Annotated in this window: 110 protein-coding genes, 1 other RNA gene and 1 riboswitch (2 of these 112 only partly in view); of the genes, 42 read left to right on the forward strand and 69 right to left on the reverse strand. The window is 61.9% G+C overall.

All coding sequences use genetic code 11. From position 1 onward, the window contains the following. Positions 1 to 618, forward strand: partial view of an HlyD family secretion protein gene (locus TU79_RS03890; protein WP_057006812.1) — the 3' portion only. Its footprint begins 285 nt before the window's first position; only the last 618 of its 903 coding nucleotides appear in the window; the start codon falls outside the window, past its left edge; the stop codon is at positions 616 to 618. Positions 619 to 848: 230 nt separating this feature from the next. On the opposite strand, the gene TU79_RS03895 is transcribed toward TU79_RS03890, so the two are convergent. From TU79_RS03895 to TU79_RS03910, 4 genes are read right to left on the reverse strand one after another with little or no spacing between them, the layout of a single operon-like run. Continuing rightward, positions 849 to 1709, reverse strand: coding sequence for an efflux RND transporter periplasmic adaptor subunit (locus TU79_RS03895; RefSeq protein WP_057006813.1), 861 nt, complete (start codon positions 1707 to 1709; stop codon positions 849 to 851). Positions 1710 to 1719: 10 nt separating this feature from the next. After that, on the reverse strand, positions 1720 to 1920 hold the full coding sequence (locus TU79_RS03900) for a DUF1656 domain-containing protein (RefSeq protein ID WP_057006814.1): 201 nt from the start codon (positions 1918 to 1920) through the stop codon (positions 1720 to 1722). Next, positions 1910 to 4045: an FUSC family protein gene (locus TU79_RS03905; RefSeq protein WP_057006815.1), complete on the reverse strand. Its 2136-nt coding sequence runs from the start codon at positions 4043 to 4045 to the stop codon at positions 1910 to 1912. Before TU79_RS03905 ends, TU79_RS03900 begins: the two co-directional genes overlap by 11 nt. Further along, positions 4042 to 5499, reverse strand: coding sequence for an efflux transporter outer membrane subunit (locus TU79_RS03910; protein ID WP_057006816.1), 1458 nt, complete (start codon positions 5497 to 5499; stop codon positions 4042 to 4044). Before TU79_RS03910 ends, TU79_RS03905 begins: the two co-directional genes overlap by 4 nt. 186 nt (positions 5500 to 5685) lie before the next feature. On the opposite strand from TU79_RS03910, the gene TU79_RS03915 reads away from it, so the two are divergent. The 5 genes from TU79_RS03915 to TU79_RS03935 all read left to right on the forward strand — a co-directional run bounded on the left by TU79_RS03915 (position 5686) and on the right by TU79_RS03935 (position 10307). After that, a complete protein-coding gene (locus TU79_RS03915) occupies positions 5686 to 6654 on the forward strand; it encodes a LysR family transcriptional regulator (RefSeq protein WP_012722315.1) in 969 nt (322 codons plus the stop codon). A gap of 326 nt (positions 6655 to 6980) precedes the next feature. Further along, positions 6981 to 7955: a 2-hydroxyacid dehydrogenase gene (locus TU79_RS03920; protein ID WP_057006817.1), complete on the forward strand. Its 975-nt coding sequence runs from the start codon at positions 6981 to 6983 to the stop codon at positions 7953 to 7955. A 111-nt stretch (positions 7956 to 8066) separates the two neighbouring features. Further along, positions 8067 to 8969 carry a chemotaxis protein CheV gene (locus TU79_RS03925; protein ID WP_057006818.1) on the forward strand — a complete coding sequence of 301 codons (903 nt, stop codon included), beginning with the start codon at positions 8067 to 8069 and terminating at the stop codon, positions 8967 to 8969. Positions 8970 to 8972: 3 nt separating this feature from the next. Then, complete coding sequence (locus TU79_RS03930) at positions 8973 to 9455, forward strand: GNAT family N-acetyltransferase (RefSeq protein WP_057006819.1); 483 nt, start codon at positions 8973 to 8975, stop codon at positions 9453 to 9455. 108 nt (positions 9456 to 9563) lie between these two features. Next, on the forward strand, positions 9564 to 10307 hold the full coding sequence (locus TU79_RS03935; RefSeq protein WP_057006820.1) for a YkgJ family cysteine cluster protein: 744 nt from the start codon (positions 9564 to 9566) through the stop codon (positions 10305 to 10307). A gap of 9 nt (positions 10308 to 10316) precedes the next feature. Here the strand turns inward: TU79_RS03935 and TU79_RS03940 are convergent, their stop codons facing one another. The 3 genes from TU79_RS03940 to TU79_RS03950 all read right to left on the reverse strand — a co-directional run bounded on the left by TU79_RS03940 (position 10317) and on the right by TU79_RS03950 (position 12855). Next, complete coding sequence (locus TU79_RS03940; RefSeq protein WP_057006821.1) at positions 10317 to 11474, reverse strand: transporter substrate-binding domain-containing protein; 1158 nt, start codon at positions 11472 to 11474, stop codon at positions 10317 to 10319. A gap of 186 nt (positions 11475 to 11660) precedes the next feature. Next, complete coding sequence (locus tag TU79_RS03945; protein WP_414896188.1) at positions 11661 to 12458, reverse strand: transporter substrate-binding domain-containing protein; 798 nt, start codon at positions 12456 to 12458, stop codon at positions 11661 to 11663. Positions 12459 to 12621: 163 nt separating this feature from the next. Further along, positions 12622 to 12855: a hypothetical protein gene (locus TU79_RS03950; RefSeq protein ID WP_057006823.1), complete on the reverse strand. Its 234-nt coding sequence runs from the start codon at positions 12853 to 12855 to the stop codon at positions 12622 to 12624. A gap of 218 nt (positions 12856 to 13073) precedes the next feature. On the opposite strand from TU79_RS03950, the gene TU79_RS03955 reads away from it, so the two are divergent. From TU79_RS03955 to TU79_RS03980, 6 genes are all read left to right on the forward strand, one after another. Then, a complete protein-coding gene (locus tag TU79_RS03955; RefSeq protein WP_057006824.1) occupies positions 13074 to 14240 on the forward strand; it encodes an efflux RND transporter periplasmic adaptor subunit in 1167 nt (388 codons plus the stop codon). Next, positions 14237 to 17323, forward strand: a complete 3087-nt coding sequence (locus TU79_RS03960) for a multidrug efflux RND transporter permease subunit (protein ID WP_057006825.1) — start codon at positions 14237 to 14239, stop codon at positions 17321 to 17323. Before TU79_RS03955 ends, TU79_RS03960 begins: the two co-directional genes overlap by 4 nt. A 9-nt stretch (positions 17324 to 17332) precedes the next feature. Then, positions 17333 to 18010 (forward strand): heavy metal response regulator transcription factor, encoded by a 678-nt coding sequence (locus tag TU79_RS03965; protein WP_004371973.1) that lies wholly within the window; start codon positions 17333 to 17335, stop codon positions 18008 to 18010. Next, on the forward strand, positions 18000 to 19364 hold the full coding sequence (locus tag TU79_RS03970; RefSeq protein ID WP_057006826.1) for a heavy metal sensor histidine kinase: 1365 nt from the start codon (positions 18000 to 18002) through the stop codon (positions 19362 to 19364). Before TU79_RS03965 ends, TU79_RS03970 begins: the two co-directional genes overlap by 11 nt. Positions 19365 to 19469: 105 nt before the next feature. Further along, the gene (locus TU79_RS03975) at positions 19470 to 20786 is read left to right on the forward strand and encodes an OprD family porin (protein ID WP_057006827.1); all 1317 of its coding nucleotides are present in this window, start codon (positions 19470 to 19472) and stop codon (positions 20784 to 20786) included. Positions 20787 to 20873: 87 nt separating this feature from the next. Then, positions 20874 to 22370, forward strand: a complete 1497-nt coding sequence (locus TU79_RS03980) for a sensor domain-containing diguanylate cyclase (protein ID WP_057006828.1) — start codon at positions 20874 to 20876, stop codon at positions 22368 to 22370. A gap of 43 nt (positions 22371 to 22413) precedes the next feature. Here the strand turns inward: TU79_RS03980 and TU79_RS03985 are convergent, their stop codons facing one another. The 20 genes from TU79_RS03985 to rsmI all read right to left on the reverse strand — a co-directional run bounded on the left by TU79_RS03985 (position 22414) and on the right by rsmI (position 44398). Next, positions 22414 to 23421 (reverse strand): hypothetical protein, encoded by a 1008-nt coding sequence (locus TU79_RS03985; protein ID WP_231986895.1) that lies wholly within the window; start codon positions 23419 to 23421, stop codon positions 22414 to 22416. Between the two features lie 214 nt (positions 23422 to 23635). Continuing rightward, the gene (locus TU79_RS03990) at positions 23636 to 24652 is read right to left on the reverse strand and encodes a hypothetical protein (protein WP_231986894.1); all 1017 of its coding nucleotides are present in this window, start codon (positions 24650 to 24652) and stop codon (positions 23636 to 23638) included. A gap of 262 nt (positions 24653 to 24914) precedes the next feature. Beyond that, on the reverse strand, positions 24915 to 25826 hold the full coding sequence (lpxC, locus tag TU79_RS03995; protein ID WP_003171886.1) for a UDP-3-O-acyl-N-acetylglucosamine deacetylase: 912 nt from the start codon (positions 25824 to 25826) through the stop codon (positions 24915 to 24917). A 112-nt stretch (positions 25827 to 25938) separates the two neighbouring features. Further along, positions 25939 to 27135 carry a cell division protein FtsZ gene (gene ftsZ, locus TU79_RS04000; RefSeq protein WP_057006829.1) on the reverse strand — a complete coding sequence of 399 codons (1197 nt, stop codon included), beginning with the start codon at positions 27133 to 27135 and terminating at the stop codon, positions 25939 to 25941. A 67-nt stretch (positions 27136 to 27202) separates the two neighbouring features. Beyond that, complete coding sequence (ftsA, locus tag TU79_RS04005) at positions 27203 to 28465, reverse strand: cell division protein FtsA (protein ID WP_057006830.1); 1263 nt, start codon at positions 28463 to 28465, stop codon at positions 27203 to 27205. A gap of 15 nt (positions 28466 to 28480) precedes the next feature. Further along, positions 28481 to 29350 (reverse strand): cell division protein FtsQ/DivIB, encoded by an 870-nt coding sequence (locus TU79_RS04010; protein WP_057006831.1) that lies wholly within the window; start codon positions 29348 to 29350, stop codon positions 28481 to 28483. A gap of 3 nt (positions 29351 to 29353) precedes the next feature. Then, complete coding sequence (locus TU79_RS04015; RefSeq protein WP_057006832.1) at positions 29354 to 30310, reverse strand: D-alanine--D-alanine ligase; 957 nt, start codon at positions 30308 to 30310, stop codon at positions 29354 to 29356. Continuing rightward, complete coding sequence (gene murC, locus TU79_RS04020) at positions 30307 to 31752, reverse strand: UDP-N-acetylmuramate--L-alanine ligase (RefSeq protein ID WP_057006833.1); 1446 nt, start codon at positions 31750 to 31752, stop codon at positions 30307 to 30309. Before murC ends, TU79_RS04015 begins: the two co-directional genes overlap by 4 nt. Beyond that, complete coding sequence (murG, locus tag TU79_RS04025; protein ID WP_057006834.1) at positions 31745 to 32815, reverse strand: undecaprenyldiphospho-muramoylpentapeptide beta-N-acetylglucosaminyltransferase; 1071 nt, start codon at positions 32813 to 32815, stop codon at positions 31745 to 31747. The genes murC and murG overlap by 8 nt, the downstream gene beginning before the upstream one ends. Then, on the reverse strand, positions 32805 to 34028 hold the full coding sequence (ftsW, locus tag TU79_RS04030; protein ID WP_004371985.1) for a putative lipid II flippase FtsW: 1224 nt from the start codon (positions 34026 to 34028) through the stop codon (positions 32805 to 32807). The genes murG and ftsW overlap by 11 nt, the downstream gene beginning before the upstream one ends. After that, complete coding sequence (gene murD, locus TU79_RS04035) at positions 34025 to 35371, reverse strand: UDP-N-acetylmuramoyl-L-alanine--D-glutamate ligase (RefSeq protein ID WP_057006835.1); 1347 nt, start codon at positions 35369 to 35371, stop codon at positions 34025 to 34027. Before murD ends, ftsW begins: the two co-directional genes overlap by 4 nt. A 6-nt stretch (positions 35372 to 35377) precedes the next feature. Continuing rightward, positions 35378 to 36460: a phospho-N-acetylmuramoyl-pentapeptide-transferase gene (gene mraY / locus TU79_RS04040; protein WP_057006836.1), complete on the reverse strand. Its 1083-nt coding sequence runs from the start codon at positions 36458 to 36460 to the stop codon at positions 35378 to 35380. Further along, positions 36460 to 37830, reverse strand: a complete 1371-nt coding sequence (locus TU79_RS04045) for a UDP-N-acetylmuramoyl-tripeptide--D-alanyl-D-alanine ligase (RefSeq protein WP_057006837.1) — start codon at positions 37828 to 37830, stop codon at positions 36460 to 36462. The genes mraY and TU79_RS04045 overlap by 1 nt, the downstream gene beginning before the upstream one ends. After that, positions 37823 to 39286, reverse strand: a complete 1464-nt coding sequence (locus TU79_RS04050) for a UDP-N-acetylmuramoyl-L-alanyl-D-glutamate--2,6-diaminopimelate ligase (protein WP_057006838.1) — start codon at positions 39284 to 39286, stop codon at positions 37823 to 37825. Before TU79_RS04050 ends, TU79_RS04045 begins: the two co-directional genes overlap by 8 nt. Then, a complete protein-coding gene (locus TU79_RS04055; RefSeq protein WP_169793782.1) occupies positions 39286 to 41028 on the reverse strand; it encodes a peptidoglycan D,D-transpeptidase FtsI family protein in 1743 nt (580 codons plus the stop codon). The genes TU79_RS04050 and TU79_RS04055 overlap by 1 nt, the downstream gene beginning before the upstream one ends. Beyond that, complete coding sequence (gene ftsL / locus TU79_RS04060; protein ID WP_004371991.1) at positions 41028 to 41321, reverse strand: cell division protein FtsL; 294 nt, start codon at positions 41319 to 41321, stop codon at positions 41028 to 41030. Before ftsL ends, TU79_RS04055 begins: the two co-directional genes overlap by 1 nt. Further along, a complete protein-coding gene (gene rsmH, locus TU79_RS04065) occupies positions 41318 to 42265 on the reverse strand; it encodes a 16S rRNA (cytosine(1402)-N(4))-methyltransferase RsmH (protein WP_057006840.1) in 948 nt (315 codons plus the stop codon). Before rsmH ends, ftsL begins: the two co-directional genes overlap by 4 nt. Then, positions 42262 to 42717 (reverse strand): division/cell wall cluster transcriptional repressor MraZ, encoded by a 456-nt coding sequence (mraZ, locus tag TU79_RS04070; RefSeq protein ID WP_004371993.1) that lies wholly within the window; start codon positions 42715 to 42717, stop codon positions 42262 to 42264. Before mraZ ends, rsmH begins: the two co-directional genes overlap by 4 nt. Before the next feature lie 358 nt (positions 42718 to 43075). Next, an RNA gene (rnpB, locus tag TU79_RS05455) (RNase P RNA component class A) lies at positions 43076 to 43429 on the reverse strand. A gap of 96 nt (positions 43430 to 43525) precedes the next feature. After that, complete coding sequence (gene rsmI / locus TU79_RS04075) at positions 43526 to 44398, reverse strand: 16S rRNA (cytidine(1402)-2'-O)-methyltransferase (protein WP_057007059.1); 873 nt, start codon at positions 44396 to 44398, stop codon at positions 43526 to 43528. 208 nt (positions 44399 to 44606) lie between these two features. Here rsmI and TU79_RS04080 point away from each other — a divergent pair, with 208 nt between their 5' ends. From TU79_RS04080 to TU79_RS04095, 4 genes are all read left to right on the forward strand, one after another. Then, positions 44607 to 46418 (forward strand): penicillin-binding protein activator, encoded by a 1812-nt coding sequence (locus TU79_RS04080; protein ID WP_057006841.1) that lies wholly within the window; start codon positions 44607 to 44609, stop codon positions 46416 to 46418. Beyond that, complete coding sequence (locus TU79_RS04085; protein ID WP_057006842.1) at positions 46418 to 46789, forward strand: YraN family protein; 372 nt, start codon at positions 46418 to 46420, stop codon at positions 46787 to 46789. The genes TU79_RS04080 and TU79_RS04085 overlap by 1 nt, the downstream gene beginning before the upstream one ends. 92 nt (positions 46790 to 46881) lie before the next feature. After that, positions 46882 to 47475 (forward strand): phosphoheptose isomerase, encoded by a 594-nt coding sequence (locus TU79_RS04090; RefSeq protein WP_007904374.1) that lies wholly within the window; start codon positions 46882 to 46884, stop codon positions 47473 to 47475. After that, positions 47472 to 48053 carry a BON domain-containing protein gene (locus TU79_RS04095; RefSeq protein ID WP_004371998.1) on the forward strand — a complete coding sequence of 194 codons (582 nt, stop codon included), beginning with the start codon at positions 47472 to 47474 and terminating at the stop codon, positions 48051 to 48053. Before TU79_RS04090 ends, TU79_RS04095 begins: the two co-directional genes overlap by 4 nt. Before the next feature lie 69 nt (positions 48054 to 48122). Here the strand turns inward: TU79_RS04095 and TU79_RS04100 are convergent, their stop codons facing one another. The 6 genes from TU79_RS04100 to TU79_RS04125 all read right to left on the reverse strand — a co-directional run bounded on the left by TU79_RS04100 (position 48123) and on the right by TU79_RS04125 (position 58182). After that, positions 48123 to 48896, reverse strand: coding sequence for a YiaD family glycine zipper/OmpA-like lipoprotein (locus TU79_RS04100; protein WP_057006843.1), 774 nt, complete (start codon positions 48894 to 48896; stop codon positions 48123 to 48125). Positions 48897 to 49171: 275 nt separating this feature from the next. Further along, positions 49172 to 51901, reverse strand: a complete 2730-nt coding sequence (locus TU79_RS04105) for a winged helix-turn-helix domain-containing protein (RefSeq protein ID WP_057006844.1) — start codon at positions 51899 to 51901, stop codon at positions 49172 to 49174. Between the two features lie 225 nt (positions 51902 to 52126). Next, positions 52127 to 53491, reverse strand: coding sequence for a DUF1329 domain-containing protein (locus TU79_RS04110; RefSeq protein WP_057006845.1), 1365 nt, complete (start codon positions 53489 to 53491; stop codon positions 52127 to 52129). Between the two features lie 40 nt (positions 53492 to 53531). Continuing rightward, on the reverse strand, positions 53532 to 55391 hold the full coding sequence (locus TU79_RS04115; RefSeq protein ID WP_057006846.1) for a DUF1302 domain-containing protein: 1860 nt from the start codon (positions 55389 to 55391) through the stop codon (positions 53532 to 53534). Positions 55392 to 55721: 330 nt separating this feature from the next. Next, positions 55722 to 57404, reverse strand: coding sequence for a fatty acid--CoA ligase (locus tag TU79_RS04120; protein WP_057006847.1), 1683 nt, complete (start codon positions 57402 to 57404; stop codon positions 55722 to 55724). Between the two features lie 145 nt (positions 57405 to 57549). Beyond that, positions 57550 to 58182, reverse strand: coding sequence for a LysE family translocator (locus TU79_RS04125; RefSeq protein WP_057006848.1), 633 nt, complete (start codon positions 58180 to 58182; stop codon positions 57550 to 57552). An 88-nt stretch (positions 58183 to 58270) separates the two neighbouring features. On the opposite strand from TU79_RS04125, the gene TU79_RS04130 reads away from it, so the two are divergent. The 3 genes from TU79_RS04130 to TU79_RS04140 all read left to right on the forward strand — a co-directional run bounded on the left by TU79_RS04130 (position 58271) and on the right by TU79_RS04140 (position 61106). After that, positions 58271 to 59233 (forward strand): 2-hydroxyacid dehydrogenase, encoded by a 963-nt coding sequence (locus TU79_RS04130; RefSeq protein ID WP_057006849.1) that lies wholly within the window; start codon positions 58271 to 58273, stop codon positions 59231 to 59233. Between the two features lie 31 nt (positions 59234 to 59264). After that, positions 59265 to 60263 carry a methyltransferase gene (locus TU79_RS04135; RefSeq protein ID WP_057006850.1) on the forward strand — a complete coding sequence of 333 codons (999 nt, stop codon included), beginning with the start codon at positions 59265 to 59267 and terminating at the stop codon, positions 60261 to 60263. A 50-nt stretch (positions 60264 to 60313) separates the two neighbouring features. Further along, a riboswitch (yybP-ykoY riboswitch) is annotated at positions 60314 to 60434 on the forward strand. Positions 60435 to 60521: 87 nt separating this feature from the next. Continuing rightward, a complete protein-coding gene (locus TU79_RS04140) occupies positions 60522 to 61106 on the forward strand; it encodes a TMEM165/GDT1 family protein (protein ID WP_004372026.1) in 585 nt (194 codons plus the stop codon). Positions 61107 to 61144: 38 nt separating this feature from the next. On the opposite strand, the gene TU79_RS04145 is transcribed toward TU79_RS04140, so the two are convergent. The 4 genes from TU79_RS04145 to TU79_RS25015 form a co-directional block, all read right to left on the reverse strand. Beyond that, complete coding sequence (locus TU79_RS04145) at positions 61145 to 61963, reverse strand: M48 family metallopeptidase (protein WP_004372028.1); 819 nt, start codon at positions 61961 to 61963, stop codon at positions 61145 to 61147. A 125-nt stretch (positions 61964 to 62088) separates the two neighbouring features. Then, a complete protein-coding gene (locus TU79_RS04150; RefSeq protein ID WP_057006851.1) occupies positions 62089 to 62709 on the reverse strand; it encodes an SOS response-associated peptidase in 621 nt (206 codons plus the stop codon). Positions 62710 to 62745: 36 nt separating this feature from the next. Then, complete coding sequence (locus TU79_RS04155; RefSeq protein ID WP_057006852.1) at positions 62746 to 63006, reverse strand: putative signal transducing protein; 261 nt, start codon at positions 63004 to 63006, stop codon at positions 62746 to 62748. A gap of 11 nt (positions 63007 to 63017) precedes the next feature. Further along, on the reverse strand, positions 63018 to 63200 hold the full coding sequence (locus TU79_RS25015; protein WP_082638344.1) for a CPXCG motif-containing cysteine-rich protein: 183 nt from the start codon (positions 63198 to 63200) through the stop codon (positions 63018 to 63020). 133 nt (positions 63201 to 63333) lie between these two features. Between TU79_RS25015 and TU79_RS04160 the strand changes: the two genes are divergently transcribed. Continuing rightward, entirely contained in the window at positions 63334 to 64497 is a 1164-nt protein-coding gene (locus TU79_RS04160; RefSeq protein WP_173670266.1) for a 1-acyl-sn-glycerol-3-phosphate acyltransferase, read from the forward strand. Positions 64498 to 64526: 29 nt separating this feature from the next. On the opposite strand, the gene TU79_RS04165 is transcribed toward TU79_RS04160, so the two are convergent. After that, complete coding sequence (locus TU79_RS04165; protein ID WP_057006854.1) at positions 64527 to 64784, reverse strand: hypothetical protein; 258 nt, start codon at positions 64782 to 64784, stop codon at positions 64527 to 64529. 181 nt (positions 64785 to 64965) lie between these two features. On the opposite strand from TU79_RS04165, the gene TU79_RS04170 reads away from it, so the two are divergent. Further along, positions 64966 to 65175 (forward strand): hypothetical protein, encoded by a 210-nt coding sequence (locus TU79_RS04170; protein WP_057006855.1) that lies wholly within the window; start codon positions 64966 to 64968, stop codon positions 65173 to 65175. 61 nt (positions 65176 to 65236) lie between these two features. Here TU79_RS04170 and TU79_RS04175 read toward each other — a convergent pair whose 3' ends face one another. After that, positions 65237 to 65824, reverse strand: coding sequence for a YajG family lipoprotein (locus TU79_RS04175; protein WP_004372041.1), 588 nt, complete (start codon positions 65822 to 65824; stop codon positions 65237 to 65239). A 181-nt stretch (positions 65825 to 66005) separates the two neighbouring features. Here TU79_RS04175 and TU79_RS04180 point away from each other — a divergent pair, with 181 nt between their 5' ends. After that, the gene (locus TU79_RS04180) at positions 66006 to 66239 is read left to right on the forward strand and encodes a hypothetical protein (RefSeq protein ID WP_057006856.1); all 234 of its coding nucleotides are present in this window, start codon (positions 66006 to 66008) and stop codon (positions 66237 to 66239) included. Positions 66240 to 66966: 727 nt separating this feature from the next. Beyond that, complete coding sequence (gene mqo / locus TU79_RS04185; RefSeq protein ID WP_057006857.1) at positions 66967 to 68475, forward strand: malate dehydrogenase (quinone); 1509 nt, start codon at positions 66967 to 66969, stop codon at positions 68473 to 68475. A 52-nt stretch (positions 68476 to 68527) separates the two neighbouring features. On the opposite strand, the gene TU79_RS04190 is transcribed toward mqo, so the two are convergent. The 3 genes from TU79_RS04190 to TU79_RS04200 all read right to left on the reverse strand — a co-directional run bounded on the left by TU79_RS04190 (position 68528) and on the right by TU79_RS04200 (position 69909). Then, positions 68528 to 68815 (reverse strand): PA4642 family protein, encoded by a 288-nt coding sequence (locus tag TU79_RS04190; RefSeq protein WP_057006858.1) that lies wholly within the window; start codon positions 68813 to 68815, stop codon positions 68528 to 68530. Between the two features lie 65 nt (positions 68816 to 68880). Further along, positions 68881 to 69348 (reverse strand): WbuC family cupin fold metalloprotein, encoded by a 468-nt coding sequence (locus TU79_RS04195; RefSeq protein WP_057006859.1) that lies wholly within the window; start codon positions 69346 to 69348, stop codon positions 68881 to 68883. Positions 69349 to 69351: 3 nt separating this feature from the next. Continuing rightward, positions 69352 to 69909: a hypoxanthine-guanine phosphoribosyltransferase gene (locus TU79_RS04200; protein ID WP_057006860.1), complete on the reverse strand. Its 558-nt coding sequence runs from the start codon at positions 69907 to 69909 to the stop codon at positions 69352 to 69354. A gap of 165 nt (positions 69910 to 70074) precedes the next feature. On the opposite strand from TU79_RS04200, the gene upp reads away from it, so the two are divergent. Both upp and TU79_RS04210 read left to right on the forward strand, forming a co-directional pair. Next, positions 70075 to 70713: a uracil phosphoribosyltransferase gene (upp, locus tag TU79_RS04205; protein WP_004372055.1), complete on the forward strand. Its 639-nt coding sequence runs from the start codon at positions 70075 to 70077 to the stop codon at positions 70711 to 70713. 2 nt (positions 70714 to 70715) lie between these two features. Further along, the gene (locus TU79_RS04210) at positions 70716 to 71990 is read left to right on the forward strand and encodes a uracil-xanthine permease family protein (RefSeq protein ID WP_004372057.1); all 1275 of its coding nucleotides are present in this window, start codon (positions 70716 to 70718) and stop codon (positions 71988 to 71990) included. Between the two features lie 125 nt (positions 71991 to 72115). On the opposite strand, the gene hisC is transcribed toward TU79_RS04210, so the two are convergent. From hisC to TU79_RS04260, 10 genes are all read right to left on the reverse strand, one after another. After that, complete coding sequence (hisC, locus tag TU79_RS04215) at positions 72116 to 73168, reverse strand: histidinol-phosphate transaminase (RefSeq protein WP_057006861.1); 1053 nt, start codon at positions 73166 to 73168, stop codon at positions 72116 to 72118. A gap of 3 nt (positions 73169 to 73171) precedes the next feature. Next, a complete protein-coding gene (hisD, locus tag TU79_RS04220; RefSeq protein ID WP_057006862.1) occupies positions 73172 to 74491 on the reverse strand; it encodes a histidinol dehydrogenase in 1320 nt (439 codons plus the stop codon). A 127-nt stretch (positions 74492 to 74618) separates the two neighbouring features. Further along, entirely contained in the window at positions 74619 to 75254 is a 636-nt protein-coding gene (gene hisG, locus TU79_RS04225) for an ATP phosphoribosyltransferase (RefSeq protein WP_003188599.1), read from the reverse strand. A 281-nt stretch (positions 75255 to 75535) separates the two neighbouring features. Further along, the gene (gene murA / locus TU79_RS04230) at positions 75536 to 76801 is read right to left on the reverse strand and encodes a UDP-N-acetylglucosamine 1-carboxyvinyltransferase (protein ID WP_004372068.1); all 1266 of its coding nucleotides are present in this window, start codon (positions 76799 to 76801) and stop codon (positions 75536 to 75538) included. 23 nt (positions 76802 to 76824) lie between these two features. Beyond that, a complete protein-coding gene (locus tag TU79_RS04235) occupies positions 76825 to 77064 on the reverse strand; it encodes a BolA family protein (RefSeq protein ID WP_034102215.1) in 240 nt (79 codons plus the stop codon). 114 nt (positions 77065 to 77178) lie between these two features. Further along, complete coding sequence (locus tag TU79_RS04240; protein ID WP_057006863.1) at positions 77179 to 77484, reverse strand: STAS domain-containing protein; 306 nt, start codon at positions 77482 to 77484, stop codon at positions 77179 to 77181. Next, positions 77481 to 78128 (reverse strand): MlaC/ttg2D family ABC transporter substrate-binding protein, encoded by a 648-nt coding sequence (locus TU79_RS04245; protein WP_004372074.1) that lies wholly within the window; start codon positions 78126 to 78128, stop codon positions 77481 to 77483. Before TU79_RS04245 ends, TU79_RS04240 begins: the two co-directional genes overlap by 4 nt. An 11-nt stretch (positions 78129 to 78139) precedes the next feature. Then, positions 78140 to 78607, reverse strand: a complete 468-nt coding sequence (gene mlaD / locus TU79_RS04250) for an outer membrane lipid asymmetry maintenance protein MlaD (RefSeq protein ID WP_003171814.1) — start codon at positions 78605 to 78607, stop codon at positions 78140 to 78142. Then, positions 78607 to 79404, reverse strand: a complete 798-nt coding sequence (gene mlaE / locus TU79_RS04255; protein WP_005784853.1) for a lipid asymmetry maintenance ABC transporter permease subunit MlaE — start codon at positions 79402 to 79404, stop codon at positions 78607 to 78609. The genes mlaD and mlaE overlap by 1 nt, the downstream gene beginning before the upstream one ends. After that, the gene (locus TU79_RS04260; RefSeq protein ID WP_003216128.1) at positions 79404 to 80213 is read right to left on the reverse strand and encodes an ATP-binding cassette domain-containing protein; all 810 of its coding nucleotides are present in this window, start codon (positions 80211 to 80213) and stop codon (positions 79404 to 79406) included. Before TU79_RS04260 ends, mlaE begins: the two co-directional genes overlap by 1 nt. A 306-nt stretch (positions 80214 to 80519) precedes the next feature. Here TU79_RS04260 and TU79_RS04265 point away from each other — a divergent pair, with 306 nt between their 5' ends. From TU79_RS04265 to TU79_RS04310, 10 genes are all read left to right on the forward strand, one after another. Next, a complete protein-coding gene (locus TU79_RS04265; RefSeq protein ID WP_057006864.1) occupies positions 80520 to 81494 on the forward strand; it encodes a KpsF/GutQ family sugar-phosphate isomerase in 975 nt (324 codons plus the stop codon). Further along, positions 81495 to 82019: a KdsC family phosphatase gene (locus TU79_RS04270; protein WP_057006865.1), complete on the forward strand. Its 525-nt coding sequence runs from the start codon at positions 81495 to 81497 to the stop codon at positions 82017 to 82019. A gap of 8 nt (positions 82020 to 82027) precedes the next feature. Continuing rightward, on the forward strand, positions 82028 to 82600 hold the full coding sequence (gene lptC / locus TU79_RS04275; RefSeq protein WP_057006866.1) for an LPS export ABC transporter periplasmic protein LptC: 573 nt from the start codon (positions 82028 to 82030) through the stop codon (positions 82598 to 82600). Further along, positions 82587 to 83120, forward strand: coding sequence for a lipopolysaccharide transport periplasmic protein LptA (gene lptA / locus TU79_RS04280; RefSeq protein ID WP_032870591.1), 534 nt, complete (start codon positions 82587 to 82589; stop codon positions 83118 to 83120). Before lptC ends, lptA begins: the two co-directional genes overlap by 14 nt. After that, positions 83120 to 83845, forward strand: a complete 726-nt coding sequence (gene lptB, locus TU79_RS04285; RefSeq protein ID WP_004372092.1) for an LPS export ABC transporter ATP-binding protein — start codon at positions 83120 to 83122, stop codon at positions 83843 to 83845. The genes lptA and lptB overlap by 1 nt, the downstream gene beginning before the upstream one ends. A gap of 184 nt (positions 83846 to 84029) precedes the next feature. Then, positions 84030 to 85523, forward strand: coding sequence for an RNA polymerase factor sigma-54 (locus TU79_RS04290; protein ID WP_057006867.1), 1494 nt, complete (start codon positions 84030 to 84032; stop codon positions 85521 to 85523). 76 nt (positions 85524 to 85599) lie between these two features. Continuing rightward, complete coding sequence (gene hpf, locus TU79_RS04295; protein ID WP_003171804.1) at positions 85600 to 85905, forward strand: ribosome hibernation-promoting factor, HPF/YfiA family; 306 nt, start codon at positions 85600 to 85602, stop codon at positions 85903 to 85905. A 9-nt stretch (positions 85906 to 85914) separates the two neighbouring features. Continuing rightward, the gene (gene ptsN / locus TU79_RS04300; RefSeq protein WP_057006868.1) at positions 85915 to 86370 is read left to right on the forward strand and encodes a PTS IIA-like nitrogen regulatory protein PtsN; all 456 of its coding nucleotides are present in this window, start codon (positions 85915 to 85917) and stop codon (positions 86368 to 86370) included. A gap of 2 nt (positions 86371 to 86372) precedes the next feature. Beyond that, a complete protein-coding gene (rapZ, locus tag TU79_RS04305) occupies positions 86373 to 87230 on the forward strand; it encodes an RNase adapter RapZ (protein WP_057006869.1) in 858 nt (285 codons plus the stop codon). Between the two features lie 16 nt (positions 87231 to 87246). Further along, positions 87247 to 87519 (forward strand): HPr family phosphocarrier protein, encoded by a 273-nt coding sequence (locus TU79_RS04310; protein WP_057006870.1) that lies wholly within the window; start codon positions 87247 to 87249, stop codon positions 87517 to 87519. Positions 87520 to 87544: 25 nt separating this feature from the next. Here the strand turns inward: TU79_RS04310 and TU79_RS04315 are convergent, their stop codons facing one another. The 6 genes from TU79_RS04315 to pmbA all read right to left on the reverse strand — a co-directional run bounded on the left by TU79_RS04315 (position 87545) and on the right by pmbA (position 92801). Next, positions 87545 to 88438: a ZIP family metal transporter gene (locus tag TU79_RS04315; protein WP_057006871.1), complete on the reverse strand. Its 894-nt coding sequence runs from the start codon at positions 88436 to 88438 to the stop codon at positions 87545 to 87547. Between the two features lie 32 nt (positions 88439 to 88470). After that, positions 88471 to 89082, reverse strand: a complete 612-nt coding sequence (locus TU79_RS04320; protein WP_057006872.1) for a superoxide dismutase — start codon at positions 89080 to 89082, stop codon at positions 88471 to 88473. 1 nt (position 89083) lies between these two features. Beyond that, the gene (locus TU79_RS04325; RefSeq protein ID WP_057006873.1) at positions 89084 to 89512 is read right to left on the reverse strand and encodes a DUF2753 family protein; all 429 of its coding nucleotides are present in this window, start codon (positions 89510 to 89512) and stop codon (positions 89084 to 89086) included. Between the two features lie 27 nt (positions 89513 to 89539). Further along, positions 89540 to 90916, reverse strand: a complete 1377-nt coding sequence (locus tag TU79_RS04330) for a class II fumarate hydratase (protein ID WP_057006874.1) — start codon at positions 90914 to 90916, stop codon at positions 89540 to 89542. Next, on the reverse strand, positions 90909 to 91304 hold the full coding sequence (locus TU79_RS04335; protein WP_057006875.1) for a hypothetical protein: 396 nt from the start codon (positions 91302 to 91304) through the stop codon (positions 90909 to 90911). Before TU79_RS04335 ends, TU79_RS04330 begins: the two co-directional genes overlap by 8 nt. Positions 91305 to 91454: 150 nt before the next feature. Continuing rightward, positions 91455 to 92801, reverse strand: coding sequence for a metalloprotease PmbA (pmbA, locus tag TU79_RS04340; protein ID WP_057006876.1), 1347 nt, complete (start codon positions 92799 to 92801; stop codon positions 91455 to 91457). Between the two features lie 108 nt (positions 92802 to 92909). Here pmbA and yjgA point away from each other — a divergent pair, with 108 nt between their 5' ends. Then, positions 92910 to 93431, forward strand: a complete 522-nt coding sequence (yjgA, locus tag TU79_RS04345) for a ribosome biogenesis factor YjgA (RefSeq protein WP_004372117.1) — start codon at positions 92910 to 92912, stop codon at positions 93429 to 93431. A gap of 45 nt (positions 93432 to 93476) precedes the next feature. Here the strand turns inward: yjgA and tldD are convergent, their stop codons facing one another. From tldD to mreB, 8 genes are all read right to left on the reverse strand, one after another. Next, entirely contained in the window at positions 93477 to 94919 is a 1443-nt protein-coding gene (gene tldD / locus TU79_RS04350) for a metalloprotease TldD (protein WP_057006877.1), read from the reverse strand. 16 nt (positions 94920 to 94935) lie between these two features. Continuing rightward, a complete protein-coding gene (locus TU79_RS04355; RefSeq protein ID WP_057006878.1) occupies positions 94936 to 95784 on the reverse strand; it encodes a carbon-nitrogen hydrolase family protein in 849 nt (282 codons plus the stop codon). A gap of 46 nt (positions 95785 to 95830) precedes the next feature. Then, entirely contained in the window at positions 95831 to 99646 is a 3816-nt protein-coding gene (locus TU79_RS04360; protein ID WP_057006879.1) for a YhdP family protein, read from the reverse strand. 76 nt (positions 99647 to 99722) lie between these two features. Continuing rightward, positions 99723 to 101180 carry a ribonuclease G gene (gene rng, locus TU79_RS04365; protein WP_057006880.1) on the reverse strand — a complete coding sequence of 486 codons (1458 nt, stop codon included), beginning with the start codon at positions 101178 to 101180 and terminating at the stop codon, positions 99723 to 99725. Between the two features lie 70 nt (positions 101181 to 101250). Beyond that, complete coding sequence (locus TU79_RS04370; RefSeq protein WP_057006881.1) at positions 101251 to 101847, reverse strand: Maf family protein; 597 nt, start codon at positions 101845 to 101847, stop codon at positions 101251 to 101253. Positions 101848 to 101898: 51 nt separating this feature from the next. Then, positions 101899 to 102387 (reverse strand): rod shape-determining protein MreD, encoded by a 489-nt coding sequence (gene mreD, locus TU79_RS04375; RefSeq protein WP_057006882.1) that lies wholly within the window; start codon positions 102385 to 102387, stop codon positions 101899 to 101901. Continuing rightward, complete coding sequence (gene mreC, locus TU79_RS04380) at positions 102387 to 103478, reverse strand: rod shape-determining protein MreC (protein WP_082638346.1); 1092 nt, start codon at positions 103476 to 103478, stop codon at positions 102387 to 102389. Before mreC ends, mreD begins: the two co-directional genes overlap by 1 nt. 138 nt (positions 103479 to 103616) lie before the next feature. Next, positions 103617 to 104654, reverse strand: a complete 1038-nt coding sequence (mreB, locus tag TU79_RS04385; protein WP_002555108.1) for a rod shape-determining protein MreB — start codon at positions 104652 to 104654, stop codon at positions 103617 to 103619. A 210-nt stretch (positions 104655 to 104864) separates the two neighbouring features. Here mreB and gatC point away from each other — a divergent pair, with 210 nt between their 5' ends. The 6 genes from gatC (at position 104865) to TU79_RS04415 (ending at position 110128) form a co-directional block, all read left to right on the forward strand. Next, positions 104865 to 105152 carry an Asp-tRNA(Asn)/Glu-tRNA(Gln) amidotransferase subunit GatC gene (gatC, locus tag TU79_RS04390; RefSeq protein WP_057006884.1) on the forward strand — a complete coding sequence of 96 codons (288 nt, stop codon included), beginning with the start codon at positions 104865 to 104867 and terminating at the stop codon, positions 105150 to 105152. A 16-nt stretch (positions 105153 to 105168) separates the two neighbouring features. Beyond that, positions 105169 to 106620 carry an Asp-tRNA(Asn)/Glu-tRNA(Gln) amidotransferase subunit GatA gene (gatA, locus tag TU79_RS04395; RefSeq protein WP_057006885.1) on the forward strand — a complete coding sequence of 484 codons (1452 nt, stop codon included), beginning with the start codon at positions 105169 to 105171 and terminating at the stop codon, positions 106618 to 106620. Between the two features lie 10 nt (positions 106621 to 106630). Beyond that, positions 106631 to 108076 (forward strand): Asp-tRNA(Asn)/Glu-tRNA(Gln) amidotransferase subunit GatB, encoded by a 1446-nt coding sequence (gene gatB / locus TU79_RS04400; RefSeq protein ID WP_057006886.1) that lies wholly within the window; start codon positions 106631 to 106633, stop codon positions 108074 to 108076. Positions 108077 to 108271: 195 nt separating this feature from the next. After that, positions 108272 to 108643, forward strand: a complete 372-nt coding sequence (locus TU79_RS04405; RefSeq protein WP_057006887.1) for a septal ring lytic transglycosylase RlpA family protein — start codon at positions 108272 to 108274, stop codon at positions 108641 to 108643. A gap of 58 nt (positions 108644 to 108701) precedes the next feature. Beyond that, positions 108702 to 109748 (forward strand): calcium/sodium antiporter, encoded by a 1047-nt coding sequence (locus TU79_RS04410; protein ID WP_082638360.1) that lies wholly within the window; start codon positions 108702 to 108704, stop codon positions 109746 to 109748. Beyond that, positions 109745 to 110128, forward strand: a complete 384-nt coding sequence (locus TU79_RS04415; protein ID WP_057006888.1) for a carboxymuconolactone decarboxylase family protein — start codon at positions 109745 to 109747, stop codon at positions 110126 to 110128. Before TU79_RS04410 ends, TU79_RS04415 begins: the two co-directional genes overlap by 4 nt. A 22-nt stretch (positions 110129 to 110150) precedes the next feature. Here TU79_RS04415 and TU79_RS04420 read toward each other — a convergent pair whose 3' ends face one another. The 3 genes from TU79_RS04420 to TU79_RS04430 form a co-directional block, all read right to left on the reverse strand. Continuing rightward, positions 110151 to 111092 (reverse strand): AEC family transporter, encoded by a 942-nt coding sequence (locus TU79_RS04420; RefSeq protein ID WP_057006889.1) that lies wholly within the window; start codon positions 111090 to 111092, stop codon positions 110151 to 110153. Positions 111093 to 111236: 144 nt separating this feature from the next. Beyond that, positions 111237 to 112790: a galactarate dehydratase gene (gene garD, locus TU79_RS04425; RefSeq protein ID WP_057006890.1), complete on the reverse strand. Its 1554-nt coding sequence runs from the start codon at positions 112788 to 112790 to the stop codon at positions 111237 to 111239. A gap of 11 nt (positions 112791 to 112801) precedes the next feature. Continuing rightward, positions 112802 to 113179, reverse strand: the final stretch of a protein-coding gene (locus tag TU79_RS04430) for an MFS transporter (protein ID WP_057006891.1). The gene runs 987 nt beyond the window's last position; 378 of the gene's 1365 nt are visible here — the last part of the coding sequence; the start codon falls outside the window, past its right edge; it ends in the stop codon at positions 112802 to 112804.

Here is a 113179-nt window from a genome sequence, read left to right on the forward strand (position 1 = left end):
TTGGGGGAGCAACAGCAGGTGGAGGTCCAGGCCAGGCAACTGACCAGGCAACTCACGTTCGCCGAGCAAACGGCTGCGCGCTTGAGCACGGCCGCTGCCGCCGGTGCCGGCGATAGCCAGAGCGCCGACGAGGCCCGCGAGAGCGCCGCGCGTTTACGCGACGCGCTTGAAAAGAATCAGGGCGACGCCCAGGCAGCCGCAAGAAAGTTGACGGCGGCCCGCTACGAACTGACCCGGCGCAGCCTGCGTGCGCCCATCGACGCCGAGGTGGTGCGCCGCCTGATCCAGCCTGGCGCCGCCGTCTCCGCACAATCGGGCGCGGCATTCGTGTTGCTGCCCAACCAGCCACGGATCGTGCGCGCCGAGCTGAATGAGTCATTCACCGGCGTGGTGATCCCGGGGATGAAGGCCGAGGTCACCGACGACAGCGTCAACGGCTCCACGCCGCTGACCGCCCATGTTGTGCGCATCAGCTCAGTGCTGGGCAGCAGCACCCTGGAAGACGACCCCCAGGTCAGGGCCAATATGCGCACGGTGGAATGCATACTCGCGTTTGACCAACCACCGCCGGCATCGCTACGGGTGGGGCAGCGCATGCTGGTGCGGTTTGGGCCGTAGCTATCGGCATATGCTGCCCTGTGGCAGACGGGCCACCGTGGCAAGCCCGCTACTGTGGCGAGCAGGCTTGTCCTGCGTTGGGCTGCGCAGCAGCCCCAAAACCAGGCGCTGAGGCGTATCAGGTACACCGCATTTTGCTGGATTGGGGGCGCTTCGCACCCCAACGCGGGGCAAGCCCGCTCGCCACAAAAGACCGCCGTCACAGCTTGCTCGCCACAGTTCGCCAAGGTTCAGTGCCGCATTGGCTTCACGATCACGGTGCAGGTAATCCCGGCCGCCAACAAAACACCCTCCGGCACCTGATCGATATGAATGCGCACCGGCACGCGCTGGGCCAGTCTCACCCAGTTGAAGGTGGGGTTCACATCCGCAATCAGTTCCCGGCTCTCGGGGTTGTCACGGTCGTAGATGCCGCGCGAAATGCTTTCCACATGGCCCTTCAAGGTCTCGCCGCTCATCAATTGCATATCGGCGCTGTCGCCCACCTTTACATGGGGCAACTTGGTTTCTTCAAAGAAGCCGTAGACCCAGAACGAGTTCATGTCCACCACGGCCATTTTGGCTTCGCCGATGCGTGCATAGTCGCCGCGGTGCACGTTGAGGTTGGTGACGTAGCCGTCGACCGCCGCGAGCACCCGGGTGCGTTTGAGGTTGAGTTCGGCGGCCTCCAGTTGCGCCAGGGCGCGCTGGTAATCGGCCAGGGCCGCGTCGGCGATGTTGCTGGCATCGTCGCGGTTCTCTCTGGAGATCACCAGCGCGTCGAGGTCGGCGCGGCGGTGGGCGTTGACCTTGCGCATGTCCCAGGTGGCTTTGCGGGAGGCCACCAGCGACTGCGCCTGCTTGACCGCAATGCGGTAATGCTCGGGGTCGATCTGCATCAGCAGGTCGCCTTTTTTGACCAACTGGTTATCGCGCACGGGCACCTCGATCACCTCGCCGGTCACGTCGGCCGCGACGTTGATGATGTCGGCACGCACGCGGCCGTCGCGGGTCCAGGGCGTGTCCATGTAATGCACCCACAGCGTGCGGCCAATCCAGATCGCCAGCGCCAATACCAGCAAGGTGGCGAGCAGGCTGAAAAACTTTTTCATCGGGGCATTCTCAACGGTAGATGCAGAGCGCCAGCGCGCCGAACAGGCAGACGAACAGGCTCAGGCGCAGCAACGCCGGGTGCCAGAAGAAACGGTACAGATCAAACCCCGCTATACAGCGATCCAGCGCCCAGGCAAGGCCCGCCGCGATCAGGAACATCAGGATGATGCTTGGCATGTAGAAGCCGTGGAACGCGATTTCACGAGGCATGCAGCGGTCCTTGCGGGTCGAGCAACGAGGTGCGGATAAAGTGCAGATAGCTTTTGACCCGGCGCAGGGCCGAGGTGTCGAAGTGCGGGGCGAAGGGTTCGTCGGTGGCCTGCACGCGGCTGATCGCGTGGTCGACGGCGATCAACCCGCGCTCCAGGTTGCCGGCGTTGGGTTGCAGGAACAGGCGCATCAGCGCACGGCCCATCACGCGGATGGCCTGGCGCCAGGGTTGGGGTTCGGCGTAGACCGGGTGCACCGGCAGCAGCGCCTGCTCGTTGCGCAACTCAATGATCGCATGGCCGACTTCCTGCACCAGCAGCATCCAGCGCAGCAGGTCGCGCTGCACCTGCGGCTGCGCGACGGCGAGGCCGTAGGCCTGGTGCAGCAGGTCACGGCTGCGGCTTTCAAACCGTGCGGTCAGGCCCTTGAGCTTGCCGCCGATGGCATACACCACTTGCTCGCGCAGGTCCTGCTCCAGGCGACGCCACAGCCAGCGGCTGTTGGGCGGCAGGATGATCGCCCCGGCCGCCGCGCACACCAGCATGCCGATCACCATGGCCAGGTAATCGTTGATAAAGGTGTAGGGGTTGTAGACCGTGAGGTTGTCCGGCACCGAGCCGGTGCTGAAGAAAATCAGCAGGCCAAGGCCCACCCCGGCGTACTGCGGGCGTGAGGCGAGGAAGGCGCCCAGCACGATCACCGGCGCAAGCACCACGCAGAGCAGCGGGAAACCGTCGATCCAGGGGAAGATGAAGAACATTTCGACAAACCCCACCAGTGCGCCGATCAAGGTGCCGCAGGCCATCTGGAACGCCATGCGTTTGGGGTTGGGCGTGGCGGCGGAAAGGCCGACCGTCGCGGCGGCGATCAGCGTCATGGTGGCGCCGCTGGGCCAGGCGGTGGCCACCCAGTAACTGCCCAGAACAATCAGGATGAACGCCGCGCGAATGCCCGAAGCGGCGCAGGCCAGCCAGTTGGTTTTGGGGGTGTAGGGTGCGTTCCCTTGTTCGCGCGCATGGCGATGATCGGCCAGGGACGCGTGGGTTTGCGCGTAGTTGTAAAGGTCGTCGACGAAGCGATAGAGCAGCTCGCAGGCGGTATGAAAGTCCAGGTGCTCGGCGTCGCCTGGGCTGCCCTGCTCAAAGTGCGCACGCAGGCTGCGCAGCGCAGTGGGCAGGCCTTGCCGATAGGCGCGCAGTTGCTCGGCAAGGCGTGCGGCGTCAGCACAGGTGAGGGCGCGGCCCGAGAAACCATCGAGGTGTTCCGCGAGGTCCTGCAGGCCCGGTTTGATCGCATCCACCCCGTGATCGGCGCCGCCCGCCCGCAGTCGCGCCAGCAACTGATGCAGAGCGTTGAAGCGCGTGGTGAGGCTCATGAATTCGCTGTTGAGGCGGTTGAGCCGACCGTTGCGCCGGCGCATGTGCGGGTCTTCGAACACCGTGACGCTGCGTAGCCCTTCCAGGCCCACGGCCTCGGCGATAAAGCGCACGTTGGCGGCTTCGAACCCATCGCGTTGGTTGCGCCCACGCAGGCCGTCGGTGACAAACAGCGCGAACACGCCAAAACGCTGATACAGCGCATTGCGCATGGCGGCGCTGGCGGTTTGCGGCAGGAGCGCGGCGCTGACCAGCGTGGAGCAAAGGATCCCCAGGGAGATTTCCAGCACGCGCCACACCGCCGCCATAAAGGCGCTGTTTGGGTGCGCCAGCGCCGGCAAGCCGACCATCGCCGCCGTGTAGCCGGCCAGCACAAAACCATAGGCGCGAAAGTTGCGGTTGCGCGTCGCGCCCGCCGTGCACAGGCCAACCCAGATCGCCAGCGCACCGAGGAACAGTTCGGTGTGCTGCGCAAACAGCGCGATCAGCAACACCATCACCGCCGAGCCGGCCAGGGTGCCGAGCAAGCGATAGAAACTCTTGGCGAACACCTGGCCGCTCTGCGGTTGCATCACGATAAACACGGTGATCATGGCCGTGCGTGGCTGCGGCAATTCCAGGCGCATGGCCAGCCACAGCGTGAGGAACGCGGCGATCAGCACCTTGAAGATATATACCCAGGTCACGCCGTCGCTGCGCGCCCAGTCGAAGAAACCACGGCGCCATTCAAGGGACTGCAGGTATTTCATTGCGGCGCGTCCTGCCCGGCGTCGAGGCCGCCGCCCAGTGCCGTCACCAGCTCGGCATGGGCACTCAGGCGCGCGGCCTGCACCTGCTGCTCGATCTGCTGCTGGCGAAACAGCAGGGTCTGCGCGTTCAGCACATTGAGGTAGTCGGTGAGGCCGCGTTGGTAGGCGATGGTCGCAATGTCATAGGTGTTCTGCGCTGACGCCACCGATTGCGCCGCGAAAGCGGCTTGCTTGTCCAGGGATTCGCGGCGGATCAATTGGTCGCTGATGCCCTTGAGTGCGTTGACCAGGGTCTGGTTGTAGTGCGCCACGGCGATGTCATACCCGGCGCTGGCTTCACCCAGCTCGGCACGCAACCGTCCGCCGTCGAAGATCGGCAAGGTGATCGCCGGCCCGAGGGTGTAGTTGAATTTTTTCCCCGCCAGGAACCCCAGCATGCCGCCGCCGGTGGCCACGTAGCCAAGGCCGCCGACCAGGTCGACATTGGGGTAGAAACCGGCCTGAGCGACATCGATGCCACGCGCCTGCGCCGCGACCTGCCAGCGGCTGGCGACCACGTCCGGGCGCTGGCCGAGCAACTGCGCAGGCAGGCGCGATGGCAACTTCAGCGGCGTGGCGAGTGACAGCGTCGGACGCTGCAACTGCGCGCCCTCCCCGGGTCCTTTACCGGCAAGCGCCGCCAGCTGGTTGCGGCCCAGGGCGATTTCTTCGTCGACAGCGTCCAGTTGACGGTGGATTTCCGGCAATGGGGTTTCAGCCTGGCTGACCTCCAAATGCGTGCCGATGCCCGCGTCCAGACGCTTATTGGCCAGGTCGAGAATTTGCTCTTGCTGGGCCAGCGTGGCTGCAACGATATCGCGATTGGCGTAGTGCAACGACAACTGGATATAGGCGCGCACCACGTTGTTTTGCAGCTCGAGTTGAGCCTGGCGTGCCTCGGCCGCGCTCAGATGGGCCAGGTCGACGGCACGCTCGCTGGCATTGCTTTCCCGGCCCCACAGGTCAAGGGCGTAGCTCAGGCCCAGGGATGAAGTGTTGTCCCAGGTGCTCGACCCGCTCAGCTCGCCGGGGCCATAGAACTGATCCTTCGGCCAATGGTGACGCTTGAGGGCGGTGTCGCTGTTGATCTGCAATGATTCGGCCGACTCGGCAACTCCGGCCAGCGCCCGTGCCTGACGCACTCTGGCGGCGGCCATGGCCATGCTCGGGCTGCTTTGGGTCGCAAGCTCGACCCAGCGGTCGAGTTGAGGATCGCCATAGGCCTGCCACCATTGCGCGCTGGGCCAGTGCGCATCCTGGGCGGCGTGCTGGATAGCCTCATCGGAGGCCAGGTTATTGGCGTTCAAGGGCTGGTCTTGAGGGGCGATGCCTCCGGTTCCGAGACAGCCGCTGATTGCTAACGATAAAGCCCAAACACTGAGAGTCTTCAGCTCTCTGCTGATGCGACGCGGCACGGCAAGCGAATTCCTGAGGGGTACGGGTGCTGGGGAGAGGCGGCGCAATTCTAGGCGGGGCGTTGGAGGAGGATAAGCTGGCATTCCTGTGAATCTTTGTTACCGTTCACGCGACAATCCGTTGGTAGGGATCACTGGACGGCGCCACTTTCTGTCACAATTTGTCATCTCCCCTGAGAACTCTCCATGGACACTTTGCAAAACATGCGCGCGTTCAGTTGCGTGGCCGAAGCCGGCAGCTTCACCGCCGCCGCCGTGCAACTGGACACCACCACCGCCAACGTCTCGCGCGCGGTCTCCAACCTTGAGGCCCACCTGCAAACCCGCTTGCTCAACCGCACCACCCGCCGCATCGCCCTCACCGAAGCCGGCAAACGCTACCTGCTGCGCTGCGAACAGATCCTGGCCTATGTCGAGGAAGCCGAGGCCGAAGCCAGCGACGCCCACGCGCGCCCTGCCGGGCAACTGAAAGTGCACACCATGACCGGTATCGGCCAGCACTTCGTGATTGACGCCATCGCCCGCTACCGCCGCACGCACCCGGACGTGACCTTCGACCTGACCCTGGCCAACCGCGTGCCCGACCTGCTGGACGAGGGCTACGACGTGTCCATCGTGCTGGCCAGCGAGCTGCCGGACTCGGGCTTCGTCTCCCAGCGCCTGGGCATCACCTACAGCATCGCCTGCGCTTCGCCGGATTACGTCAAGGCCAAGGGCTGCGCCCATCGCCCCCATGACTTGCTCAACCATGCCTGCCTGCGCCTGGTCAGCCCGGTGATCCAGCTCGACAAATGGACCTTCAACGGCCCCGAGGGCCAGGAAAGCGTGGCGATCAACACTTCGCCGTTTCTGGTGAACTCGGCCGACGCGATGAAAACCGCGATCACCAGCGGCATGGGCATCGGCCTGCTGCCGGTGTACGCGGCCATCGAGGGCCTGCGCAACGGCACGCTGGTGCGGGTGATGCCCAACTACCGTTCCCAGGAGCTGAACCTGTACGCCATCTACCCGTCGCGCCAGTACCTGGATGCGAAGATCAAGACCTGGGTGGAATACCTGCGCGGTTCGTTGCCGGAGATTCTGGCGGCGCATCAGGCGGAGCTGGTGGCGTATGAGCTGAGCGGCAGCCTCAGCGGGGCGCGGCTGGCTAACTGAGCTGTCCGCTATATCAGGTGACCAGATCGCTGTGACTTAAGGGCTTGTTGTGGCGAGCAGGCTTGTCCTGCGTTGGGCTGCGCAGCAGCCCCAAAACCAGCCTCCGCGTAGTATCAGGTATACCGAGGGTTTCTTGATTGGGGGCGCTTCGCAGCCCAACGCGGGGCAAGCCCGCTCGCCACAATAATCCCACACATTTTCCTTAACTGAACGGCATCAGGGCTTGCAACAACAAAGCCCGCTCGTGCTGGCTGCGCGGCCTGACAATTGTCGGTGGGGATGTTAGCGTGCCTGGCATTCTTCCGTAGTCGATGAGCCCGCCTGCCATGAAAAAGACTGTCCTCGCCTTCAGCCGTATCACCGCGCCCATGCTCGAACGCCTGCAACAGGATTTCGAGGTGATCGCGCCCAGTCCCAAGCGCGGTGACATCAACGCGCAGTTCAATGAAGCGCTGCCCCATGCCCACGGTCTGATCGGCGTGGGCCGCAAGCTGGGCCGCGAGCAGTTGCAGGGCGCGAGCAAACTGGAGGTGGTGTCCAGCGTGTCAGTGGGCTACGACAACTATGACGTGGCGTATTTCAATGAGCGCGGGATCATGCTCACCAACACCCCGGATGTGCTGACCGAAAGCACTGCTGACCTCGCCTTTGCGCTGCTGATGAGCAGCGCACGCCGAGTCGCCGAGCTGGACGCCTGGACCAAGGCCGGGCAGTGGAAAGCCAGCGTCGGCGCGCCGTTGTTTGGCTGCGATGTGCACGGCAAGACCCTCGGCATCGTCGGCATGGGCAATATCGGCGCCGCCGTGGCGCGGCGCGGGCGCCTGGGTTTCAACATGCCGATCCTGTACAGCGGCAACAGCCGCAAGACCGCCCTCGAGCAGGAGCTGGGCGCGCAGTTTCGCAGCCTCGAGCAACTGCTGGCCGAGGCTGACTTTGTCTGCCTGGTGGTGCCATTGAGCGACAAGACGCGTCATCTGATCAGCACCCGGGAGCTGGCGCTGATGAAGTCCAGCGCCATCCTGATCAACATTTCCCGCGGCCCGGTGGTGGATGAGCCGGCGTTGATCCAGGCCTTGCAGAACCAGACCATTCGCGGCGCCGGGCTGGATGTGTACGAGCAGGAACCGCTGGCCGAGTCGCCGCTGTTCCAGTTGAGCAATGCGGTGACGCTGCCGCACATTGGCTCGGCCACCCACGAAACCCGCGAAGCCATGGCCAACCGCGCCCTCGACAACCTGCGCAGCGCGCTGCTGGGCCAGCGCCCGCAGGATCTGGTGAACCCGCAGGTGTGGAAGGGCTGACAGCGCACGCTGTGGAAGGGGCTCCGGCAGACACAAAATCCGGTTAAAGCCTGGCCCTGCCAAGTCGATAACCTTCCATAGACTGTCTTCCCTGATCCACAGAAGGTTTTTATGCCCACCACCAAAGCCCGCGCAGACTCACTCTCGCTTCTGCTCTTTACCTTGCGCAGCGGCAAGCTGATGGCGATCAACCTGCTCAAGGTCAGCGAAATCATTCCCTGCCCGCCGTTGACCAAGCTGCCGGAGTCGCACCCGCACGTCAAAGGCATCGCCACCCTGCGCGGTAACTCGCTGGCCGTGATCGACCTGAGCCGGGCGCTGGGTGAAATGCCCCTGGCGGACCCCGACGGTGGTTGCCTGATCGTCACCGATGTGAGCCGTTCCAAGCAGGGCCTGCATGTGCAGGCGGTGAGCAAGATCGTGCATTGCCTGACCACCGACATCCGCCCGCCGCCCTACGGCTCGGGCGGTAACCGTGCGTTTATCACCGGGGTGACGCAGGTGGAAGGCGGCCTGGTGCAGGTGCTGGATATCGAGAAAGTGATCCACGGCATCGCGCCGGCGCCGATTGAAGCGGCGCCCACCGACTTGACCATGGATGAAGCCGAAGTGCTCGGCAACGCCCGCATCCTCGTGGTGGACGACAGCCAGGTGGCTCTGCAGCAATCGGTGCACACCCTGCGCAACCTCGGCCTGACCTGCCACACCGCGCGCAGCGCCAAGGAAGCCATCGATGTGCTGCTGGAGTTGCAAGGCACCGCCGAGCAGATCAACGTGGTGGTGTCCGACATCGAAATGTCGGAAATGGACGGCTACGCCCTCACCCGCACCCTGCGTGAAACGCCGGACTTCCAGCACCTCTACGTGCTGCTGCACACCTCCCTGGACAGCGCGATGAACAGCGAAAAAGCCCGCCTGGCCGGGGCCGACGCGGTGCTGACCAAATTCTCCTCGCCCGAGCTGACCAAGTGCCTGGTGGTCGCCGCGCAAACCGTGGCGCAAAAAGGCCTGTAAAGGGTGACCGAGTATTACCAGCTGTTGCGGCGCGACCTCACGGGCAGTCTGCCCGCGCCGCAGTGGCCGCCGGCTATTCGGCTGCAGCCTTACCGCGACGAGCTGGCGCCGGCGATTCATGCGCTGTTGCGCCTGACCGAAGATCAGGGCGGTGGCCGCGTTGCCAGCCTGACGCAATGGCGCCAGTCATTTTTTACCGATGCCGAGTTCGATCCTGCGTTGTGCCTGGTGGCCAGTCGCGCGGATCGCGTCCTCGGCGTGGCGCAATGCTGGACCAGCGCGTTTATCAAGAACCTGTCGGTGCATCCCTGCGCACAGGGCCAGGGGCTTGGCCGTGCGTTGTTGCTGCATGCTTTTGCAGTGTTCAAGCTGCGCGGCGAACCCTGTGTCGACCTCAAGGTACGCGAGAGCAACCTGCGCGCGCGGAACCTGTATGAAAGCGTCGGCATGAGATTCGTCCTGCGCGACCTGGTGCCTGACGCCTGACAACCACTGGCGCATAACTTGCTTTCAGAGAGCCTGAACGCTGGATAGCGGTAAAAAACCGCCGCCGTTCAAGAGCGCCCTCTGACCTTGCCTGGTGACAGATACGCCATGAACACTCATTTTTCCTGCGTCGGTTGCGGTAAATGCTGCACCGACCATCATGTGCCCCTCACCCTCGCCGAGGCCCGCCAGTGGGCGGCCGACGGCGGCAATGTGATCATTCTGGTGGAAGCGTTTCTCGGCAATGGCCTGGGCCTTCCGGCAGACCAGCGCGAGCATGCCGAGCGCCGTTCGGTGGTGGTGCCCAGCGGCACGGCCGAGGCATTCGTGGCGATCACCTTCGCCGCCTACAACGCCGGGCGCTGCCGGAATCTTGACGAAGACAACCGCTGCGGCATCTACGAGCGTCGTCCGCTGGTGTGTCGCATCTACCCGATGGAAATCAACCCGCACATTCCGCTCAACCCGGGCGCCAAGGATTGCCCGCCGGAATCCTGGGAACAGGGCCCGGCACTGATCGTCGGCGGTGAACTGGTGGATGGGGAGTTGGCCGAGTTGATCAGGCGCTCACGCCAGGCCGACCGGGATGACGTGCAGACCAAGGAGGCGGTGTGCGCGCTGCTGGGCATTTGCACCACAGCATTGAAAGGGGATGGATTCACCGCGTACCTGCCGGATATGAACGCCTTTGCCCAGGCGGTCGAATTGGCGATGCAACAGCCGGCAGCAAGCAACGAGTGGGTGTTTCATGTGTCTGCAATGGACATTGCCGAACAGATGCTCGATGCCGGCGCCCGGATTGCCACCCAGGTGCCGGCCAATTACGCCTTTATTTCATTGCGCGCGTCCTAGCGCGCCAGCTCACAGCCCGGCCAGGCATTCGATTTCTATACGGGCATCGTCCAACAGCTTGCCGGCCGCGAACGTGGTACGCGCCGGCAGGCGATCAGATGGGAAATAGCGCATATAAACGCTATTCATCGCCGAAAAATCGTTGATGTCGGCAAGAATCACCGTGCACTTGGCCACCCTGTCCATTCCCACGCCTCTGCTCTTGAGGGTGTTGCGCAGGATCTCAAGGGCCTGGGCCGTTTCTGCGCGAATACCGCCGCGCACGAGCTTGCCGCCTTCATCCTGGCCCAGCACCCCGGAGAGGTAGAGCGTTTGCCCCAGTTGCACGGTTTGCGAAAACGGCAGACCCGCGCCTGCCGCGACGTGAACCATCGTGGCCTGCTGTGGCGCGGTGGCCACTGGCGCCAGGTACGACTGGGTGATCGCCGCATATTTGCCGCTGTCTATCAAGCGTTGCAGTGCGCGGTTCAGGGCGGCCGTCAACGTGGGATCGGTCTTGCGTGTGGCAATCGCAACACCGCCGCCGAGCATTTCGTCAACGATGCCGGGGCCTGCAAAGGCAAACGCAGCGCCTTGCGGGGTGTTCAACAAGGCTTCGGTGATTTCGATGGTGTTCTGCAAGGTCGCGTCCAGCTCGCCTTTCAACAGGCTGGCGATCAATTCACCATTGAGGTTGAAGCTGCGCACCACCACACCCTGGGGCGCCCAGCGTGCCTTGGCGAAGGCTTCGCGGCTGGTGCCGGCCAGTACGCCGACACGCTTGCCCTTGAGCGATTGCGCATTGGGCAGCAGATTAGCGCCGTTCCGGGCGACCAGGCGGCTCTCCAATGGATAGAGCAGATCGGTGAAGTCGAGGGTTGCGCGCCGCGCCGGGGTCGGCGTCATCGGCATGATTGCATCGAAGCGCCCGTTCTGCAGCGCCGCGATATTGGTGGCGTAGGGCTGATCGACCCACACGCAGCGGGCATTGAGTTCGGCACACAGCGCATTGCCCAGTTCGATATCCAGGCCCTTGAGCTCGCCTCGCTCATCCCGGTACTCAAACGGCTTCACATCGGCTTCAACGCCAAAACGTATCTCGCTCCACGAAGCCGCGGGTGGCGGGGGAACCGCGCATCCGCTCCCGGCAAACAATGCCAGGCTGAGCGCCAGTATTCGTCTAGTCATACACACTGTCCTGTGCAAAGAGGGTGGGAGGCGTCCCGGCTCAATCACTCAGGCCGAACGCACTCAACTGTCCAGCAGACAACTTTTTAGCAGGCACGCGACCCTGCCTAAGTGCGACACGTCCGCTTACTACGTAGGCAATTTCCCAAAAGTGCTGAACAACAGGGGGCGTTTGTCACCGATCGGTCAGCCATCACCGTGGGGAGCGAGCGTATCCAGACGGTAAGGCTGGACGATCCGCTGGTACTCGCCGTTATGCATCAACTGCTCAAGCGCGCCGTTAAGCTCTCGCCGCAACGCGGTATCGGACTTGCGCACCGCGATCGCCACGCTGTTGCCAAGGAGCGGCGACGAGACGGCTGGGCCGAGATAGTCAAAATCCTGGCCATCGGCGGTGTCGAGCAGCACCTCGCGAATTTCCACGGTGCCTTGCAATGTAGCGTCGATATCCCCCGCCACCAGCGCGCGAATCAGTTGATCGTTGAGCCAGTAACTCTTGACCCTGACGCCCCTGGGAGCCCATTCGGCCAAGGCGAAAGCCTCGCGATTGCTGCCCAGCAAGACGCCCACGCACTTGCCCTTGAGCGCACGCGCAGTGGGCATCAGGCCGGAGTTTTTGCGCGCAACCAGGCGCGTGGTGAACGGATAGAGGTCATCGGTGAAGCTCACCTCCCGGCGACGCTGCGGTGTCGGGGCAATGCCCATGATCGCGTCGAATTGCCTGGCCTCAAGGCCCGAGAAGTTTTCTGATAACACCTGGTCGACCCAGGTGCACCGCACATTGAGCTGCTGACACAAGGCCTTGCCCAATTCGATATGCAGCCCTACCAATTGGTCGTGCTGATTGCGGCTTTGAAAGGGCGGAAATTGTGCAACGACGGCAAAACGGATTTCGTTTCGCGGCGAATCGTCCGCCAGGGCAAAGGGAAAAACACCAGTCGACAGCGCTAAGGCAAACACTACGCAGAAGCGTATCTGGGCCACGGGAACGTCCTTTTCCAGAAAGATCGGCATGGGCAACGGCCCCTTTCAGAGGGGGCCATGGGCGAATGCCGTGCAAGCTTTGAAGAAACGGACGTCGACCTACAAGCGGAAATATCAGCCAGCTTTGTAGGCAAAGGCCGATACAGCACTCAACTGAATATTCTCAACGTTTGCCCATTGACCGGCGCGTACCCGGCGGCGCCATGCCCGGCGACTTGGTGTGACCGTTCCTGGCACCGTTCTTGTACCAGGGCTGGGCAGCCTGCTTCGCGCCAGCCAGTTCACCCGGTTTGAACGGAAATTTGAACGCCGCAATCTCGGTTTTTTCAACGCCGTCAGCGCTGGCCGGATCGACCGGATCGGTCGCGTCAACAGGGGGTTGTGTCGGGGAAGTCATGAAAGCTCCGGCGCTGCGATGAGGTGTGGGGGCGCGAGTATAGCGGGGCCGGAGGTGCGAGCGGTAAGCTTCAGGCGGCCAGTTGAAAGCGTCAGCTGTCACGGCTGTCAGTTTGACGTCACGTTGCTGACCGGATGCCACCGCTATAACGCTTACTATCAATATCAACTTGCAGCTTGCGGCGTCGCGCTCGCGGCTGCGCTTATGGCGCCCGCCCCATGCCCATTCAACGCAAAACCGCTCTTATCGTCGGCGTCCTCGCGGTGCTGGCCGTTACCGCCTGGGCCCTGACCCGCCCGGCCAAAACCCGGCTGGCGGCGCCGAGCGCCATCCTTGTGCGGGTGGTGAGCGTGGCGCGGCAGGATGTCCCGCGCTTCGTCAGTGGCATCGGCACGGTGCTGTCGTTGCACAGCGTGGTCATTCGCCCCCAGGTGGACGGCATTCTTACCCGATTGCTGGTCAAGGAAGGCCAACGGGTCAAGGCCGGCGACCTGCTCGCCACCCTTGACGACCGCTCGATCCGCGCCAGCCTCGCCCAGGCCAGGGCACAATTGGGCGAGAACCAGGCCCAGTTGCAAGTGGCGTTGATCAACCTCAAGCGTTACAAGGAACTGAGTGTCGATAACGGCGTATCAAAGCAGACCTATGACCAGCAACAGGCCCTGGTCAATCAGCTCAAGGCCACCGCACAGGGCAACCAGGCCGCGATTGATGCGGCGCAAGTGCAGCTTTCCTACACGCAAATTCGCTCGCCGGTCAGCGGTCGCGTGGGTATTCGTACCGTCGATGAAGGCAACTTCCTGCGCACAAGCGACACCCAGGGATTGTTCTCGGTCACCCAGATCGACCCGATTGCCGTCGAGTTCTCCCTGCCGCAACAGATGCTGCCGACCCTGCAGGGCCTGATCGCCGCCCCCGAAAGAGCCAGTGTCGACGCGTATCTCGGTGCCGACACCGATGGCCAGACGGGTGATCTGCTCGGCGCAGGCCATTTGAGCCTGATCGACAACCAGATCAGTTCCACCACCGGCACCCTGCGCGCCAAGGCCGAGTTCAATAATGCCGCGCAACGCCTGTGGCCGGGTCAACTGGTGACCATCAAGATCCAGACCGCCCTCGACAAAAATGCTCTGGTGGTGCCGCCCACCGTGGTGCAACGCGGGCTGGACACGCACTTTGTGTACCGGGTCAACGCGGACAAGGTTGAAGTGGTGCCCGTGCAAGTGACCTACCAGGACAGCGACCTCAACGTCATCAAGGGCGTGCAGGCCGGCGATGTGCTGGTGAGCGATGGACAATCGCGGCTCAAGGCCGGCGCTCAGGTGGACGTCCTCAAGGAGCCGCCGCAGGTGATCCAGACCGTCGATGCCAAGGTGCAGCCATGAAGTCGCCCTCGGCGTGGTGCGTCGACCACCCCGTCGCCACCCTGCTGCTGACCTTCGCCCTGGTGCTGCTCGGGATCATTGCCTTCCCGCGCCTGGCTATCGCGCCGCTGCCGGAAGCGGAATTTCCGACGATCCAGGTCACCGCGCAACTGCCCGGCGCCAGCCCCGACACCATGGCCTCGTCGGTGGCAACGCCGTTGGAAGTGCAGTTCAGCGCCATCCCCGGCATGACCCAGATGACCTCCAGCAGCGCATTGGGCTCAAGCCTGCTGACCCTGCAGTTCACCCTCGGCAAGAGCATCGACACCGCCGCCCAGGAGGTGCAGGCGGCGATCAATACCGCGGCCGGCAAGCTGCCCCGTGACATGCCCAACCTGCCGACCTGGAAGAAGGTCAACCCGGCCGACAGCCCGGTGCTGATCCTCAGCGTCAGCTCCAGCAGCATGCCCGGCACCGAGCTGAGCGACTACGTGGAAACCCTGCTGGCGCGTCAGATCAGCCAGATCGACGGGGTCGGCCAGATCAACATCACCGGTCAGCAGCGCCCGGCGATTCGCGTGCAGGCTTCGCCGGACAAACTCGCCGCCATCGGCCTGACCCTGGCCGACGTGCGCCTGGCCATCCAGCAATCGAGCCTCAACCTGGCCAAGGGCGCGATCTACGGCAAGGACAGCGTGTCGACCCTGTCGACCAACGACCAGCTGTTTCAACCCGAGGACTACGCGCAACTGATTGTGTCCTACCGAAACGGCGCACCGGTTCAACTGCGCGACATCGCCAACGTCGTCAACGGCTCGGAAAACGCCTACGTGCAGGCCTGGTCCGGCGATACGCCCGGCGTCAACCTGGTGATCTCGCGCCAGCCCGGCGCCAACATCGTCGAGACCGTGGACCGCATCCTGGCCGAGTTGCCGCGCCTGGAAGCGATGTTGCCGGCGTCGGTGCAGGTCAGCGTGTTGACCGACCGCACCCGGACCATTCGCGCCTCGCTGCATGAGGTGGAAGTGACGCTGCTGATCGCCGTGCTGCTGGTGGTGGCGGTGATGGCGCTGTTCCTGCGTCAGCTGTCGGCCACACTGATTGTGTCCAGCGTGCTGGGGGTGTCGTTGATCGCCAGCTTCGCGCTGATGTACCTGATGGGCTTCAGCTTGAACAACCTGACGCTGGTGGCGATCGTGATCGCCGTGGGCTTTGTGGTGGACGATGCAATCGTGGTGGTGGAGAACATCCACCGTCACCTCGAAGCCGGGCTGAGTCAGCGCGAAGCGGCGATCAAGGGCGCCGGCGAGATCGGCTTTACCGTGGTTTCCATCAGCTTTTCGCTGGTGGCGGCGTTTATTCCGCTGCTGTTCATGGGCGGTGTGGTCGGGCGGCTGTTCAAGGAGTTCGCGCTGACGGCGACCTCGACCATCCTGATTTCGGTGGTGGTCTCGCTGACGCTGGCGCCCACCCTCGCCGCGCTGTTCATGCGCGCGCCCACGCACCCGGCTCACGACAAACCCGGCTTCAGCGAACGCCTGCTGGCCGGCTACGCACGCAATCTGCGCTGTGCGCTGGCCCATCAGCGCAGCATGGCGGCTCTCTTTTTGGTGACGCTGGCGCTGGCCGTGGTGGGCTACGTGTTTATCCCCAAGGGCTTTTTCCCGGTGCAGGACACCGGCTTCGTGCTCGGCACCAGCGAAGCAGCGGCCGACGTGTCGTACCCGGACATGGTCGCCAAGCACAAGGCCCTGGCCGAGATCGTCAAGGACGACCCGGCGGTGCTGGCGTTTTCCCATTCGGTGGGCGTTACCGGCAGCAACCAGACCATCGCCAACGGCCGCTTCTGGATCGCCTTGAAGGACCGCGGCGAACGCGATGTGTCCGCCAGCCAGTTCATCGACCGCATCCGCGCGAAACTGGCGAAGGTACCGGGCATCGTCCTGTACCTGCGCGCGGGGCAGGACATCAACCTCAGCTCCGGCCCCAGTCGCGCCCAGTACCAGTACGTGCTCAAGAGCAACGACGGTGCGACGCTGAACACCTGGACCCAGCGCCTCACCGAAAAACTGCGTGGCAACCCGGCGTTTCGCGACCTGTCCAACGACCTGCAACTGGGCGGCAGCATCACCCACATCAGCATCGACCGCCAGGCCGCCGCGCGCTTCGGCCTCACCGCCACCGATGTCGACCAGGCGCTGTACGACGCGTTCGGCCAGCGCCAGATCAACGAGTTCCAGACCGAGACCAACCAGTATCAGGTAGTGCTGGAGCTGGACACCCGGCAACGCGGCAAGGCCGAAAGCCTCCACTATTTTTACCTGCGCTCGCCACTGACCAACGAAATGGTGCCTCTGTCGGCGCTGGCCAAGGTCGACGCGCCCACGGTCGGGCCGTTGTCGATCAGCCATGACGGCATGTTCCCGGCCGCCAACCTGTCGTTCAACCTGGCGCCCGGCGTGGCTCTGGGCGACGCGGTGATCATGCTTGAGCAGGCCAAGCATGAAATCGGCATGCCCGCCACCATCATCGGCAACTTCCAGGGCGCGGCCCAGGCGTTCCAGAGTTCGCTGGCCAGCCAGCCCTGGCTGATTCTCGCGGCGCTGGTGGCGGTCTACATCATCCTGGGGGTGCTGTACGAGAGCTTCGTGCACCCACTGACGATTATTTCCACCTTGCCGTCAGCCGGGTTGGGGGCGCTGATCATGCTGACCTTGATGGGCCAGGACTTTTCGATCATGGCGCTGATCGGCCTGGTGCTGCTGATCGGTATCGTCAAGAAGAACGGCATCCTGATGATCGATTTCGCCCTGGAGGCACAGCGCGTGCGCGGCATGGCGCCGCACGATGCCATTTACGAAGCCTGTGTCACGCGGTTCCGGCCGATCATCATGACCACCCTCGCCGCCCTGCTCGGCGCCGTGCCGCTGATGCTGGGAGCCGGCCCCGGTGCCGAGTTGCGCCAGCCACTGGGCATCGCGGTGGTCGGCGGGTTGCTGGTGAGCCAGGCACTGACGCTGTTCACCACGCCGGTCATATACTTGTACCTCGAAAGGTTTTTCCACCGGCCCAAACCAGCCGCCGAGCTGGCGACCACACGCTGAGGCGGTGCCATGCGCGTCCTGATTATCGAAGATGAAGAAAAAACCGCGGACTACCTGCACCGCGGTCTCACCGAGCAAGGCTACACGGTCGACGTGGCGCGCGAGGGCGTCGAAGGTTTGCACCTGGCGCTGGAAAACGACTACGCAGTGATCGTGCTCGACGTGATGCTGCCCGGCCTCGACGGCTTCGGCGTGCTGCGGGCGTTGCGCGCGCGCAAGCAGACGCCGGTGATCATGCTCACGGCTCGCGAACGCGTGGAAGACCGCATTCGCGGCCTGCGTGAAGGCGCCGATGATTACCTGGGCAAGCCGTTTTCCTTCCTGGAACTGGTGGCGCGCCTGCAGGCGCTGACCCGGCGCAGCGGCGGCCACGAGCCGGTGCAGGTGACGGTCGCCGACCTGTGGATCGACCTGATCAGCCGCAAGGCCAGCCGCAACGGCGTACGCCTGGACCTTACCGCCAAGGAGTTTTCGCTGCTCAGCGTGTTGGCCCGGCGCCAGGGTGAAATCCTCTCCAAGACGGCGATTGCCGAGATGGTCTGGGACATCAATTTCGACAGCGACGCCAACGTGGTCGAAGTGGCGATCAAACGCTTGCGCGCCAAGCTCGACGGGCCGTTCGAACACAAGCTGTTGCACACCATTCGCGGCATGGGCTATGTGCTGGAGAATCGCAGTGTCGGTTGACTCGATTGCCGTGCGTCTGAGCGGGCTGTTCACCCTGGTGGCGGCGCTGATCTTTCTGTTGATCGGCGGCGTGCTGTACCAGCAGGTGGATCGCGGCCTGGGCCTGTTGCCAGGGGCCGAGCTGGATGCCCGTTACAGCGTGCTGGAGTCCTCGGTCAATCGCTTCGGCACGCCGGAGCACTGGGTAAAGATCCGCGCCAAGCTCAAGCTGCTCAGTGAAGAAGACAAGCGCATCCGCTTCTGGGTGGTCAGCCGTGATCCCAACTACGAGTACGGCGAGCCGGACGCGCAGATTCGCGCATTCGCCGCCGGCCCCGTCGGCAAGCGCGATTTGCGCCTGCCGGGCCATGCCTACCCGTTCAAGGTGCTCGTGAGCCAGTTCGCCGCCCGGGACCAGCGCCCACCGCTGCGTTTCATGATTGCCATCGACACCGAGAACTTCCGCGCCACCCAGCACCACCTGCTGGTGGCATTGGTCAGCCTGGCGCTGGTCGGCGTGGTGCTGGCTTCGCTGCTGGGGTTCTGGGTGGCGCGCATCGGCCTCAAGCCGCTGCAAAGGCTTTCCGGCGAAGCCAGCAAACTGGCGCCACCCAAACTTTCCGGGCGCCTGCAACTGTCGCCGCTGCCGCCGGAACTGAGTCAGTTCGTCAACGCGTTCAACGCCACCCTCGACCGCGTCGAGCAGGCCTATTCACGCCTGGAATCGTTCAATGCCGACGTGGCCCACGAATTGCGCTCGCCACTGACCAACCTGATCGGGCAGACCCAGGTGGCCCTTACACGCGGGCGCTCGGCCGAGCATTACTTCGAGGTGCTGCAATCGAACCTGGAAGAACTCGAGCGCCTGCGCTCGATCATCAACGACATGCTGTTCCTGGCCAGCGCCGACCAGGGCAGCAAGGCCACCAAACTGATCGAAAGCTCCCTGGCCGATGAAGTGGCAACCACGCTCGACTACCTGGACTTTATCCTCGAAGACGCCCAGGTCGAAGTGCGGGTACAGGGCGACGCCCAGGTGCAGATCGAAAAAGCCCACCTGCGCCGTGCATTGATCAACCTGCTGAGTAATGCGGTGCAACACACCGCGCCGGGGCAGGTCATCGAAGTGACTATCGAGGTGCAACAGCATCAGGTGGTGATTGGGGTGACCAACCCCGGCGAGGCGATTGCCTACGAGCATTTGCCGCGGTTGTTCGAGCGCTTCTATCGGGTGGACGCGTCACGCAGCAACAGTGGGGCCAATCACGGGCTGGGGCTTGCCATCGTCAAGGCGATTGCGTTGATGCATGGCGGCGATGTATTCGTGCGCAGCGAAAGTGGTGCGAATACCTTCGGCATCACCCTGCCCCTCTAAACACTGTTGCGGTTTGGGCAACAGTCATTATCTTGTTACACTCTTCGGTTCCAAAAGCCGCTGCTCTTCAGCGGTTTTTTTTTGCCATCCATAAAGGAGCCACCGGTGCAGACCTCGCTCACCCCGTTATTCCTCGCCCTTGCAGCAACGCTCAGCCCCCTCGCCCACGCAGCCGACACCTCCCCCGCCAACGGCTTCGTCGAAGGCTCCAGCCTCAAGCTCAACGCCCGCAACTACTACATGAACCGCGACCGTCGCGACATTCATACCGATGACAGCAAGGAGTGGGGCCAGGGCGTTCTCGGCACGTTCGAGTCCGGCTACACCCAGGGGCCCGTGGGTTTCGGCCTGGACGCCCATGCCATGATCGGCCTCAAACTCGACGGCGGTGGCGGCACCGACGGTTCCAGCATCCTTCCCTACGGCGGTGGCAACGGCAAGGCGCCCGGCGCGTTCTCGACCGCTGGCGGCACCCTGAAAATGCGCGCGTTCGATACGGAGCTCAAGGCCGGCGACCTGTTCCTCAACAACCCGGTGATCGCCGGCGGCATGACCCGCATGCTGCCCCAGACCTTCCGTGGCGTCAGCCTGACCAACCACAGTATCGACGGCTGGCTGTTCGAAGGCGGCCAGGCCAGTTTCACCAAGCTCTACAACCAGAGCGGCCACCGACGCATCGGCACCAGTTACGGCGCACTGCCGCTGAACACCGACAGCCGGCACCTGAACTGGGCCGGCGTATCGTTCAGCGCCATTCCCAGCGTGACCAGCAACCTCTACGCCTCCGAACTCAAGGACGTGTGGCAGCAGTACTACTACGACCTGGACTACACCTATGTGGTGAACGAGATGATCAGTCTCAATCCCGGCCTGCACTACTACCACACCCAGGACACCGGACAGTCGCTGTTGGGGGCGATCGACAACAACACCTACAGCCTGCACTTCACCGTCGCCGCCGGCCATCACAGCGTCACTGCCGCGTACCAGCGGGTCAACGGCAACACTCCGTTTGACTACATTGCCCAGGGCGACAGCGTATTCATCGACAACTCCCAGCAGTACTCGGACTTCAACGGCCCCAATGAACGCTCGTGGAAACTCAAGTACGCCTATAACTTCGGCGGCCTGGGCCTGCCCGGCCTGACCTCGGCGGTGTCCTACATCAGCGGCCAGACCGATCTGACCAGCGTCGACCCGCGCAGCCGTGGCTACAGCGCGTGGTACAGCGCCGACGGCAAGGACGCCCGGCACTGGGAACGGGATATCGACTTGAAGTATGTGGTGCAGAGCGGCAAGGCCAAGGACCTCGCCGTGCGTCTGCAATGGGCGACCCACCGAGGCAGCAACGGCTACTCGGCGGTGGACCGGGACGTGGATGAGTACCGCATGATCCTCGACTATCCATTCGAAGTGTTCTGACGTGCAAAATCTTTCTTTTTAGCAGGGCATTCACTTTTCATCGGGTAGAACTAAACTGCCAGCATCTGTGCTGCTGAAGTCTGCCCGATGAATAAACGCTCTGGTCGCACCCCGCCTGCCCACCCGGAACTGTTGCTGATGTTGGGCAGCGGTCTTACCGTCGCGCTGATTGTGATCATCGTCACGGCGCTGTTGATCCGTGAGCATGCCAGCACACTGCTGGCGGCCACGCGCTCGACCACCAACATTGCCCAGTTGATCAATGCCGATGTGCTGCGCAACGTCGAGCTGTACGACCTGGCTCTCACCGGGTTGATCGAGGCCAGGCAACGCGAAGACTTGTCCGGGGTGGCTGCGGATATCCGCCATCAGGTGCAGTTTGATCTGTCCACCGCCGCGCCCTACAAGGGCGAAGTGCTGTTGCTGGACGCCCAGGGCAATGTGATCGCAGACTCCTCGACCCTCAAACCCACGTCGCGTAATTTTGCCAACCGTGATTATTTCCAGGCGCACGTCAGGGATGCACAGGCCGGATTGTTCATCAGCCGCCCCTTCAGGATTCACTGCAACTGCGACCAGGTCTGGCGCATGGCATTCAGCCGGCGCGTATCGGGGCCCAACGGCGAGTTCGCCGGCGTCGCGGTGGCAACCATGCGCCTGGCCTATTTCGACCAGTTGTTCAGCAGCCTGACCATCGGCAACGGCAGCAGCATCAACCTGTTGAGCAGCAAAGGCGTCCTGTTGGCCCAGCAGCCCCTGCTGGAGCGCGACATGATCGACAAGGACCTGAGCGACCGGCCCAACTTCAAGCGAATACTGCGGGAGGGCATGGGCAGTTTCCAGGCGATTTCCGCCATCAGCGGCAAGGAGCGCCTGTACACCTTCACCAGTGTCGGCGCGCTGCCACTGATCGTGGTGGTGGCGTTGTCCAGCGAGGATGTCTTCGCTCAATGGCACCGCGCGGCGCTGCTGACCGGCGGGGCCACCGGCATATTGTGCATTGGCGTGCTGTGGCTGAGCTGGATGCTGCGCCGCGAACTGCGACGTCGTCATCGCGCCGAGCGGGTGCTGTCGGAACTGGCCGCCACCGATGCGCTGACCGGCCTGCCCAACCGTCGCATCCTTGACGAGCGCCTGCGCCTGGAGTGGGACCGCGCCCAGCGTTCCACCGAGTCGCTTACGCTGCTGATGATCGATGTGGACCACTTCAAGGCCTTCAACGACCGGCATGGCCATAACGGCGGCGATGAGGCACTGCGCAACGTGGCGCAGGTGATCGGCAGCAACATACGCCGCCCCGCTGACCTGGCGGCGCGCTATGGCGGGGAAGAGTTTGCAGTGGTGCTGCCGCATACCGACGCCAAGGGCGCCTGGGTGATTGCCGAGCATATCCGCAGTGGTGTGGCGCATTTGCCGAAGGTGACGGTGGACGGTCGCCCCATCACCGTGAGCATCGGCATGAGTACCTGGAACAAGCGCAGTCGAACGTCTCTGGAGGCGTTGCTGCTCAGTGCGGATCAGGCGTTGTATGAGGCCAAGCACACGGGCCGCAACCGGATTGTGGATGCCGCAGACCTGGGCTGAAAAACGCCTGCCCACGAGAACAGGCGCGCTCCGAGTACGGCGTTTAATATGTAAGGCTGGCCTCCGTCGAGGCGCTGACATAGGGTTGGGCCCCGACGGAGACGTCTACCTGAAACGGCCACTCCTTGGGCAACAGCGAAGCATCGACAGTGAAATTGGCGTCCAACCGAACGCCGGGTGATACGGACACTTCGGTTTTTGGAGGCGTCTCTTTTGCAAAGTCAGTGCTCAATGTCACTTTGTACTTGACCGTGACCCCTGGCAAGACACCGGCACCCGCATTGAAGTTAAAAGGACCGGCGTTGCCATTGAAGTTCAGAGAGCTTCGCGGCAGGAAGCTGTAACTGTTGGAGATGGACACCGTATTATCAAAATTCGGCGTTACCTTCGCCTCTCCAGTAGGTACCATGAAGAACAACTCGACGCCCGGGCCACCCAGTTTGAACTCTTGCTGCGTCTGATGCGTAACAGCCTGATTCACCCCAGCGCCAGCCCCGAATGGTGGGACTGAAACATTCCCCCCTGCCCCGACATTCCCCGTGAAGCGCTGAGTGGTCGTCAGTGTGGGATTGAAATTGGCGCTTGCAGTAAAGGACAGGTCTGGATTGAGATTGGCGCTGAACTGCGGAGCATTGAACGTCAACCATTTGGAGACGCCGACGCCGCCAGTGATACCAAGCCCCGTCCCCGCGATATTGGAAATGCCTGCCTTTAAAAAGGCATCCAGTTCAAGGCGCATCTTGGGCGTGACGCTGACATTGAGACCGCCGGCGTCGTTTGGGCGCAGAACAATTTCGGGTAGAAACCGCGCAGTCGCGCTAGCACCTGCACCCAAGTCTCCAAGTTTGCCGCTGGCCGCGATCTTGGCAAATGTACTGGGAGAGAAAGTGAAGGTGGGAATCGGTTGAAACTTGGCGGTGCCTTCGAACACCTTGGAGGTATAGGGAGCAGTGAAGGCCTGCGCAGGTGGTTGTTTATTCACCTCACCACTATTTGTTGGCGGCAGCTGGCTGGGCAGATGATGCAGGGGGTTTGGGAGAATTTGGCTCATCGCTAATACACTCGCTTCAATTGGTTTTGTGCAGCCTCTTCATGAATTGACGAATAACCACTCGAGTGTCGCTCACATCTGCGAATGTCGTAAATTCAACGGCTTCACGCAGACTTTGTGGGACACAGCTAGGTATCAGTTCCTACAAGCACACCGTAGGTAGTTTCAACAAATGTCAGGGGATATTTCCCCCCGACATTTATATGTTCAGCCCTTACATCGTGTAGCGTCCACCACCCGCCAGTGACGCGCCTGGATTGAAACCAACTTCCGCCGATATATTCAAAGGCGATCCGCTGGGAAACAGACTCACCTTGAAACCGAAGGAACCATCAACACTGACCCCTGACCTCGCCGAGAACACATGCCTCGGAGGCGCCTCCTTTGCAGGATCGGTATTGAAGATGACGGTGTGCTCAACGGTGAATGACGATCCCGCTCCCAGGCGCGCGCTGACATCCAACTGGCCGGGATGAATTTGCGCACTCACGCTGGTCTTGGGAGAAAAGGTGTAACTGTTCGAGATAGATACCGTTCTATCGAAGTTACTGGATATTTTCGGTTGTCCGGTGGCGCTCAACTCAAACTGAACACCTGGCCCACCCACTCTTATTTGCTGGCCAAGACTATTGGAAAAATTTTGATTCACGCCAACACTGGCGACGCCCGCGCCAAAGCCCACGCTGCCATTCAGGTTTAACGATTGCTCACTGCCAAGCGTGGGATTTAAATCAGCATTGGCTTTGAATACGCCAGTGGGTTCGAGAGTGGCCCTGAATTCTGGAGCGCCAAAGGTAAACTTCTGTGAACCACCCAGCCCACCACTCACGCCCACTCCGGTTTTAAAGATATCCGTCAGGCCTGCGCGGACTGCTGCGCCTAATTCAACTTCCAACCGTGGGGTAAAACCCACTGTGACGCCGCCAGTGTCTGTCGGACCGACCTTGATCAACGGATCGAATCGTATCGTCTTGCTGATGCCCGCGCTGACAAGACCAGGAATCAGGTTGACTGTCGCCCTTAAGATAAAATCAGTTTTCGGACGAATCGTCAGCGTGGGGATTGGTTGAAACGAAGCCTGACCACCGAACGCGTCCACAGTATAGGCGGACGTCCACGCACGCGGCGCCTGGTTGGAATTGGGGCCTTGTTGCTGCTTGTTTATGCTTGCTTCGTTTTGTGCCTGAATATTAGCGGGATGGTAAGTTTGAGTCGGATATAAACCATTCATGGCAAATGCTCTTTAGGAGTGACTAATCATTATTTTTTTCACGTCGACCTCATCCAATATTCATACTCCGCTCAAACTTCATCCCTACTTGCATATTGAATGATTCGACGGGCTTACGTTTAACTTGTGGCACAAGCCAAAGTATCAGTTCCCACAAAAAAAATTTGCAGGTTTCAATAAATGTCAACCGCAGTGAGTTTTTGAACAAAAAAAAAGGCCACCCGAAGGCAGCCTTTAAAAACTAAAGAAAGAGAGTTGTTACTTACACCGCCGCAACGGGACGCATGTAAGAGATCGGTGCGGTGCTGGCATCTTCGAAGGTCACGACTTCCCAGGCGTCTGTCTGCTCAATCAACTTGCGCAGCAGCTGGTTATTAAGGGCGTGGCCCGACTTGAAGCCTTTGAACTCGCCTATCAGGCTATTGCCCAGCAGGTAGAGGTCACCGATTGCATCGAGGATCTTGTGCTTTACGAATTCGTCTTCATAGCGAAGGCCGTCTTCGTTCAGTACACCATCCGCGTCGACCACAATGGCGTTTTCAACGCTGCCGCCGAGTGCGAGGTTATGCTTGCGCAGGTACTCGATGTCACTCATGAAACCAAAGGTACGGGCGCGGCTGACTTCTTTTACAAACGAAGTGCTGGAAAAATCCACGCTTGCACTTTGGGTGCGGTCACGGAAGACCGGGTGATCGAAATCGATCTCAAAGCTCACTTTAAAGCCTTCGAACGGGACGAAGGTGGCGCGCTTGTCGCCGTCTTCTACTGTCACTTCCCGCAGAATGCGAATGAACTTCTTGGCTGCGTCCTGTTCTTCCAGGCCGGCAGATTGAATCAGGAATACGAAGGGTCCAGCGCTGCCATCCATGATCGGGACTTCGGACGCGGAGAGCTCGACGTAGGCGTTATCGATGCCCAGACCGGCCATGGCCGAGAGCAAGTGCTCCACCGTGTCCACCTTGACGTCACCGTTGACCAACGTGGTCGACATGGTTGTTTCGCCAACGTTTTCCGCGCGCGCAGGTATCTGCACGACAGGGTCCAGGTCGGCACGCACAAACACGATGCCGGTGTCGACAGGTGCAGGCTTGAGGGTCAGGTAGACCTTTTCCCCGGAGTGCAGACCTACACCTGTGGCACGAATAATATTCTTCAGAGTGCGTTGTTTAATCATGGCTTGGACCGCTTCAGCGCAAATTGCGAACTGGTATCAACAAAGGCTGGCGATAATAGCAGACCAGACCTTTGCTGAACACCAATCACCTTCATAGCCCTGATACATTCCATTAATCGGCCTGACGACGCAGGAATGCCGGGATGTCCAGGTAATCCAGGTCATCTTGCGGATTCGGGCTACGGGACGCAGCAGCACCGGCCTGAGCCTGGTTGCGCATCACGGTCGGACGGTCCAGATCACGGTAATTTACCGACGGCAGTTCCTGGCGCGCAGGCGCTGGAGCGGCAGCCGACTGGCTCGCCTGGCTGCTGTGCAGGGTGTTGTCGATGACCTTTACAGGCTTCTCGATTTTCGCACCCAGGCCGGTGGCAACCACGGTTACGTGCAGCTCGTCGCGCATGTCCGGATCGATAACGGTACCGACCTTGACCATGGCGTGCTCGGACGCGAAGGCTTCGATGATGCTGCCCACGTCGGAGTACTCACCCAGGGACAGGTCAGGGCCGGCAGTGATGTTCACCAGAATGCCGCGAGCACCTTGCAGGTTCACGTCTTCGAGCAGCGGGTTGCGGATGGCCGCTTCGGTGGCTTCACGCGCACGGTTCGGACCGCTGGCGCAGCCAGTGCCCATCATCGCCATGCCCATTTCGCTCATCACGGTACGTACGTCGGCAAAGTCGACGTTGATCATGCCTGGACGCTTGATGATGTCGGAGATACCGCGCACGGCACCGGCCAGTACATCGTCAGCCTTGGCGAACGCGGACAGCAGGCTTGCGTCCTTGCCCAGGATGGTCAGCAGCTTCTCGTTGGGGATGGTGATCAACGAGTCGACGCTTTCAGACAGCAGACGGATACCTTCGTCGGCGATCTGCATGCGCTTGCGGCCTTCGAACGGGAACGGACGCGTTACCACGGCAACGGTCAGAATGCCCATTTCCTTGGCCACTTCGGCAATGATCGGCGCAGCACCAGTACCGGTACCGCCGCCCATGCCGGTGGTGATGAACACCATGTTGGTGCCTTGCAGCACTTCGGCAATACGCTCGCGGTCTTCCAGCGCGGCCTGACGGCCGACTTCCGGATTGGCGCCAGCGCCGAGGCCCTTGGTCACAGCTGTGCCCAATTGCAGGATGGTCCGCGCGCCGATGCTTTTCAGCGCCTGGGCATCAGTGTTGGCGCAGATGAATTCAACGCCTTCAATGTTGCTCTTGACCATATGGTTGACAGCGTTACCGCCGCCACCGCCGACACCGATTACTTTGATAACCGGGCTAGCGGGGATGTTGTCTACGAGTTCGAACATGTTCCCTCTCCTTTCATTTTCTCTAGTTTTTTCGCCTACTGCTTTGCTGCGGTGTTGCGGTAAATCGTTAGAAGTTGCCTTTGACCCAAGCCTGCAACCGCTCGAACAACGGCGCTTTCGCTTCGTCGTCACTGCGGTAGCTGTCGCGGATACTCGGGCCCGACATGGAGATGCCGTCGGTCTGCTTTTGCAGCCCGTACAACAGCAAGCCCACACCGGTGGAATAAATCGGGTTGCGCACGACGTCGCCGAGGCCTTTGACGCCATGGGGCACGCCCAGGCGCACCGGCATGTGGAAGATTTCCTCGGCCAGTTCGACCGCACCTTCCATCTTCGAGGTGCCACCGGTCAGCACGATGCCGGCCGGGATCAGATCTTCGTAGCCGCTGCGACGCAGCTCAGCCTGGATCAGGGTGAACAACTCGTCGTAGCGCGGCTCGACCACTTCGGCCAGGGCCTGGCGCGACAGTTCGCGCGGTGGACGATCGCCCACGCTCGGCACCTTGATGGTTTCGCCGGCACCGGCCAGCTTGGCCAGGGCACAGGCGTAGCGAATCTTGATTTCTTCGGCGTACTGGGTCGGTGTGCGCAGCGCCATGGCGATGTCGTTGGTGACCTGATCGCCGGCAATCGGGATCACGGCGGTGTGACGGATCGCACCCTCGGTGAAGATCGCAATGTCGGTGGTGCCGCCGCCGATATCGACCAGGCATACGCCCAGTTCTTTCTCGTCGTCGGTGAGCACCGAATACGCCGAAGCCAGTTGCTCCAGAATGATGTCGTCGATTTCCAGACCGCAACGGCGCACGCATTTTTCAATGTTCTGTGCGGCGTTGACGGCGCAGGTCACCACGTGAACCTTGGCTTCCAGACGCACGCCGGACATGCCCAGGGGCTCACGCACGCCTTCCTGGTTATCGATCACGTAGTCCTGCGGCAGGGTGTGCAGCACACGCTGATCAGCCGGAATCGCCACGGCCTGGGCGGCGTCGAGTACGCGCTCAAGGTCGGCGGCGCTGACTTCACGGTCGCGGATTGCCACGATGCCGTGGGAGTTCAAGCTGCGGATATGGTTGCCGGCCACGCCGACGAACGCCGAGTGAATTCGGCAACCGGCCATCAACTGCGCTTCTTCGATGGCGCGCTGGATCGACTGCACGGTGGACTCGATGTTCACCACCACGCCCTTCTTCAGGCCCCGGGACGGATGCGTGCCAATACCGACGATCTCGATCACGCCGTCTTCACCGACCTCACCGACCAGCGCCACCACCTTGGAGGTGCCGATATCGAGACCGACGATCATTTTGCCGCTTTGCACGTTTGCCATGGGTCCTGCCTCTTCTTAATTCTTCGCGACAGCGGGTTTGTCTGTCGTCGGCGCAGCCGGTTCACGCCAGCCGACGGCCAGGCCGTTGGCGTAACGCAGGTCGACGCTCGCAATGTTCGTAATCTGTTCTTTCAAGGTCTTGTCGTAGATGGCAATGAAACGGCGCATCTTCTCCACCAAGCGGTCGCGTCCCAGCAACAACTCGATACCCGGGCCGGAACTGCCTGCCCCGGTGGTCAAAAACCAGCTGCCCCGCTCACGCAGTTCCAGGCGTGCAATGGAGAAGCCCAGCGGCCGCAGCATCTGGCTCAAGGCCTGATACTGCTGCATCACTTGCTGCTGCGCCCGCTGCGGCCCGAACAGCTGCGGCAGGTGCTCATAGTTGGCCAGCTCACGCGGGGTGAACGCCTGGCCCTGGTTGTTCAGCAGCGCCTCGTTGCCCCAACGCGCCACCGGCAGTTGTTCTTCCAGGCGGATCGTCACCTGGTCCGGCCAGACGCGGCGCACCTCGGCGTGGGCGATCCACGGCATCTGCTCCAGCTCCGAGCGCATCCCGGCCAGGTCGATGGTAAAGAAGCTCGCCGCCAGGTACGGGCCGATGCGCTGCTGTACTGCCTGCTGACTGATGTAGCTCAAGTCGCCCTGCACGCTGATTTTGGTGATCGGCCGGTCGGCATACGGCAGCAGCCGTTGCGCACCTTCATAGGTGCCAAAGCCCAGCACCACCAGCAGCACCGGCCAGAACAGCGCCTTGAGGAAACCAAAATTGGCTTTCGGCAGGCGCGCCGACATCGGCTCTTTAGCCACCATACGGCTGGCACCCCGTGGCACCGGCTTGCGGCTCGGTACCTGGGAGGGCTGATGACGAAGCGATGCGCCTTTCATGTCTTAGCCTCTTGGCTCAATACTTTCGGCAAGAATCGCCAGCACCAATTGCTGAAAATCCAGGCCGGCGGCGCGGGCCGCCATGGGGACCAGGCTGTGGTCGGTCATGCCCGGCGCCGTGTTGACTTCCAGGAACCAGAAGTTGCCCTGGTCGTCCTGCATCACGTCTGCCCGCGCCCAACCGGCGATACCCAGCGCCTCACAGGCTTTGGCCGTGAGGTCCATCAATTGCTGTTCTTTGTCTGCGTCAAGGCCGCACGGGACCCGGTACTGGGTATCGGAAGCCACGTACTTGGCGTCGTAGTCGTAAAAGGTGTGGGGCGTGCCCAATGCGATGGGCGGCAATACCTGGCCACGCAGGGTGGCGATGGTGTACTCGGGACCCTGGATCCACTGTTCAACCATCACTTGCGAATCGTAGGTACTGGCCGCTTTCCATGCGTCGATCAATTCGGCGGCCGAGTTCACTTTGGCCATGCCGATACTGGAGCCTTCATGGGCTGGTTTGACGATCAAAGGCAGGCCCAGTTCCTTGGCTGCACAAATACAATCGTCTTCGCTGCGCAGCACACTGTGACGCGGCGTCGGAATGCCCAGACTGTGCCATACCTGCTTGGTGCGCAGCTTGTCCATGGCCAGCGCGGAGGCGAGGATCCCGCTGCCGGTGTATGGGATGCCGGCGCACTCAAGCAGGCCTTGCATACTGCCGTCTTCACCGCCACGGCCGTGCAGGATGATGAAGGCACGGTCGATTTTCTCGGCCTGCAGACGCGCGAGGAAATCATCGCCCACGTCGATACCGAACGCGTTCACACCGGCGCTTTGCAGCGCGTCAAGCACGGCGTTGCCAGACTTGAGCGACACTTCGCGCTCGGCGCTCTTGCCGCCGTACAGCACGGCCACGCGGCCGAAGTCGGCAGGCGCGAGGGTGGAGAACAGAGAGGCGTAGTCGGTGATCATTTCGACTTCCCCTTTGCGGACGCAAACAGCGGGCTTGCCAGCAATTTCGGGGCAAGGCCACCGATGTCACCGGCACCTTGGCACAGCAGAATGTCGCCGGCACGCAGCAGCGGCTTGACGATCGGCGCCAGGTCCACGCCACGCTCGATGTAGATCGGGTCCAACTGCCCACGCTGGCGGATGCTGTTGCACAGTTTGCGGCTGTCGGCACCCGGAATCGGCTCTTCACCGGCCGGGTAGACCTCCATCAACAGCAACACGTTGGCATCGGCCAATACATTGACGAAATCGTCATACAGATCGCGGGTGCGGCTGTAGCGATGCGGCTGGTAGACCATCACCAGGCGGCGCTCCGGCCAGCCACCGCGCACGGCCTTGATCACGGCGGCCACTTCGGTGGGGTGATGACCGTAGTCATCCACCAGCATCACGTCGCCGCCTTCCACCGGCAGTTGGCCGTAGACCTGGAAGCGGCGGCCTACGCCGGCAAAGCGCGACAGGCCTTCGACGATGGCTTCATCACTGACGCCTTCATCGGTGGCGATGCAGATGGTTGCCAGGGAGTTGAGCACGTTGTGGTTGCCGGGCATGTTGACCGACACATCCAGCGGCTCGCGGTCGGGACGCAGCACGGTGAAGTAGGTCTGCATGCCTTCCTGGCGCACGTTGATCGCACGCACGTCGGCATCTTCGCTGAAGCCATAGGTCACGGTCGGACGTTTCACCTGCGGCAGGATTTCACGCACCACCGGATCATCCAGGCACAGCACCGCCAGCCCGTAGAACGGCAGGTTGTGCAGGAACTCGACGAAGGTTTTCTTCAACTTGTTGAAGTCACCGTCGTAGGTGGCCATGTGGTCTTCGTCGATATTGGTGACCACGGCGACCATCGGCTGCAGGTGCAGGAAGCTCGCATCGCTTTCATCGGCTTCGGCGATCAGGTAGCGGCTGGTGCCGAGCTGGGCATTGGTGCCGGCTGCATTCAGGCGGCCACCAATAACGAAGGTCGGGTCCAGGCCACCGGCGGCGAACACCGAGGCGATCAGGCTGGTGGTGGTGGTCTTGCCATGGGTGCCGGCCACGGCGATGCCGTGACGGTAGCGCATCAGCTCGGCGAGCATCTCGGCACGCGGCACCACCGGGATGCGGCGTTCAAGGGCAGTGGCCACTTCCGGGTTGGACGTGTTCACGGCGCTGGACACCACCAACACGTCAGCCTCGGCGGCATTCTCGGCACGGTGGCCGATAAAGATCTGCGCGCCGAAGGTTTTCAGGCGGTCAGTCACCGGCGACTCTTTCAAGTCCGAGCCGGACACCTGATAGCCCAGGTTCAGCAACACTTCGGCAATACCGCACATGCCCACACCGCCGATGCCGACGAAGTGGATGCGCCGGATGCGGCGCATTTCGGGTTGTGGCATGGCTTTCTGATTCTCAACCATGGGCCACCTCCAGGCAGATATCGACCACGGTGCGGGTTGCGTCAGGTTTGGCCAGGCGGCTTGCGGTGCTCGCCATGCGGTTGAGTCGTTCCGGTTGCATCAAAACCTCGGTCAGGCATGCGGCCAAATCGGCGGCGCCAGTCGTTCTTTGCGGCAGCAGGAAGGCAGCGCCCTCCCCGGCCAAATATTCGGCGTTGCGGGTCTGGTGATCGTCGATGGCATGGGGCAAAGGCACCAGCAACGACGGCAGACCGGCGGCGGCCAGTTCACTGACGGTCAGCGCACCAGCGCGGCAGACCACCAGGTCGGCCCAGCCATAGGCATGGGCCATGTCTTTGATGAAGGGCTGCACATCAGCCTCCACACCCGCTTCGCGATAACGCTGGGCGGTGACTTCATCGTGATGTTTGCCGGCCTGATGAAACACCTCGGGACGCAGGTCCACGGGCAGTTTCGCCAGCGCTTCAGGCAGCAATGTGTTCAGCGGTTCGGCACCCAGGCTGCCGCCCAGGATCAACAGGTGCGGCTTGCGCCCTGCGAGTGACTGACGGGCAATGCCCATGAACAGTTCGGTGCGCACCGGGTTGCCGGTGGTGCGTAATTTGTCCGAGGCACCAAAGGTCTTCGGGAAGGCCTCGCACACACGCGCCGCCAGCGGCACCAGCAGGCGGTTGGCGGTGCCGGCGACGGCATTCTGTTCGTGCACGATCACCGGCACGCCGGCGAGTTTTGCCGCCACGCCACCGGGGCCGGTCACATAACCGCCAAAGCCAAGCACACACACCGGCTGCAATTCACGGATAACTCTGCGCGCCTGCCACACCGCCTTGAGCAACACAAACGGCGCCTTGAGCAGGGACAATTTGCCCTTGCCGCGCAGGCCGGTGACGTTGATCAGGTGCAGCGGCAAGCCGGCATTGGGCACCAGTTCGTTTTCGATGCCACGCGGTGTGCCCAGCCAGTGCACGCTGTAGCCACGGTTCTGGAATTCACGCGCACACGCCAGGGCCGGGAACACATGGCCCCCGGTGCCGCCCGCCATGATCAGCACATTAGCGCCCATGGGTCGGCTCCTCGGCGAAGTCGCTTTCGCTGAACTCCATCTCTTCGCTGCCCAGGTGCGTCCGACTCTCCCACTCGATGCGCAGCAACAGGCCCAGGCACGCGCAGCAAATCACCAGCGAACTGCCGCCATAGCTGAGGAACGGCAAGGTCAGGCCCTTGGTCGGCAGCAGGCCGACGTTCACGCCGATGTTGATCAGAAACTGGCCGATCCACAGGAACGACAAGCCGTACGCCACATAAGCGGCGAAATACTGTTTGGCCTTCTCGGCCCACAAGCCGATGTACATGCCGCGTACACACACGAACACGAACAGCGCGACGGTGCACAGCGAGCCAACCACGCCGAGCTCTTCGGCGAGCACCGAGAACACGAAGTCGGTGTGGGCTTCCGGCAGGTAGAATTGTTTCTGCACACTGTTGCCCAGGCCCACGCCCAGCCACTCGCCGCGACCGAAGGCAATCAGCGCCTGGGTCAACTGGTAGCCGGAACCGAACTGATCGGACCAGGGATCGGTGAAGGTAATCAGACGGGCCATCCGGTAAGGTTGCGCCTGCACCAGCACGGTGACCGCAGCCACCGCCAGCACCACCATCAAGGTGAAGCGGAACAGGCCGACGCCGCCAAGGAACAGCATCGCCGCCGCCGCGCCCATCATCACCACGGTGGCGCCGAAGTCGGGTTCCATCAACAACAGGCCGGCCATCGGCAGCAGCACGATGAACGGCTTGAAGAAGCCCATCCAGCTCTCGCGCACTTCTTTCTGGCGACGCACCAGGTAGCCGGCGAGGTAAATCACCACGAACACCTTGGCGATTTCCGACGGCTGCACGTTGAACGCGCCGAAACCGATCCAGCGCATCGAACCGTTCACCTCGCGGCCAATGCCGGGCAGGATCACCATGATCAGCAGGCCAAACGCGCCGATCAGCATCAGCCAGCCCAGGCGTTGCCAGGTGGCGATGGGGATCATCATGGTGACGATGCACGCGCCGAGGCCGATCACCAGGTACACCAGGTGACGGATCATCATGTACAGCGTGTTGCCCGACTGCACGGCGGCCACTTCGGACGACGCCGAGGTGATCATCACCAGGCCCAGGCCCAGCAGCGCGAGGCAGCCGGCGAGCATCGGGAAATCGAGGTCGATGCCGCGCCCGGTGATGATCGGCGACGGATACGGCTTGATGATGTTTCTCAGGTTGAGGCTCATGCCAAAGCCTCCACGGCGCGGGCGAACAACTGGCCGCGCTCTTCATAATTCTTGAACATGTCGAAACTGGCGCACGCCGGCGACAGCAGCACCGCATCGCCCGGCTGGGCCAGCGCCTTGCACCGGGCAATCGCGTCGTCCAGAGAGGCGGCACGTACGTGTGGCACATCGTTGCCGAGGGCGGCGGCGATCAGGCCCGAATCCCGGCCCATCAGCACCACGGCGCGGCAATGGGCGGCGACCGGCGCCTTGAGGTCCCTGAAGTCGGCGCCCTTGCCGTCGCCACCGGCGATCAGCACCAGCTTGCCGTCGATGTCGGCGCCCAGGCCTTCGATGGCCGCCAATGCAGCACCCACGTTGGTGGCCTTGGAATCGTTGTAATAACTGACGCCGTCAAGGTCACGCACCCATTGGCAGCGATGCTCGAGACCGCCGAAGGTGCGCAGGCTCGACAGCATGGCGTCAAACGGCAGGCCCACGGCGTGCCCGAGTGCCAGGGCTGCGAGGGCGTTGGACTGGTTATGGGCGCCACGGATTTTCAGCTCGCGCACCGGCATCAGGTTCTGGAATTCGAAGGCCAGGTATTTCTCGCCGTTCTCTTCACGAATGCCGAAGCCCTTGAAGTCGGGTTTGCCCAGGCCGAAGGTCCAGCACGGCAGGCCCTCGCCCATCAACGGACGGCTCAGGGCATCCTGGCGGTTGACCACCACTTGCCGCGCACCGCGGAAGATCCGGTGCTTGGCCAGGTGATAGGCCGGCAGGCCGCTGTAGCGGTCCATGTGGTCTTCACTCACGTTCAACACGGTGGCGACTTCGGCGCCCAGGTCGTGGGTGGTTTCCAGCTGGAAGCTCGACAGCTCCATCACGTACAGCTCGACATCGTCGCTGAGCAAATCCAGCGCCGGCACGCCAAGGTTGCCGCCCACGGCCACGCGCTTGCCGGCCGCAGCCGCCATTTCGCCCACCAGGGTGGTCACGGTGCTTTTTGCGTTGGAACCGCTGATCGCCACGATTGGCGCTTTGACGTTACGCGCAAACAGGTCGATATCGCCGGACAGCTTCACACCACGCGCCGCTGCCGCTTGCAGGGCGGGGGTCGCCAGGGCCAGGCCGGGGCTCACGTAGAGCTCATCGGCGCGGCACAGAAACTCGACGTCCAGTTCGCCACAACGCACTTCCACATGCGGGTAGTCACGGCGCAGCGTGACCAGCTCCGGTGGATTTTCCCGCGTGTCGGCCACGGCAAACGACGTGCCCCGGTTCGCCAGGAAGCGAACCAGGGACATGCCGCTCTTGCCGAGGCCGACAATGATGCGGAAGTGGTCTGAAGCGATCAGGGACACTCGTTTCTACCTCAGTTTCAGGGTGGCAAGGCCGACCAGGACCAGAATCACGGTGATAATCCAGAAACGGACGATCACGCGCGGCTCAGGCCAGCCCTTGAGTTCAAAGTGGTGGTGAATCGGCGCCATGCGAAACACGCGGCGCCCGGTCAACTTGAAGGACGCCACCTGGATGACCACCGACAGGGTTTCCATCACGAACACACCGCCCATGATGAACAGCACGATTTCCTGGCGCACGATCACGGCGATGGTGCCCAGCGCGGCGCCCAGCGCCAGTGCGCCGACGTCGCCCATGAAGACCTGCGCCGGGTAGGTGTTGAACCAGAGGAACCCCAGGCCCGCGCCGATGAGCGCGCCGCAGAACACGATCAGCTCACCCGCGCCCGGCACGTAGGGAATCAGCAGGTATTCAGCGAATTTCACGTTACCCGACAGGTAGCAGAAGATGCCAAGCGCGCCGCCCACCATCACCGTCGGCATGATCGCCAGGCCATCGAGGCCGTCAGTCAGGTTGACCGCGTTACTGGAGCCGACGATCACGAAGTAGGTCAGCACCACGAAGCCGATGCCCAACGGGATGCTGGCGTCCTTGAACATCGGGATGATCAGGGTGGTTTCCACGGCGCTTGGCGCGGTGGTGTACAGGAAGATCGCCGCGGCCAGGCCGAACACCGACTGCCAGAAGTACTTCCAGCGGCTCGGCAGGCCCTTGGAATTTTTCTCGATCACTTTGCGGTAGTCATCGACCCAGCCGATGGCGCCGAACAACAGGGTCACCAGCAACACCACCCACACGTAGCGGTTGTGCAGGTCAGCCCAGAGCACGGTGCTGATGCCGATGGACGACAGGATCAACGCGCCGCCCATGGTGGGAGTGCCGGATTTGGACAGGTGCGACTGCGGCCCGTCATTGCGCACCGATTGACCAATTTGCAGGTTCTGCAGGGTGCGGATCATCCACGGCCCCAGAAACAGCGACAAGCACAACGCGGTCAGCACACCGAGAATCCCGCGCAGGGTCAGGTACTGAAAGACCGCGAAGCCTTTGTGAAACTGTTGCAGATACTCAGCCAGCAGCAGCAGCATTAATGTTTCTCCGTACTGGAACCGCACAAGGCTGCGACGACGTTTTCCATCACCGCGCTGCGCGATCCCTTGATCAAAAGGGTTGTCTGTGGGTCTTGTTCAGCCGCCTTCAGCGCTTCAATCAGCTCGCCCTGGGTCGCGAAATGCTGCGCGCCGGCGCCAAAGGCCGTGACCGCGTGGGCCATGTTCGGGCCGACGGCGTAGAGCGCGTCGACCTTGCCGGCGGCATACGCGCCGACTTCGCGATGGCCTTGCTCGGCCCAGTCGCCCAGCTCGCCGATATCCCCGAGCACCAGCACCTTGCGCCCGGCAAAGCCGTTGAGCAGGTCGACCGCAGCGTTGATGGAAGACGGGTTGGCGTTGTAGGTGTCATCGATCACGCGCATGCCGTTGCCCGCCAGTTGCGCGACCGTGCGGCCCTTGACCGGCTGCACCGCCCCCAGGCCGCTGGCGATTCCGGCCAGGGGGACGCCCAAGGCATGGGCGGCGGCGGCGGCAGCCAGGGCATTGGCGACGTTATGGTTGCCCAACAGGTTCAGTTGCACATGCGCGCTGCCTTGCGGCGTGTGCAAGGTGAAGGACGGGCACCCACGCGCATCGACGGCGATGCCGGAGGCATGAAAATCCGCTGCGGCATTCAGCACCGCAAACGTCAGCACCTTGCGACCGGCAGCGCGGATACGCCAGGTCTCGAACGCCTTGTCATCGAGGTTCAACACGGCCGTACCCGACGCGTCCAGGCCTTCAAGGATTTCACCCTTGGCCTCGACGATTTTTTCCGGGCCGCCGAATTCGCCCACGTGGGCAGTGCCGGCGTTGTTGATCACGGCAACGTGGGGCTTGGTCAGCGCCACGGTGTAGGCGATTTCGCCGACGCGCGAGGCGCCCAGCTCGATCACGGCGGCGGTGTGTTCCGGGGCCAGTTCGAGCAGGGTCAGCGGTGCGCCAAAATCATTGTTCAGGTTGCCACGGGTGGCGAGCACCGGGCCGCGCGTACGCAGCACGCCGGCGAGCAGTTCCTTGACCGTGGTCTTGCCGCTGGAGCCGGTGATGGCCGCCACGGGTTTATCGAAGGCGGCACGGTTCAGCGCGCCCAACTGGCCAAGGGCCAGGCGGGTGTCGGCGACCAGCAGTTGCGGCAAGGCAGCGTCAGTCACTTCGCGCTCGACCAGAGCGCCAACGGCGCCCTTGGCGGCCACATCGTTCAGATAGTCGTGGCCGTCGAAACGCGGGCCGGTCAGTGCCACAAACACTTGCCCGGGCGTGATGTTGCGGCTGTCGATACTGACCCCGTCGAAACGGCAATCACCGGACAGCACACGGGCCGACAGAGCCTGGGCGAGCTCGTGGAACGTCATGGCTTTAAGCATGGGCGGCCTCCCAGGCAGTCAGGGCACGCTCAGCCTCGACCAGGTCGGAGAAGGCATGGCGTTCGCCGTTGATTTCCTGATAGTCCTCGTGACCTTTGCCCGCCAGTACCACCACGTCGTCCGCGCTGGCGCTGGCGATCAGTTGGGCAATGGCGGCGCCACGACCGGCGACGAACGTCACGTTCGCGGTGTCTTTAAAGCCTTGGCGAATGTCATCGAAAATTCGCGCCGGGTCTTCGCTGCGCGGGTTGTCATCGGTCACCAGCACACCATCGGCCAGGCGTTCGACAATGCCGGCCATCAGCGGGCGCTTGCCGCGATCACGATCACCGCCACAGCCGAACAGGCAAAGCAGCTTGCCCTTGGCGTGCGGACGCAGCGCCAAGAGGACTTTTTCCAGCGCGTCGGGGGTGTGAGCGTAATCAACCACCACCAGCGGCTGCGTGCCGCCGCCCAGGCGCTGCATGCGTCCAGCCGGGCATTCGAGCATTGGCAGCACCTTGAGAATTTCGTCGAGGGCGTAATCCAGGCCGAGCAAGGCGCCGACAGCGGCGAGCACGTTGCTCAGGTTGAAACGGCCGAGCAAGGTGCTGCGCAGGTGGTGCTCGCCTTGTGGCGTCACCAGGGTGGCACGCACACCTTCGTCGTTGAACCGGGCCTGACGGCAATACAGGTACGCGCTGGAATCGTCCAGGCTGTAGGTGATCAGGCGCGCTTCACTGTGCTGTGCAGCCAGTTGCCGGCCGAAGTCATCGTCCAGGTTGATCACCCGGCACTTGAGGTCGTTCCAGGCAAACAGCCTGGCCTTGGCGGCGCCGTACGCTTCCATGGTGCCGTGGTAGTCAAGATGGTCGCGGGACAGGTTGGTCATCACGGCCACATCGAAGGCCAGCGCGGTGACGCGACCCTGATCGAGGCCGTGGGACGACACTTCCATGGCGACGGCCCTGGCCCCGGCCTTTTTCAGGTCGGCCAGGGTCGCCTGCACGGCAATCGGGTTCGGCGTGGTGTGCAGACCGCTTTGCAGCGCGCCATAAAAGCCGGTGCCCAGGGTGCCGACGATGCCGCAATGCTGACCCAGCAGGTCAAGGGCCTGGGCGACCAGTTGGGTCACGCTGGTCTTGCCGTTGGTGCCGGTGACGCCCACCAGATTGAGGTGGCGACTTGGCTCACCGTAAAACCGCCCGGCGATATCCGACAACTGCCGGGCCAGGCCCTTGACCGGAATCAGCGGCACGTCGGTGATCGGCAACACAGTGGCGCCTTCCACTTCATAGGCCACGGCTGCCGCACCGCGCTGCAAGGCATCGGCGATGTGTTCACGGCCGTCGAACTTGCCACCCGGCACGGCCAGAAACAGGTCACCGGCACGTACATTACGGCTGTCCAGGGTCAGCTCGCGAATCAGCAGATCGCGACCGGCGTGGGCAAAAATCTTGTTCAGGCTAAGGGACATCAACCACGCCCTCCGTTGGCTTTTACCACAGCGGCCGGTGGTCCGGCGTTCGCCTGTTGGGTCGGCGGCAGGTTGTCCGGGGTGATATTCATCAGGCGCAGGGTGCCGGACATCACTTTGCTGAACACCGGCGCAGACACCAGACCACCGAAGTAGCCGGCCTTGCTCGGCTCGTCGATCACGACGACGATGGCGTAGCGAGGGTCGCTCATCGGACCGAAGCCGGCGAACAGCGAGCGGTAGGAGTTCTCGGCATAGCCCTTGGTGCCCACCGACGTTTTACGCGCGGTACCGGACTTGCCGGCCACGTGATACGCCGGCACCTGGGCGCGGAATACACCGCGCGGCGCCTCGATCACCTGTTGCAGCATGCCCTGCATGGTCTTGGCCACTTTCTCCGGAATCACCTGAGTGGCTTTCGGCGCCTCATCAACGTGGATCAGGCTCAAGGGAACCATACGGCCATTATTGGCCAATACAGAGAAAGCGTGAGCCAATTGGATCGCGGTCACCGACAGGCCATAGCCGTAGGACAGCGTGGCGGTCTCGGCTTTTTTCCAGTCGCGGTAGTTCGGCAGGTTGCCGACGCGCTCACCGGGGAAATCGAGGCCAGTGGGCTGGCCCAGGCCGATCTTCTGCGCCAGGTGATAGATGGTTTCGCCGCCGATATCGAAGGCGACCTTGCTCATGCCGACGTTACTGGAGTTGATCAGGATACCGGTCAGGTCCAGCACCGGGCCTTCGGTGCGAGATACGTCACGAATGGTGTACTTGCCCAACTGCAAAGTGCCCGGGTACACCTCGACCTTGTCGCTGGGCTTCCAGCGTCCGGTTTCCAGGGCGGCACTCATGGAGATGGCTTTCATGGTCGAACCCGGCTCGAACACGTCGATCATGGCGCGGTTGCGCATCATCGCCGGTTGCAGGTTGCGACGGTTGTTGGGGTTGTAGGTGGGCTGGTTGACCATGGCGAGGATCTCGCCGGTCTTCACGTCCATGATCACCAGGCTGCCGGCCTTGGCGCCGTTCTCGATGATCGCGTTGCGCAGCTCGCGGTTGGCCAGGTATTGCAGGCGCAGATCAATCGACAACGCCAGAGGCTTGCCGGCCTTGGCGTTCTTGGTGACTTGGACGTCCTTGATCAGACGGCCGCGACGGTCCTTGATAACCTGGCGCTTGCCGGGCACGCCCGCCAGCCACTCATCGTAGGCCAGCTCGACGCCTTCGCGGCCGTGGTCGTCGATGTCGGTAAAGCCGACCATGTGCGCGGTGGTTTCACCGGCCGGGTAGAAACGACGAAATTCCTCGATGCCGTAGACACCGGGGACTTTAAGATCGAGTACCTGCTGGCCCTGCTCGGGCGTGAGGCCGCGCACCAGGTAGATGAATTCCTTGTTGGCCTGGGCTTCTAACCGCTCGGCCAACGCTTTCGGGTCCTGGCCCAGGGCGGCGGCCAGTTGCGGCCACTTGTCCTTGGCTACCTGCAATTCCTTGGCATTGGCCCACAGGGTGGTCACCGGCGTACTCACGGCCAGCGGCTCGCCGTTACGGTCGGTGATCAGGCCGCGGTGCGCCGGAATCGGAATATGTCGCAGGCTGCGCGCATCACCCTGGCCGATCAGGAAGTCACGGTCGACCACCTGCAGGTCGATGATTCGCCAGGCGATAGCGCCCACCATCAAAGCCAGCAGGCCGAGCATCAGGCGGAAACGCCATGGGTAGAGGGCGCCCTCAAGCTTCATCATGGCGCCACCATGCGAACGTCAGCCGCGCCAGGGATGTGCATTTTCAGTTGTTCGGTGGCCAGCACTTCGATACGGCTGTGGGCCGTCCAGGTGCTTTGCTCCAGGATCAAACGGCCCCATTCGGCTTGCGCCTTGTCACGCACGCTCAGCTCCCCGTACAGGGTATTGAGCAATTGGCGGTTGTAGTGAGCGCTGTAGGACACCGCAATCGCGGACACCAGCACGCCGACAAACAGCAGCAACATAAAGAAGCTGCCGCCCGGCAGGGGTTTGGCGAAAAGCTTGCTCACCGCAACTTCTCCGCGACGCGCATGACGGCGCTACGGGAACGTGGGTTGGCCTTGAGTTCAGCTTCGGAGGCGAACTGCGCTTTGCCATGGACTTTGATTTTCGGCACAAAGGCTTCGAAACGTACCGGCAGGTTGCGCGGCAGGTTGTCGGACTCGCCCTTGACCAGGCGACGCATGAACAGCTTGACGATGCGGTCTTCCAGCGAGTGGAAGCTGATCACCACCAGGCGACCGCCCACTTCCAGCGCTTCCAGAGCAGCTTCGAGGCCGGCTTCCAGATCGCCCAGTTCGTTGTTGACGTGAATACGCAGGCCCTGGAACGCACGGGTCGCCGGGTTCTTGCCCTTTTCCCAGGCGGGATTGGCCACTTTCAGCACTTCGGCGAGGTCTGCGGTGCGCTCGAACGGCTGGACCTCCCGGCGCTCGACCACGGCACGCGCCATGCGGCCGGCGAAGCGCTCTTCACCGTATTCCTTGAATACGCGGGCGATTTCTTCCACCGGGGCAGTGGCGATGAACTGCGCAGCGCTGACGCCACGGGTAGGGTCCATGCGCATGTCGAGCGGACCGTCGTTCATGAAGCTGAAGCCGCGCTCCGGGTCGTCAAGCTGCGGCGAGGACACGCCCAGATCGAGTAGAACCCCGGCCACCTTGCCCGCCATGCCGCGCTCGGCCACTTCGGCACCCAGCTCGGCAAAGCTGCGCTGCACAACGACAAAGCGGCCGTCTTCGGCCGCTAGCGCTTGCCCGGTGGCAATCGCTTGAGGGTCTTTGTCGAACCCGAGGAGTTTGCCGTCGGGCCCGAGCTGACTGAGTATCAGGCGGCTATGCCCGCCCCTGCCGAACGTGCCGTCCAGATAGCAGCCATCGGCGCGTACGGCGAGAGCCTCAACGGCTTCGTCGAGCAGTACGGTGATGTGGTTAAAGCCGCTATCGATAGTCACAGGATCAGATCACGCAGTTCGTCGGGCATGGCACCCGGTTGTTGAATAGCCGCCAGGTCAGCTGCGGAAACAGCATCCCAGGCATCTTCGTCCCACAATTGGAACTTGTTCAGTTGGCCAACCAGCATTGCGCGCTTGTCGAGCCTGGCGTATTCGCGCAAACGCGGGGGCACCAGGAAACGACCACTGCCATCGAGCTCGAGGTCGACGGCATTACCAATCAGCAAACGTTGCAGACGGCGGTTTTCTTCACGCAATGAAGGCAGGGCACGCAGCTTGGTTTCGATCAACTCCCACTCATCGAGCGGGTAAACACATAAACAAGGGTCAACAGCGTCAATCGTGATGATTAATTGCCCGGAACTTCGCGAAATCAGCTCGTCACGATACCGGCTCGGCATAGCGAGACGGCCTTTTGCATCGAGACTGATTGCGTTAGCTCCGCGAAACACAGATGCGTTTCTCCAAATTTTAGCGTTTTACGTTCAAAAAACCCACTTTGTGCCACTTTCCGCCACTTGCGCACACTATAGGAATGCGCCCACCACACCGTCAAGGCGCGAATACACGGAAAAGCCTTACAGAACGGAGATTTACGAGCGTTAAAGGAGGAGAAATCAGACTTCGACGGTGTTTTGGGCTGATCAAGCGCAACTGGCTCAAAGAGCTACAGGGAAAAGTTAAAGTGATTTATCAAGAGTAAGATTTTTTTGGTATTACGAAGACGCATCTGCCAATGATTTGGCAGGGGAGGGATTCTTGCGTTACTACCGGTTTTCTGTCCGTGAAGCGAACAGAAGAAAAGAAAAGGTGGAGAGTCGATCTGTAAGCCGGGTTCTGTCTTGAACAGTCATTCGTCTACGATGGCCATCACTGGACATCTTTAGCAACCTACCCGGTCCCAGCGCGGGCCACGCCTTGGGACCCTATTTGGTCTTGCTCCAAGTGGGGTTTACCTAGCCACGAACTGTTGCCAGACGTGCGGTGCGCTCTTACCGCACCTTTTCACCCTTACCGGCACCGAAGTGCTTAGGCGGTTATTTTCTGTGGCACTTTCCGTAGGCTCACGCCTCCCAGGCATTACCTGGCACTTCGCCCTATGGAGCCCGGACTTTCCTCCCCCCCCTAATTTTCATAGAGGGCAGCGACTGTCCAATCGACTCTCCGCCGAGAAGGTTAACGGCCCGGCGGCCTCAGGACAAGTATTAAAAGTGCAGCAATGCCATCACGTTCAGACGAAATGCCGGCTACCCCCCGGAACTATTCGGCTTTCTGTTTATCGAGCGCTACCTGATACAGCACGTTCTTGCGCAGCCCGGTAATGTCCGCTGCCAGGGCCGCCGCCCGCTTGAGCGGCATCTCCTTGAGCAGCAGATCAAGGATGCGCATGGCCTCGCTGCCAACGGCGTCTTCACTTTCCGGCGCGGTCCATCCCGCAACCAGCACCACACATTCACCGCGCTGCTGATTGCTGTCGCCCTCAACGAATGCGCGCAGTTCCTGGAGCGGCAAGCCCTTGAGGGTTTCGAACGTCTTGGTCAGCTCCCGGGCCAGCAGCGCCGGGCGATCACCGCCGAATACCAGCTCCATGTCCTGCAGGCATTCAAGGATGCGATGCGGCGCCTCATAGAAGATGAGGGTGCGCGGCTCTTCCTTTACCGCCTGAAGACGCGCGTGACGCCCCACCGTCTTGGCCGGCAGGAAGCCCTCGAAGATAAAACGGTCCGATGGCAGGCCCGCTGCAGATAATGCAGCAATCAACGCGCACGCTCCGGGAACAGGCACTACAGTGATACCCGCGGCACGCGCCTGACGAACAAGGTGATAACCCGGATCGGAAATCAGCGGCGTGCCCGCGTCGGAGATCAGCGCGACATCATCACCCGCCAACAGTCGGGTGATAAAACGACTGCCCTCTTCCCGTTCGTTATGCTCGTGGCATGCGGCTAACGGCGTGCTGATACCAAAGTGCTGCATCAACCGCTGCGAGTGCCGCGTGTCTTCGGCGGCGATCAATTTGACCTCACGCAGGATTTTCAGCGCCCGGGAACTGATGTCGTCCAGGTTGCCAATAGGCGTCGCCACGACAAAAAGCGAGCCTGCAGTGGAATTCAAAGGGCCTGGAGCAGTCAAAACGCACACCTCGATGATTGGCAAATTCGCATTGTAGCGCGTAGATGCCTTGAGAATGTGCCATCACCCCCTGCGCCTGCCTGGTCGCCGGAGGTCATGGAAAGTGCTTGCACGGTCTTATTCAACGCTTTAACGCCACTAACATCGCGCCTGAGCCAGTGCTTGGGTACACTTCCACGCTAATTTGATCGGTATCAGGAACACTTACATGATCGCTTGCCTGCGGCTGCTCTCCGCCCTCTGCCTCGCCGCCTTATTGGCCGCGTGCGCCAGCTCGCCCTCGTCCAGCCTTGGCGACCTTCCACGGACCCCGGACGCCAGTATCGAGCAATTGCTCGAACAGGCTACCACCGCCAAAACGCCCGAACAGGCTGCGCTGCTGCGTTTAAGCGCGGCCGACCTGGCCTACAGACAGAACAACCCGGGCCGCTCGGCGCAGATCCTTGCGCAGGTTCCCCTGGATGCTCTCAAGCCGGCCCCGCAAGTCTTCGCCAGCACCCTGGCGGCCGAACTGGCGATGGCGCGCAACCAGCCCAAAGCTGCGTTGGCCGCCCTGAACCATCCAAGCCTGCAAAATCTGAAGCAACTGCCTGCGGAGCAACAGGTGCGAACCGGCACCGTGCATGCACGCGCCTATGAAGCCGACGGGCAGATCCTGGCTGCTGCGCGCGAGCGTGTGGCAATGGCCCCCTTGCTCACAGGCGATGCCGCCAGCAGCAACCACGACGCGATCTGGGCGCTGATTGCCGCGCTGCCGGCCGAGCAACTGCAAGCCAGCGGCAACCCGACGCTGGACGGCTGGATCAGCCTGGCCAAGGCGGTCAAGGGCGCCGGCACCCTGGAGCAACAACAGGCGGCAATCGACACCTGGCGCGCGCAGAACCCGGGGCACCCCGCGGCCGTGCAGCTGCCGACGCCACTGACCAAACTCAAGGAACTGGCCAGCCAACCGCTGAACAAAATCGCCGTGCTGCTGCCCCAGGATGGCCCACTGGCCGCTGTTGGCAAAGCGCTGCGTGAAGGCTTCATGGCTGCGCACTATCAGGCTGAACAGGCCGGACAAAAAGCGCCGGTGATCGAGTTCTACGACAGCTCGCGCCTGACTTCCCTGGATGACTTCTATGCCAAGGCTCAGGCCGCCGGCGTGCAACTGGTGGTCGGTCCGCTGGAGAAGCCGCTGGTCAAACAGCTCAGCGCGCGCCCTCAATTGCCAATCACCACCCTGGCGCTGAACTACAGCGAGGCCGAGCAAAACCCGGCGCAGCTGTTCCAGTTTGGTCTCGCTGCTGAAGATGAAGCCCGCGAAGTGTCGCGCCGCGCCCGTGCCGACGGCCTGCACCGCGCCGCTGCAATGGTGCCCCGTGGTGAATGGGGCGAGCGTGTCTACAAGGCCTTCCGTCAGGATTGGGAAGCCAATGGCGGCACCGTGCTCGGCGTCGAGTACGTTGATCAGCCGGTCGCCCTCGCCCAGCAGATCGCCGACCTGTTCCAGTTGCGTAAAAGCGAAGGCCGCGCCAAGAGCCTGCAGAACACCGTAGGCACTGACGTCGCAGCCCAGCCTTCGCGCCGCCAGGACATCGAGTTCATTTTCCTGGCCGTGCCACCGCAACTGGCCCAACAGATCAAGCCGACCCTGAACTTCCAGTACGCTGGCGACGTGCCGGTGTATGCCACGTCCCACGTGTTCAGCGCCAGCGGTGACAAAAACCAGTACCTGGACATGACCAACGTGATGTTCTGCGAAACGCCATGGCTGTTGAACACCACTGACCCGCTGCGCAATCAGGTGGCTTCACAATGGCCGCAAGCCAATGGCAGCCTCGGCCGTCTATATGCGATGGGCGTCGATGCCTACCGCCTGGCACCGCGCCTGGGCCAGCTCAAGGCACTGCCGGACAGCCGCATTGACGGCCTGTCAGGCAGCCTGGGCATCAGCACCAACCAACGCGTTGACCGCCAGTTGCCATGGGCGAAGTTCGTCGGTGGCGAGGTCCAGCGCCTGCCCGATACCCCACGCTGATGCCCGAGCGGTCCAGCGCACAAAGCGGCAAGGATGCCGAACTGCACGCGCTGAAATACCTGCAGCAACAGGGTCTGCGCCTGCTGGCGCAGAACTGGTTGTGCAAACGCGGCGAGCTTGATCTGGTCATGCTTGACGGCGATACAGTAGTATTCGTCGAAGTCCGCTACAGAAAACACGCACAATGGGGCGGCGCGCTCGCCAGTATTGACGGGCGCAAACGTCAAAAGCTGATACTCGCCGCGCAGTTTTTCCTGCTCAAGGAGCATCGCTGGTCCGACGCCCCCTGCCGTTTCGACGTGGTTGCCATAGAAAGCACACCGTCTGGCAAGGCTGATCTGAACTGGATCAAAAGTGCCTTCGACAGCTGATTCGCCGGGCATTTTCACCCCACACTTTTGCTCTTTGCTTTGCGGGCTGCACATTTCTGTGCCAAACAGCCGCGCTACTTAAGGTCACACAGATGGACATGCAATCCCGAATTCGCCAGCTTTTCCAGGCCAGCATCGACACCAAGCAACAGGCGATGGACGTACTTGCACCGCACATCGAGCAAGCCAGTCAGGTCATGGTCAACGCCTTGCTCAACGAGGGCAAAATGCTTTCGTGTGGCAACGGCGGTTCGGCCGGCGATGCCCAGCACTTCTCGTCCGAACTGCTCAACCGCTTCGAACGCGAGCGCCCGAGCCTGCCGGCCATTGCCTTGACCACCGATTCGTCGACGATCACCTCGATCGCCAACGACTACAGCTACAACGAAATCTTCTCCAAGCAGATCCGCGCCCTGGGCCAACCGGGTGATGTGCTGCTGGCGATTTCCACCAGCGGCAACTCGGCGAACATTATCCAGGCGATCCAGGCCGCACATGATCGCGAAATGATTGTCGTAGCATTGACCGGACGCGACGGCGGCGGCATGGCCTCGCTATTGCTGCCCGAAGACGTGGAAATTCGCGTCCCGGCCAATGTCACCGCACGTATTCAAGAAGTCCACCTGTTGGCGATCCACTGCCTGTGCGATCTGATCGACAGTCAACTGTTCGGGAGTGAAGAATGACCGTTAAACGACTCAGCCTGGTGACCATTGCGCTGTGCCTCGGCATCAGCGGTTGCAGCACGGCCATCACCGCGACAAGGGATACCCCCATCCAGGACGACAGGGGCACGCGTACCTTCGGCAGCACCATTGATGATTCGCTGATAGAAACCAAGGTCAAAGTCAACGTGGCGAAGGCCGCGACCGACCTGGGCAATGGCGCCTCGCGTATTGTGGTGACCAGCTTCAACGGCGTCGTGCTGCTGGCAGGGCAAACACCGCGCGCCGACCTCAAGGCCCAGGCCGAACAGGCCGCCTCGGCGGTGCAGCGGGTCAAAAAAGTGCACAATGAGCTGCAGGTCATGGACCCGATCACGCTGCTGGCCATCAGCAACGACGCCCTGCTGACCACCAAGATCAAGGCGCAGATGCTCACCGACAATGCGGTGCCAGGCTCGCGGATCAAAGTGGTCACCGACAATGGCATCGTTTACCTGATGGGCCTGTTGACCCAGGCGGAAGCGACCCGCGCGTCCAACCTGGTACAGGGCGTGTCCGGCGTGCAGAAGATCGTGAAGGTGTTCGAATACATCGACTGATGTAAACCCGCCGCGATAAAAAAGGGCGCCGTGCATTGATTGCACGGCGCCCTTTTTAGTGGCCAGGGTTTATTGGTACTGCTGGTACGGGTTGCCCTGGAACTGGTTGTTTTGTTGTGGCGCCTGCTGCTGACCCGCCGGCTGGCCGTATTGCTGACCCGGGATCGGGCCGAGGTTGACCTCAACACGACGGTTTTGCGCACGGCCATTCACGTCGGCGTTGCTGGCAATCGGGTTATCCGGGCCGGCACCGCGTGCGCTCAGGTTGGTCGGGCTGACGCCCTGGGAGGTCAGGTAGTTGGCCACGCTCTGGGCACGGCGCTGGGACAGGTCCATGTTCAACTGGCGGCTGCCAGTGCTGTCGGTGTAGCCGACGATCTGAATGGTGTTCTGGCTGAACTGCTTGAGCGAGTTGGCCAGGTTGTTCAGCGGCTGATAGAAGCTGCTGGCGATCGCGTCCGAGTTGGTGGCAAAGGTGATATTGCCCGGCATGATCAGCTTGATCTGATCGCCCTGACGCTGCACTTCAACCCCGGTGTTGGCCATGCTTTCACGCAGTTTCTTTTCCTGCTGGTCGGCGTAGTAGCCATAGCCGGCAGCGCCGGCGCCGGCAACCGCCGCACCAATCAGCGCGCCTTTTCCACGATGGTTATGGTCGATGGCAGCGCCAGCCAGGGCACCGGCCAGGGCGCCAAGGCCGCCGTATTTGGCGGTCTTGCTCATGCCGCCCTCGGAACCATTGCTGGCCTGCCCCTGATTGCCGCTGTAGGGATTGGGAGAAGCGCAGCCAGACAAAAGGGCTACGGCGGTGGCGACAACAAGCAGACGACGCGGAGTGAACATGAAGAGAGCTCCTACTTTTGCATTCTGTGATGCAGAGGACATTGGCAACTGGCCTGTGCCGAGTTTGGAACGCGACAAAGGGTAAAGATTCCGTGGCGGCTCACCGAGGTGCATCGAGGGCAACCGGTTCTTGTCGCTTTACAGACCGTAGCAGACTCAGGCTGAACGCGGCCTGCGGTTTTGCTGCAACGCTGCGCGCAAGGCGATACCGTTTTCGGACGAATGTCGCCAGAATCATTGCGCCATGAAACCGGTTGTCCCCTCCCCCTTTTCCGCTAACCAATCAACCTCAACGCCTGCGCCCGCGCCACCGCCTGCGTTCTGCGCTCCACCCCCAGCTTGCTGTTGATATGGCTCGCATGGGTCTTGACCGTGTGCAGGGAAATAAACAGCCGGTTGCTGATCTCCTGGTTCGAGCAGCCTTGGGCGATCAATTGCAGCACCGCCAGCTCTCGACTGCTCAGGGTTTCGTGGGCAAGCGTGGCATCTGGCGCCAGCGCTGCCGGCAGCAGCGCCAGCAAGGCCTGATTGAGCACGCCGTGGGCCTCTTTGCTCAGTTGCTCGCGCATCCACTCCGGGTACGCGTCCAGCAGTCGCTGGAACGGCAGCAGCGCGCCGCCCGTCCCCGCTTGCAGTGCACACGCCAGCACCGGGCGTGCCTGGGTTTCCTCGCCGCAGTCCAGCAGCACCTGCGCCTGCTGGGTCAGCGCCAACAGGGCGATCATCTGGCGCCCGCTGTTGTGGGCGTGTTGCGCCAGGCCGCCCAGGCGTTGCAGGGCGGCCTCGGGCTGATGGCGGATCGCATCGAGGGTGGCCTGCTGCAGCTCAATATGCTGCGCAAGGTGCGGATGAAACTCCGGCGCAGCGGCCGCGTGCTCGCCGCTGTAGGTCTGCGCGAGCCGCGCCAGCCAGGCTTCGGCCAGGTCGGTGCGGCCCTGGGCCAGCCACAGTTCGCATTTGATCAGGGTGATCATTGCCAGGTAGTAGATCGGCGGCACGTCCCAGATATGCATCAGGCGCTCGGCCTCGGCCAGCTCGGCAAAGGCCTTGGCGAAATCCGCGCGGCGCCCTTCGAAGCTGGCGATCACACAATGACCGATCAGTACGCTGATATCGCGGCACGCCCGGGCCTCGGTCAGACCGGCGCGCAGGCGAGCAATACCGGCGTCAGGCTGATTGCGCATCAGCAGCAGGTACCCTTCATACAACGAGAGGCGCGCGCGCACGGCATACAACCGTTGCGGCGCCAGGCCGTTGAGGCGTTGCAGGCCCTGGTGAACTTCATCAAGGGCCCGCAGGATCTCGCCGCGCGCCTGCAATACCCGCGCACGGTCGTAATGGGCCAGCGCCTCGAACAGCGGGTTGCCGACGCGCTGCGCCAGCTCCAGGGATTCACGGTTCAGACCACGGGCGCGCCACAGATCGGCGTCGACGATGGCCAGATTGGACAGCGTCGACAGGCATATCAGACGCTGGCCATAACGCCGCTGCGGAAGGCTCTCCAGCGCTTCATTGCAGTAACGCTGAGTCAGCTCGCGGTCGCCCCGCCCCCGAGCGATGATCCCGCTCAACGCCAGCCACTGCGCCAGCATTGATCTTTGCGCCGTGGCCGAGGGCGCCGGCAGAAAGCGGCTGAGGTAGCTGGACAATTCTTCCGCCGCATCCAGCTGGCAGGCCAGGCCCAATGCCCAGCTGTACAGCACGATCAGGCGCGGCGTGCTGATCAGCAGGCTGTCGGGCAGGTCCATTTTCCAGCGCAGCAACATGCCGATATTCTGCTCGGCCAATAGCTGCTCTTCGGACAGGTTCTGCACCAGATTGGCCGCCACATCCAGATGGCCGGCGCGCAGCGCCTGCTCCACGGCCTCGTCGATCAAACCCTGGGCATTGAACCAGCGACAGGCACGCAGGTGCAGGCTCGCCGCCGGCAGCACGGCAGCACTGGCGCGACGAGTGCGCAGCAGGTCGGAGAACAAATGGTGATAGCGGTACCAGTGGCCCTGATCATCAAGCGGGACAAGAAACACCTGGTGCGATTGCAGGTAGCGCAGGATTTCCGCGCTGTCGTGGGCTTCGCGCACGGCGTCGCACAGCTCGCTGCAAAAACGTTCCTGGGGGGCGGTATCGAACAAAAAGGCCTGCACTTCAGGCGGCAGGCAGTCGATCACCTCTTCAAGCAGGTAGTCGCGGATCAGCCCTTCGCCACCGTGCAGACTCTGCGGCAAAGCCTCTTCGCTGCCGGCTTCTGACGCGGCCAGCAGCCAGAAACGCAGGCCGGCCACCCAGCCTTCGCTGCGGCGAATCAGGTTTTCCAGTGCCTCGCCGCGCAGTGAGCTGCTGTGGTGGTCCAGTACCGCCAGGGATTCGGCATGGGTCAGGCGCAGGTCCTGTTCGTTGAGTTCCAGCAGGTGCCGCGACAAGCGCAGCCGCGCCAGGTGCCAGTCGGGACGCTGGCGACTGGTGACCATTACCACCAGACCATCGGGCAAGTGATTGAGGAAAAATTGCAGGCAGCGGTCCAGCACCGGACCCTGGGCCAGATGGTAGTCATCCAGCACCAGCAACAGCGGCGCAACGGCAGACAGGTGCAACGCCAGCTCATCGAGCAGGCCGTCGAGCCATTCTTCAAAGGCAAAGGGCTGGTGGCGCTGGCGCATTTTCAGCAAGCCCAGGGCCTGGGCGCCAATCTGCGGAAAATAGTGCTGCAAGCCTTCGAGCAGCCGTTCAAGGAAGCGGCCCGGGTCGCTGTCCCTCACGCTCAATCCCAGCCAGAGGCTCTGCCAATGGGCCGGCAACGCCTGGCAGAACTCCACCGCCAACGAACTCTTGCCGAACCCCGCTGGCGCGCTGACCAGCAGCAACCGCCCTTCGAGCCCCGCGCCCAGCCGTTCGCACAAGCGCGGTCGCGGCACATAGCCGTCAGGCAGCGGAGGCCTGTAGAAGCGACCTTCCAGAGGCGGCATGACCGCGCTGGAAGACCCCTGAATTCGGGACAGATCAGTCATCGCCGGGCTCTTGTATAAGGCTGTTGTCGGCATTGCAGATGTCCGCAGACTAGCGGTAAAAGCGCCAGCCTTGTAGATCTTTGCAACATTTGCCTTAAAAAGAACTGCGACAAGAAATGTGAAAAGGGGCTTGCTCCCGATGGTGGGGGATCAGTCAGTACATCTGTTGACTGATCCGCCGCCATCGGGAGCAAGCCCCCTCCCACACTGGGTTACCGTTACCGCTTAGCGAACACCATCCTGACGCAGAGCCGCCGGAGTGAAGTCGCTGGTGGTGGCGGTGAAGCCGAAGTCATAGGCCTGTTTCTCTTCGTTCTTCATGCCCAGCGCCAGGTAGCGGCCGGACTGCAGGTCGTAGAGGGTTTCCAGGGCGTACCACGGCACTTGCTTGTCGTAGTAGTTCTCGGCATGGGCTTCGGCGACGCGCCACAGTTGGCCACGACCGTCGTAATGGTCGATCACCGCCGCCTGCCAGGTGTCTTCGTCGATGAAGAAGTCACGCTTGGCATAAATGTGGCGCTGGCCTTCCTTCAAGGTGGCGACCACGTGCCAGACACGGCGCAGTTCATAACGCGTCAGGTCCTGGTTGATGTGGCCGGCCTTGATGATGTCGGCGTACTTGAGCTTGGGGTCGTCGATCTTGTAGCTGTTGGAAGCGATGTAGATCTCCTTCTTGCCTTCCAGCTTCCAGTCGTAGCGGTCCGGCGCGCCGTTGTACATGTCGAGGTTGTCGGAGGTACGCAGGCCGTCGGCGGCAGTGCCCGGCCCGTCATAGGACACTTGCGGCGCCCGGCGCACGCGGCGCTGACCGGCGTTATACACCCATGCCGAACGCGGCTCCTTCACCTGGTCCAGGGTTTCGTGCACCAGCAGCACGCCACCGGCCAGACGCGCCGGCGCGGTCACTTGCTGCTTGAAGTAGAACAACACGTTGCCCGGGTTTTTCGGATCGAAGTCCTTCATTTTGTCGCGGAACACAAACTGGTCGCGGAAGTACACCAGGCTGTAGGAACCGTTGGTTTGCGGCGTAGCCTGGGTGACCAGACGCGTCACGCTACCGCCACGATAGCGGGTGATGTGGTTCCAGATCACTTCAACGCCGGTCTTCGGGATCGGGAACGGCACGGCCGTCGAGAAGTTTTCCAGGCCGTTGCCGCCGGACACCAGGTTGGTGGTGGTGGCGTTCTTCTTGATCGCGGCGAACACATCAGTCGGCACGGTGGCGCCACGATGGGTCGGGTAAACCGGCATCTTGAAGGTTTCCGGGTAGCGCTTGAACATCGCGTACTGCCCCGGCGCCAGCTTGTCCTTGTACTGCTCCACGTTCTGCGCGGTGATGGTGAATTGCGGTTGTTCACTGGCATAAGGGTTGGCCAGGAAACCTCGGGCATCGACCGCACCGGCGTTGGTGGGCATGGGCGACCATTTCGGAATGGTACCGGCCGCGTTACCGGCCATTTCGGCGCCCATCGGTGTCAGGCTTGTGCCCAGCTTGGCGGCTTCATCCGCCGAGACGGCCGCCATGACGTGGCTCGCCATGATCGACAGCCCCAGCACACCAATGTGCAACAGACTTTTGCTTATTTTCATGTTGTTGTTCTTCCTGAAAATACCGCTTGGAAAAGTGTGCTTAGAAGTTGGCGCCGAAGCTCAAGGCCACGAAGTCGCGGTCATCCACGGTGCTGAACTTGCCGCCAAAGAAGTTGGTGTAAGCCAGGCTCGCGGTGTAGGTGTTCTGGTACTCGGCATCCAGGCCCAGGCTGACCGCCTTGCGGCCTTCTTCAAAGTTGCCGCCAGGGCCTGGGGAGTAACCCTTCACGTCATGGGACCAGGCTACGTTCGGCTTGAGGTTGACCCCGGCGAACACGTCCGGGTACTCCCAGATGGCGCGTGCGCGGTAACCCCACGAGGTGGCGGTGGTGTAGCCGTCGTTGTTGCAGTTGGTGTTCAGGCCGGCCGCATTCGGCAGACCGGCGCCGCTGGCGGTGGAGGCGTTGAGCGCATTGCAGAACCCGCCCGGCAAGGTGCCCGGGCCGAAGACCGGATCGCGGCCATAACGGGCCTGGGACTTGCTCTCCAGCCCGCCCACATGGGTCACGCCGATTTCGCCGACGGTGGTCAGACGGCTGGCGCCCATCACCTGGTCGAAGAAGTGCGTGAAGGTGGTCTGGAACTGCGTCACTTCCTTGCGGTTGTAACCGTGCAGGTCCTGGCCCGGGCTGCCCTTGAGCACGGACGCGTTGCCGAAGCCCGGAATCGGCGTGACGCCGGCAAACAGGATGTCGGTGGTGCTCAGTTGCACCGGGGCATTCGGACGGTAACTCAGCTCACCGCTCCAGGCGGTGCCGGTAGGCAATGTGGTGGAGAAGCTCAAGCCGTAGAGGCGGATATCTTCCGGGTATTCGACGAAGTAGTTGGAACTGCCCGCCACGATCAGCGGACGCAGGGCCGCCAGCGGGCCCAGTGGGCGAGTGAACGCCGACGCAGGCGCGCCCTGGGCACTGAAGATCGGCGCACGGCTGTGGTAGTTCATGAAGTACGCGCCGAACTCGGTGTCCAGCGGTTCGAAGTTGTAGTGCATGGCCATGCCGAACTGGCCGCTGTCGCGCGCATCGCGGTCCGGCCCACGGCGCACCAGCACGCCCTCGCCGTTGACGTCCACGCCCAGCGCATTCAGGGTCGGCAGTGCCGCGCCTGGAATGGTCGAGCGCTTGTTCAGCACCCGCAGGTTATTGCTGCAGCCGTCGGAAATCACGTCAGGCTGGGAGAAGAAGGTGCCGCAGTTATCGGTAACGGTCTGGTCCCACTCCAACTGGTAAAACGCCTCGGCCGAGAGGTTGTCGGTGAGCGTCTGGGACACGTAGAACATGTTGACCGGAATCAGGCCTTCCTTGATCTCGGCGCCCGGACGACGGAACGCGGACACGTCGATCGGGTTGATGGAGTTGATGCCGCCACCGATGAAGGTACTTTCACCCCAGCTCACCACCTGCTTGCCGAACCGCACGTTACCCGGCTGATCGGCAATGCTGTAGTTGTGGTAGATGAACGCATCGAGAATCTGCCCGCCCGAGGACTTGGCGCCCTCTTTGCGGTTGTTGTCGCTGATGTCCTTGAATGGCCGGCTTTCGTCCTTGAGCTCGAAGTCATACCAGTACTTGCCACGCACAAACACGCCGGTATCGCCGTATTTCAGCTCCAGGTCGTGAATGCCCTTGAAGATCTTCGAGAAGGTCTCGCCGCGCTTGAAGTTCAGGTGGCCGTCATCGGACGTTTGGGACAACCCTCGGCCGCCGTTGTTGGCGCCGATCAGGTCGCGGTTGGCCTTGGCAGTGGACCAACTGGCGCCCACGGACAGCGACGAATCAAAGCTCCCTTCGATTTCACCGATATTGAAACTGACGCCGAATGCAGGCCCGGCGAGCGTAGAAGCGAGACTGACGGCCAGGGGCAGTTTTGCCCGGCGCCAGAACTGGTTTACTGAGGTCATCGACGCTACTCCATGTGCATTATTGTTATGGCAGTGAGTTTCTTCGTTGATGGTGTAACGGCCGGAATACAACGACTCCAATGCCGCCCGGCAACCAGGCCCCCATGGCCTGAAGCGCAACATCCCTGAAAAACTCTGTGAGTGACTATAGCCAGCAGGGCATACCGCTTGATCCCTCTAAAGTGTGATTTGCATCACCAACCCGTCTGCCACAGTCCTTTCGCCACGTCGGCGAAAGCCGACGCGGGAAGGATGGCTGAAAATCGGCAAATCACAAGTAAAGCCGCAAGATAGAGCATTGCCGCGCCCGATGGGGCCCGGCGAACGCACTCAGAGGGTGGACAGGAACGTGCTGTTGTTGGCCTGCCATTCGATGATGTCGACGCGGATACGCTTTTTGTCGAGCTTGCCGACGCTGGTCTTGGGAATTTCCGTAACAACGGCAATCTGGCTCGGAATCGCCCACTTGCTCAAGTGACCCAATTCCACGAATGGCTTGAGGTGTTCCTTGAGTTCGCGCGCGCCAATCTCATGGCCCTCGCGCACCACCAGCAACGCAAACGGGCGCTCGCCCCACTGCGGATCGGCGATGCCCACCACGGCGACTTCGCGCACCGCCGGGTGGCGACTGATCAGGTCTTCGAGCGCCAGGGACGAGACCCACTCGCCGCCAGTCTTGATCACATCCTTGATGCGGTCGCGAATGTCGATCACGCCAAACGCATCCAGAGTGGCCACGTCACCGGTGTGCATCCAGCCACCGGCCCACAGCTCGGCGCCCTTTTGCGGCTCGTTGAAATAGCCTTCGCTGAGCCACGGCGCACGCAGCACCAGTTCGCCCTGGGACTCGCCATCGGCGGGCAGGAAGTGGCCGTCGCTGTCGACGATGGCCGCCTCCACCAGCGGGCCCGGTACACCGGCCTTGATGCGGTAGGTGGTGCGCTCGTCTTCGCTGCCGGCCATCAACTCGTCGTTGAGGTGGGCGCAGGACACCAGTGGCCCGGTCTCGGACATGCCATAGGCGGCCGTCAGTTGAATGCCCCGCGCCTTGGCCGCTTCATAGAGGGTGCGGTTGAGGGCGCTGCCGCCGATGACGATTTTCCAGCCGCCGAAGTCCACGTTCTGGGCGGCCTTGGCGTTGAGCAGCATTTGCAGGATGGTCGGCACGCAATGGGAGAAGGTGACGCGCTCCCTGCGCCACAGCTCCACCAGGTATTCCGGGTCGTAGCGGCCGGGATACACCTGCTTCAAACCGAGCATGGTCGCCACGTAGGGCAGGCCCCACGCATGCACGTGGAACATGGGTGTGATCGGCATGTACACGTCGCGGGTGCCCAGCAGGCGCACGCTGTCGACGCTGCCCATGATGGTCGCCACGCCAATGGTGTGCAGCACCAGTTGGCGATGGGTGAAGTACACACCCTTGGGGTTGCCGGTGGTGCCGGTGGTGTAGAAGGTGGTAGCGACCGAGTGTTCGTCGAAATCCTCGAAGGCGTACGTGGGGCTGGCGGCGGCCAGCAGGGTTTCGTACTCGCCCACCAGGTTGGGCAACTCGGCGGTGTGGGCGTCACCGTCGGTGAGCAGCAGGGTCTTGTCCACCGTGGTGAGCTGCCCGGCGATGGCCTGGTAGAGCCCGACGAACTCGCTGTTGACCAGTACGAAGCGGTCCTCGGCATGGTTCATGGTGTAGAGGATCTGTTCCGGCGACAGGCGCACGTTGATGGTATGCACCACCGCGCCGATCATCGGGATGGCGAACATGCATTCCAGGTAGCGGTGGCTGTCCCAGTCCATCACCGCGACGGTGTCACCGGCCCTGACCCCGGCCTCGGTGAGCACATTGGCCAGCCGCGCGACCCGTTCGATCAACGTGGGATAGGTGTAGCGAAGCCTGTCGCGATAGACGATTTCCCGGGTCTTTTCGTAGCGGGTGCCGGACATCAACAGGCGCTTGATCAACAACGGGTATTGGTAAGCGCCTTCGGCGGGCGGGATAACACGGGTCTGCAACATACGAATCCCTTTTTATGACTGCACGGTCTTGGCTTGAAGACTTGCACTGTAGAGACCTTGTGTTTCAACCAAATCAGCCAAAGGAATGATTTGCAGCGCGCTGCAAATGCTAGCTTTGCGCCAGCATTTGAGGCGCTCAAGCAGGCTATTTCATGCTGGTAAACGCCAGCTTCACGCCGATGGCAATCAACACCGCGCCCATGGTGCGATCAAACCAGTGCCCCATCCGCGCAAACCCCGCGCGAACGCGCTGCTGGCTGAACAGCATCGCCACCAGGCAGAACCACAAGCCCGTCGCCACGGCCAGGTACACACCATAGCCCGCCTGCACCGCCAGCGGCGTGTGCGGGTTGATCACCACGGTGAACAGCGACAGAAAGAACAGCGTGGCCTTGGGATTCAGGCCGTTGGTGACGAACCCGGCGGTAAACGCACCGCGCGGGGTGCGCTCACCGGCGTCACGGTGCAACTCGCCCTCGGCGACCGGTTTGGCCGGCTGCGCGCGCAGGGCCTTGAAGCCGATGTACAGCAAGTAGGCGGCGGCCGCCCATTTCAACGCGTTGAACAGCACGATGGACTGGGACACGATCAAGCCAATGCCAAGCAACGAGTAACCCACATGCACGAAGATCGCCGAGCCGACGCCCAGCGCGGTCCAGGTGCCGGCGCGACGGCCGTGGGTGACGCTTTCGCGCACCACCACGGCGAAGTCGGGGCCAGGGCTGGCCACCGCCAACAGGTGAATCAGGGCCACGGTCAAAAACTCGGCGAGATACATGTTCGCTCCCTTTACGTAACGGATTATTTCATCTGATAGTCTCGGCAGATTACGCCTTCGAACTCCGCCGCAAAAGGTACAGTTGAGCATGAACAATCGCCGCGCCGTCTTCCTTGATCATCCTTCCCTCGACCTGGGCGACCTCGACCTCAGCGGTTTGCAGGCCTGCTTCAGCGACCTGCAGCTGTTCGAGCAGACCACCGCGCAGAATGTGATCGAACGCCTGCAGGGCGCCCAGGTCGCCATCAGCAACAAGATCGCGCTCGACGCCAACACGCTGGCCGCCTGCCCCGAACTCAAGCTGATTCTGGTATCGGCCACCGGCACCAACAACGTTGACCTTGCGGCCGCCCGTGCCCACGGCATCACGGTGAGCAACTGCCAGGGCTACGGCACGCCGTCGGTGGCGCAGCACACGCTGATGCTGCTGCTCAACCTGGCCACGCGTCTGCAGGACTATCAGCGCGACGTCGCCGCCGGCAAATGGCAGGCGGCCACGCAGTTTTGCCTGCTGGACCACCCGATTGTCGAGCTGCAAGGCAAGACCCTCGGCCTGCTCGGCCATGGCGAACTGGGCAGCGCCGTAGCGCGGTTGGCCGAGGCGTTTGGCATGCGCGTGCTGTTGGGCGCCCTTCCTGGCCGCCCTGCCCGCGCCGATCGCGTGCCGCTGGATGAGTTGCTGGCGCAGGTCGACGCGCTGACCCTGCACTGCCCGCTCAATGAGCACACCCGCGACCTGATCGGCGCCCGCGAACTGGCGCGGCTCAAGCCCGGCGCGTTGGTGGTCAACACGGCGCGCGGCGGTTTGATCCATGAACAGGCGCTGGCCGACGCGTTGCGCAGCGGCCATCTGGGCGGTGCCGCCACCGATGTGCTGAGCGTGGAGCCGCCAGCCAATGGCAATCCGCTGCTGGCCGGTGATATTCCCCGCTTGATCGTCACGCCGCATAACGCCTGGGGCAGTCGCGAAGCGCGCCAGCGCATCGTCGGCCAACTGGCGGAAAACGCCCGGGGCTTTTTCAGTGGCGCCCCGCTGCGGGTCGTCAGTTGATAGACTGCGCCCCTTTTTCAAGGAGCAGACCATGGATCCGCGCAGTGAAGTACTGCTTCGCCAGCCCGAACTTTTTCAAGGCAACCTGCTGCTGGTCGGTTTGCCGGCCGACGACTTGCTCGGTCGCCTGCCCAATGCCCACGGCTGGTGCTGGCACGCCGGTGACCAGGCGGCGCTCGACGCACGCTTCCCGGAGCGCAGCGCGTTTGGCGTGAATGTGCCCGAACGCGCGTTCGACGCGGCGGTGATCTTCTTGCCCAAGTCCAAGGACCTCACCGATTACCTGCTCAATGCGGTGGCCGCGCGCCTGCCCGGTGCCGAGCTGTTTCTGGTGGGGGAGAAAAAAGGCGGTATCGAAAGCGCCGCCAAGCAGCTGGCGACGTTCGGCAAACCGCGCAAGCTGGATAACGCGCGGCATTGCCAGCTGTGGCAGATCACCGTAGTCAATGCGCCGCCGGCCGTTGAACTGGAAAGTCTGGCGCAGGTGTTCGAGGTGCCGCTGGCCGAGGGCCCGCTGAAGGTGGTCAGCCTGCCGGGCGTGTTCAGCCACGGGCGCCTGGATCGCGGCACCGAGTTGCTGCTGGCGCACCTGGACAAGCTGCCGAGCGGCCATCTGCTGGACTTCGGTTGTGGCGCAGGCGTGCTGGGGGCTGCGGTCAAGCGTCGCTACCCGCACAACAGCGTGACGATGCTGGATGTAGACGCCTTCGCCACCGCCAGCAGCCGTCTGACGTTGGCGGCCAACGGCCTGGAGGCCGACGTACTGACCGGCAATGGGATCGACGCCGCGCCGATGGGGTTGAATGCGATCCTGAGCAACCCGCCGTTTCATGTCGGCGTGCACACAGATTACTTCGCAACAGAAAATCTGCTGCGAAAAGCAGCGAAACACCTGGCAAAAGGCGGCGAACTTCGCCTGGTTGCCAATAGTTTCCTGAAGTATCAGCCGCTGATCGAAGAGCACTTGGGTATCTGTGCGGTGAAGGCCGAGGGCAATGGTTTTCGCATTTACCGCGCCAAGCGCCCCTAACGGGCGTTTGAAAAAGAAGGCTTGCCGAATGTGTCCTGGCTAGGCAGAATCCGCTCCGTCCTAGGGGAGTAGTCTCCCACGAGTTCACTCTCGTCCGGCATACGTCAACATACTTGGTCAGCAGACCATGGCGTATGCGACCCAGGAGTCCGCACAGACGGACCGGGGTTTGACAAGACCTATGACACGCACACCTTACCCGGGGCGGGAAGGCTGTACGTGTCATAGCCGTGTCGACCCGCCCCTGGAACCTACCTGATGCTGGATTCTCTGCTCGTCCCCACCGCAATCGTTGCCTTGGCCGAAATCGGCGACAAGACGCAACTGCTCGCGCTTATCCTCGCCGCACGCTTTCGCAAACCCTGGCCGATCATTGCCGGCATTGTCGCCGCGACCCTGGCCAACCATGCGGCCGCCGGTGCCGTGGGCGCCTGGTTTGGCAGCTTTTTCTCGGACGCGGTGCTGCACTGGATTCTTGCCGCGAGCTTCTGCGCCACGGCCTTGTGGACGCTGGTACCGGACAAACTCGACGATGACGAGGCCAGTACCACGCGCAAGTTCGGACCGTTCCTGACCACGCTGATTGCGTTCTTCCTTGCGGAGATCGGTGACAAGACGCAGATCGCCACGGTGATGCTGGCGGCGCAGTACCCGGAGCTGTGGCTGGTGATTATCGGCACGACCCTGGGCATGTTGATTGCCAACGTACCGGTGGTGCTGGCGGGGAATTTTGCAGCGGAGAAGCTGCCGCTGACCTTGATTCGCCGGCTGGCGGCGACGGCGTTTTTCATCCTGGCGATTGTGGCGGTGTACAAGGCCATGCAAAGCAGCGGGTGGATCTAGCGTCAAATGTGGGAGGGGGCTTCATCAGCCTTGGAACATCAGGATTTTTTGGCCTGTTGGTACAGCGGCATGACTTTTGGAATCGCCGCCTGCAGCGAGGCGATCCGGCTATCGGAGGCCGGGTGAGTGCTCATGAACTCCGGCGGCGCGCCTTCGGAGGCCTTGGCCATCTTGTTCCACAGCGTGATCGCGGCGTTCGGGTTGTAGCCGGCGCGGGCCGACAGTTCCAGACCGATCAGGTCGGCTTCGTTTTCATTGCTGCGGCTGTTGGGCAAGGTCATGCCGTAATTGGCCACGGTATCGGCCAGCGCCAGGCTGTCCTGCCCCAGGCCGAATATCGCACCGGCGCCCTGTTTGGCCATCTGGATACCATAGGCCTTGGACATGGCTTCACGGCCATGCTCGCGCAAGGCGTGGGCAATTTCATGGCCCATCACCGCAGCCAGCTCGTCATCAGTGAGCTTGAGGTTGTCGATCAGTGCGCTGTACACAAAGATCTTGCCGCCAGGCCCGCAGTTGGCGTTCATCTCGTCGCTCTTGATCAGGTTCACTTCCCACTTCCACTGCGCCGCATCCGGACGGAAGGTGGGCGCCTGGGCGATCAGCCGATTGGCAATCGCCTGCACACGCTTGGCGTTGGCACTGGTTTTGTCCACCAGGCCTTTGCCACTGGCTTCGCCCAACGTCTGCTGGTAGGACTGGGCATACATCTGGTCGACTTCCTGGCTCGACAGCATGCTGAACATGTATTGCTTGCGCTCAACGCCAACGGCGCCGCCGCTGGTGGTGTTGACCGACTGACACCCGGCCAGCAGCATGGCCGCCGCCAATACACTTACTGCCAATGACTTTTTCATGCGAGACGCTCCCTGAAAACATGGCGCGTATCGTAGGCCCTCGTGTGTATCCGCGCCAGATACACACGACGTTTAACTGCTGTATTTCCGATACATCCCACAGGCGGGTACCGCCGGGGCATCCGTCAGGCCGGGGTCAGGCACTCCGGCCCGTTGAGCTTGGGATCGTTGACCATATTGGCCAGGACCCTTTCGCGCAACGCGGTGGGTTCACGGGCCAGCAGCGCCTGCAATACGTGCAACGGGGTCTCGGGATCGAGCCACGCCGCCTGGCCCGCCGCATCGAGGATCAGCGGCCGGCGCTGGCTTTGCGCGGCCTGGGTGACCACCGCAGTGCTCAGCCACACCTGTTCCTGCACCGGGTAGGCTTCCCAGATCGCCGCGAAAAACAGCGTCGAGCCCTCCCCCGGCGTCAACCAGTACGGGCGCTTGCGCTGGGTACCGCGCCATTCGTAGAAACCGTTGGCCGGCAGCAGGCAGCGACGCTGGCGAAACGCCTCGCGGAACATCGGTTGCTCCGCCAGGGTTTCGGCGCGGGCATGGGCCGGCGTGCGGGAAAGATCGGTCAGCCACGGCGGGGTCAGGCCCCAGCGGGCGCGCGCCAGAGTGCGCTGGCCTTCGCTCTGGCGCTGGATCAGCACCGAGTCATTCGGGGAAATGTTCCACTGGGCCTGCTGGTCCGCCGGAAAGCCCGGCAGGGCGGCAAAACCGGGATTCCAGCGAAACAGGGCATAACGTCCACACATGGGGCAACACGACTCTTGGGTAAACCGACCGACAGCCTAACAGACCAGCACGTCGGGAAAGCTGTCGGGTTCATCACCGGGCAAGGGCTGCGCGCCGATGTAGGCCGTGATCAGCTCGCGGGCGTAGGCAGCCTGGTCGTTATCGACCTCCAGACCCAGCAGGCCAAAGATCGGCAACTCGCCTGTGCCACCGAGCAGATGGCGCCCCACCAGATGCGCATCGATGCCCTCGCTGGCGAGCATCTGCTGCAGCAACTCGCCTTCCATCAGGTTTTCCGGTTCGTAGATGCGCTGCATGGGCGTGCCTGCTATTCGTTCTCGGCGTGGACTTCAAGCATCCATTCGTGACCATCCGTTTGCAGGATGAAATTAATCGGCCGGCAACAGACCGGGCAATCTTCGATATAGCTCTGATCGCCACCGGAAAGATCCAGCACCGCCTCTGCCGGCTCGCCACAATAAGGACAATCATACGGTTCAGTTTCCAGCATCGCAGTCTCCCAGGTGACTTGTGCGTATAATCGCCGGTCTATTTACAGGGCTATTGATCGGCCGGGCCAATTACCCGCGCCGCACCCTGGTATTTCCTTTACTTACCCTAGCCGTTTCCAACAAGAGAGCATGATGGGCGAATTCGATACCATCCGACCTTACAACGACAGCGAAGTCCCGGCAGTGCTGGCACGTCTGTTCAGCGACAAGGCCTTTCTGGACATCCTGACCCACTTCCGCTTCCCCCGCTTCGCCGGCACCCTGGGCTGGCTGCTCAAGCCGATGATAGCCCGCAAGCTGCGCCGTGAATTCGCCGGCGTCACCACCGTGGCCACGCTGCAGGACAAGGTCGAGTACTACGTCGACCACACCATTGACCGCGCGACGGACGGCGTGACCTACACCGGCGTCGAACAGCTCAAGTCCGGCACCGCGTACCTGTTCCTGGCCAACCACCGCGATATCGTGATGGACCCGGCCTTCGTCAACTATGCCGTGTACCACGCCGGCCTGCCGACGCCACGCATCGCCATCGGTGACAACCTGCTGCAAAAGCCGTTTGTCAGCGACCTGATGCGCCTGAACAAGAGCTTCATCGTGCACCGCTCGATCACCGGGCGAAAGGAAAAGATGGCGGCGTATCATTTGCTGTCGGCCTACATCAATCATTCGATCCGCAGCGATTGCCAGTCGATCTGGATCGCCCAGGCGGAAGGCCGCGCCAAGGATGGGGATGATCGCACCGAATCGGCGATCCTCAAGATGTTCCACGTGAGCCGCAAGGATGAGCCGTTTGCCGAGGTGATCCAGTCGCTGAACCTGACACCGGTGTCCATCAGCTACGAGTACGACCCCTGCGATACCGCCAAGGCGCGCGAGCTGTATATCCGCGCCACCACCGGCACCTACAGCAAGGCCCCGGGCGAGGACGATGTGAGCATTGCGTTGGGCATCACCGGCTACAAGGGCCGCGTGCACATCAACTTCGCACCGCCGATCACCGAGCGCTTCGAGGACACCAAGCTGCTGGCCGTGGAAATGGACCGGCAGATTCTCGGCGGTTACCGGTTGTTCCCGGTGCATTACCTGGCGTATGCGCAGTGGGCCGATGCAGACCCGCAATTGCAGGTGCCGACCGCGGCTGAAGTCTTCCCGGCGGATGAGCTGGCCAAGGCGAAGGCGGAATGGGAAAGGCGTTTGAATGAGTGCCCAGCGGAACACCGGCCCTACCTGGTGACGCAGTACGCAACGCCGGTGCGCAACCAGTACCGCGTCAAAGCCGGAATCCCTCTGTAAGCCCGTCACACAGGGGTGTTGCAGTGATCTTAGAAATGGGTGCTGAGCCAGGACAGGACCAGCGCCAGCCCGAGACCTGCAAATCCTACACGGTAAGCCAGGCGATGCGCCCGCTCGATGCGCACATCCAGAAAAAGCATGGGCTGGTCGATCGCGCGCTCTTCGCTCTGGGCGGTGAGGTCGGCCATTGCACGCTGCTCGCAAAAACGCGCGATGAACAGCAGCGCCGCCGCGAGGCCGGCCAGCAATAGAGCCATGACATTGATCAACAGTGCGGGCAGCGCCATCGCAAACCTCGGTGAACCCATACTCTGATATCCATTCGGATACACACCCGAACGGTAGTGGCGCCCTGCGCCGGTAATGATCCCTCTCCCTTGCTATTAATGTATCGAGTAATTTACAGCGTCACCTGAACGTCACCTTAACAAGCCATTCTGTTGCCCTTCGAACGCCCGGGAGCTTGTCATGTTGCATGCGCAGAACCAGGACCGCTTGTATCTGGTCGCCCAAAGTGATGAACAGGAGACGCTGATCGGCAGCCTCGCGTTCAACGTCCAGGACCGCCACTGGCTGGTGTACTGCGCCCTGGGCGGGCACCAACATGCGGACTGGCCGGAGCTGGATCTGCTCACGGGCGTGAGCATGCTGGACTTCCACGTCGACAGCGCCGCGTGAAGAAACGCCGGGCGAAAAAAAACCGGGCTCAGCGATGAGCCCGGTTTTTTTTGTGAACGGCTTACTGCTGCGAGCTGAGCAACTGGCCGATGCTGGGGTCCTTGAACAGACGGGTCAGCGCGTCGCTGAGCACATCACTGACCAGCTTGGTGTTGGTTTCCTGGTTCGGCGACATGCCAAAGCGCTGGTTGAGCGACGCCGCATAACGGCCGCTGTAGCGACGGGTACCGGCGCTGACATCGGACTTGAACGTGGCACCGATGGAGGCTTCCGTCACGTACAGACCTTCCTTGGGCGACTGGTATTTCAGTTCGGCCAGGGTAACGGTCAGTTGAGGCGCACCCGGCGAAGTGGTCGGCGTGAACCCCAGCAGGCGCACGGCGGCTTCCGCCTGGGCCTGCAGCTTGGGCAGCACGTCCTGGCCGTTCACCGAAATCAATGCGGTCTCCGGGTACAGGCCGCCGCGCGAGCCCAGGGTTGGCGATGGACGACCGTCCACCACACGCACCGACACCGGCTGACCATGCCCCACCGGCGCCAGCTGCGTGGTGATCTTCGGTTGCGGGCTGAGTTGTTGCGGGCTGTTGGCGCAGCCAACCAGGGTCAAACTGGTCACAGTGATCAAACCGAACAACAGGCGTTGCAACATACTCATTTCTCCAGGACTAGATGCAAACAGGGCGCCAGTATAACGGTGCACGCGCGCCACTCACCAGCGATCCTGAACGGCAGCTGAAGCCACGGCGAAATTACAATTTCGCATAAATTCGTCATTCCAGTGTCATGGCAGACTGGCAACCTTCAAGCATGTAACACAACCGGTACACGCCATGCGCCTGCTCAAATCGTTGTTCATGTCACACACCCGTCACCGTCAGTTCGCGTTGCTCGACGCGAAGGGCCATTGCCTGGCCTTCAAGCAATGCAGCCTGCCACCTGTCGGCGAAGGCTGGGTGGAAGTCACCGAGACGCGCCTGTGCTGGATGCACCGCCCACTGCCCGCCAGCGCCCGGGTTCGGCCGCAGGTCGCGCACGCACATTCGCGCCAGGCGTTGGCCTCCTGACCACAAGGCTAATAAAAGTCATAAAACACGCCCATTTCTGCGGCGTTCTTCGCTACAATCTCCCCCCGATTATAAGGACGTCTCCTGATCGGGCCTCGCAGCATCGTTAATGCCTCGGTATTAACCCAAGAATCGCCCACAGAGAGCCGCCCACACAGATCGAGTGAAGCTGGCGTGCTTGCTGTTTTCCCTGCAAACCACCCGCCTTTACCGCATCTGCCAGAGCTGCCATTGCGCTCGGCCACTTGAGTTGTTTGCCCGTTTTGCCGCGTGTCGGCAAAGGTGTTCCGGACCAGGTGCCAGGCTGAGGCAGCCCTTTTTTGAGGTTCACGTCTTCAAAAGAGCGTGAAAAAACGGGTTTTCACAACTTCACAAGAGTGTGGCGAGCAAATGAATAGTTTGGCGTTTGTACAAGCACCATCAGCGTCTGGAACAGCCCAACCCCACAGGACCAAGAGCGCCTCAACAACCGGAGCTTGAGCCTGTCCGCGACGGATTGATTGCACGAATCGCACGCTTTGACCATAAGTCGAATTGCCACAGGCGCCCATGAATGCGTTCATAGGCAGATCAGCCCGGCAGCAAGCGTGCGCTGGAAGTTGCAAGGAATTGCGAAACGGACATGGCGATCCTGGCCATGGGTAACCTGGGGCAACACGTGAACCGCCCCGTCACTCCTGGCAGCCATGCCGTCAATTTGGTGCTGCAGATTTTGGAGACGCGTTAAATGGCGCATAACGAAGCAGTCGACGTAGTACTGGTAGGGGCTGGCATCATGAGTGCCACCCTGGCCGTGCTGCTCAAAGAGCTCGACCCCGGCCTCAAGCTGGAAGTCGTTGAGCTGATGGACTCGGGTGCCGCGGAGAGTTCCAACCCGTGGAACAACGCCGGTACCGGCCACGCCGGCCTGTGTGAGCTGAACTACACGCCGCAGGCTGCCGATGGCTCCATCGACATCAAGAAAGCCGTGCATATCAACACCCAGTTCGAGGTGTCAAAGCAGTTCTGGGCGTACCTGACCAAAAAGGGCAGCTTTGGCTCGGCCAGATCCTTTATCAGCCCGGTGCCGCACCTGAGCTTCGTGCAGGGCGAAAGCGGCGTGTCTTTTCTCAGAAAGCGCTTTGAAACCCTCGTGCAGCACCATGCGTTTTCGGACATGCATTACACCGAAGACCGTGGCGAAATGGCCGAGTGGATGCCGCTGATGATGCCCGGCCGCCCGCTTGATGAAAAAATCGCGGCCACCCGTGTGATGAACGGCACCGACGTCAACTTCGGCGCCCTGACCAACCAGTTGCTCGGTCACCTCACCAGCACGCCGCAGGCCCAGGTCAAGTACTGCAAGCGTGTCACTGGCCTCAAGCGCAACGGTGCCGGCTGGACCGTGAGCATCAAGGACGTGAACAGCGGCGAAAGCCGCGAAGTCGACGCCAGGTTCGTGTTCCTCGGCGCCGGTGGCGCGGCCCTGCCGCTGCTGCAAGCGTCGGGCATCGACGAAAGCAAAGGCTTCGGCGGTTTCCCGGTCAGCGGCCAGTGGCTGCGTTGCGACAACCCGGACGTGGTCAAGCATCACCAGGCCAAGGTCTACAGCCAGGCGGCGGTGGGCTCGCCACCGATGTCCGTGCCGCACCTTGACACCCGCGTGGTGGAGGGCAAGAAATCCCTGCTGTTCGGGCCATACGCCGGCTTTACCACCAAGTTCCTCAAGTACGGTTCATTCCTCGATTTGCCGATGTCGATTCGCGCCGGCAACATCGGCCCGATGCTGGCCGTGGCGCGCGACAACATGGACCTGACCAAATACCTGGTCAGCGAAGTGCGCCAGTCCATGGAACAGCGCCTGGAATCCCTGCGCCGTTTCTATCCGGAAGCCAAGGCTGAAGACTGGCGCCTGGAAGTGGCCGGTCAACGGGTGCAGATCATCAAGAAAGACCCGAAGAAAGGCGGTGTGCTGCAATTTGGCACCGAGCTGGTCGCAGCCAAAGACGGCTCGCTGGCGGCACTGCTGGGTGCGTCTCCGGGGGCTTCGGTGACTGTTTCGATCATGCTGGAACTGATTGAGCGTTGCTTCCCGGAAAAAGCTGGCGGCGAATGGGCGGCCAAGCTGCACGAGATCTTCCCGGCGCGGGAGAAAGTGCTGGAGACCGATGCCGAGCTGTATCGCAGGATCAACACGCAGAACAACATCAGCCTGGAGCTGGTTGAACAAGGCGACGAGGCTGAAAGCTACGCTTGAGGTCTGAACGCAATAAAAACGCCCCTCGGGGCGTTTTTTTTGGCCGGGGTAATCAGCCGCGGGCTTTTTCGATCAGCTCGATGTACTCGAGCGCGTGGCGCTGGTCCTTGATCAAATCGACGAAGGTCTGACCATGCTCATCCTTGCCATCCAGATCCAGGCCGGCGGCCTTGAAAAAGCCGAGGAAGCGCTCGAAGTCATCGATACGCAGGCCACGATAGGCCTTGATCAGCTTGTGCAGGGACGGTGAAGTCGCATCAACCGGCTCGAAGTCCAGGAACAACTTGATCTGGTCGTCGCCGATCTCGTCACCAATCACCTGTTTCTTATCTTTACGCATTACCGACTCCAGGCTGCAGACATTTTCACGGGGTCTGAAGTCTACCTTTGCAAGCGATGAAGCGCCTAGTCGAACTGGGCCAGCATCCAGTCTTTATACGCAGTTACTTCAGCATCGCCTTCACGCGGCGCCCAACCGGGTAGTTCACCCTCACCGAGGGCGCGATAAGGGCCTGCCTTGCATTCGAACAGCACCGTGTCAGGTTCCATCACCACCAGACTGTGGAACACGCCCGGCGGCAAATCAACACCCAGGCAATCACCGCCAGCCTGCATCACGCGTTTGGCGATCACCTCACCGATGTCGTTGAAAACCAACAACCCCAGGCGCCCCTTGAGCACCAGCAAGGTTTCCGCTTTGTCCGCGCTCAAATGCCGATGGGGCGGCACGTAGGTGCTGGGCTGCAGGCCCACGGCCAATCGGTGGCACGGCTCTTCCATCTGATGAAAGTTATGATGATGCCGGCCACGGGGACTGGCCTCCGCTTTCTCGGCCAATTCGGTAAACAGCGTCTGATCAAGAAAGCGGGTCATGACTTACATCCCTTTGACGGCGTAGATGCCATTGGCGTTGCGCCAGTAACCCTTGTAGTCCATGCCGTAACCGAAGATGTAACGGTCGATGCAAGGCAGGCCGACGTAATCGGCTTTCAGGTCCGGGCGTGCCTTGCGGTCGTGGTCTTTGTCGATCAGCACGGCGGTGTGCACTTTACGCGCACCGGCGTGTTTGCAGAAGTCGATGATTGCGCCCAGGGTGTGACCTTCATCAAGGATGTCGTCAATGATCAGCACGTCGCGGTCGATGAACGAAACTTCCGGCTTGGCCTTCCAGAACAGGTCGCCGCCGCTGGTTTCATTGCGATAGCGGGTGGCGTGCAGGTAGGACGCCTCCAGCGGGAACTGCAGATGGGTGAGCAGCTTGCCGGCGAAGATCAGGCCGCCGTTCATCACGCAGAACACCACCGGGTTGCTGTCGGCCAGTTCGCGACTGATGTGCGCGCCGACCCTGGCAATCGCCTCTTCGACTTGCGCTTCGCTGTACAGGCAGTCAGCCTCGCGCATGATTTGACGGATATGCTCGAGATCAGCGGACATGGCGCTCTCCAAGGGGGTGCTGTGGCAAGAAAAGCGGGCAAAGGTACGCATGTGAGCGACAACGTTCAAGCCTTTATGGACTAACGTACTTGATTGTCTATAGGACATCATCCTCGGATAGATTAATCTAGGCCGGTTTTTTTGCCCGCCGCCGGAGCCTTTCCCATGCCCACTCGCGAGATCCGCCACCCGCTGATCCAGCACAAGCTCGGCCTTATGCGCCGCGCCGACATCAGCACGAAGAACTTCCGTGAGCTTGCTCAGGAAGTCGGAGCGTTGCTCACTTACGAAGCCACCAAGGATTTGCCCCTGGAAACCTACGAGATCCCCGGTTGGGCCGGTCCCGTCCAGGTGGAGAAAATTGCCGGTAAGAAGATCACTGTGGTGCCGATCCTGCGCGCCGGTATCGGCATGCTCGAAGGCGTGCTCAGCCTGATCCCGGGCGCCAAGGTCAGCGCCGTGGGCGTGGCCCGCAATGAAGAAACCCTGCAGGCCCACACTTACCTGGAAAAACTCGTCCCGGAAATCGACGAGCGCCTGGCGATGATCATCGACCCGATGCTCGCCACCGGCAGTTCCATGGTTGCCACCATCGACCTGTTGAAAAAGGCCGGCTGCAAGGACATTCGCGCCATGGTGCTGGTCGCCGCGCCCGAAGGCATCGCCGCCGTCGAGAAAGCCCACCCGGACGTGCAGATCTACACTGCCTCCATCGACGAGCGCCTCAATGAACACGGCTACATCATCCCGGGCCTGGGCGATGCCGGGGACAAGATCTTCGGCACCAAGCAGAAGGACGCGTGACCATGCAGGATGAATTCAACGACCCGCTTTGGCGCCAGATCCTGTCTGGCGCACAGATGCTCTTCGTGGCATTTGGCGCGCTGGTGTTGATGCCGCTGATTACCGGCCTTGATCCAAACGTGGCGCTGTTCACCGCAGGCCTGGGCACCTTGTTGTTCCAGGTGGTCACCGGGCGGCAGGTGCCGGTGTTCCTGGCATCGAGCTTTGCGTTTATCACGCCGATCATTCTTGCCAAGGGCCAGTTCGGCCTCGCGGCGACCATGGGCGGGGTGATGGCGGCCGGCTTCGTGTATACCTTCCTCGGCCTGGCGGTGAAGATCAAAGGCACAGGGTTTATCGACCGGTTGCTGCCGCCGGTAGTGATTGGCCCCGTGATCATTTCCATCGGCCTGGCCATGGCGCCGATTGCAGCGAACATGGCGATGGGCAAGTCCGGCGACGGTGCCGAGTTGATCCACTACCAGACGGCGATGATGATCTCGATGCCGGCGCTGCTGACCACGTTGATCGTGGCGGTGTTCGGCAAGGGCATTTTCCGCCTGGTGCCGATCATTTCCGGCGTACTGGTGGGCTTTGCCATGGCGTTCTACTTTGGTGTGGTCGACACGGCCAAAATCGCCGCCGCCCCCTGGTTCGCCCTGCCCCACTTCACCGCGCCGGAGTTCAACTGGCAGGCGATCCTGTTTATCGTCCCGGTGGCCCTGGCCCCGGCGATCGAACACATCGGCGGTGTAATTGCGGTGGGCAGCGTGACCGGTCGCGACTACCTGAAAAAGCCCGGCCTGCATCGCACCCTGCTGGGTGACGGCATCGCCACCACGGCCGCCGGCCTGTTCGGCGGACCGCCGAACACCACCTACGCCGAAGTGACCGGCGCGGTGATGCTGACCAAGAACTACAACCCGAAGATCATGACCTGGGCAGCGGTGTTCGCCATCAGTCTGGCGTTTATCGGCAAGTTCGGCGCACTGCTGCAGAGCATTCCGGTGCCGGTGATGGGCGGGATCCTGTGCCTGCTGTTCGGCTCGATTGCCGCCGTGGGCATGAACACGCTGATCCGCCACCGGATCGACCTGGGCGAGGCGCGCAATCTGGTGATTGTGTCGGTGACCCTGGTGTTCGGCATTGGCGGCGTGCTGGTTGGCACCGGCACCGGCCCGGATGACTTCGGCCTCAAGGGCATCGCCCTGTGTGCGGTGGTGGCGATTGGCTTGAACCTGCTGCTGCCGGGCAATGATGGCTGGAAACACAAGAAGCCGGATGAGCCGCTGCTCTAATTAACACCGCAAAAACAAATGTGGAAGGGGGCTTGCTCCCGATAGCGGAGTGTCAGTCGATGCATACTTGACTGGAACACCGCCATCGGGAGCAAGCCCCCTCCCACATGGTATTTCAGCGTCTTTCAGAGCTCGCCGAGCCCATCGATCAACGCCTGGTTCTGCTCAGGCGTACCGATGCTGATCCGCAGGAACTGGGCAATCCGCGCCTGCTTGAAGTGCCGCACGATCACCCCTTGCTCACGCAGCTTGGCAGCCAGGCCTGCAGCATCATGTTGTGGGTGGCGGGCAAAGATGAAGTTGGCGGCCGACGGCAGCACTTCAAAGCCCTTTCCTTCCAGTTGCGCCACCAGCGTCTCACGGCTGTCGATCACCCGCTGGCAGGTGTTGGCGAAGTACTCGCGGTCCTCGAACGCCGCCGCCGCGCCAGCAATCGCCAGGCGATCCAGCGGGTAGGAGTTGAAGCTGTTCTTGACCCGCTCCAGCGCTTCGATCAAATCCGGGTGGCCCACGGCCAGGCCCACGCGCAAACCGGCGAGTGACCGCGATTTGGACAGGGTCTGGGTGACCAGCAGATTCGAGTAGCGATCCACCAGACTGATGGCGGTGTCGCCGCCAAAATCGATATAGGCTTCATCGACCACTACCACCGAGTCGGGGTTGGCCTTGAGGATCTGTTCCACGGCGTCCAGCGCCAGCACGCAGCCGGTCGGGGCGTTCGGGTTGGGGAAGATGATCCCGCCGTTGGGCCTTGAGTAGTCCGCCGCGCGAATCTGGAACTGCTCGTCCAGCGGCACCGGTTCGAACGTGATGCCGTAGAGACCGCAGTAAACCGGATAAAAGCTGTAGCTGATATCCGGAAACAGCAGCGGCAGGTCGTGCTGGAACAGGCCGTGGAAGATGTGCGCCAGCACCTCGTCGGAGCCGTTGCCGAGAAATACCTTGCCGGCATCGATCCGGTAATAGTCGGCCACGGCCTGCTTGAGCAGGTCGCTGTTGGGGTCCGGGTACAGGCGCAGGTTGTCGTTCAACTCGGCCTGCATCGCCGCCAGCGCCTTGGGCGACGGACCGTAGGGGTTTTCATTGGTGTTGAGCTTGACCAGTTTGGTCAGCTTGGGCTGCTCGCCGGGCACGTAAGGCACCAGGTCCTTGACGAAGGGGCTCCAGAATTTGCTCATGGGTTATTTCCCCTCTTCAAGGATGCGGTATTCGGCGCTGCGCGCGTGGGCGCTCAGGGATTCGCCACGGGCCAGTACAGAGGCGGTCTTGCCCAGTTCGGAGGCGCCTTGCGGCGAGCAGAAGATGATCGACGAACGCTTCTGGAAGTCATACACCCCCAACGGCGACGAGAAACGCGCCGTGCCGGAGGTGGGCAGCACATGGTTGGGACCTGCGCAGTAGTCACCCAGCGCTTCGCTGGTGTGACGACCCATGAAGATCGCACCGGCGTGGCGAATCGACGGCAGCCAGGCTTGCGGATCGGCCACCGACAGCTCCAGGTGTTCCGGCGCGATGCGGTTGGCCACTTCGATGGCTTGCTCCATGTCGCGCACCAGAATCAGCGCGCCGCGGCCATTGATCGACTTTTCAATGATCTCGGCGCGGTCCATGGTCGGCAGCAGCTTGTCGATGCTGGCGGCGACCTTGTCGAGAAACTCGGCGTCCGGGCAGACCAGAATCGCCTGGGCGTCCTCGTCGTGCTCGGCCTGGGAGAACAGGTCCATGGCGATCCAGTCGGGATCGGTCTGGCCGTCGCATACCACGAGGATTTCCGAGGGGCCGGCGATCATGTCGATACCGACCTGGCCGAACACATGGCGCTTGGCGGTGGCCACATAAATGTTGCCGGGGCCGACCACCTTGTCGACCTTCGGCACGCTCTCGGTGCCATAGGCCAGGGCCGCCACCGCCTGGGCGCCGCCGATGGTGAACACGCGGTCAACGCCGGCGATGCAGGCCGCCGCCAGTACCAGCTCATTGATTTCGCCGCGCGGGGTCGGCACCACCATGACCACCTCGGTCACGCCCGCCACTTTGGCCGGGATCGCGTTCATCAATACCGACGAGGGGTACGAGGCTTTACCGCCCGGCACGTACAGACCCGCACGGTCCAGCGGCGTGACCTTCTGGCCCAGCACGGTGCCGTCGGCTTCGGTGTAGCTCCAGGAATCCTGCTTCTGCTTTTCGTGGTAGCTGCGCACCCGCGCCGCCGCCACTTCCAGGGCTTCGCGCTGCGGGCCGGTGATGCGCGTCAGCGCCAGCTCCAGGCGCTCGCGCGGCAGGATCAGGTCGGCCATGGACTTGACGTCCAGGCCATCGAACTGGCGGGTGAAGTCCACCAGTGCCGCATCACCCCGCTCGCGCACGGCCTTGATGATGTCGAGCACTCGCCCGTTGACCGAGTCGTCGGACACGCTTTCCCAGCTCAGCAGATGATCCAGATGATGGGCGAAATCCGGGTCGGCAGCGTTGAGTCGGGCAATTGCAGTGGACGTGGTCATAGCGAGGGCCTCATAGGATTGGCAAAAATGCTCAGGCGCCGAACGTTAGCAGTCGATCCGCTTGGGCACCTGAGAATTCTGGCTATGAGGCGGATAGACGGGCGCGACCTGAGGCCGCGCGGGTGAGTCAACCGCGGTGTCGCGACTCCACTGCCTTGCGCAGGGTGTCGATCAACGCCTGGATACGGGCATGCTGCATCTTCATCGATGCTTTGTTAACGATCAGCCGGGAGCTGATGTCGGCAATGAAATCCTGGGGCTCAAGCCCGTTGGCACGCAGCGTGTTGCCGGTGTCGACCACGTCGATGATCTTGTCGGCCAGGCCGATCAGCGGCGCCAGCTCCATGGAGCCGTAAAGCTTGATGATATCGACCTGACGGCCTTGCTCGGCATAGTAACGCTTGGCGACATTGACGAACTTGGTGGCCACGCGCAGGCGGCCTTTGGGCTCGACATCACCGACACGACCGGCGGTCATCAACTTGCACAGGGCAATACGCAGGTCCAGCGGCTCGTACAGGCCCTGGCCGCCATATTCCATCAGCACGTCCTTGCCGGCAACGCCGAGGTCGGCCGCGCCATGCTCGACGTAGGTCGGCACATCGGTGGCCCGCACGATCAACAGGCGTACGTCGTCCTGGGTCGTGGGGATGATCAGCTTGCGGCTCTTGTCCGGATTCTCGGTCGGCACGATGCCCGCTTCAGCCAGCAGCGGCAACGTGTCGTCAAGGATGCGGCCCTTGGACAATGCAATGGTCAACATGGGAACGTCAGTCCTTCATCAGGCAATTGCGGTCTGGTCGCAAACGGCGCCAGACACAGATCGAGGCCATGACAGCCTCGATTTGAAACAAATTCAGCACAGCGGTCACTTAACGGCAAGCACCTAACTGTGGCGAGCGGGCTTGCCCCGTTAGGTCGCGCAGCGATCCCAAAAAATGGGACTGCTGCGCAGTCCAACGCGGGGCAAGCCCGCTCGCCACAAAAGCCCGCTCGCCGCAGGAGCCCACTTGCCACAACAGCGGCGGTGTTTAGGCGCCAGGACTAGCCCGGTACGCGGCGAATTTTCGCGCCGAGCATCTGCAGTTTTTCTTCGATGCACTCGTAGCCACGGTCGATGTGGTAGATGCGGTCGATGAGGGTGTCGCCGTCAGCGCACAGCGCCGAGATCACCAGGCTGGCCGACGCTCGCAGGTCGGTGGCCATCACTGGCGCGCCCTTGAGCTTGTCGATACCGGTGACGATGGCGGTATTGCCTTCGACCTGGATCTTGGCGCCCATGCGGTGCAGTTCGTACACATGCATGAAGCGGTTTTCGAAGATGGTCTCGATCACCGCACCAGTGCCTTCGGCGATCGCGTTCAGGGAGATGAACTGCGCCTGCATGTCGGTCGGGAACGCCGGGTACGGAGCGGTACGCACGTTGACAGCTTTTGGCCGCTTGCCGTGCATGTTCAGCTCGATCCAGTCTTCACCGGTGGTGATTTCAGCACCGGCTTCCTTGAGTTTTTCCAGAACGGCTTCAAGGATGGTTGGATCGGTGTCCTTGACCTTGACGCGGCCACCGGTGACAGCAGCTGCAACCAGGTAGGTGCCGGTCTCGATACGATCCGGCATCACCTTATAGGTGGCCGAGTGCAGACGCTTCACGCCGTCGATGGTGATGGTGTCGGTGCCGGCGCCGCTGATGTTGGCGCCCATGGCGATCAGGAAGTTGGCCAGGTCGACCACTTCCGGCTCGCGCGCGGCGTTTTGCAGGACGCTGCGGCCGTTGGCCAGGGCAGCAGCCATCATGATGTTCTCGGTGCCGGTCACGCTGACGGTATCGAAGAAGAAGTTGGCGCCACGCAGGCCGCCTTCAGGCGCCTTGGCCTTGATGTAGCCGCCTTCGACGTCGATGACCGCGCCCATGGCTTCGAGGCCACGGATGTGCAGGTCGACCGGACGCGAACCAATGGCGCAGCCGCCAGGCAGGGCCACTTCAGCCTCGCCGAAACGGGCAACCATGGGGCCCAGCACCAGGATCGACGCACGCATGGTTTTCACCAGTTCGTACGGAGCGATCAGTGTCTTGATGGTGCGCGGGTCGATTTCGACCGAGAGTTTCTCGTCGATTACCGGCTCGATGCCCATGCGACCGAACAGCTCGATCATGGTGGTGATGTCATGCAGGTGCGGCAGATTGGCCACGGTCACCGGGCCATCGCACAGCAGGGTCGCTGCCAGAATCGGCAAGGCAGAGTTTTTCGCACCGGAAATGCGGATCTCGCCATCAAGGCGGGCACCGCCGGTAATAATCAATTTATCCATAAGAATCTCGACGCCTTGGGGGCTCAGGTGCGCTCGGCCCAGGCCGCGCGGCTGAAAAATTTCATAGTGACCGCATGGATGCTGCCATCGGTGATCCATGGGTTCAAATGGGCATAGATCTGCTGCTGACGCTTGACCGGGCTGAGTGCCGCCAGTTCATCGCTAATCACGTTCAGCTGGAAATTGCAGCCTTCGCCTTCAACTTCTACGGTCGTTTCCGGCAGCTTTCCTTCGAGAAAGCGCTTAACTTCTAGGGCCTGCATGTTCAACCTCTATCGGCGCCCAGTGCGCACGGGTCGCACATCATACAAAAAAGCCCCGCGCCTGCGAACCCCGCATGGCAGGACTCTGACGGGGGGCTTCTGTAATAACGTGTATTAAGGATGCGCCAGCAGCTCGGTCAGGCCGGAAACCTCGGCGATCTCGCGCATGTCCTCAGGCAACGCGCGAATGCTGAACGGCTTGTTGGCCGCTTCGGCATCACGCATGAAGCACAGCAGCAAGGACAGGCCAACGCTGCTGGACTTGGTCACCGCCGAGCAATCGAGCACCAGCGAGGGTGCGCTGCTGGCCTGAATCAGCGCCTGGCCCTGCTTGCGCAGGTCAGGCCCGGTACGGTAATCCAGCACGCCACTGAGCAACAGCTCGCCGGCAGCGCCGACACGAACAGCCGACTCGGTCATTGCGCCGACTTCCCAGCTTCCTTGTCGGAGGTTTCCTTGGCCTTGGCCACTTCACCGGCCCAACCATTGATGGTCTTGTCCAGGTCGTTGCCATTGCGCTGCATCGCGTCGGCGAACTGATCGCGGAACAGTTTGCCGATGTTGATGCCGTTGATGATCACGTTGCGCAGCTTCCACTCGCCCTTGACCTTCTCCAGCGTGTACTGCACAGGATAAACCGCGCCGTTATTGCCTTTGACGCTCATGTTCACGCTGGTGCGGTCACCCGATTCGTCGCCGGCCGGGGCCACGGTGATGCCCTGGTTGTTGTACTCGAGCAAGGCGTTACCGTAAAACTGGAACAGCCCGCGCTTGAAGTTTTCCTGGAAGGTCTGCATCTGCGCCGGCGTGGCCTTGCGCGAATACTTCACCGTCATGATGCTGCGGGAGATGCCTTCGGCATCCACCACCGGGCCCACAATGGTGTTGAGCGCGTTGTAGAACTGGCTCGGGTCCTGTTTGTACTTTTCTTTGTTGGCCGTCAGGTCAGCCAACATCTTGTTGGTCGTGTCCTGCACCAGGTCGTGGGCAGAACCCGCTGCGTTTGCCATCAGCGGCAACGCTGCAAGCAGTACCAGCAGGCCACGTCGCAAGGTAGAGATCATGAACAGATTCCTCATTTGGCGTCTTTATTGACCGTGTTAAGCAGGAACTTACCGATCAGGTCCTCAAGCACCAGCGACGACTGCGTGTCGTGGATGGTCGAACCATCCTTGAGCAGGGCTGTTTCCCCACCGACGCTGACACCGATGTACTTCTCGCCCAGCAAACCCGCAGTGAGGATAGAGGCCGTGGAGTCAGTCGGCAGGTTATCCACCTTCTTGTCCAGTTGCATCGTCACTCGCCCGGTAAAGCTGTCGCGATCCAGATCGATTGCCGTGACCTTGCCGATGGTGACACCGGCCATGGTCACTTTAGCTCTGACAGTCAAACCGGCGATATTGTCGAAGTACGCGTAAAGTTTATAGGTATCGGCAGTGGGGCTGGCCGAAAGACCGCTGACCCGCAGGGCCAGCAACAGTAAAGCCAGGATGCCAGCCAGCAAGAAAAGGCCGACACCGATTTCCACAGTGCGGTTTTGCATCAGAAGTCTCCAAACATCAAGGCGGTCAAAATGAAGTCAAGGCCCAGTACCGCCAGCGAGGCGTACACAACGGTCTTGGTGGTGGCACGGCTGATCCCCTCCGAGGTGGGCTCACAGTCATAGCCTTGGAATACGGCGATCCAGGTCACGACAAACGCGAAGACGATGCTCTTTATGATGCCGTTGAGCACGTCACCCGTGAAGGTCACGCTGTTTTGCATGTTGGCCCAGTAGGAACCGTCATAGACGCCCAGCCAGTCCACCGCGACCCACGAGCCGCCCCAGATACCCACCACGCTGAAAATCATCGCCAGCAGCGGCAGGGAAATGAAGCCGGCCCACAGGCGCGGGGCAACGATGTACTTGAGCGGGTCCACGCCGATCATTTCCAGGCTGGACAACTGCTCGGTGGATTTCATGTTGCCGATTTCGGCGGTCAGTGCAGAACCTGCGCGCCCGGCGAACAGCAGCGCTGTCACCACCGGCCCCAGCTCACGCAACAGCGTCAGGGCAACCATCTGGCCCACCGCCTGTTCCGAACCATAGCTCGAGAGGATGTTGAAGCCTTGCAGCGCCAGCACCATGCCGATGAAAACCCCGGACACCACGATGATCACCAGCGACATCACGCCCACGGCGTGCAATTGCTTGAGCAGCAGGCCAAAGCCACCGCCGATGCCACCGCGCCCCAGCAGGGCGTGGAACAGGAAAATGGTCGAACGACCCAGCACTTCGATGATATCGATGCCGGACCGACCGAAAAGGCGAACCTTCTCGATAAGAGATGTCTTGCGCATCAACGCTTCCCCAGAAGGTCTGAGCGGTAATCCGCTGCCGGAAAATGAAAGGGCACCGGACCGTCGGGATCACCGGTCATGAATTGACGAATGCGCGGGTTGTCGGCATTCATCAGCTCTTCGGGCGTGCCCTGCCCCAGCACCTGGCCATCGCCAACGACATACAGGTAGTCGGCGATGCTCGCCGTTTCGGCCAGGTCGTGGGACACCACGATACTGGTGATTCCCAGCGCATCGTTGAGCAGACGGATCAGGCGCACCAGGACACCCATGGCAATAGGGTCCTGGCCCACGAAGGGCTCGTCGTACATGAGAATCTGCGGATCCAGGGCAATGGCTCGCGCCAGCGCGACACGGCGCTTCATGCCGCCGGACAGTTCGTCGGGCATCAGGTCGATGGCGCCGCGAAGGCCGACGGCCTGCAGTTTCAACAACACGATGTCACGAATCATCTCGTCGGACAGCTGGGTATGCACCCGCAACGGGAAGGCCACGTTCTCGAAAACGTCCAGGTCAGTGAACAGCGCGCCGCTCTGGAACAGCACGCCCATGTGCTTGCGCGCGTCGAACAGATCGCTGCGCGACAGCGTCGGCAGGTTCTGGCCATTGACCCACACTTCGCCGGCGCTGGGCCGCAACTGCATGCCCATCAGACGCAACAGGGTGGTCTTGCCGCAACCGGAAGGCCCCATGATGCCCGTGACCTTGCCGCGGGGAATGCGAATATCGACGTTATTGAAGATGCTGCGCGTCCCGCGCTTGAAGGAAAGGCCCTTCAGCTCGACCGCGTAGGCGTTATCGGCACTCATCTAAACTCCTTGGGATGCGGACTCACACTCAGACACCACGTGAACGACAAACGTTTGCACGTTTATGCAATATAAATAGCCGCGTGTACTGGGCGGGCCGAACAAGCGGCGAACTATATCACCGCTGGTGCAGAGCCCCCAAGGCCGGAACATCGCCCGTTCAGAATCAGGACAGCGAAAAAACCGCGAGGTATGTAACCGAGTGTAAATTTGAGCCCATGGAATAAAGCCTGACGAACTAGCGTGAGGGAATTGTTCATTACCGCTATAATCGCCGACTTTTCGTCAGGCTATACGACTTCAGACATGAGCCAATCCAGCGACCTCATTCAATCCGCACAACGTACGATCCGCCTGGAGCTTGAAGCCGTGGAAGGCTTGCTGGCCCATATCGACGCGGATTTCGTGCGCGCCTGCGAGCTGATTCTGGCCAGCAAGGGCCGCGTTGTGGTGGTCGGCATGGGCAAATCCGGCCATGTCGGCAATAAAATTGCCGCCACCCTGGCAAGCACCGGCACCACCGCGTTTTTCGTGCACCCGGCCGAAGCCAGTCATGGCGACATGGGCATGATCACCCGCGACGACGTGATCCTGGCCCTGTCCAACTCCGGTACCACCAACGAAATCGTGACGCTGCTGCCGCTGATCAAGCGCCTGGGCATCCAGATGATCAGCATCACCGGCAACCCGGAGTCGACGCTGGCCAAGGCCGCCGACGTCAATCTGAACGTACACGTGACCCACGAAGCCTGCCCGCTTAACCTGGCACCGACGTCCTCCACCACCGCCACCCTGGTGATGGGCGATGCGCTCGCCGTGGCGCTGCTCGAAGCGCGCGGGTTCACCGCTGAGGACTTCGCGTTTTCCCACCCCGGTGGCGCCCTGGGCCGCCGCCTGCTGCTCAAGGTGGAACATGTGATGCATTCGGGGGATGAGCTGCCTCACGTCCAGCGCGGTACCCTGCTCAAGGACGCGCTGATGGAAATGACGCGCAAGGGCCTGGGCATGACCGTTATTCTGGAAGCGGACGGGCGACTGGCCGGCGTGTTCACGGACGGCGACCTGCGCCGCACCCTGGACCGCACCATCGATATCCACACGGCCACCATTGATGCAGTGATGACGCCCCACGGCAAGACAGCACGTCCCGAGATGCTGGCAGCCGAAGCGCTGAAGATCATGGAAGACCACAAGATCGGCGCGCTGGTGGTGGTCAATGCCGACGACCGCCCGATTGGCGCCCTGAACATGCACGACTTGCTGCGTGCGGGAGTGATGTAAATGAGCGACGACCTGCTGCAACGCGGCAAGCACATCAAACTGGCGATTTTCGACGTGGATGGCGTGCTGACCGATGGCCGCCTGTATTTTCTCGAAGACGGCAGTGAATTCAAGACGTTCAACACCCTCGACGGCCAGGGCATCAAGATGTTGATGGCTGCAGGCGTGCAAACGGCCATTATCAGTGGTCGAAAAACACCCGTTGTGGAACGCCGCGCACAAAACCTGGGTATTCCTCACCTGTATCAGGGCCGTGAGGATAAACTGGTGGTGCTCGACGAGCTTCTTGGCCAACTCAACCTAAGCTATGAGCAGGTCGCCTACCTGGGTGACGACTTGCCGGACCTGCCGGTGATTCGCCGCGTGGGCCTGGGCATGGCCGTCGCCAATGCTGCCGCGTTCGTGCGTGAACACGCCCATGGCGTCACGACCGCCCGCGGCGGCGAAGGCGCCGCCCGCGAGTTCTGCGAGCTGATCCTGCGTGCCCAGGGCCGCCTTGAAGCGGCCCACGCCGCCTACCTATAGAGCGTTTTATGCTGAGCAAAAAGATTCGCAACTTCCTGTTATTCGGGGTCATTGCCGCGCTGTTCCTTGCGGTAGGCTACTGGAATATCAGCCCGGAGCGCTTTCTCGACCAGCCTGCTGCGCAGGTTGACGAAGGGGTTATCGACTATTACGCCACCAACGCCTACAGCGTGCAGTTCCTGCCCGATGGCAAGGTGCAGTACGAGATGACATCGGACAAGGTCGAGCATTTGAAAGCCTCCGAAGTCACCCTGCTGACCAACCCCGACCTGAATCTGTACCGTGGCACCGAGTTCCCGTGGCACGTGACCAGCAAGCGTGGCGAGGTCAACCCGGACGGCACCGAGGTGGAACTGATCGACTCGGTGCGCGTCGCGCGAACTGACGCGCAGAACCGCGACACCATTATTACCAGCAGTCGCATGACGGTATTCCCACAAAGGCAATATGCGCAGACCGAGCAAGACGTTAGAATCGACGGCGCTGGCGGTGTATCGACTGGCAAGGGAATGAAAGCGTATTTGAAAGAAAGCAGGATACACCTGCTATCGAACGTAAGAGGACAGTATGAGGCTCGTTAAAACTCTCCCTATTTTGCTCGGTCTGGGCGCAGCACTGGGAAGCGTGAGCGCCTGGGCTCTGCCGAACGATAGCCAGCAACCGATCCACATCTCGGCTGACGATGCTCAGCTCGATGACAAGCAAGGCGTCGCGACCTACACCGGCGGCGTCATCATCACCCAGGGCTCGATGAAGATCACCGGCAACACAGTGACCCTCACCCGCACCCCGGCTGGCGACATCGACGTGGTGACGTCGGTGGGCAACCTGGCCTACTTCGAGCAGAAGCAGGCCCCTGCCGATACCGGCCCGATGAAGGGCTACGGCAAGACCATCCAGTATCACGCCCAGCAGAATCGCATCGTGCTGATCGACCAGGCCAAGGTGCTGAGCCCCGATGGCAACTCCACGGAAGGTGAAAAAATCACCTATGACACCGTGAAGCAGATCGCCAACGCCGGTCGCGCCAATGGCTCCAAGGTCACTGCACCCCGTCCGCGAATCGACATGGTTATCCAGCCGAAGAAGAAGGCCGAGTAATGGCAACCCTGAAAGCCCAGCATCTGGCCAAGGCCTACAAGAGCCGTCAGGTCGTGCGCGACGTCAGCCTGTCGATCGACAGCGGCCAGATCGTCGGCCTGCTCGGCCCCAACGGCGCCGGCAAGACCACCTGCTTCTACATGATTGTGGGCCTGGTGCAGGCCGACCAGGGCCGTGTGCTGATCGACGACCTCGACGTCAGCCACCAGCCCATGCACGGTCGCGCACGCGCCGGTATTGGCTATCTGCCACAGGAAGCGTCGATTTTCCGCAAGCTGTCGGTTGCCGACAACATCATGGCGATCCTCGAGACCCGCAAGGAACTCGACCGCGACGGCCGCCGTCAGGAGCTGGAAAGCCTGCTGCAGGAATTCCACATCAACCACATTCGCGACAACCTCGGCATGAGCTTGTCCGGTGGTGAGCGTCGCCGCGTGGAAATCGCCCGCGCACTGGCCACTGCGCCCAAGTTCATCCTGCTGGACGAACCGTTTGCCGGCGTCGACCCGATCTCGGTCGGCGACATCAAGCAGATCATCCATCATCTCAAGGCCAAGGGTATCGGTGTGCTGATCACCGACCACAACGTCCGTGAGACCCTCGATATCTGCGAGACCGCCTATATCGTCAACGATGGACAACTGATTGCCGAAGGCGATTCGGCGACTATCCTGGCCAACGAACTGGTCAAGGAAGTGTATCTGGGTCACGAGTTCCGCCTGTAGACACGGTGGTATCAGGGCGTTCGCCGACGAGCGCGCGAGTCAATGAAAACCTCAGTATTTTTATTGTCATCGCGCTCTAGGCAAAGCACCCGATATCAGGCATATAATTTGCTTATGTTTGGCGCTCGCGCGCCCTGTCGTGGATGGCGCATTGCGCCGGCGAATAAGGTGTTAAGCCCCTGCCATGAAACCATCGCTAGTCCTGAGAATGGGCCAGCAGCTGACGATGACACCGCAGCTGCAACAGGCCATCCGCCTGCTCCAATTGTCGACCCTGGACCTGCAACAGGAAATCCAGGAGGCCCTGGAGTCCAATCCGATGCTCGAACGCCAGGAAGAAGGCGACGACTTCGATAATGCAGACCCACTGGCCGACAACATCGAGCAAAAACCCAACCCGGACGTGCAGGAACCTTCCTATCAGGAAACTGCCCCCACGGTGGACAACCTCGAGGAAGGCGACTGGAACGAACGCATTCCCAACGAACTGCCCGTGGACACTGCCTGGGAAGACGTCTACCAGACCAGCGCGAGCAGCCTGCCCAGCAACGATGACGACGAGTGGGACTTCACCACCCGCACCTCCGTCGGTGAGAGCCTGCAAAGTCACTTGCTGTGGCAATTGAACCTGGCGCCGATGTCCGACACCGATCGCCTGATCGCCGTCACCCTGATCGACTGCATCAACAACCAGGGCTATCTGGACGAGACGCTCGACGAAATTCTTGAAGCTTTCGACCCGGAACTGGATATCGAACTGGACGAGATCGAAGCCGTCCTGCACCGCATCCAGCAGTTCGAGCCTGCTGGCATTGGCGCGCGCAACCTCAGTGAATGCCTGCTGCTGCAATTGCGTCAATTGCCCGCCAAGACGCCATGGCTTGCCGAAGCCCAGCGCCTGGTCACCGACTACATCGACCTGTTGGGCAGCCGTGACTACAGCCAACTGATGCGTCGCATGAAGCTCAAGGAAGATGAGCTGCGCCAGGTCATCGAGTTGGTGCAGAGCCTAAACCCGCGTCCGGGCTTGCAGATCGAATCCAGCGAAGCCGAATACGTGGTCCCCGACGTGATCGTGCGCAAGGACAACGAGCGCTGGCTGGTGGAGCTGAACCAGGAATCCGTGCCACGCCTGCGGGTCAACCCGCAGTACGCCGGGTTCGTGCGCCGCGCCGACACCAGCGCCGACAACACCTTCATGCGCAATCAGTTGCAGGAAGCCCGCTGGTTCATCAAGAGCCTGCAAAGCCGCAACGAAACCCTCATGAAAGTGGCCACCCAGATCGTCGAACACCAGCGTGGCTTCCTGGAATATGGCGACGAGGCGATGAAACCGCTGGTGCTGCACGATATCGCGGAAGCGGTGGGCATGCATGAATCGACGATTTCGCGGGTGACCACACAGAAATTCATGCATACCCCACGGGGTATATATGAGCTGAAATACTTTTTCTCCAGCCACGTCAGCACCTCCGAAGGCGGCGAATGCTCGTCCACGGCGATTCGCGCAATCATCAAAAAACTGGTTGCCGCGGAAAATCAGAAAAAGCCATTGAGTGACAGTAAGATCGCTGGTTTACTGGAGGCACAAGGCATTCAGGTCGCCCGTCGAACCGTCGCCAAGTATCGCGAATCCCTTGGGATTGCGCCTTCCAGCGAGCGTAAGCGTTTGATGTGACGGGCGGGCCACAGCGTTCCAGTGGCAGGCGCTTTTCGCCTGTCGCTTTATGCACTGGCAACGAAGGAGAAGCTGTATGCAAGTCAACATCAGTGGACACCAGCTGGAAGTCACCAAGCCCCTGCGTGAATACACCGAGAGCAAGCTGAACAAGCTTGCGGGGCATTTCGACAAGATCACCAATGTGCAGGTCATCATGGAGGTCGACAAGCTCAAGCAGAAAATCGAAGCCACCCTGCACGTACCGAATGCCAAGCTCGTCGCCAATGCGGAACACGAAGACATGTACGCGGCGATTGACTCGCTCTACGACAAGCTCGACCGCCAACTCATAAAGCATAAGGAAAAGAATCTGCACCTGATGCAAGGTACAGGTCGTTAACTCCCCCCCATGATCCGACTTGAAACCATCCTGACCCCCGGCCGTTCCCTGGTGAACGCGCCGGGCGGCAGCAAGAAAAAAGCCCTCGAACACATTGCCAACCTGATCAGCCGGGAAGTGCCCGAGCTGGATGAACAGGTCGTGTTCAAGGCCCTGATTGACCGTGAAAAACTGGGCTCCACCGGTTTTGGCAACGGCATCGCCATTCCTCATTGCCGACTCAAAGGCTGCGACACCCCTGTCAGCGCCTTGCTGCACCTGGAAAAACCCATCGATTTCGACGCCATCGACGGCGCTCCCGTCGACCTGCTCTTCGTTTTGCTGGTCCCGGAAGCAGCCACCGATGCTCACCTGGAACTGCTTCGGCAGATCGCCAGCATGCTTGACCGCAAGGAAGTACGTCATAAACTGCGCAACGCCAGCAGCAATGAGGCGTTGTATCAGGTTGTGCTGGACGAGCAATAACCATGCGCCTGATCATTGTCAGCGGCCGGTCCGGCTCGGGTAAAAGCACCGCACTCAATGTCCTTGAAGACAGCGGCTTTTATTGCATTGATAATTTGCCCGCGGGCCTGCTGCCGGAATTGGCCGAGCGCGCGCTCATCCACACCGAACTGGCGCAACCGCTGGTCGCCGTTTCGATTGATGCACGCAACCTGCCCAGCCACCTCTCGCGGTTCCCTGAACTGCTCGAAGAAGTGCGCGGCAAGCATATTCATTGTGATGTGCTGTATCTGGACGCCGACGAAGAGACGCTGCTCAAGCGTTTCTCCGAAACCCGCCGGCGCCACCCGCTGAGCAGCCCGAACCGCTCACTGGCCGAGGCCATCGAGGACGAGACCACGCTGCTGGGGCCGATCATTGATCTGGCCGACCTCAAGATCAACACCACCAACCTGAACCTGTACCAGCTGCGCGACGCCATCAAACTGCGCCTGCTCAATCAACCTGAGCCCGGGACGGCCTTTCTGGTCGAGTCATTTGGCTTCAAGCGCGGCATGCCAGTGGATGCCGACCTGGTGTTCGATGTGCGCTGCCTGCCCAATCCTTACTGGAAGCCTGAGCTGCGTGAACAATCCGGGCTCGATCAGCCGGTGATCGATTACCTGGCCGCTCAACCCGATGTGGAGGAAATGTTCCAGGACATCTCCACCTACCTGCTCAAATGGTTGCCGCGCTTTGCCGCGAGCAATCGCGCCTATGTCACCATTGCCATTGGCTGCACCGGCGGCCACCACCGCTCCGTCTACCTGACCGAACGTCTTGGCCAGGTGCTGCAGCAAACCCTCAAGAACGTTCAGGTCCGCCACCGCGACCTAAGCTGAAAGGAACACCCCCGCGATGCCCGCTCTGGAAATTGAAATTATCAACAAGCTGGGCCTGCACGCCCGGGCTTCGGCCAAATTCGTCGGCGTTGCCGGGAAGTTTCCTTGCCAGATCCGCGCCGGGCGCACACCGGAGTCGATGGTCGATGGCAAAAGCATCATGGCAATGATGATGCTGGCTGCGGGCAAGGGCACCAGGATTCATCTAAAAACCGAAGGTGAGCAGGAGGATGAAGCGATGGCAGCCTTGGTGGAGTTGATCAACAACAAGTTTGACGAAGGTGAATAAACGCCAAGCTGTGTAGCAGCGTGGCCTAACCCAGGGCAGTGTCCATCACCATCATCAAGCAAAACCCCAGGCACAACCCAAGGCTGGCAAGCTTGTCGTGACCATTGCGCCGCGACTCGGGGATCACTTCGTGAGTCACCACCAACAACATCGCGCCCGCGGCCAATGCCAGACCCAGCGGCAGCAGCACCTCTGCCAGGGTGACCAGCCACGCGCAGAGTACAGCGAACACTGGTTCCACCAGGCCTGAAGCGGCACCGATCAGGAACGCCTTGACCCGCGACATGCCTGCACCCGCAAGCACCAGTGCAATCACCAGCCCTTCCGGCACATCCTGCAGGGCAATGCCCATCGCCAGGCTGTCGGCATCCGCCATGCCGCCTCCGGCAGACACGCCTACCGCCATACCTTCCGGAATGTTGTGGGCGATGATGGCAAACACAAACAACCAGATACGCGGCGGGATGACCGGTTTATCCGGCGTGCCCACCAGCATTTCCGGGCTGGCGCCGGAAACTTTGCGATCCACCAGATACAGCCCGAATGCGCCCAGCATGATGCCGAAACTGATCAGGCCACCAGCGCCCCAGGGCGACAGCCCCAGGCTTTCTGCGGCGGAAATACCCGGCACCACCAGCGAAAAGGCGGTCGCGGCCAGCATCACCCCCGCCCCGAAGCCCAACAGCGTATCGCTCAACGCCACTGGCATGCGTCGAATCACCAGCACAGGCACCGCGCCCAAGGCTGTGCCGAGCGCGCAGATCGCACCGCCCTGCAAGGCCCGCAGGATGCGCGGTTCCAGGTCCAGCCAGGCCAGCCCGTGGGCCACCAGCAATGCAGTGCCTGCCAGTAGCAGCAGCGATCCAAACGCATAGCGAAACAATCGCACGCTGCTGATCGCCAGTGTTCCAGTACCCATAGTCGGCCTTAGGTCTTGTTATGGAGATAATGTCAGACCACGGCGGCCTGGTAGCGTGCAGACACTTCGGGCCAGTTGATAACGCTGTAGAAGGCGTTGATGTATTCAGGGCGGCGGTTCTGGTACAGCAGGTAATACGCATGTTCCCAGACATCCAGGCCCAGGATCGGGGTATTGCCGTTCATCAGCGGGCTGTCCTGATTACCGCTGCTTTCCACCACCAGGGTCTTTTGCGGAGTAACGCTCAGCCACGCCCAACCGCTGCCGAAGCGGGTCAGAGCAGCTTTGGTGAATGCCTCCTTGAAGCTGTCCAAACCACCCAGTTGTTCATCGATGGCCTTGCCCAGTGCACCTTCGGGCTTGCCACCACCTTTAGGCGACATGACGGCCCAGAACAACGAGTGGTTGGCATGGCCGCCGCCCTGATTGATCACCGCGGCGCGCAATTTTTCGGGCAACTGCTGGACACTGGACACCAGCTTTTCAATCGGCCAGTCGGCAAACTCAGTGCCCTCAACCGCAGCGTTCAAGTTGTTGATGTAGGTCTGGTGGTGCCTGGTGTAGTGGATTTCCATGGTTTGCGCATCGATGTGCGGTTCCAGGGCATCGTAGGCGTAAGGCAAGGCAGGCAAGGTGTAGCTCATATCAATGTGCTCCGTATTGAGACGGGGTCGGTTGCACCGCGGCACCGCCCAGCAGGCGGTGGGTGCGTGGGTATTCACCGTGATCGCTGATGAAATTCAGCAGTTCGACGTAGGTTTTGCTGCTTTGGCGCAATGCCGCCTCGCGCAGTTGCGGCGGCAGACGCGAGTCCTGCATGGTCTGCAACAGACGCTGATGCACGGCGCAGAGGTATTCGGCGCTTTCCTCTGGCTGGTTCAGGCGCAGGTGCAGGTCCGCCAGGTTGTGATGGGAAATGACGCAGGCTGCCACGGCTTCGTCAGCATCCGCCCAGCGTTCGAACAACACTTGTGCCAGGGCCAGGGCTTGCAGGTAGGCCTCGCGAGCGTCAACCAGTTCACCTGCCATAAAGCAGCGGTTGGCCCGTTCGATCGTGCGTTTCCAGTGCTCCATGGTGAGCCTCCAAAACAGGGTCGGTGATTACACACCGCCGGCCGTGAGCTTTTCCGGGTCCAGCAGGACCTCCAGTTGGCTACGCGGCAAGTCAGTGTGTTCAAGGGCGACATCGATCACCGGGCGACCCTGCTGATAGGCCTTTTTGGCGATTTCAGCCGCCTTCTGGTAACCAATGATCGGGTTGAGTGCTGTCACCAGAATTGGATTGCGCGACAACGCTTCCTTGAGCCGGGCTTCGTTGACCTTGAAGCTGGCAATCGCCTTGTCCGCCAGCAGACGGCTGGAATTGCCCAGCAGTTCGAGGCTGCTGAGCAGGTTCTGGGCGATGATCGGCAGCATCACGTTGAGTTCAAAGTTGCCCGACTGGCCGGCGATGGTGATCACCGTGTCATTGCCTATCACCTGCGCGGCGACCATGGCCGTCGCCTCGGGGATCACCGGATTGACCTTGCCGGGCATGATCGATGAGCCCGGCTGCAAGGCTTGCAGTTCGATTTCGCCCAAGCCGGCCAATGGGCCCGAGTTCATCCAGCGCAGGTCATTGGCGATTTTCATCAGCGACACGGCGGTCGCCTTCAGTTGGCCCGACACCGCGACGGCGGTGTCCTGGGAGCCGATCAGCGCGAACAGGTTCTTGCCCGGGGTGAACTTTACGCCGGTCAGGCTGCTCAGTTGCTGACTGAAGCGCGTGGCGAATTCGGGAGGTGCGTTGATGCCCGTGCCCACGGCGGTGCCGCCCTGGGCGAGGGCCTGCAGACTGGGCAGCAGGTCCTGCAGATGCCCGATGTTGGCCTTGAGCTGCTGTGCCCAGCCGTTGAGCACCTGGCTCATGCGTACTGGCATGGCGTCCATCAGATGGGTGCGGCCGGTCTTGATGAACGGATGCACCTGCTCGGCTTTCTGCTCGATCACCTGCACCAGATGCAGCAGCGCCGGCAACGTTTGCTCATGCAGCACCATTGCCGCGCTGACGTGAATGGTGGTGGGGATGATGTCGTTGCTACTTTGCCCGCAATTGACATGATCGTTGGGGTCGACCACCTCGCCCAGCAGGCGGCTGGCGAGGGTGGCGATCACTTCGTTGGCGTTCATGTTGGAGCTGGTGCCGGAGCCGGTCTGGAAGATATCCACCGGGAAGTGGCGCATGAAGTCGCCTTCGAGCAAACCCTGAGCGGCGTCGACGATGGCCTTGCCCTGCCCTTCGCTGATCTGTTTGAGCTCGACATTGGCCTTGGCGGCGGCGGCCTTGGCCAGGATCAGCGCGCGAATGAAGGGCGCCGGCATGCGCTGATGACTGATCGGGAAGTTGTCCACGGCGCGCTGGGTCTGGGCGCCGTAGAGAGCCTCGGCGGGTACGTGCAGTTCGCCCATGCTGTCGCGTTCGATTCGGGTGTTACTCATCGGAGGATCCTTGCGCCAGGTCAGAAACAGAAAGAGAGGGCTGCAATTGGCACGTTGCCAATTGCCAGGCAAACGCCTGCCAGCGCTTGAGGCGACAGGCACAGCGGGAGAGTTTTTCCAGATCGCGCAGCGGGCGCCAGGCCTGGTCCAGGCACAGGGATCGCCAGTGCCACGGCAGGGCAATATCGCTGGCGGTGTCGATCAGCAGGCGGAATGAGGTTTCAGCAATTGTCCAAGGGTGAGTCGCCGTACAGCACGCCAGGTATCGACCTTCGCTGAGGTAATGCTCGATAAGACGCGGCTCGTTGGGATCGAGGCCGCAGCGAATCTGACGGCTCATCCAGCGCCAACTTTCGAGGTAGGGATCTTCATGCAGGACGGAACTCATGATCCACACTCATTCGGTAATGATATTTATTATTAAATGATAATCAGAATCAACGCAATGGCGGCAGAGTGATCCGTCGGCAATCCAGGCATAAAAAAAGCGCGCTATCCGTGTGGACAGCGCGCTTTTTTATTTGAGGCGACGGGGGGGTCAGCTGCCCGCCACTGTCATCCGCTCGATCAGTACCGAACCTGTGCGAATGTTGCTGCGCAGTTCCAGATCATTCCCGACTGCCACGATCTGCTTGAACATATCGCGCATGTTGCCGGCGATGGTGACTTCCTGGACGGCGAACTGAATCTCGCCGTTCTCCACCCAGAAACCCGCGGCGCCACGCGAGTAATCCCCGGTAACCATGTTCAGGCCATGGCCCATCAATTCGGTCACCAGCAGGCCCCGCCCCATGCGACGCAACAGCGCGGCCAGGTCTTCATCGCCATGGCTCACGAACAGGTTATGCACACCGCCTGCATTGGCGGTGCTGGGCAGGCCGAGCTTGCGACCGGCGTAGGTGCCCAACACATAGGACACCAACTCACCCTGCTCGACGAACGGCTTGGCATAGGTGGCCAGGCCATCGCCATCGAACGATGAACTGCCCATGGCGCGCATCAGGTGCGGACGCTCATCGATGGTCATCCACTCCGGAAACAGTTTCTGACCGATAGCCCCCTCAAGGAACGAGGATTTGCGGTACAGGTTGCCGCCGGAAATCGCCCCCAGGAAACTGCCGAACAAGCCCCCGGCCAGCTCGGCGGAAAACAGCACCGGCACCTCACAGGTTGGCACCGGGCGCGCACCCAGGCGGCTCGCGGCGCGCTGTGCTGCGCGCTGGCCGATGCTGACCGGGTCGGCCAGCAACTCGCCCTGGCGGTTTACGTCGTACCAGTAGTCACGCTGCATCTGGCCATTGGCTTCGGCAATCATGACGCAGCTCAAACTGTGACGAGTCGACGCATAACCACCGATAAACCCATGGCTGTTGCCATACACACGGCAACCCTGGTGCGTGCTCAACGTAGTGCCATCGGCGTTCTTGATGCGGGCATCTGCATCGAACGCCGCCGCCTCACACGTCAGCGCCTGTTCGATGGCCTGCTCCGGGGTGATATCCCACGCGTGAAACAGATCGAAGTCCTGTACGTCCCTGGCCATCAGTGCCTTGTCGGCCAGCCCCGAGCTTTCGTCCTCGGAAGTGTGCCTGGCAATCGCCAGGGCGGCGGCGACGGTTTCGCGTATCGCGTCCGGGCCGCTGGCCGAGGTGCTCGCCGAGCCTTTGCGCTGACCCACGTACAGGGTGATGCCAAACCCCTGGTCACGGTTGAACTCGACGGTTTCCACTTCCCGCTGACGCACCGAAGTCGACAGCCCCTGCTCCAGCGACACCGCCACTTCGCAGGCACCGGCCCCCTGGCGCTTGGCTTCGGCAAGGATCTGCTCGACTTGTTCCTGCAGTGCCGGTAACGCTTGCGGACCGACGCTTTGGGCTGCACTCATGGTTTTCTCCACTCAAAATCTGCTTTCGGTTAAGGCCATCGAGCGACCGGGCCGGACAAGCGGCCCCCGACTGGTTATCATGGCGGCGTTTCTTTGCGGACTGCCACCATGGTTGATTCTTACGACGACTCCCTCGATGGGGAGAAAAGCAAAACCCAGGTCAAACGCGAGCTGCATGCGCTGGTTGACCTCGGCGAGCGCCTTACAACGCTCAAGAAAGATTTGATTGCAAAACTGCCACTGACCGACGAAATGCGCCGGGCACTGGCCGATGCGCCCAAGCACAGCGCGAATATCGCGCGTAAACGGCACATCATGTTTATCGGCAAATTGATGCGCGATCAGGACATTGACGCCATCCTGGCCCTGCTTGATCAAACCGATGCCTCCACTCGCCAGTACAACGAACGTTTCCACAACCTGGAACGTTGGCGTGACCGCCTGATCGCGGGCGATGACGCCGTGCTGGAGAAATTCGTGCTGGATTACCCGGACGCGGACCGCCAGCAACTGCGCTCCCTGATCCGTCAGGCCCAGCACGAGCAGGCGCATAACAAGGCGCCAGCCACCAGCCGTAAAATCTTCAAGTACATCCGAGAGCTGGACGAGACTCAACGCGGCCTGCGCTGATCCTCTTCCCCGGGTGGCGGTCTGCGCCACCCGAAGCTCCATCCCTTACGACCCCGTGCCACCCACGGTGATCGCATCAATCTTCAGCGTTGGCTGGCCGACACCCACCGGCACCGACTGCCCATCCTTGCCGCACGTGCCCACGCCGCTGTCCAGCGACAGGTCATTACCGACCATCGACACCTTGCTCATCGCTTCCGGACCGTTGCCAATCAAGGTCGCCCCTTTGACCGGCGCAGTAATCTTGCCGTCTTCGATCAGGTACGCCTCGCTGGTGGAAAACACGAACTTGCCGCTGGTGATATCAACCTGGCCGCCGCCGAGGTTGGCGCAATAGATCCCGCGCTTGACCGACGCAATGATTTCCGCCGGGTCGCTTTCGCCGCCGAGCATGTAGGTGTTGGTCATGCGCGGCATCGGCAAGTGCGCGTAGGACTCGCGACGACCGTTACCGGTGCGCGCCACGCCCATCAGGCGGGCATTGAGCTTGTCCTGCATGTAGCCCTTGAGCACGCCGTTCTCGATCAGCGTGGTGCACTCGGTCGGCGTGCCTTCGTCGTCCACCGTCAACGAGCCACGACGGCCGGCCAGCGTGCCGTCATCGACAATGGTGCACAGTTTGGACGCGACCATTTCGCCCATGCGCCCGCTGTAGGCCGAACTGCCCTTGCGGTTGAAGTCACCTTCCAGACCATGGCCCACGGCTTCGTGAAGCAGCACACCGGACCAACCGGACCCCAACACCACCGGCAACGTGCCCGCCGGCGCCGGAATCGCTTCCAGATTGACCAGTGCCTGGCGCAGCGCTTCACGGGCGTACCCCATGGCGCGGTCGTCGGCGAGGAAATACCGGTAGTCGGTACGCCCGCCGCCGCCATGCCCACCGCGTTCGCGGCGGCCGTTCTGTTCGACGATCACGCTGACATTGAAACGCACCAGTGGGCGTACATCCGCTGCCAGACTGCCGTCAGTGGACGCCACCAGGATGCGCTCCCACACCCCGGCCATGCTTACGGTGACGCGCTGGATTCGCGGATCCAGCGCACGGGTGGCGGCGTCGACGCGCTTGAGCAGCTCGACCTTTTCCGCACGGCTGATCACTTCCAGCGGGTTATCCGGGGCGTACAACTGAGCGACATCCTGGGTACTGAACGCCTGCACCGTGCCATTCCGGCCAGCGCGGGAGATCGAACGCGCGGCGCGCGCGGCCTGGCCCAGCGCCTCGAGGGTGATCGCGTTGCTGTAGGCAAACCCGGTCTTTTCGCCGGATTGCGCACGCACGCCCACGCCCTGGTCGAGGTTGAAACTGCCTTCCTTGACGATGCCGTCTTCCAGCGACCAGGACTCGGAAATCTGCCCCTGAAAATACAGGTCGGCCGCATCGATGCCTGGCCCGGCCAGGTCACCGAGCACGGTTTGCAAGCTTTCGATGGTCACGCCACCGGGTGCCAGGAGGTGTTCACTGACTGAGGACAACAACTCGCTCATAGGTTTGGCCTTAAATTCATCGTTCTGAAGCAGGTCGCTGCGCGCCCTGCGAGAAAAAGCGCCGGTGATTCACCACCGGCATGCGCGCCCGTATCGACGCCTGTTCCGTGCTGTCGCGTGCGGCCAGCAACACCGCTTCGCCTTGATCCTGTTGCGCCAGCACGCGCCCCCAAGGGTCGACGATAGCGGCATGTCCGTGAGTTTCCCTTGGCCCCGGGTGCACGCCGCCCTGAGCCGCCGCCAGCACGTAACACTGGGTTTCGATGGCCCGCGCGCGGATCAGCACGTCCCAATGCGCAGCGCCGGTAACCGCTGTAAAGGCCGAGGGCGCGCTGATCAGCTCAGCGCCCGCCGCACGCAACTCGCTGTACAACTCCGGGAAGCGCAGGTCGTAACACACCGTCAGGCCCAATCGCCCGACGGGGGTGTCCGCCACTATTACAGTGCTGCCAAAAGCATAGTCGTCGGATTCGCGATAGCGACCCCGGGCATCCGCCACGTCGACGTCGAACAGGTGCAGTTTGTCGTAACGGGCAACCACCTCACCGCGATCATCGATCAGCAGCGAGCAGGCAGTGGACTTGGCATTCGGTTGATCCCTGGGCGGCAACGGCAATGTGCCGGCCACTATCCATAAGGTGAGGTCGCGGGCGGCCTGTTTCAACCATGGCAGGATCGGGCCTTCGCCCAAGGCTTCGGCGCGGCCGATATCGGCCACGTCGCGGCGGCCCATGGCGGCGAAGTTTTCCGGCAGCACCGCCAGCCGGGCACCGCCCTGGGCGGCCTGCTCCAGCAGGCGCCGGGCCTCGGCCAGGTTGGCCAGCACGTCGCTCTGGCTGACCATCTGAATTACCGCAAACGTCATGGCCGATACTCCATAGAAGAATAGCCACAGGCTACTCCATCACGTCTCACTTGGCCTTTTCGAAAGGCTTGTCGAAGGTAATCTTCGGATCCTTCCATGGCCCTTGCACGGTGTATTGCACGCTGGCGAAGCGCGAAACGCGGTCACCGATCAGCTTGTCGATCAGGAACAGCGCGCCACCGATGGCCGGCGCGCCGACAATCAGTGCCGCAATCGGCAGGTTATTGGTCACCGGCAGGGTCACCAGCAGCTTGGCATCCACGCGGTCGGCCACCAGGTCCAGAGTGCCATTGAGTTCGAGGTTGGTCGAAGGCCCGGCCATGGTGATTGGCTCTCGTGTCACAAACACGCCATCGCTGGCCGCCAGCAGGCCTTTGACCCGGTCATAGCTCAAGCCCTTGCCGAGCAGGTCAGAGAAGTCCAGGCGCAGGCGACGGCCGATAGAGTTGAAATTGAGCAGGCCAAACACCCGCAACGCCTGGGCACCGCCCTCGACTTCGACAAACTGACCCTGGCGGAAATCGGCATCGAGCATCCCGGAGAAGCGCTTGGGCCCGACCCACGCCGGCGAGCCCGGCCAGCGGCCGTCCACATCAAGGTGGAACTCCTGACTGGTCACGGTAGGCGCAAAGCCCCAGCCCTTGAGCACATCGGCAATGTTCTTGCCGTCCAGGCGCCCCTTGTACCAGCTGCTGCTGTCGCCGGCCGTGCCTTCCCAACCGCCCGCACCCTTGAGCTGCAAGCCCTTGAGGCCCAGGTCCAGGCTGTTGAAAGCCAGGCCCTTGGCCGTCGGCCGGATTTTCAGCGACCACGCACCGACCAGGTCCGGGCCCTGGAACAGTTGATCGATGTTGATATCCAGCGCGGGAATGTCCTTGGGGTCGATGTCGGCCAGCGGGTCCGGCGCGTTTTCATCCGCCTGCACTGTGGGGTCAACCGCAGGCAGTTTCACGTACTGCAGGTTGATCGCGATGGGCGCGCCCTTGGCATCCGGCAGGTTCACCGTGCCTTTGGCCTGCTGGCTGTCGAGCTGCAGGCCCCAGGCAGCCGATTTGCGGTCCAGCAGCAGGCTGACCTGATCGAACTGCTTGCCAAAGCCTGTCAGCTTGCCGACCTTGAAGTCCGCGCCACTGAGCAGTTGCTTGGCGCTGCCACCCGGGTCATTACCGGCGTAGCGGCCAACCAGTTTCTTCCACGGGTCGATATCCAGCTCCGACAGCACGCCGCGAATGCGCAGGCCTTTCGCACCCGGCAGCACGGCATCGCCATCACCGAGGAACAACTCACCGCGCCCCTCATTGAAGTTGTCCGGCGGTGCGGCAAAGGTGAAGTTCGCCAGCTCCCCGTAATCAAACCAGTAACGCCGTTCGGCGCCCTGCAGGGTCATGCGGAACGTGCTGTCACGACCCTGGCTCGCCGGCATGCCAAATGGCGCCGGCAGATCCACCGCCACGCCCTTGAGGTCGGAATTGACCATCAACTGACTGTCTGCGCCATTAAGGATGACTTGCAACTGGTAGGGGATATCGCCGGACACCGGCAGCGGCTGGGTGACGTTCAGCCAGTCGGTCAGCCGCTTGACCGTGACCTGACCCTTGGCGACCACACGGGTGCTGATAGCACCCGGCCTGCCCTCGGCGAAGATCTGCGCGCTGATAGGCCGATCAAACGCCTGGGCGCTGATTTGATCACCGCTCAAGCCCTTGGCGCTGTCGAAGCGAAAATTCCCCTTCAGTTGGTTGAGGTCCAGGGTCGGGTCGGCCAACTGCAGGCGAGCCTTGTCGGCCTGGAAGTCCACCACGATCTTCGGCTCGGTGCCTTTGGCCAGCGGCACATCCAGGTCCAGCTTGCCTTGCAGGTCGCCCTCGCCTTTCCAGCCGGCAAAGGTCGACGCCGTACCAATCGGCGCTTCCTGCAGAATTTTCAGGCCATCGCCCAGGCCGCCGGAAAAACCACCGGTCAGCAGCAGGTGGCTGTCCTTGCCCGCTGGGGCATGGGGAATATTGACGTAGACGTCCTTGACCTTGGTGTCGAGCAACTGGCCCTTGTTGGCCAGAATGCGCACGCCGCTTTCCTCGACGAACACTTCGCCGTTGACCTTGCCGACATGGGGCCAGCCCGGCTGGAACGCCAGCTCGGCGTCATGCACTTTGAAAAACAGACTGATGTTGCGCGAAGCCGGCAACGCGTTATGGTTCAACGACCCCTGATACTGGAAGAAACCCTGGTCGACCGCGCCTTTGACAATCGCCGTGCGCAGCCACTCATCCAGGGCCGGGCTCAGCACCGCCGGCAGGTACTTGGGCGTAAAGCGCCCATCGCCGTCGACCATGCCCACCCGCAGGTCCATGTAGTCTTCCTGACTATGATCGAAGTGCAGGCGAATCAGGAAGTCGGCGGCCACTTTGCCTTCCTCGCCCAGTACCTTGATGTAAGGGGCTATCAGGGTGAAGCCTTGTTTATCCAGCTTCCAGGTCAGCCGCGCATTGGCCTGAATGTATTGCCAGGGCTTGGCGAAGATCGGGTCCAGGTGCAGGGAAAAATCCTTGCTGTCCATGCGCAACTCGCCCTGGCCCAAGTCGCCGCTGATGCTGCCGGAGACATTGCGCGCCGCCGGCGCGCCGGAATAGGCATCGAAACCCACGCGCTCAAGATTGGCGGCGAAGCTGAGTTTCTGGTCGGTGTCGTCCTGGGGCCGGAAATCCACCAGCACATTGCGTAGCAGGCCGGTGACCTTGAGATGCTCGATGGTTTTGGCGAAGCCTTCAGGCAGCGGCGCCAAGGCATTCAACAGGGGAGTAATCGGGGTCAGGTCCAGACGATCGGCCTGCAACTTCCAGGTTTCCGGAGCCTTGTCGGTCGCCAGCGCCTGCTGCAATTGCAGGCGCGATTCCCAGCGGTTGTCGCCGAGGTTCATCGCCAGCGAGTCAAACAGCACCTTAAGGCCCGTGTCACTGCGCTGCAGGTACGCTGTCAGGGCAACATTCTCGATATGCACCGGCTTGCGCCCGGCATAACTGCCTTTGATCTCGGGCGCATTGAGACGCGCCGCAGCGCTTTGCACGGTGCCCTTGGCCCAGGTCAGCCAGAGCTCGCCGCCAGTCTTGAATTCGGTGAGTGCCCATTGCTGGGTGAGCCGGGCGGGAATCCACTTGGCCCAGTCGCTCTGGGGTAGACTCAGGTAAGCCTGGGCCTCGCCATCCTGCCACTGGCTGGCGCGGATGCGCGTGCGCAGGTTCAGGGCCAGCGGCTGGCCATCGGGAAGGGTCAGGCGCGCATCCAGGCGTTGGCGATCAGTGCCAGTGTGCAGGCTCAGGCCAACGTAGGTGAGGGTCGCCGGCGCCTGATCGAAGGGTTGCAGGGTGACCTGGCTGTCGAGCACCGAAACGCGCTTGACCCGCTGCATACGCTCGAGCAACTGCTGCGGGTCCAGCGGCTGGTCGTCCGGCAGCGGCAAGCCCTGCAGGGCCCAATGGCCATCCTTGTCTTCCTTGACGCTCAGTTGCAGGCCGCTGACTTGCAGGTGCGCAAGGCGCACTTCACGGGCAATCAGGCTGGCCCAGATATCCGGCACCACCTCCACCTGATCCAGACGCAAGGCGCTGTTGCCCTCACCGATCATCACATCGTGGGCCAGCAACACGGGGGCGAAACCGCTCCAGCGCCCTTCCAGGCTGCCGACACGCAGGGGCATGCCCACTGCCGCCTGGGCCTTGGCCTCGATTTCGGCGCGGTATTCGGCGACCAGCGGGGTCAATTCACGCCCCAGGCTCACGTACACCGCCGCCAATACCAGCAGCAGCGCGCACAGGCCCAGGCCCCAGCGGGTCAAAGCGGCAAAAAAGCGTATCAGACGCTCCATGTCAGGCGACCCTCAAAGCGGTGGGCGGACGGCGGATCAAGGTCTGCCGGGCTCGAAGAAAACAGGCGATTGGGGATCAGAGCAGCACCACGTCGTATTGTTCCTGGGAATACATGGTTTCGACCTGGAAGCGAATCGTGCGCCCGATAAACCCCTCCAGCTCAGCGACGTTGCCGGACTCTTCGTCCAGCAGCCGATCGACCACTTTCTGGTTAGCCAGCACTCTATAACCTTCAGCCTGGTAGGCCCGCGCCTCACGCAGGATTTCCCGGAAAATCTCGTAGCAAACCGTTTCCGGGGTCTTCAATTTGCCGCGTCCCTGGCAACTGCTGCAGGGTTCGCACAGCACCTGTTCGAGGCTTTCGCGGGTGCGCTTGCGGGTCATCTGCACCAGCCCCAGCTCGGTGATGCCGATAATGTTGGTCTTGGCGTGATCGCGCTCCAATTGCTTCTCGAGAGTGCGCAGCACCTGACGCTGATGCTCTTCGTCCTCCATGTCGATGAAGTCGATGATGATGATGCCGCCCAGGTTGCGCAGGCGCAGTTGGCGGGCAATCGCCGTGGCCGCCTCGAGGTTGGTCTTGAAGATGGTCTCTTCCAGATTGCGATGGCCGACGAACGCCCCCGTGTTGACGTCGATGGTGGTCATGGCTTCTGCCGGGTCCACCACCAGATAGCCGCCGGACTTGAGCGGCACCTTGCGCTCCAGGGCCTTCTGGATCTCGTCTTCGACGCCATACAGGTCGAAGATCGGCCGCTCGCCAGGGTAATGCTCCAGGCGGTCGGCAATTTCCGGCATCAGTTCGGCCACAAATTGTGTAGTGCGCTGGAAGGTTTCCCGCGAGTCGATGCGAATTTTTTCGATTTTCGGGCTGACCAGGTCGCGCAGGGTGCGCAGCGCCAGGCCGAGGTCTTCATAGATGACGCTGGGCGCGCCGATGGTCTTGATCTGCTCGCCGATCTGGTCCCACAGGCGCCGCAGGTAGCGGATGTCCATGAGGATTTCATCGGCACCGGCGCCCTCGGCGGCGGTGCGCAGGATGAAGCCACCGGCTTCCTTGATGCCTTCGGCCGCCACGCAGTCGCTGACGACTTTTTTCAAGCGTTCGCGTTCGCCTTCGTCTTCAATCTTGAGGGAAATGCCGACATGGGCTGTGCGCGGCATGTACACCAGATAGCGCGAGGGAATCGACAGCTGCGTCGTCAGCCGCGCGCCTTTGGAGCCGATGGGGTCCTTGGTGACTTGCACCACCAGGCTCTGCCCTTCATGCACCAGAGCGCTGATGCTCTCCACCGCAGGCCCTTCGCGCAGGGAGATCTCCGACGCGTGAATAAATGCGGCGCGGTCCAGGCCGATGTCGATAAACGCCGCCTGCATCCCCGGCAGCACGCGCACCACCTTGCCCTTATAGATGTTGCCGACAATCCCGCGTTTCTGGGTGCGCTCGACGTGCACTTCTTGCAGAACACCGTTCTCTACCACCGCCACGCGCGATTCCATCGGCGTGATATTGATCAGAATCTCTTCACTCATGGCTGGGTCTCGTTCTGGCGTTTTCACAATAGTGACCGATCGCTCAAGGCTTGGCGCTGTAATACGGCGTTCAGCGCACGGTAAGGTTTTGCCAACAGGGTATGCCGAATCGGCCGAGCAGTTGCGCGGTTTCGCACACCGGCAGACCGACCACGGCGGAATAGCTGCCATTGAGCCCGGCAACAAACACCGACCCCAGCCCCTGGATAGCATAGCCACCCGCCTTGTCCCGGGGTTCGCCACTGTGCCAGTAGGCGGTGGCTTCTTCGATGCCGATCTCGCGAAAACGAACACGGCTGCTGACACACAGGGTTTCGCAGCGCTGACCATCCGTCAGGGCCACGGCGGTCAGCACCTCGTGTTCACTTCCTGCGAGAGCCATCAACATCGCCAGGGCATCGGCCTGGTCCACGGGTTTGCCGAGAATCAGTCCATCGACAATCACCGCGGTGTCGGCGCCCAGCACGCAGGCACTGGAGGGTGTTTCAAGCACGGCGAAACCCGCCGCTGCCTTGCCGCGCGCAAGACGCTCGACGTAGGAAACGGGCGATTCATTGGTAAGAGGTGTTTCGTCAATGGCGGCGCTGACCACCGTGAAGGGCACACCGATCTGGTTCAGCAGTTCACGCCGTCGGGGAGAACCCGAGGCCAGATAAAGCGAATTCATTGCAGACTCTCCCTGTGGGGTTCGATAACCAAGCAGAGCCTCGCAATCCATTCAATTGATTTTGTAGCGGCGACGCAGACCACGCAGGCCAAAACTGACCCAGGGCCACAACAGCGCACTGACCAGGGCCGGCAATACCAGCGCCAGCGTCGGCTGACGGTTGCCGGTCAAGGCGCTGAGCCAGAGTTGCACCAACTGCGCCAGCCCGAAGATCACCAGGATCACCAGGCACTGCTGCCACATCGGGAACATGCGCAAACGCTGCTGCAACGACAGCACCAGAAAAGTAATCAGGGTCAGGATCAGCGCGTTCTGGCCGAGCAAGGTGCCATAGAGCACATCTTCCGCCAAGCCCAGAAACATCGCGGTGACCATGCCCACTCTGTGGGGCAGGTGCAACGCCCAGAACGCCATCAGCAAGGCCAGCCACAACGGGCGCAGGATCTCCATGAACTGCGGCAGCGGCGATACGCTGAGCAGCAAGCCGACGGCGAACGTCAGCCACACCATCCAGCCATTGCGCGAATGAGTACTGGCCATTATTCCTCCCTCTGCCGCGTGGTGGTCGCAGCGCCGGCAGGCGGCTTCGCGGCAGGCGTGGTGCTGGCTGCCGGTTTGGCCGGACGAGTGCTGTGCGTGGCGGGCTTGGCGGGTGTCGCCACAGGCGCCGCTGCAGGAAGATTTGCCGGCGCCGGCGGCCCCACAAAGGCCGGTTTGGGCACGATGGCGGGGGTGACCGGCAGCGTGCCGTTGCGCTTGTCTTCCGCTTCCTGGGCCTGCGCGGCATCGTTGGCGCGCTCTTCCGGGGTGCGGTTATCGCTGAACACCAGCAGCAGGTAACGGCTGCGGTTCAGGGCGGCAGTCGGCACGGCACGCACAATGGCGAACGGCTGGCCGGAATCGTGGATCACTTCCTTGACCGTCGCCACCGGGTAACCCGCCGGGAACCGCTGGCCAAGGCCGGAGCTGACCAGCAGGTCGCCCTCCTTGATATCGGCGGTGTCGGCCACGTGACGCAACTCCAGGCGTTCGGGGTTGCCAGTGCCGCTGGCAATCGCCCGCAGACCGTTGCGGTTGACCTGCACCGGAATGCTGTGGGTGGTGTCGGTGAGCAACAGCACGCGGGAGGTGTAGGGCATCAATTCGACCACCTGCCCCATCAGGCCACGGGCATCGAGCACCGGTTGGCCGAGCACCACGCCGTCGCGCTCACCCTTGTTGATGATGATGCGATGGGTGAAGGGGTTGGGATCCATGCCGATCAGCTCGGCCACTTCGACCTTCTCGTTGACCAGCGCGGAGGAATTGAGCAACTCGCGCAGCCGAACGTTCTGCTCGGTGAGGGCCGCCAGTTTTTGCATGCGCCCCTGCAGCAGCAGGTTTTCAGTCTTGAGTTTTTCGTTTTCGGCGGCAAGCTCGGTGCGGCTGCCGAATTGGCTGGCCACGCCCTGATAGAGCCGTTGCGGCAGGTCGGTGATCCAGTAAGTCTGCATCAACACCAGCGACATCTGGCTGCGCACGGGCTTGAGCAGCGCAAAGCGGGCGTCGACCACCATCAGCGCGACCGAAAGCACGACCAGCACCAGCAAGCGCACGCCCAATGAGGGGCCTTTGGCGAAAAGCGGTTTAATAGGCCGCTCCTCCCGGGCAAATGTTCTCTTTATTCATACGGCATCAAACCGGCCTGGATGCAGATTGAAGAAGATAAACGCCGACAGGCAGCACTGCAAAGTGCTGCCTGCGGGCGAAGCATGGCGCAACCAGCGATCTTATTCGCTGGAGAGCAGGTCCATGGTGTGTTTATCCATCATTTCCAGTGCACGACCACCGCCACGGGCAACGCAGGTCAGCGGGTCTTCGGCGACGATCACCGGCAGGCCGGTTTCCTGGGCCAGCAGCTTGTCGAGGTCACGCAGCAGAGCGCCACCACCGGTCAGCACCAGGCCACGCTCGGCGATATCGGAAGCCAGCTCCGGCGGCGATTGCTCCAGGGCGCTTTTCACTGCCTGAACGATGGTGGCCAGGGACTCTTGCAGAGCTTCCAGCACTTCATTGGAGTTCAGGGTGAAGGCACGTGGAACGCCTTCGGCCAGGTTGCGACCGCGCACATCGACTTCGCGCACTTCGCCGCCTGGGTAGGCAGTACCGATTTCCTGCTTGATGCGCTCGGCGGTGGATTCGCCAATCAGACTGCCGTAGTTACGACGCACATACGTGATGATCGCTTCGTCGAAGCGGTCGCCGCCAACCCGCACGGATTCAGCGTACACCACACCGTTCAGGGAGATCAGGGCGATTTCGGTGGTACCACCACCGATATCCACCACCATCGAACCGCGTGCTTCTTCCACCGGCAGGCCGGCACCGATCGCAGCAGCCATCGGCTCTTCGATCAGGAATACTTCGCGGGCACCGGCGCCAAGGGCCGATTCACGGATGGCGCGACGCTCCACCTGCGTGGATTTGCATGGAACACAGATCAGCACACGAGGGCTGGGCTGCAGAAAACTGTTTTCGTGAACCTTGTTGATGAAGTACTGCAGCATCTTCTCGCAGACACTGAAGTCGGCGATCACGCCGTCCTTCATCGGACGAATGGCAGCAATATTGCCAGGTGTTCGGCCGAGCATGCGCTTGGCCTCGGTGCCGACGGCAACGACACTTTTCTGATTACCATGGGTCCGAATGGCCACAACCGATGGCTCATTCAGAACGATACCGCGCTCGCGCACGTAAATAAGGGTGTTGGCAGTGCCCAGGTCAATGGAAAGATCGCTGGAAAACATGCCACGCAGTTTCTTGAACATGGGGAAAGGACCCTAGGCAACGCGTGGGTAAAAAAGTGCGGCAAACTCTAACAACGACAGGGATTTTGGGCAAGGCGCCAATGTGCTAAATTGGCCGACTTTCTGTGCACCAACCCCCACAATCGCGGCCTTATGACCGTAGAAATGCGGTAGTGTTCCGACAATCTAACACACGGACGCCCTCCGTTCCGTTTTCCACTGGAGATTCCCATGGCGCTTGAACGCTCCGACGTGGAAAAAATCGCGCATCTGGCCTCGCTTGGCCTCAATGATGCCGATCTTCCACAGACCACCGCAGCCCTGAACAGCATTCTGGGGCTGGTTGACCAGATGCAGGCCGTCAATACCGACGGCATCGAGCCCCTGGCTCACCCGCTGGAAGCCAGCCAGCGCCTGCGCGCAGACGTCGTGACCGAACGCGATAATCGCGAGGCCTACCAGTCCATCGCGCCAGCGGTCGAAAACGGCCTGTATCTGGTTCCGAAAGTCATCGACTAAAGGGAAAGAGCCTTTCATGCATCACATGACTCTGGCCGAGATCGCCCGCGGTCTCGCCGAAAAAAAGTTTTCTTCTGAAGAATTGACCAAAACCCTGCTGGCGCGTATCGCCGAGCTCGATCCCAAGGTCAACAGCTTCATCAGCCTCACCGAAGAGCTGGCCCTGAGCCAGGCGAAAGCCGCGGATGCACGTCGCGCCAACGGTGAAAATGGCGCACTGCTGGGCGCGCCCATCGCCCACAAGGATTTGTTCTGCACACAGGGCATTCGCACCAGCTGCGGCTCGAAGATGCTCGACAACTTCAAGGCGCCCTACGACGCCACCGTGGTGTCCAAACTCGCCGCCGCCGGGGCCGTGACCCTGGGCAAGACCAACATGGACGAATTCGCCATGGGTTCTGCCAACGAGTCGAGCTACTACGGCGCAGTGAAAAACCCGTGGAATCTGGAACACGTACCGGGCGGCTCATCCGGTGGTTCGGCCGCTGCCGTTGCCGCCCGCCTGCTGCCGGCCGCCACGGCCACCGACACCGGCGGCTCGATCCGCCAGCCCGCCGCCTTCACCAACCTCACCGGCCTGAAGCCGACCTACGGCCGTGTGTCCCGCTGGGGCATGATCGCCTACGCATCGAGCCTCGATCAGGGCGGCCCATTGGCGCGCACAGCCGAAGACTGCGCGATATTGCTGCAAGGCATGGCCGGCTTCGATGCGCAGGACTCCACCAGCATCGATGAACCGGTGCCAGACTATAGCGCCAGCCTCAACACCTCGCTCAAGGGCCTGCGCATCGGCGTGCCGAAGGAATACTTCAGCGCCGGCCTCGACCCGCGTATCGCCGAACTTGTGCACAACAGCGTCAAGACGCTGGAAGGCCTCGGCGCCGTGATCAAGGAAATCAGCCTGCCGAACAACCAGCACGCGATTCCCGCCTACTACGTGATCGCCCCGGCCGAGGCGTCCTCCAACCTGTCGCGCTTCGACGGCGTGCGTTTTGGCTACCGCTGCGAAAACCCCAAAGATCTTACCGATCTGTACAAACGCTCCCGTGGCGAAGGCTTCGGCGTCGAAGTACAGCGGCGCATCATGGTCGGCGCCTACGCGCTGTCGGCCGGCTACTACGACGCGTACTACCTCAAGGCGCAAAAAATCCGTCGCCTGATCAAGAACGACTTCATGGCGGCCTTTGAAGAAGTCGATGTGATCCTCGGCCCAACCACGCCGAACCCGGCGTGGAAAATCGGTGCCAAGACCGGCGATCCGATTGCCGAGTACCTCGAAGACCTCTACACCATCACCGCCAACCTCGCGGGCCTGCCGGGCTTGTCCATGCCGGCCGGTTTCGTTGACGGTCTGCCGGTGGGCGTGCAACTGCTCGCGCCGTATTTCCAGGAAGGCCGCCTGCTCAATGTGGCGCACCAGTACCAGTTGAACACTGACTGGCACACCCGCACCCCAACCGGCTTCTGAGGAGAACACTATGCAATGGGAAGTTGTGATCGGGCTGGAGATTCATACCCAGCTCGCCACCCAATCGAAGATTTTCTCCGGCAGCGCCACCACGTTCGGCGCAGGGCCCAACACCCAGGCCAGCCTCGTCGACCTGGGCATGCCCGGCGTGTTGCCGGTGCTGAACCAGGAAGCGGTGCGCATGGCGGTGATGTTCGGCCTGGCGATCGACGCCGAAATCGGCCAGCACAACGTGTTCGCGCGCAAGAACTACTTCTACCCGGACCTGCCCAAGGGCTACCAGATCAGCCAGATGGAATTGCCGATCGTCGGCAAGGGCTACCTGGACATCCCGCTGGAAGATGGCACCATCAAGCGCGTCGGCGTGACCCGTGCGCACTTGGAAGAAGATGCCGGCAAGAGCCTGCATGAAGAATTCAACGGCGCCACCGGCATCGACCTGAACCGCGCCGGCACGCCGCTGCTGGAGATCGTCTCCGAGCCGGACATGCGCAGCGCCAAGGAAGCCGTGGCCTACGTCAAGACGATCCACGCGCTGGTGCGTTACCTCGGCATCTGCGACGGCAACATGGCCGAAGGCTCTCTGCGTTGCGACTGCAACGTGTCGGTGCGGCCAAAAGGCCAGACCGAGTACGGCACACGCTGCGAGATCAAGAACGTCAACTCGTTCCGCTTCATCGAAAAGGCAATCAACACCGAAGTGCGTCGCCAGATCGAACTGATCGAGGACGGCGGCAAGGTCATACAGCAAACCCGCCTGTACGACCCGAACAAAGACGAGACCCGCGCCATGCGCAGCAAGGAGGAAGCCAACGACTACCGTTACTTCCCCGACCCGGACCTGCTGCCGGTGGTCATCGAGGACTCGTTCCTCAATGACATCCGCGCCACCCTGCCGGAGCTGCCGCCGCAGAAGCGCGAGCGCTTCCAGGCGCAGTTCGGCCTTTCGGAGTACGACGCCAGCGTGCTGGCCTCCAGCCGCGAGCAGGCCGACTACTTCGAAAAGGTCGTGAGCATTGCCGGTGACGCCAAGCTTGCGGCCAACTGGGTCATGGTCGAACTGGGCAGCCTGCTGAACAAACAAGCCCTGGAAATCGACGAAGCGCCGGTCTCGGCCGGGCAACTGGGCGGCATGCTGCTGCGCATCAAGGACAACACCATCTCCGGCAAGATTGCCAAGACGGTGTTCGAAGCGATGGCGGCAGGCGAAGGCAACGCTGACGAGATCATCGAGACGCGCGGCCTCAAGCAAGTCACCGACAGCGGCGCCATCTCCGCCGTGCTCGATGAAATGCTCGCGGCCAATGCCGAACAGGTCGAACAATACCGCGCGGCCGATGAAGCCAAGCGCGGCAAGATGTTCGGCTTCTTTGTCGGCCAGGCGATGAAAGCGTCCAAAGGCAAGGCCAACCCGCAACAGGTGAACGAGCTGCTCAAAAGCAAACTCGAAGGCTGATAGCGGTAGAGGGTCCGGGCGGGATTTCACCTCCAACCCGGACCCTTTGTGGAATCGGCCCCCATGTGGGAGGGGGCTTGCTCCCGATAGCGGTGTATCAGCTTGCACACCTGTGTCTGACACGCCGCTATCGGGAGCAAGCCCCTCCCCCATCAGCCCTCTTTTTTCACAGTTGATACGGGGGTAACGTCGAACATGAAGCGTCTACTCGGTCTCCTGGCCCTGTCTTCCCTGCTGGGCGGTTGCGCCAGCGGCCTTATCGACCCCAATGGCTACGACGAAACCGGCACCGCCTCCTATTACGGCGCCAAACACCATGGCAACCGCACCGCCAGCGGTGAACCCTTCAACCAGAACGCCCTGACCGCCGCCCATCGGCGCCTGCCCTTCGGCACGCAGGTCAAGGTGACCAATCTCGACAATAACCGCTCCGTGATCGTACGTATCAATGATCGCGGTCCGCATTCCCGTGGGCGCCTGATCGACCTTTCACGCCAGGCGGCCGCACAATTGGGCATGCTGAGCCGCGGCACTGCACGGGTTCGCGTGCAGGCCATGAGCAACTGAACAAGGAGCCTTGACCATTTTCGGACTCACCGCACTCTCGCCCTGGAGCCTGCTCGAACTGGTCAGCGGCCTGCTGCTGCTGATCGTCGGCGCCGAAGTCCTGGTGCGCGCCGCCGTGCGCCTGGCCGCCAGCCTCAAGGTGCGCCCGCTGATCATCGGCCTGACCATCGTCGCCTTCGGCAGCAGCGCGCCGCAGATGACCGTCAGCCTGCAGGCCACCCTCGCCGGCAATACCGATATCGCCGTGGGCAGCGTGATCGGCAGCAGCATCTTCAACGTCCTCGTCACCCTGGGCCTCGCGGCCCTGATCATCCCGCTGCGGGTGTCACGCCAGCTGGTACGCCTGGACATCCCGGTGATGATCGTCGCCGCGCTGCTGGTGTTCACCCTCGCGGCCAATGAGGAACTGACACCCCTCGACGGCCTGCTATTGCTGATCGCGCTGCTGGCCTACCTCGGCGTGCTGCATTACCAGACGCGCCATTCACGGCGCCCGCGCACTCTCGACACGGTGGCCCGGGCGCCGTGGCTGAGCAGCGTATTGCGCATCGTTGGCGGACTGCTGGTGCTGGTGCTGGCCGGGCATTTACTGCTTGGCGCGGCGGTGGACGTGGCGAGCGACCTGGGCCTGTCGGAGCGTATCGTCGGGCTGACGCTGATCGGCGTCGGCACGTCCCTGCCGTGCCTGGCGACGTCGCTGATCGCCGCCCTGCGCGGCGAGCGCGAGATTGCCGTGGGCAACGTCATCGGCAGCAACCTGTTCAACCTGCTCGGGGTGCTGGGGCTCACCGCCCTGCTCGCGCCGACGCCCCTGTCGGTGTCGCCCAATGCCGTGGACTTCGACCTGCCGGTGATGCTCGGCGTGGTGGTGCTGTGCCTGCCGGTGTTCTACAGCGGCTACCGCGTGACCCGCGCCGAAGGCCTGGTGATGCTGGGCCTGTACCTGGCGTATGGGCTGCATGTGATGGCGTTTACTACGGGCATGCCCCTGGCCGGCAAGCTTGAACACCTGATGCTGTATTACGTCCTGCCGGCGCTGGTGGCTTTTCTGTTGCTCAGCACGCTGCGCGCTTGGCGCCGCCAACACAAGAGGGAACCGCAATGACCGATCAGAAGAAAACCGGCGTCGCCATGCGTCGCCAGGTGATGGGCGATGTGTTCGTCGACCGCGCCCTGGGCAATGCCACCGAATTCACCCAGCCGTTGCAGGACTTCGTCAACGACCATGCCTGGGGCAGCGTGTGGAACCGCGAGGGGTTACCGCTCAAGACTCGCAGCCTGATTACCCTCGCCGCCCTCACCGCGCTCAAGTGCCCGCAGGAACTGAAGGGTCACGTGCGCGGTGCCTTGAACAATGGCTGTACGGTGGAAGAGATTCGCGAAGCCCTGCTGCATTGCGCGGTGTATGCGGGGGTGCCGGCGGCGATTGATGCATTTCGGGCGGCGCAGGAGGTGATTGAGGTGTATCAGGCAGAGCAGCAGTGATCTTCGGATAGCTATCGCAACCTCAGATCCATCCACCCGCCTGCAACACGAAAATCCCGATATTGGTGGTCACCGCTGCCATCAGAGTGGTGATCACGATAATCGCTGCCGCCAGCTCGTGATTACCCTCGGCCGCCCGGGCCATCACATAACTGGCTGCGGCGGTGGGCGCACCGAAGTACAGAAACAGAATCCCCAGCTCCGGCCCGCGAAAGCCCAGCAGCCAAGCCCCCAGGGTGGCGACGATCGGCAGCCAGACCATCTTCATCAGGCTCGCACTGAGCGCCATGTTGCCGCTTTTGCGCAGCGCCGCCAGGGACAAGGTGCCGCCGATGCAGATCAGCGCCAACGGCAGCGTGGTGTCGGCCAGGTACTGCATGGACTTTTCCAGCCAGCCGGGCACGCCAAGCTGGAAGTAGGCGAACGGCGCGGCGGCGAACACGCTGATGATCAGCGGATTGGCCAGCACACTCTTGCAGATGCTCCATGGGTCGGACTTGATCACCGGGCTGTACACCGCCAGCACGATGGTCGACAGCGTGTTGTAGAGCAGGATCACCAACGCCGCGAGGACGGCGCCCAGGGAGATGCCGTAGTCGCCGTACATGCTGGCGGCCAGCGCCAGGCCGATCACCCCGTTGTTGCCGCGAAACGCGCCTTGGGCATAGATACCCCGGTCCGCCGGCTTGCAGCGAAAAATCGCCCAGCCCCAGGCCACGGCAAAACTCAGCACGGTGGCGACCGCAAAATAGATCAGCAAGCCCGGTTGGAGCGCCGCATGCAGGTCGGCGTGCAGGATGCCGAGAAACAGCAGCGCCGGCATGGTGACGTTGAACACCAGGGAGGAAGCGGTGTGGATAAAGTTGTCGTTGATCCAGTTGATGCGCTTGAGCAGCACACCGAGAAACAGCATGGCAAACACCGGCGCGGTGATGGTGAGGGTGGTGAGGAAGATAGCCAGCATGCCGGGGAGAACCTTTGAGCGTCGTCAGAGGGTCAATGATAAGCCATGCGGCGCGGTGGCGTCTGGTAGCCCGCTCCCACATCTTGAACTGTGAATGCAGTCAAATGTGGGAGGGGGCTTGCTCCCGATACAGGCGACGCGGTCTCAGGTAATCGGCGCCGGATTGAACAGGGTAATGTCGTTATGCAGCTTGTGATGCTCGGCCCAGGTCTGTTTCTTGCCGCTGGCCACGTCCAGGTAGAAGTGGAACAACTCCCAGCCCAGCTCCTCGATGCTCGCCCGCCCCGTGGCGATGCGTCCGGCGTCGATGTCGATCAGGTCCGGCCAGCGCTGCGCCAGCTCCGTGCGCGTCGACACCTTCACCACCGGCGCCATCGCCAGCCCGTAGGGCGTGCCACGGCCAGTGGTGAACACGTGCAGGTTCATGCCCGCCGCCAGTTGCAAGGTGCCACACACAAAGTCGCTGGCCGGCGTCGCGCAAAAGATCAGGCCCTTGCTCTTGAAGCGCTCGCCGGGGCCCAGCACGCCGTTGATCGCGCTGCTGCCGGACTTGACGATGGAGCCCAGGGACTTCTCGACAATGTTCGACAACCCGCCCTTCTTGTTGCCCGGCGTGGTGTTGGCACTGCGGTCCGCCTCGCCCTTGGCCAGGTAACGGTCGTACCAGTCCATTTCCCGCACAAGCTCCTGGGCAATTTCCTTCGTTTGCGCGCGCGACGTGAGCAGGTAGATGGCATCACGGACTTCGGTCACTTCGGAAAACATCACCGTGGCGCCGGCCCGCAACAGCAGATCCGAGGCATAGCCCAGCGCCGGGTTGGCGGTGATGCCGGAGAACGCATCGCTGCCGCCGCACTGCATGCCCAGGATCAGCTCGGACGCCGGCACGGTTTCGCGGCGGCGCTGGTCGAGTTTTTTCAGGCGGGTTTCGGCCAGCGCCATGATCTGCTCGATCATTTCGGTGAACCCGTGGCTGGAATCCTGCAGCCGATACAGCCACGGCTCGCTCAGGTCGACCGAGCTGTCGTTCTCATGCATAACCTGCCCGGCCTGCAGTTTCTCGCAGCCCAGGCTGATCACCAGCGCCTCGCCGCCCAGGTTCGGGTTGCGCGCCAGGTTGCGCACGGTGCGGATCGGGATGTAGGCATCCGTCGCGGTGATCGCCACGCCGCAACCATAGCTGTGGGTCAGCGCCACCACGTCATCGACGTGAGGATACTTGGGCAGCAGTTCGTCCTTGATGCGCTTGACCGCATGGTCGAGTACACCGGTAACGCACTGCACCGTGGTGGTGATGCCGAGGATATTGCGCGTGCCCACGGTGCCGTCGGCGTTGCGATAGCCCTCGAACGTAAACCCTTCCAACGGCGCCTGGGTTTCAGGCACGTCGGTGGACAGCGGCAGGCTGTCCAGCGGCGGCGCGGTGGGCATGCGCAGTTGGTCTTCCTGCACCCAACTGCCGCGCGGAATCGGCGTCTGGGCATAACCGATGGTCTGGCCGTAGCGAATGATCTGACCGCCTTCGGGAATATCTTCCAGGGTCACCTTGTGGCTCTGGGGGATGAAATCCACGGTGACCAGGCCGTCCGGGAACTCGGTCCCGGCCGGGACGCCCTGGTCATTGACCACGATCACCACGTTGTCGCGCTCGTGCAAACGGATCGAGCGCGGCGAGTCGGCATGTTCAATCAATTGCATCACGAGGCCTCTCAGGAATGCGCTTCGGTTAGGTTGGTCAACGCTGGCCCCTTGCTTGGCGGCTCTTTGAGTACGACACGCTTGATCGGGCCGACAATGACCAGGTAGCTGAACACCGCCACCAGCGCGTTGGCGCCGACGAACACCAGCGCCCATTTGAACGAGCCGGTGGTGCTGATGATGTAGCCGATCACGATGGGCGTGGTGATCGACGCCAGGTTACCGAAGGTGTTGAACAAGCCGCCACTGAGGCCGGCGATCTGTTTGGGCGAGGTGTCGGACACCACCGCCCAACCCAGTGCGCCAACGCCTTTGCCGAAGAAGGCCAGGGCCATGAAGCCCACCACCATCCATTCGATATCCACGTAGTTGCAGGCCACGATGCTGCT

It is taken from the genome of Pseudomonas trivialis, from assembly GCF_001439805.1.
Classification (GTDB): Bacteria; Pseudomonadota; Gammaproteobacteria; order Pseudomonadales; family Pseudomonadaceae; genus Aquipseudomonas; species Aquipseudomonas trivialis.

Excerpts from the sequence above, each read along its gene's own strand:
- TU79_RS04160 (WP_173670266.1), top strand. The coding sequence starts at position 63,334 with ATGGGCGAATTCGATACCATCCGACCTTACAACGACAGCGAAGTCCCG.
- hisD (WP_057006862.1), bottom strand. The coding sequence starts at position 74,491 with ATGACCACGTCCACTGCAATTGCCCGACTCAACGCTGCCGACCCGGAT.
- TU79_RS04135 (WP_057006850.1), top strand. The coding sequence starts at position 59,265 with ATGGATCCGCGCAGTGAAGTACTGCTTCGCCAGCCCGAACTTTTTCAA.
- TU79_RS04270 (WP_057006865.1), top strand. The coding sequence starts at position 81,495 with ATGAGCGACGACCTGCTGCAACGCGGCAAGCACATCAAACTGGCGATT.
- TU79_RS03965 (WP_004371973.1), top strand. The coding sequence starts at position 17,333 with ATGCGCGTCCTGATTATCGAAGATGAAGAAAAAACCGCGGACTACCTG.
- garD (WP_057006890.1), bottom strand. The coding sequence starts at position 112,790 with ATGCAATTGATTGAACATGCCGACTCGCCGCGCTCGATCCGTTTGCAC.
- TU79_RS25015 (WP_082638344.1), bottom strand. The coding sequence starts at position 63,200 with ATGCTGGAAACTGAACCGTATGATTGTCCTTATTGTGGCGAGCCGGCA.
- ftsA (WP_057006830.1), bottom strand. The coding sequence starts at position 28,465 with ATGGCAAACGTGCAAAGCGGCAAAATGATCGTCGGTCTCGATATCGGC.
- TU79_RS04095 (WP_004371998.1), top strand. The coding sequence starts at position 47,472 with ATGACCGTTAAACGACTCAGCCTGGTGACCATTGCGCTGTGCCTCGGC.
- TU79_RS04110 (WP_057006845.1), bottom strand. The coding sequence starts at position 53,491 with ATGAAAATAAGCAAAAGTCTGTTGCACATTGGTGTGCTGGGGCTGTCG.
- TU79_RS03980 (WP_057006828.1), top strand. The coding sequence starts at position 20,874 with ATGAATAAACGCTCTGGTCGCACCCCGCCTGCCCACCCGGAACTGTTG.
- TU79_RS04415 (WP_057006888.1), top strand. The coding sequence starts at position 109,745 with ATGACCGATCAGAAGAAAACCGGCGTCGCCATGCGTCGCCAGGTGATG.
- TU79_RS03940 (WP_057006821.1), bottom strand. The coding sequence starts at position 11,474 with ATGACTAGACGAATACTGGCGCTCAGCCTGGCATTGTTTGCCGGGAGC.
- TU79_RS04015 (WP_057006832.1), bottom strand. The coding sequence starts at position 30,310 with ATGATCACCGACTACGCCTCTCTGTTCTCCACCCTCGCGCCTGCCGAC.
- lptA (WP_032870591.1), top strand. The coding sequence starts at position 82,587 with ATGAGGCTCGTTAAAACTCTCCCTATTTTGCTCGGTCTGGGCGCAGCA.
- TU79_RS04010 (WP_057006831.1), bottom strand. The coding sequence starts at position 29,350 with ATGAAAGGCGCATCGCTTCGTCATCAGCCCTCCCAGGTACCGAGCCGC.
- TU79_RS04235 (WP_034102215.1), bottom strand. The coding sequence starts at position 77,064 with ATGCAGGCCCTAGAAGTTAAGCGCTTTCTCGAAGGAAAGCTGCCGGAA.
- rapZ (WP_057006869.1), top strand. The coding sequence starts at position 86,373 with ATGCGCCTGATCATTGTCAGCGGCCGGTCCGGCTCGGGTAAAAGCACC.
- TU79_RS04200 (WP_057006860.1), bottom strand. The coding sequence starts at position 69,909 with ATGTCCGCTGATCTCGAGCATATCCGTCAAATCATGCGCGAGGCTGAC.
- gatB (WP_057006886.1), top strand. The coding sequence starts at position 106,631 with ATGCAATGGGAAGTTGTGATCGGGCTGGAGATTCATACCCAGCTCGCC.
- TU79_RS04210 (WP_004372057.1), top strand. The coding sequence starts at position 70,716 with ATGCAGGATGAATTCAACGACCCGCTTTGGCGCCAGATCCTGTCTGGC.
- lptB (WP_004372092.1), top strand. The coding sequence starts at position 83,120 with ATGGCAACCCTGAAAGCCCAGCATCTGGCCAAGGCCTACAAGAGCCGT.
- TU79_RS04140 (WP_004372026.1), top strand. The coding sequence starts at position 60,522 with ATGCTGGATTCTCTGCTCGTCCCCACCGCAATCGTTGCCTTGGCCGAA.
- TU79_RS04405 (WP_057006887.1), top strand. The coding sequence starts at position 108,272 with ATGAAGCGTCTACTCGGTCTCCTGGCCCTGTCTTCCCTGCTGGGCGGT.
- TU79_RS04195 (WP_057006859.1), bottom strand. The coding sequence starts at position 69,348 with ATGACCCGCTTTCTTGATCAGACGCTGTTTACCGAATTGGCCGAGAAA.
- lpxC (WP_003171886.1), bottom strand. The coding sequence starts at position 25,826 with ATGATTAAACAACGCACTCTGAAGAATATTATTCGTGCCACAGGTGTA.
- TU79_RS03925 (WP_057006818.1), top strand. The coding sequence starts at position 8,067 with ATGCCCACCACCAAAGCCCGCGCAGACTCACTCTCGCTTCTGCTCTTT.
- TU79_RS04265 (WP_057006864.1), top strand. The coding sequence starts at position 80,520 with ATGAGCCAATCCAGCGACCTCATTCAATCCGCACAACGTACGATCCGC.
- TU79_RS04045 (WP_057006837.1), bottom strand. The coding sequence starts at position 37,830 with ATGCTTAAAGCCATGACGTTCCACGAGCTCGCCCAGGCTCTGTCGGCC.
- hisG (WP_003188599.1), bottom strand. The coding sequence starts at position 75,254 with ATGTTGACCATTGCATTGTCCAAGGGCCGCATCCTTGACGACACGTTG.
- TU79_RS04310 (WP_057006870.1), top strand. The coding sequence starts at position 87,247 with ATGCCCGCTCTGGAAATTGAAATTATCAACAAGCTGGGCCTGCACGCC.
- TU79_RS04120 (WP_057006847.1), bottom strand. The coding sequence starts at position 57,404 with ATGTTGCAGACCCGTGTTATCCCGCCCGCCGAAGGCGCTTACCAATAC.
- hisC (WP_057006861.1), bottom strand. The coding sequence starts at position 73,168 with ATGAGCAAATTCTGGAGCCCCTTCGTCAAGGACCTGGTGCCTTACGTG.
- TU79_RS04190 (WP_057006858.1), bottom strand. The coding sequence starts at position 68,815 with ATGCGTAAAGATAAGAAACAGGTGATTGGTGACGAGATCGGCGACGAC.
- mreB (WP_002555108.1), bottom strand. The coding sequence starts at position 104,654 with ATGTTCAAGAAACTGCGTGGCATGTTTTCCAGCGATCTTTCCATTGAC.
- TU79_RS04165 (WP_057006854.1), bottom strand. The coding sequence starts at position 64,784 with ATGGCGCTGCCCGCACTGTTGATCAATGTCATGGCTCTATTGCTGGCC.
- mlaE (WP_005784853.1), bottom strand. The coding sequence starts at position 79,404 with ATGCGCAAGACATCTCTTATCGAGAAGGTTCGCCTTTTCGGTCGGTCC.
- TU79_RS03905 (WP_057006815.1), bottom strand. The coding sequence starts at position 4,045 with ATGAAATACCTGCAGTCCCTTGAATGGCGCCGTGGTTTCTTCGACTGG.
- TU79_RS04420 (WP_057006889.1), bottom strand. The coding sequence starts at position 111,092 with ATGCTGGCTATCTTCCTCACCACCCTCACCATCACCGCGCCGGTGTTT.
- TU79_RS04115 (WP_057006846.1), bottom strand. The coding sequence starts at position 55,391 with ATGACCTCAGTAAACCAGTTCTGGCGCCGGGCAAAACTGCCCCTGGCC.
- lptC (WP_057006866.1), top strand. The coding sequence starts at position 82,028 with ATGCTGAGCAAAAAGATTCGCAACTTCCTGTTATTCGGGGTCATTGCC.
- TU79_RS03935 (WP_057006820.1), top strand. The coding sequence starts at position 9,564 with ATGAACACTCATTTTTCCTGCGTCGGTTGCGGTAAATGCTGCACCGAC.
- TU79_RS03920 (WP_057006817.1), top strand. The coding sequence starts at position 6,981 with ATGAAAAAGACTGTCCTCGCCTTCAGCCGTATCACCGCGCCCATGCTC.
- murA (WP_004372068.1), bottom strand. The coding sequence starts at position 76,801 with ATGGATAAATTGATTATTACCGGCGGTGCCCGCCTTGATGGCGAGATC.
- upp (WP_004372055.1), top strand. The coding sequence starts at position 70,075 with ATGCCCACTCGCGAGATCCGCCACCCGCTGATCCAGCACAAGCTCGGC.
- TU79_RS04315 (WP_057006871.1), bottom strand. The coding sequence starts at position 88,438 with ATGGGTACTGGAACACTGGCGATCAGCAGCGTGCGATTGTTTCGCTAT.
- TU79_RS04325 (WP_057006873.1), bottom strand. The coding sequence starts at position 89,512 with ATGGAGCACTGGAAACGCACGATCGAACGGGCCAACCGCTGCTTTATG.
- TU79_RS03895 (WP_057006813.1), bottom strand. The coding sequence starts at position 1,709 with ATGAAAAAGTTTTTCAGCCTGCTCGCCACCTTGCTGGTATTGGCGCTG.
- hpf (WP_003171804.1), top strand. The coding sequence starts at position 85,600 with ATGCAAGTCAACATCAGTGGACACCAGCTGGAAGTCACCAAGCCCCTG.
- TU79_RS04290 (WP_057006867.1), top strand. The coding sequence starts at position 84,030 with ATGAAACCATCGCTAGTCCTGAGAATGGGCCAGCAGCTGACGATGACA.
- TU79_RS03960 (WP_057006825.1), top strand. The coding sequence starts at position 14,237 with ATGAAGTCGCCCTCGGCGTGGTGCGTCGACCACCCCGTCGCCACCCTG.
- TU79_RS04175 (WP_004372041.1), bottom strand. The coding sequence starts at position 65,824 with ATGTTGCAACGCCTGTTGTTCGGTTTGATCACTGTGACCAGTTTGACC.
- TU79_RS04080 (WP_057006841.1), top strand. The coding sequence starts at position 44,607 with ATGATCGCTTGCCTGCGGCTGCTCTCCGCCCTCTGCCTCGCCGCCTTA.
- TU79_RS03900 (WP_057006814.1), bottom strand. The coding sequence starts at position 1,920 with ATGCCTCGTGAAATCGCGTTCCACGGCTTCTACATGCCAAGCATCATC.
- TU79_RS04370 (WP_057006881.1), bottom strand. The coding sequence starts at position 101,847 with ATGAATTCGCTTTATCTGGCCTCGGGTTCTCCCCGACGGCGTGAACTG.
- TU79_RS04245 (WP_004372074.1), bottom strand. The coding sequence starts at position 78,128 with ATGATCTCTACCTTGCGACGTGGCCTGCTGGTACTGCTTGCAGCGTTG.
- mqo (WP_057006857.1), top strand. The coding sequence starts at position 66,967 with ATGGCGCATAACGAAGCAGTCGACGTAGTACTGGTAGGGGCTGGCATC.
- TU79_RS04155 (WP_057006852.1), bottom strand. The coding sequence starts at position 63,006 with ATGCAGCGCATCTACGAACCGGAAAACCTGATGGAAGGCGAGTTGCTG.
- TU79_RS03950 (WP_057006823.1), bottom strand. The coding sequence starts at position 12,855 with ATGACTTCCCCGACACAACCCCCTGTTGACGCGACCGATCCGGTCGAT.
- mraY (WP_057006836.1), bottom strand. The coding sequence starts at position 36,460 with ATGCTGCTGCTGCTGGCTGAGTATCTGCAACAGTTTCACAAAGGCTTC.
- TU79_RS04125 (WP_057006848.1), bottom strand. The coding sequence starts at position 58,182 with ATGTATCTCGCCGAGTTTTTGACCGTGGCCCTGATTCACCTGTTGGCG.
- TU79_RS04260 (WP_003216128.1), bottom strand. The coding sequence starts at position 80,213 with ATGAGTGCCGATAACGCCTACGCGGTCGAGCTGAAGGGCCTTTCCTTC.
- TU79_RS04050 (WP_057006838.1), bottom strand. The coding sequence starts at position 39,286 with ATGTCCCTTAGCCTGAACAAGATTTTTGCCCACGCCGGTCGCGATCTG.
- TU79_RS04090 (WP_007904374.1), top strand. The coding sequence starts at position 46,882 with ATGGACATGCAATCCCGAATTCGCCAGCTTTTCCAGGCCAGCATCGAC.
- TU79_RS04105 (WP_057006844.1), bottom strand. The coding sequence starts at position 51,901 with ATGACTGATCTGTCCCGAATTCAGGGGTCTTCCAGCGCGGTCATGCCG.
- gatC (WP_057006884.1), top strand. The coding sequence starts at position 104,865 with ATGGCGCTTGAACGCTCCGACGTGGAAAAAATCGCGCATCTGGCCTCG.
- yjgA (WP_004372117.1), top strand. The coding sequence starts at position 92,910 with ATGGTTGATTCTTACGACGACTCCCTCGATGGGGAGAAAAGCAAAACC.
- TU79_RS04180 (WP_057006856.1), top strand. The coding sequence starts at position 66,006 with ATGCGCCTGCTCAAATCGTTGTTCATGTCACACACCCGTCACCGTCAG.
- tldD (WP_057006877.1), bottom strand. The coding sequence starts at position 94,919 with ATGAGCGAGTTGTTGTCCTCAGTCAGTGAACACCTCCTGGCACCCGGT.
- mlaD (WP_003171814.1), bottom strand. The coding sequence starts at position 78,607 with ATGCAAAACCGCACTGTGGAAATCGGTGTCGGCCTTTTCTTGCTGGCT.
- TU79_RS03990 (WP_231986894.1), bottom strand. The coding sequence starts at position 24,652 with ATGAATGGTTTATATCCGACTCAAACTTACCATCCCGCTAATATTCAG.
- TU79_RS04100 (WP_057006843.1), bottom strand. The coding sequence starts at position 48,896 with ATGTTCACTCCGCGTCGTCTGCTTGTTGTCGCCACCGCCGTAGCCCTT.
- ftsZ (WP_057006829.1), bottom strand. The coding sequence starts at position 27,135 with ATGTTCGAACTCGTAGACAACATCCCCGCTAGCCCGGTTATCAAAGTA.
- ptsN (WP_057006868.1), top strand. The coding sequence starts at position 85,915 with ATGATCCGACTTGAAACCATCCTGACCCCCGGCCGTTCCCTGGTGAAC.
- TU79_RS04355 (WP_057006878.1), bottom strand. The coding sequence starts at position 95,784 with ATGACGTTTGCGGTAATTCAGATGGTCAGCCAGAGCGACGTGCTGGCC.
- TU79_RS04320 (WP_057006872.1), bottom strand. The coding sequence starts at position 89,082 with ATGAGCTACACCTTGCCTGCCTTGCCTTACGCCTACGATGCCCTGGAA.
- TU79_RS04240 (WP_057006863.1), bottom strand. The coding sequence starts at position 77,484 with ATGACCGAGTCGGCTGTTCGTGTCGGCGCTGCCGGCGAGCTGTTGCTC.
- TU79_RS04145 (WP_004372028.1), bottom strand. The coding sequence starts at position 61,963 with ATGAAAAAGTCATTGGCAGTAAGTGTATTGGCGGCGGCCATGCTGCTG.
- rng (WP_057006880.1), bottom strand. The coding sequence starts at position 101,180 with ATGAGTGAAGAGATTCTGATCAATATCACGCCGATGGAATCGCGCGTG.
- mreD (WP_057006882.1), bottom strand. The coding sequence starts at position 102,387 with ATGGCCAGTACTCATTCGCGCAATGGCTGGATGGTGTGGCTGACGTTC.
- TU79_RS03985 (WP_231986895.1), bottom strand. The coding sequence starts at position 23,421 with ATGAGCCAAATTCTCCCAAACCCCCTGCATCATCTGCCCAGCCAGCTG.
- TU79_RS04130 (WP_057006849.1), top strand. The coding sequence starts at position 58,271 with ATGAACAATCGCCGCGCCGTCTTCCTTGATCATCCTTCCCTCGACCTG.
- TU79_RS04335 (WP_057006875.1), bottom strand. The coding sequence starts at position 91,304 with ATGAGTTCCGTCCTGCATGAAGATCCCTACCTCGAAAGTTGGCGCTGG.
- murG (WP_057006834.1), bottom strand. The coding sequence starts at position 32,815 with ATGGGCGCTAATGTGCTGATCATGGCGGGCGGCACCGGGGGCCATGTG.
- TU79_RS03955 (WP_057006824.1), top strand. The coding sequence starts at position 13,074 with ATGCCCATTCAACGCAAAACCGCTCTTATCGTCGGCGTCCTCGCGGTG.
- ftsW (WP_004371985.1), bottom strand. The coding sequence starts at position 34,028 with ATGAGCCTCAACCTGAGAAACATCATCAAGCCGTATCCGTCGCCGATC.
- murC (WP_057006833.1), bottom strand. The coding sequence starts at position 31,752 with ATGGTTGAGAATCAGAAAGCCATGCCACAACCCGAAATGCGCCGCATC.
- pmbA (WP_057006876.1), bottom strand. The coding sequence starts at position 92,801 with ATGAGTGCAGCCCAAAGCGTCGGTCCGCAAGCGTTACCGGCACTGCAG.
- TU79_RS04330 (WP_057006874.1), bottom strand. The coding sequence starts at position 90,916 with ATGAGTAACACCCGAATCGAACGCGACAGCATGGGCGAACTGCACGTA.
- TU79_RS04085 (WP_057006842.1), top strand. The coding sequence starts at position 46,418 with ATGCCCGAGCGGTCCAGCGCACAAAGCGGCAAGGATGCCGAACTGCAC.
- TU79_RS04170 (WP_057006855.1), top strand. The coding sequence starts at position 64,966 with ATGTTGCATGCGCAGAACCAGGACCGCTTGTATCTGGTCGCCCAAAGT.
- TU79_RS04150 (WP_057006851.1), bottom strand. The coding sequence starts at position 62,709 with ATGTGTGGACGTTATGCCCTGTTTCGCTGGAATCCCGGTTTTGCCGCC.
- TU79_RS04055 (WP_169793782.1), bottom strand. The coding sequence starts at position 41,028 with ATGAAGCTTGAGGGCGCCCTCTACCCATGGCGTTTCCGCCTGATGCTC.
- gatA (WP_057006885.1), top strand. The coding sequence starts at position 105,169 with ATGCATCACATGACTCTGGCCGAGATCGCCCGCGGTCTCGCCGAAAAA.
- TU79_RS03915 (WP_012722315.1), top strand. The coding sequence starts at position 5,686 with ATGGACACTTTGCAAAACATGCGCGCGTTCAGTTGCGTGGCCGAAGCC.
- TU79_RS04360 (WP_057006879.1), bottom strand. The coding sequence starts at position 99,646 with ATGGAGCGTCTGATACGCTTTTTTGCCGCTTTGACCCGCTGGGGCCTG.